Source organism: Burkholderia sp. SJZ089 (assembly GCF_007828315.1).
In the GTDB taxonomy this organism is placed as follows: Bacteria; Pseudomonadota; Gammaproteobacteria; order Burkholderiales; family Burkholderiaceae; genus Burkholderia; species Burkholderia gladioli.
In genome coordinates this window covers 56,919-162,181 of record NZ_VIUM01000020.1, presented here as the reverse complement: position 1 = coordinate 162,181, position 105,263 = coordinate 56,919, and the positions used below count along the sequence as shown (strand labels likewise).

The window sequence follows — 105,263 nt, the reverse complement described above, 5'->3', positions numbered from 1 at the left end:
GGTTGTGACATTTATGTGGAGTGGCAACCGCTCAGGCCGCTCATCGCGGCTCGACTACGGAGGCTGCTCCACATAAGCATGTTGTCCACATAAGTCCAGTTATGAGGAGCTCCCCATAACTGCACGCGATTGAACGTGGTCCACAGGTCATCGCCGGCGTCCTCGCTGCGGCGTGCGCGCAGCACCTGGCTCTCCGTGATCGGGGCTGGTCCGTCGGTGGTGTCGTAGCGCACGGCAAGCGCCGCGCGTGCGAAGAGGCGTTGCTCGTCCTCGGAAAGCTTCACGGCTTCCATGCTGGCCTTGGATTCCCGGATTAGGTCGAAACCGTCGAGGATCAGGTGCGCCCCGCCGACGACCTCGTCCACCACGTCGCCGGTATGGCGCACACGAACCTCCTTGGAGAAGTTCCCGACCACCAGCCCATTGCTGCAGACCTTCCGGAAGAATCCACCCATCATTTGGTAGGAGGACGATCCATCGTGGGAATTGACGAGGAGAATCTCGGGCGAATCGCCCGTGGCCAGCTGGGTCGCGTGCCGCAACCGGAGCACGTGCTTCGCGTGTTCGCGCCGGTCCTCGTCGCGCACCACCGTTTGCGCCGCCATGAACGGCTGGAAACCCTCGCGACGCAGGCTCTCGACAATCTTGATGGTCGGGATGTAGGCGTAGCGTTCCGAGCGGGATTCGTGCTTGGCCTCGGCGAAGATCGACGGCGCGGCCGCGCGGATCTGATCGTCGGTGAGGGGGGCGTGGGAACGTGCAAAATAGGCATTCCGCTTCATCATTGGCTCCAAAGAAAGTGGTTTGGGTGTCGAGCTGACCGGGACCGAAGATTCGGCGCCCCGCGTAGGGGTTGTGCCGTTTCGTCCCGACCTCGGCTTCCTGCTGCCGCCGGTCCCGTGAGTTCGTCGCCCTGCGACACACGGAGCGCGGCTGCGGGGCTGCGCAAGGGCGGCTGCGAAGCGGCCGGCGTAGCGAACCCTTGCGCGGACACGCGGACGTGCTACGGTCGCGGATTTGGGCGGCGAACTGGCGGGATCGGCGGGGGCGAGTGGTGGGGCAGAACGCGCACGCCGCGCGGCGAGCGCCCAATCGGGGCGTAGCCCCGGCTGTCTAGGGTTGAGGGGTTCGCGTTAGGGATTGAAGCCCGCAGGGCCGAGACCGAAGGGCTCGGCGCGCAGCGCGAAAGCCCGGCCCGGCGTGCAGCGCCGGGGAACGCCCGACGCAGGGGCGTATGCTAGAAAATCAACAGTCGACGATGTGGCCATGCTGATACGAGAAAACGGACAACGCATCACGCTTCTTCGCACCACACCAACGCGAGCGAAGGGCACGTCCTCGAGCAAGGCGCGCGGGCGCGCGCAGCGCCACACGGTGGTCGGCGTGTTCGCGGTCGCCGACGGCGTGCCGGAGCGCATTCGGCTCGGCCTGACACCGGCCGAATCAAGGGCGCTCGACCGGTGGCTGGCGGCGTTCCACGCCAGCCAGGCGCAACATGCCGTGCCTTCGGGCACGCGCGCGACCAGCCGGCCAGCCCTGGACGACCTCCTTTCCACGCTCGAGGCGATCGCGGTCCTGGTGGATCCTGAGGCAGCGCAGACGGTCCGGGGAGAGGTCCAGCTCGTGAGCCACACGCTTCGGCGCGGTGCCCACGCGGGATCCTCTCGAGGCCAGCACGCTCGGCACCCGGTGCTGGCCAACGAGATCTCGCCGATGAGCGCAGCGGGGCCGGTGGCCGCCTCCGCTGCGGCCGGCGCCGCGGCCTGCACGGCGAGCTGACCCGCCCGCGCAGAACACTGTCCTAAGCTGATCCGATTTGCGCCATGCCAAAAACCGTATCCAAGTTGAACCAGCATGCGGCCCGATCTCGGTTGACGCAGTTAGGCAAACGAAAGCTCCTACCGTTATCGAAGGAAGCCGTCGACTCGATGGCCATGCAGTACCACTCGGCGCTCGTCGCGCTGCAGGCGCGGCAGGGGGCGGAACACGGCGTCATGATCCTGCTGCAGATGGTGGTGGTCGCCGGGTTCATCGGCGAGGCCACCGCGGTCAAGATCGACCCGGCGGTGCTGGGGGAGCTGGAATCGGCGTTAAACGCAGCGCTCGAGCGCGGGCAGGCTACGGACGAATGGTTCCTGGACGCCCAGGCGCACGACCTGTGCGCGGCGCTGCTGGCCGAGCACGAGCGGCAGCTGCGCGTCACGCCGCTGGCCACGCTGCAGGAGGTGCTGGCGAGGGTCAAACGCTTCGCCGGGGGAGAGCGATTCGGGAGCTCGCGCGGCTAGACCCCAAGGGCCAGGACGGACGGCCCGCCGGAGGGCCGCCATACCGCCGCCAACATGGCCTCCTGGGCTCATTCGCGCCGGCGCTTACGCCCCTCGGAGGAACGCCGATAGCTGCTGGCGCTGGTAGCCGAGCGAGCCGCTCGTCTCGGCGACGCTCGCGCTGGCTGGGCCGATTCCGCGTTCGGCATGGCGCTCGAGCGCGGCCCGCATCACGCGCCGATAATTTTTACCTCCGGCCAGCAAGATGGTCCGCGCGCCGGCCGGCCGGGCCGCCGGCAGCGCGCTTGCGATCTCTTCCAGCAAGGCCTCGACTCTCGATTCCGTCATGCGCTGCTCGTAGGGCTCGATGACGGTATCCGGGCGGATGAATCCATGGCGGGCCGACAGGATCATCACGGCGGGCGCCGTCTCGGCCCGGACATTCGCTCGGTAGGTGCTGTACATCACGCCGCGATAGAGCTCGATCGCCGGCGCGGCGTGGGCCAGCTTCCTCGCGGAACATGCCAGGACGACCAGCCGTTCCGCGGTTTGGTTGTACAGGGTCATTGCTCGCTCCATCCCAGCGTGCATCCAAAATCGAACGCTGTCTGCGCGCCCGCCATCGTCGCCTTGTGCGCCCACGCCGCGCGGGCTTCATTCGGAAGATCCGCGAAACGGACCCCATGCTCGCCTTCAGATAAACGGCCTGCGGACCAGCGCACGCTGGGCACGTAGTCGTTTCACCTCAATCCTGACTACGCAGTGGCAGCAGGACAAAAAATTAGCAGGTCGTTGACATGCGTTTCTATCTGAATCCGGATGAGCGAGGGGCGCGCTAGCGGACCGATCTACAACCCCGCTCGGCTGCCAAGTTTTAGCTGTACCTTAACCAGTAGCGTTTGGGCGACGCTATGCGTTGAACGGCTCGCGAGCGTCTATGAAGCTCTGGCCGCTCCAGACACTGCAGCAGCAGCGTGTGGCTAGCACCTCACGCCACCTGGGGCGTTGTCACGTTAGCGTAGGATGACGGAATGAAGACGACATCGCTCTATCGTGGACATCGATTTCCGGCAGCCATCATCAGTCCAGGCCGTACGTTGGTATTTCCGCTTCCAGCTTAGCCTGCGCGGCATCGAGGAACTGCTGTTCGAGCGCGGCGTCGTGGTCAGCTACGAAACAATTCGCCGCTGGTGCGACAAGTTCGGTGCGGGCTTAACCTGTCGCGTCAAGGCTACCCGGCGCAAGCCGGGCCGTACCTGGCATCTGGACGAGATGTTCGTGAATCTGCGCGGCGAGCCCTGGTTGCTGTGGCGGGCGGTCGACGAACACGGTGCCGGCTGGATATCCTGCTGCAAAAGCGGCGCGACAAGGCCGCAGCGAAGCTGCTTCTTCCAGCGTGTATTGCGTTCCTTTCCGGCACCGCGCAAGATCGTCACCGACCGGTTACGCAGCTACCGAGCTGCCAAGGCCGACATCCCGGAGCTCGCCGACGTCGAGCACGTGTTCGTGAAGGCCGCTGCCCGCGTGAACAACCGCGCCGAAAACAGCCATCAGCCGGCAGCGAGCGAGAGCGACGCATGCGGGGATTTCGCGACCCGAAGCGCACTCAGGCTTTCCTCGCGAGCTTCGGGCCGATCCGCCAGCACTTCGCCCTGAAGCCGCATCTGCTGCATGCTTCGCTGTATCGCAAACACCTCAACGGACGCTTCTCGACGTGGCGTGAATTGACCGAGGTCACCCAGAATCCGACTGCATGAAACATGCACGTCGTGCTCGCGTTCTTCGTGAACATACTCCGCTAACGCGACCGCGCCGCGATGCACACGCCCAGCCACACGATCGGCCGCGTCCCATATAATCAGCTAGCGTACTTTATAACGCATGAAAAGAAGCTTACAAAGCTCAGTCGGAGATGGAAAAATCAACAGCAATGAAAGGATTTTGACAGACACTACCTAGCCGAAAGAAATAATTGCGTTCTGAACATCGAAATTCACTAGTCATTAGATGGTCTCGTTGACCCGCGGATTCAATCGTGCTAATTTCGATTAACTATTTGTTATAAAGTTCGTACTTGCGCAATGAATTAATGTATTTTTATAAATATCAATTGATATAAATTTGATGACCGAGATAAGAATGATAATGAAAGAATTTAAATTTTACCGCTGGGTCATCGTAGTCAATAGGCCAAACGCTTGGTCGAAAATGCTTCTAGCCGCGTCTATAGCGTTGCTTCTGAGTGCTGTTAGCGCAGTAAATTGGAATGCAGTGATAGATGGCCAAACTTTCATCCCAATAGAGAGTAGCTTGATAAAAATAGGACCATTTTCAGTATCAGAGTCAAAAAAAAGGGCTGGCGAAAATTTAGTATTTTCCGACCCCCGGAAAAATGAAAGATATATCGTTGATGTCGATGATTTAAATAGAAAATTTTCCTTAAGTCAGTCATGTCTCAGTGACCATCAAGAAAATATCGAAGCATATCTATTTGTATCAAGCAAAAATTCCGCGAGAAAAATTTGGAAAATAGAAATGTGCAACGAGATTGTTATGTCTTACGAAAGATCAATAGAAAACTACAAAAGAGATAACGGTTTTTTGTGGTCTTCAATTATAGGATTTTCGTTGTTCTTTATCTGGTTTTTGCTTTCATTAATGGATATTGGTAGGAAAATTTAAAATAATGAAAATTTACTCAAGACGCCGCACCGACCTATCGGATTGCCATGGCTATTATTTTAAATAATCCTACTTCTGTGTTTTATTTTAGAAAATCTTAATCCAGGAATTAATATGTCCTCTGTAAATCCCGTCAGCGAATCAGGTTTGTCTCTTATCAATCAATGGCTGTCGTCTTTGAGCGGCGGAATGAGTGCTCAGACCATTGCCAACACCGACCCGTCACTAGGCGCGAAGGTTGGAAATGGAATTCAATTGAGTGCGGCCGTTGCGAATGGATTAAAAGTCATATCGGATGCATCGGGAGGCACGCTTGCAACCGTGGGGAGCGTCGGCGTCCTGTATAGTGACATTAAATCTGCTTTAAATGATTACTCTAGTCAGGGCGTGATATCTAATGAAACAATTAACAATCTCGTAGGCGATGTTTCGGCCGTAGTATCCAGCGGACTTATGACTTCAGTCGCATTGGCCCAGGCGAGCGGTGCCACGACTGTTGCTTTGGCTGGGGGAACAATTGCCCTGACGGACGCATTGGGGATTGTCGCGGCAACCGGTGCGGTAGCAGTAGTACTCGGCGGTATCGGGCTCTTGCCCTCCAATGTGAATACGAGCATCACCAGTTCCGCTCAATTGTTTTCTGGTTTGAATTTCTCCGATGAATCATCCAACATAACACTATCCAATATCGGAATTACAACTTCATCAAAGCCTGACATTACCACAATTTCCAACGGCCAGAAAACCGTAGCAATAACGTGGGTAACCGATGTTCATTCATTTACAGAGTCTACAACGTATACCAGCAGCGCTCGGTCGGAAATCGCATCACAGACCACAACCGACGTTAACTCTCAATCCGGGCAGACCACGACTACAACAATAAATTACAATCCCGATGGTACTCAATGTACATTTACGCAACAAACCAGCCCGTCGATTGATCTGAATACGATCTCAAGCGCTGTCAGTGGAATAGAGAATCAAGATGGTGTGGTTCAGACGTTGAATGTCGACCATGGAAACATTAGTGCGACTGTTTCGAATGCTGCGATTTTAGTCAACAGCGACTCGACAGCATCGATCTATGGATCACACAACAACATTACAACCAGCAATTTTGAATCTGGCAACACTACTAACGCAGCAATTGGAGTATATGGAGGGGACAATACAATCAACGTAGGGGGTGGTGCACTTGTCGGCCTAAACGATACGAACGGCTCCTTCGATACAGTCAATGCGAATGGAGTCGGATTTGGCGGCACAGCGGCCAATGGTCTCGGCACTGGCATCTGGTTGGGACAAGACGTACAAGCCAATGTCAATGGCAGCAACAACGGCATTTCAGTGGCGTCCGGTGACAGCATGGGGGCCTACGGCGGTGGAAACACGATCAACGCCGCGTCGAACTCGCTTGTCGTTGCCTCTGGCACGAACGGGTCGTTTGACACGATCAACACGAATGGAAATGCGTTCGGCGGCACAGTGGCCAATGGTCAAGGCACGGGTGTGTGGCTGAACCAGGATGTGCAGGCCAATGTCAATGGCAGCAACAACGGCATTTCGGTGACGTCCGGTGACAGCATGGGATCCTACGGCGGCGGAAACACGATTAATGCCACGCCGAACTCGGTGGTCGTTGCCTCCGGTACGAACGGGTCGTATGACACGATCAACGCGAATGGAAATTCGTTCGGTGGCACAGCAGCGAACGGCCAAGGCACGGGTGTGTGGCTGGATAAGAATGTTCAGGCCAATGTCAATGGCAACAACATTGGTATTTCGGTAACGTCCGGTGACAGCATGGGGTCCTACGGCGGCGGAAACACGATTAATGCCACGCCGAACTCGGTGGTCTATGTCTCTGGCACGAACGGGTCGTATGACACCATCAACGCGAATGGAAACTCGTTCGGCGGCACGGCGGCGAATGGACAAGGCACGGGGGTCTGGCTAGACAAAGATGTGCAGGCTGCCGTCTACGGGGATTATGTTGGTATCTCGGCTACACCTGATAATAGCAACGCTGCACCGGGCAGTGGGGGAGCAATTAAAATCTCCGGGGCGAACGACACAGTAAATGCATCAAACAATCAAATTAAGATTGGCGATAATGGTCGCGGCGGCCCCGTTAATATAAATGGTGACAAAAATGTCATTTCGGCCGCGAACCTCGCCGGCGCATCAAATTGGTGGAATATTAATATTAATGGATCAAGCAATACGGTTGCGAGCAATTATGCCGTTGTAAACCTCACCAACACGTCAGAAAATAATCAAGTTTTGGGAACGGGGAATGGCGTCACTGGGAATTGGATTTTAAATTACATTTCCGGAAATTCTCTCGTACCGAGCTCTCAGGATAGAACGGGCAGCGTGGCTTGGATACCCTACGCCAGCGGGCAACCATTTCCTGGAAAAGTCGATGACATTCCTTTGCCGTCCGGCACGCCCACTGTCACAATTGGAGATCCCAATGGGCCTCCGGATGAAACATGGACCGGACCCGTTCCGGTCAGCGATGGACCTGGCGAGCAAAGTGTCCCCATAAATATGACGCCGGATTCGATTGACCCTCCTGATCCCATCATCCTGAATTTGCAAGGCAATTCAGTCCAAACTCTGAGTTTGGAAAATTCTTCGGTTTTCTTTGATGTAAAAAACGATGGAGAAAAATACCAAACTGCTTGGGGCACGCCTGGAGAGGGCTATCTTGTCTATGACCCAAACGATCCCAACAACACGACCGTGGTTACTCAGGACAGTCAATTGGTAGGCGGGTTCAGTGCTCTCCAGGGCTTGGCTCAACAGGCTGACGGCATCGGGCACGGTATCTTGACTGCATCTGATGCCTTATGGGGCAGCCTTAAAGTGTGGGTTGATACGGCTGGCACCGGACAATTCCAGAGTGGCGAGCTCATGAGTCTTGATCAGCTTGGCATAGTTTCGATCAATCTCGATGGCGCACAGTCCGACATGAGCAACAATGGGAATAAGGTTGTGGTTGATAGCACATTCACTCGATCCGATGGTAGCCACGGCGACATTGCTGGATTAGGACTGGCGTATAATCCAAGAAATTCAGTTAATTCGGTTGATGCGCAGGTGCACAACCTTATTTCCGCTATGGCTTCCTACAATGCATCTGGCTCAGATTCGAATTTTATAAAATCGGAGTATGAGGGAAGCTCCGTCACATTGGCGGCAAGCTCACACTAAATATGATTTTTTGTTGCCGCCCGGACCTTGTCTGGGCGGTTTGAGTTTTATATATGACTGCATCCGATTATGCTGATTCTGCTCGAGAACATCTCGCGCCCGACAGTGGACTTGCGTGCCTTGTTGCCATTGCCCGTCTTCACGGAATCGAGGCTGACATCGCAAAATTGCGCCATAGTGCGGCTCACGGCGACTCTCCATTTCCTCCCGAGCAGATTGTATTGGCCGCACGGACGTTGGGATTGAAGGCACGCATTGTGCCATTTACTCTTGAACGTATAAATCGTCTGCCCTTACCTGCGCTGATTCTTGATCGCGACGGTCGGCACTTTATTGTCGCTCGCAGCGACGGCGCTACGGCCTTGATGCTGGAGGCAAGTAGTAATGCACCGACTATCGTATCTGTTGAAGAGCTAACACCACGAATAACGGGATATCAAATACTGTTCACATCCCGTGCTTCGCTGTCAGGGGATCTCGCTCGCTTTGATTTTTCGTGGTTCATCCCGGCTGTCGTCAAATATCGGCACCTGCTCCTGGAGGTACTTGGCATATCGGTGATCCTGCAAGTGTTTGGGCTCGTGACGCCATTGATGTTCCAGGTGATCATGGACAAGGTGCTGGTCAGTCGCACCTTCAATACCCTTGCCGTCGTCGGCGTGACCCTCTTCGTCTGCTCGACGTTCGAAGTGATACTCACGGCGCTGCGAAATTTTATCTTCTCCCACACGACCAATCGTATCGACGTTGAGCTCGGTGCGCGCCTGTTCCGGCATCTGATCGCGCTTCCACTGCCCTATTTCGGATCAAGGCGCGTCGGCGACACGATCGCCCGTGTCCGCGAACTCGAAAACATCCGCAATTTCCTGACCGGCCAGGCACTGACCGCCGTCATCGACCTGTTCTTTTCGATCGTCTTCATCGCCGTCATGTGCTTTTACAGCATTTGGCTGACGGTCGTGGTGGTGCTTTCCCTACCGCTTTACGCGGGCGTGTCGGCGGCACTCGTGCCGGCCTTGCGGCAACGCCTCAACGAAAAATTCGCCCGCGGCGCCGACAACCAGTCATTCCTCGTCGAAGCCGTGTCCGGCGTCGAAACCGTCAAGTCCATGTCGGTCGAACCGCAATTCACCAAGAAGTGGGAAATGCAGCTCGCCGCCTATGTCGCGTCCGGTTTCCGGGTAACGCAACTGGGCAATATCGGCCAGCAACTGATCCAGTACATCGGCAAGCTCGTTTCATTGGTGACCTTGATTCTCGGCGCGAAATTCGTGATCGACGGCAAGTTGACGATAGGCGAGCTGATCGCATTCAACATGATGTCGCAACGCGTAGCAGCACCGGTGCTCCGGCTCGCTCAACTTTGGCAGGATTTTCAGCAAATCGGGATTTCGATGAGCCGGCTGGGCGACATCCTGAATACTCGCACCGAGATACGCCAGAGTACCCAGGCCATGCCGCCGCTCAAGGGCGATATCCGATTCGAGCACGTGCGATTCCGATATCGCCCGGATGGCAAGCCGATACTCGACGACGTCTCACTCGATATTCGAGCTGGTCAAATCATCGGCATCGTCGGGCGCTCCGGGTCGGGGAAGAGCACACTCACCAAGCTTCTGCAGCGGCTCTATGTGCCGGAGCTCGGCACGGTCCGAATCGACGGCATCGATTTATCGCTCGCTGATCCGGCGTGGCTTCGCCGGCATATCGGCGTCGTGCTCCAGGAGAACTATCTGTTCAACCGCTCGGTGCGAGAAAACATCGCACTTTCGGATCCCGGCGCGCCAATGGCGGCTGTCATCCACGCTGCGAAACTGGCGGGCGCACACGATTTCATCTGCGAACTGCCTCAAGCCTACGACACCGCCATTGAGGAGCATGGCGGCAACCTGTCAGGTGGCCAACGTCAACGAATCGCCATCGCGAGGGCGTTGCTGACGAATCCTCGCATCCTCATCTTCGACGAAGCCACCAGCGCACTCGACTTCGAAACCGAACGCATCATTCAGAACAATATGCGGGCTATCTGTGCCGGCCGCACCGTGATTATCATCGCGCATCGGCTCAGCACCGTCCGTCATGCAGACCAGATATTCGCCATGGACCAGGGACGCATCATCGAACGCGGCACACACGACATGTTGCAGGCAGCCGGCGGTTACTACGCTCATTTGCTTTCGCTGCAACACGGGTGAGTCCTATGTCACTACGCTTGCATGCATGGCTCGACCTTATGCGTCGATACCAGACAGTCTGGCGGGCAGCCTGGGACATCCGTCGCCAGTTCGACGGCCCGGCCAAGCTCGAGTACGAGCTCGCGTTTCAACCGGCACACCTCGAACTCGTTGAAACACCCGTGCATCCCGCACCACGCTGGGCGGCACGCGTCATCATCCTGCTGGTGGTCATCGCCGTGTTGATCGCTTGCTTCGCCAAGCTCGACATCGTGGCGACAGCTACCGGAAAACTCGTGCCCAACGCACGCGTCAAGGTCATTCAGCCGGCCATCACCGGTGTGGTCAGGGAAATTACCGTGCGGGATGGCCAGCGTGTCAAAGCCGGCGATCTGCTCGTCAAACTCGATACCACCCAGGCTGCGGCAGACGAGGAGAACGCCAAATCGTCCCGATTCGATGCGGCGTTTGCCGCTGCGCGCTCCCAGGCCTTACTCGACGCACTGCAAGGAGGGCATGCGCCTCACGTTCCGACAATCGACGGTGCATCGGCGGATCGGCAGGTCGATGCACAACACCTCGTTGACGGCATGTACCGCGAATATGAGGACAAGCTCAGTTCCGCCAGGGCGGAGCTGGCGAAGCGGGAGGCCGAACTCGACAGTACGCGGCAGGAGATTGCGAAGCTCGAAGCGACTGCGCCGTTGGCTCGCACCCAGGCGAACGACTACAAATCGCTGTCGGCCGATAAATACGTCGCCCAGAGCGACTACCTGGACAAGGAACAAGCCGCATTGAATCAGGAGCATGAAATCGCGGCGCAACGCAGCCATGCCCGCGAACTGGCGGCCGGTATCGCTGAACAACAATCCGATATTGCACAGACGATTTCGCAGTTTCGCCGTGAGCGGCTCGACGACCTGGAAAAAGCGACGGAACAACTGACACAGAGCAGCAACGACGAGACCAAGGCGCATACCCGCAAGGAACTGCTCAGCCTTACGTCGCCCGTCAGCGGCACGGTTCAGCAACTCGCCACGCACACACTCGGCGGCGTTGTCACGACCGCCCAATCCTTGATGGAAATTGTGCCGGATGACGCCGTGGAAGTCGAAGCGACGGTGGAGAACAAGGACGTCGGATTCCTCAAGATCGGCCAGCATGCAGCGGTCAAACTCGATGCATTCCCGTATACCCGTTACGGAATACTCGATGGCACCGTGGTCGACCTTTCCAATGACGCCGTACAGGACAGGAAGCTCGGCCTCGCCTTCACGGTACGCGTGCGCCTGCAATCGAACCGCATGTGGATCGACAATCGATGGATATCGCTCACGCCGGGCATGACGGTGAAGGCCGAAATCAAGACCGGTAAGCAGAGCGTCGCTCATTATCTGCTCGGCCCGCTGGTCGAAGGCGTACAGGAGAGCATGCATGAACGCTAAGCGGATGATGTCCGTGCTCACCTGGATGACTGCATGGGGCGTGACCATGTCTCCGGCCCTGGCCTTCGATCCTTTGCTGACGCACGGATCGGTCACGCCAGCGGCCAGCGCGGAGCTGCTTCCCGGTGTGACGCCGTGCGCGTTCGGCGCCCCCGGGAATCCGCTGAAACTCAACGAGGCGGTCGAGCGAGCGCTGTGTCACAACCCCAAGACGCGTCAGGCCTGGGCCGACGTCAAGGCGCAGGCGGCAGCCGTCGGTGCCGCGCGCGCTGCTTATTTGCCGACGCTTTCGGCCAACTGGCAAGGCGTTCGCGACAATTCGGTTACCGACGTGAACGGCCATCCGGAGCTCAGCTCACACTCGAACACCACGGTTCGCTCGGAAGACATTCAATTGAACTGGCTGCTGTTCGATTTCGGTGGACGCTCGGCGGCCTTGCATAACGCCGCCGATCTGCTAGCCGCCGCGAGAGCAACGCAGAACGCCACATTGCAGGACGAGTTCGCGTCGGTCACGAAGGACTACTTTGCCGCTCAAGCCAGCATGGGGGCATTACAGGCGGCGCACGATATCGAAGTGCTGACAGGCGAGAGCATGCAAGCGGCGCAACGACGTGTCGATCGCGGCGTCGCGCCGATTACCGATGCGTTGCAAGCGCAAACCCAGCACGACGAAGCAGTGTTCAACGAAACCAAGGCGAAGGGTGATCTGCAGATCGCACTCGGCATCTTATCGTCGGAAATGGGCCTGACGCCTGAGATGGCGATCGAGGTCCCATCGGTGACGAGCACGGCATTGCCGGACAAGGCCTGGCATGAATCGATCGAGCAATTGATCGATGACGTCAAACATACGCACCCGGCCGTGGTCGCTGCTCAGCAGACCTACGACGCAGCACTGGAAAAGGTCTCTCAAACGCGAGCTGAGGGACTGCCGAGCATCAGCCTGACCGGCAAATACAGCCGCAACAATCAGCCTGCCACGCTGGGGTTAGGTATTCCAACCTTCCCGGCAACAGGCCATGATGCTTTCATCGGCGTACAGGTCAGCATTCCGCTCTTTGAAGGATTTCAGCGCCACTATCAGATCGAACAGGCCAAGGCGGAGGCCGAACATCAGGAAGATGCGCTCGACGAGACGATTCGACAGGTGGCGCTAGACGTCTGGACTGCCTACCAGTCGCTGGAAACAGCAACGCAGAACGCCTCGCACAGCGAGACGCTTCTAGAAATTTCTCAGCAAGCATTCGATGCAGCGCAACACCGCTATTTAAACGGCGTCGGCAACATCCTGGAACTGCTCAATACGCAAACCGCACTGTCGAATGCGCGCCAGCGTAGGGTCCAAGCGCTGGCTGACTGGCATGCGGCGAAATTGCAGCTCGCATCGAAGCTTGGGAGGCTGGATATGTCGTCAATTGCTTCGTCTGGAGCATTCTGAACATGCGAAAAATCTGGCAAACGTGCGTCCCTCGTGGTTGCCTAACCGCACGCTCGGAACCGGGGAGGCAGCTGCTGCCACACGAGTTCGACGTGCCGCTTGCTAGCAGCCGGCCGGGGCGATCGACGTCGCAGGCGCCGAGTTCGGGTCGCGGACACCGCACGCAGCGTGGGCCCGGCCCTAGCCGGCAGCTGCATCACCAGGTCGACGTACCGCTGGCCAGCAGCCCACCGCGGCGATTGGATCCGCTGCCGTTCCGCGCGAGAACGTAGTGCCGCGCGCGCGAAACGTATTCCGGCCGAGTGTGATATACGTCGGGAACAAAAAACCCCGCCGCAGCGGGGTTTGGTAAACTAGTTGCGCCCGCACCTAATTTTACATAAGAGAATTTAACGGCGCCGCAGGTGTGGAGTCGGGTTGGAAAGCGTCGAATTTCCTGGCGGCGCATTGCCGGACAGCGGGTTCTCGTGCCGATACCGCTCTCCAGAAACTGGCGTCAGGGGACGCCATAACTCAGTGCGACCCTAGGGCCATAGACCCGCCGATCAGATAGATGCACGAACACACGATGAGCACGGCGATCGCCGCTCCGCAAAAAATCTTCCCCATTTCCCATCCTCTTATACGTGCGCAGACGAGCCTTCCTGACCATTCAGACAACGTGCGATAGGACCGTAGGCGGCCAGGATCTTGGTGACGCCGAGCTCGTCATCGACGGCGAGTGCGTCGCGCTCCGCAACCAGCGCGGCACGCGCGGCGATCGCCTGGGCGAGCATTGCCTGGCTCGGCTCAGCGCGGGACTCCTCCATGGTGATCAATTCCACCTGGCGCGCGATAAGTTGACCGATGGTCTGGCAGGCCACTTCGTATTCGACGGATACCATCTTCGTCCTCAATTATTGTCGGATTGATTGGCGAGTAGATCGGGCTGGATCAGGAACCGAGCTGGCTCATCACCGAGCCAAGCCGGCTGTCGGCCTTTACCTGTCCATGTTTTCCCTGAGACTGGATCGCGATATAGAGGCGACACGCGAGCCGATCGGCGTTTTGCGACCTTCTCCTGCAGGTCCTGAACACTGATGTCGAGACTCTTCATGAGTTTCCGAATCTGAGCGATCGCAGCTTCGCGTTCGGTCTCTCGCGCGACGGCGATACGTGCGTCCAACGCTTCCAGTTCAGCGAGGAGAGCCAAATAACCCTTTGTCGTTGATGTCATTTTTTCCTAAACACTCTTTTCGTGTAGCAGGACTTCGAGCCGCAATCGTGCCCGGTCCCTCTCGTAGCCTTTCGGCAACATCAGGTTGGAATCGTCGACTGCTTTACGCAAGCAATCAGCAACGTCGCTCGCAGCGGGTATACGTCTATGCGGGAGCGGCAACTAATCTCGTCTGACATCGGCATCTGCGAGTGTCTGTCGGCGTAAGGCGATTCGCTCGACGTCGCGCATATGGTCTTTACCCCAAATGCAAAGAGGAGCAAGTGCCTTCGCCAGCGAATGCCCAAGCGGCGTGAGCGAGTACTCGACCTTTGGCGGAATCTCTTTGTAATCGACGCGCTCGATTACTTCATCCAGTTGCAACTCCCTCAGCTGCTGTATCAGCACTTTGTCGCTGACGTTGCCTACCGAGCGCCTCAGCTCACCATAACGATGCACACCATGCGCCAGATGAAACAACACCAGCGGTTTCCATTTTCCGCCGATGACTGCCAGCGCGGCGTGAAGCCCAGAGGTAAAGGTGATCGCAGCCAATTTTTTGCTTCCCAAGGTACTTACCAAAAGGTAAATACTATCCAGATAGATAGTCTAGGTCTACTGTGTGACCTCTGATTTCAACCGGAGGCACACATGAATAGGCTGGAAGGGAAAATTGCGGTGATCACAGGCGGTAACAGTGGTATTGGACTAGCGGCTGCCACTCGATTCGCAGCGGAAGGAGCAGAGGTCGTTATCGTTGGCCGTCGCAAGGAAGAATTAGACAGCGCGCTCAAAGTCATCGGGGCCCGCGCGACCGCGATGCGAGGCGATGTCTCCCACCTTGACGACCTTGAACAAGTCTTTCAGAAAGTGGAGGCCGCTAAAGGGCGAATCGACATTTTGTTCGCTAATGCGGGACTAGGCGGCACACAGCCGATTGGCTCCATTACCGAAGCATCGTTCGATACGATATTCGATGTGAACGTCAAGGGGACGCTGTTCACCGTACAGAAAGCGCTGCCGTTAATGAAGCAAGGCGGATCGATCATCCTCACCGGATCGACGACCGGCTCGATGGGCGAACAAGGGTTCAGTGTCTATAGCGCGTCGAAGGCGGCGGTCCGCAATCTTGCAAGGAGCTGGGCGTGGGATTTGAAGGGCACGGGAATTCGTGTCAATGTCCTTTCGCCGGGGCCAACTGAAACGCCTGGTCTGCTTAACGCGTTGGCCCGCTCAGGCCAGCAAGAAGCCGCCGCAGCAGCCCTTAGTACACGAATTCCTATCGGACGTATAGGGAAGGCGGCCGAAATCGCCGCCGCGGCCCTGTTTCTTGCCTCAGATGAGAGCAGCTTCATGACCGGCAGCGAATTGTTCGCCGATGGCGGATATGCGCAGGTCTAGCGAACGCGCGACTCCCGCTGCGGGCGACGCGAGTTGGAGCGCGCCGTCCCGCGCGTAGCGCGAAGGCCGCGACGGCACGGCGTATATCGGGTAGAAAGCGGACGCTCAATGGCCTTGGATGATCGGCGGTTTTTGGCCGAACTCGGTCGGCCGCCGCGCAAGGCACTACCGACGCAGATCAACCCGTTTCGGCCAGTCGATTCTCGAGGGCCCGACTGACTCGAATCTGAGCATTGCTGCCATTGAAGATTCCAGAAAGCGGACTTCCGATTATTTACTTTGCAGATGTCAGCCGAGGGCCGCGAGGCCGTACTGGCCGTTCCTCAGGGCTCGCGGGCTGCCGGGCTCTTTGGGGGGTGTTTGGGATCGAGCTCCGGATAGCATCCTTCGGGCAGCTCTGGCGATCGCCCAGACGCTCAAGGAGTCGTGCCTCGCATTCGGAAACGGAGTACCCGCGCCGCTGCGAGATCATGAACGTGAGGGGGCGCATATGCCATGCGCGCCGTTGGAGCTCGACAAGTGTCCCATTCGCGAGGTCCTGCTCGACCATATGGCGCGGCATGTGCCCCCAGCACAAGCCTCCTCTGAGTAGGTCGTGCTTCGCGCCGAGGTCATTGACCCACCACTGGTGTTCACTGGCGACCCCCTGTTGCGTCTTTTCTGCATCGGGCTGGTTGTCGGTGACGACAAGCTGGATGTGCCGGCCAAATTCCTCCCGCGATATCGGCCTCGCCATTGCGGCCAGCGAATGCGACGGCGCACAGACGGTCACCATTTGCGCATCGCATAAATGCAGCCGTTCTATCGTGCCTGGGCTGAGCTCGGGCACGTCTGTGATCGTTACCGCCAATGCGCACGTACCTTGGAGGACCAGGCGCTCGCCGCCTTGCATGGTTGTCATGCGCAGATTAATTGCCACCGTTGGAAAGTCCGCCTGCAGGGTGCGCAGGCATTCAATCAGGTGAGCGCGCGAAAAATAGGTATCCACGGCGATCGAGACCTGTGGAACGCCGGTTTCAGCAATCGCAACCGCACGCATCTTCATTTCCTCGGTGCGTGAGATGACTCCGCGCGCATCGGGCAGGAGGCTGCGGCCCGCCGCCGTGAGCGTCGCTTTGCGCGTGTTGCGCTCGAACAGCACCACGTCAAAGGCATTCTCAAGGGCGCTGATCGCGTGACTGATCGCCGACTGTGCACGCCTCAGTTCCCTCGCTGCCCCGGAAAAGCTTCCTTGGTCACACACCGCGACGAAGGCCCGAAGTTGATTGATGGTGACATTGTCGAGCATAGATATCTAAAAAGTAGATCGTATTTATAGATATTTAGTCAATTTCCTTCATAAATCAAGAGCCTCAAAATCTGGCTTGTCGTTTTCGTTTCGAAGGATGCACGATATGAACAGATTGAATGGAAAGACCGCCGTCGTCACTGGCGGCGCTACTGGCATCGGCTTCGCTGCGGCAAAGCGCTTCATCGAGGAAGGCGCTTTCGTCTTCATCTACGGTCGCCGGCAGGAAGCGCTCGATGCCGCTGTGACTGCCCTCGGTCCCAATGCCCGCGCTGTAAAGGGCTCGGTCTTCGAACTGACTGACCTCGACCGGCTCTACGCGGTGGTAAAGGCCGAGCGCGGAACCCTCGACATCGTCTTCGCCAACGCTGGGGCGGGAAGTCCGCTTCCTCTCGGCCAGATCACCGCCGGGCACATCGACGATACCTTTGACACCAATGTAAAGGGGACGATCTTTACGGTCCAAAAGGCGTTGCCGCTGATGAGCTCAGGCGCTTCGATCATTCTGACCGGATCGAGCGCCGGCACCACGGGAGCCGCGGGATTCACGGTCTACAGCGCGAGCAAGGCCGCGGTGCGCAACCTCGCCCGGACCTGGGCGGAGGACTTGAAAGGCACCGGCATCCGAGTCAACGTGCTGTCGCCCGGGGCAACGGCGACCGAACTGGCCAAGCAGGCGCTGGGCGAAGAGGGCCAGAAAGCCTACGGTGCGATGACGCCACTCCAGCGTATGGCCGATCCGGCAGAGATCGGGGCGGTGGCCGCCTTTCTCGCCTCGTCGGACAGCAGCTTCATGACCGCCAGCGAGGTCGCCGTTGACGGTGGGCTGGCACAACTCTAACGGAAAAAAATCAAATGACGCATTCACTAAAGCCACTAAAGGGCAAAACAGCGCTCGTTACCGGGGCATCACGGGGCATCGGCCGCGCGATCGCCGAACGTCTTGCAAAGGACGGTGCGACAGTGGCACTGACCTACAACGCGAGCAAATCCGGCGCTGATGAGGCGATCGCGGCCATCGAAAAAGAAGGAGGCACCGCGTTCGCAGTCCGCGCAGATCTCGTTGATCCGGCGGCCGTCCCGGCTTTGTTCGAGAGACTCGACGACGAGTTCTCGAGGCGCAACGGAAGCAACACCCTCGATATTCTGGTCAACAATGCTGGCAATTCCGGCTGGGTTGGCTTCAAGGACGCTTCGCCGCAGAGTTGGGACACCCTGATGGCGGTCTACGCCCGCGCGCCCTTCTTCATCATTCAGGCCGCTCTAGGTCGCCTCCCCGATGATGGACGCATCATCAACATTTCTTCCGCTGCTGCAACGAAGCCCGTGACGGCAGCGCCTGTCTACTCGATGGCGAAAGCGGCCATCAACACCTTGACCCATACGCTTGCAATCGAGTTGGGGCCGCGTGGCATCACCGCGAATGCCGTAGCACCGGGCTATACGCGAACGGACGCGAATGCTGCCATACGGGAGAATCCAGAACTCGTCAAGGCGATCGAGGCCCAGATCGCGCTGGGCCGCGTTGGCGAACCTTCGGAAATCGCCGCCGTCGTGGCGTTCCTAGCCTCCGATGAAGGCCATTGGGTGACCGGCCAAACAATTGAAGCAAGCGGCGGCTACAGGCTCTGACCGCGCCGGTAAACGAAGGAGAAACATATGAGTTACGCAATCATTGGCTTTGGGAAGATTGGTCACGCACTTGCGAGAGCGTTCGCCCGAAAAGGCATCGAAGTGGCCGTTGCAACTACGCGTGATCCGGAAAGCTTCGCAGCCGATGCGGGCGCGATCGGACCCACGATCATTCCCCGAACCCTGGCGGAAGCCCTCAAGGCGGACATCATCTTTCTGGCACTTCATTTCGAGTCGCACCCGGAAGTCGCGAAGGCATTGCCGAACTGGAAGGGAAAGACCGTCATCGACGCGATGAACACGCAAATCCCGCCGGAGGAACTGGGCGGCCTTCCGTCCTCCGCCTTCGTTGCGAAGGCGTTCAGCGGAGTCCGCCTGGTGAAAGGCTTCAACCATCTGGTTGCTGCCGTCCTGGACCAGGACCCGGTTGTGCATGGAGGCAGGAGAGTCGTGTTTCTGGCGAGCGACGATGCTGCCGCAGCAGCGGAGATCGGTGAGCTTGCTAAAAATCTCGGTTTCGCACCGATCCAACTTGGCGGCCTTTCGGAAGGCGGATGGCTTGTGCATGCACGCGGAAAGCACTGGGGTCACCTAATTTTCAAGGATCTGGTCAAGTTCGATTAGTTAGCTGATTGAAGATTGCAGTCTCGCCTCGTGGACGAAGCTTGGCCGGCACGCATCGCGGGCACGAGGGATTGGCAGATCTGTTCGTTCAACGCTCGCGCTGGTAGTCGTACCGATGCGCGAGCCATCGGGTACCGCTTCCATCCGCCAGAATGAAGTACTGGTCCTTCGTCTGGTGGTCGGGGTCTTTGCGCGCGATCACCTGTTCCATTCGAAGCAATCGTCTGCTCGGCAGTGAATGCTTCCCTACCACGCGGCATGGCTACAAACAGATGCTGCTTTGGATGCGCTCATTCGGTGAGCTTGCCCGGGTTGGCGTCGAATGCACGGGCTCATACGGAGCAGGCTTGCTTCGCTACCTTCAGCAAGCCCGCGTCACAGTGCTCGAGGTCACGACACCGGACAAGAGTGACCGGCGCAAACGCGGTAAGGACGACACGCTGGACGCGTGCAACGCGGCGCACGCTGCCTTTGCTGGTGTGCGGACAGTCACGCCCAAGACGCGTGACGGTATGATTGAATCGCTGCGCGTTCTGAAAGTCTGCCGGAAGACTGCTATCTCGGCGAGGCGCGTTGCATTGCAACTGATCCACAATACCATCGTCAGCGCGCCTGACGAGTTACGCGAGTCGCTGCGCAAGATGACCCGGATGCAACTCATCCGGACATTGGCCGCATGGCGTCCCGATCTGTCTGACTATCGGAACCTGATCTCTGCCAACCGGATTGCATTGAAATCACTGGGGCGCCGGTATCTCGAGTTGCACGACGAGATCGCCGACCTCGACGTCATGATCGCGGCCCTGGTCGATGAACTCGCCCCCGATCTGGTCTCCCGCAATTCGATTGGCTACGAGTCCGCTTCGCAACTGCTACTGACCGCTGGCGACAATAGCGACCGGCTTCAGTCAGAGGCCAGCTTCGCGGCCCTTTGTGGAGTGAGTCCCGTCCCGGCGTCTTCCGGCAAGGTGACACGACATCGACTGAATCGAGGTGGGGATCGTGCGGCCAACAGCGCCCTGCACATCATCGCCATCGGTCGCCTGCGAACCGACGATCGCACAAAAGCCTATGTTGCCAAACGCGTCAGCGAGGGCCATTCAAAGCTTGAAGCGATCCGTTGCCTAAAGCGCTATATCGCGCGAGAGGTCTTCTACGCCATCCGGCAACGCCACCGCCAGATCGCCCAGACCCAATTTACCCCTTGACCTTTAGAAGGGCGTCCAGGGGAGTCAATACGGCAGTGACGAATGGCGTCGCTTCTGCCAATCACACAAGCTCGAGCCTTCGATGAGTCGGCGCGGCAATTGCTGGGACACTCAGTCTAAGATCGCCTCTGAACGTCGGATCGATCTGACCCGTGCTGGGATTGGCGAAGCTGCCTTGGCGTTGACCTGTCGATCGGATTCCGGCGTTCCCCGAGCGTTGCCGGGCTCACCGTCTGTGACCTGATAGGAGCTTTGTTCTGCACCGTGAGTGTCCTGTCCTGCGAGTGGGGTTGGCGATGCGCCCACTACGACGAAAACACGCATGGAACAAAACAACGAAGTGATTCTGGGCGTCGGCACGCATCTGGATGCGCATGTCGGGGCTGTGATTAGCGAGACGGGCACACTTCTTGGAACGCTGTCGGTATCGACCGATACGGCAGGGTATCTCAACCTGGTGAGCTGGGCGAATTCGTTCGGTCATCTGCGCCGCGCCGGCGTAGAAGGGACCGGCACCTACGGCGCGGGTTTGGCCCGCGTGCTACGCGATCACGAGATTGAGGTGCTGGAAGTCAATCGCCCTGACCGGGCGATGCGCCGGTCCCGAGGAAAGTCCGATCCCACTGATGCGGAAAACGCCGCCCGCGCGGTTCTTTCTGGCAGAGCAACGGCTGTTCCCAAGGAGCAGTCCGGCGCTGCCGAAGCAATGCGCGCCGTCTCCGTTGCCAGACGCAGCGCGGTCAAAGCGAAAACGCAAGCCATCAATCAGTTGCGCGCTTTACTGGTCAGCGCGCCACAGGAAATTCGCGAACGCCTTCTGAAAACGAAGACGGCGGAATGCGTTGCGAGCTGTGCCCGCCTGCGCTCGTTGGGCGACACGCCCATGTTGCAAACGTTGACGACCACGTTGCGCTTGCTGGCCAAGCGCTGGCTGGCGCTGACAGAGGAGCTCAATACGCTCGATGCCATGCTTGATCGCCTGACCAGCCAACACGCTAGCCGGCTTCGTGACAGATTCGGTGTTGGCCCACAGACCGCTGCAGTGCTTGTCGCCGTCGCAGGCGACAATCCCGAACGCCTGAAAAGTGAGGCTGCGCTGGCGGCGCTTTGTGGCACGAGCCCGTTGCAGGCATCGTCTGGCAAAACGGTCCGGCATCGCTTGAACAGAGGTGGCGACCGGTCTGCAAACAATGCCTTGTGGACCATTGCAATGGTGCGCATGAGAAGCGATCCTCGGACCCGTGCTTACGTCGAGCGCCGGACCAAAGAAGGCATGTCGAACAAGGAAATTCATCGCTGCCTGAAGCGCTATATCGTGAGGGAGTTGTACCCGCTCATCCTGGCCGATCTGGCCGATTCGACGCGCGTCCCTTGACATAGGAGCGTCAATGCCGTGGCGGAATCCTTTTTCAGCAGCCTGAAGAAAGAGCGAATCCGCAAACGTATCTATAAAACCCGGGATATGGCGCGTGCCGACGTCTTCGACTACATCGAGGTCTTTTACAATCGAACCCGTCGCCATAGTCATCTTGGCGGCCTGAGTCCCGAGGCCTTTGAACAGGCTGCGGCGTGAGGGTCGGGGGTGTCTAGTGTGCTCTGGGCAGTCCAATCATAGGCCAGCGGCGTCTAGTATTCCCTGGGCAGTCCACCTGACGATTGGCCCGGCACGAAATCAGCGCTGCCTGAGCAGCCGCTCGCTCTCCTGGCGTACCACCAGATAGCACTCGCACACATAGCGCTCCAGGGCGGCACGGTCGATCACCTCGATCACGCCGCGCGAATAGCGGATGAGGCCCGCTTCCTGAAGCTTCCTGGCGGTCTCGGTCACGCTCGCACGCCGCACGCCGAGCATGTTGGCGATCAGTTCCTGCGTCATCCGCACGTTGTTCGAATCGAGCCGGTCGAGGCTCAGCAACAGCCAGCGGCAGAACTGCTGGGCGATCGAGTGGTGACGGTTGCAGACCGCCGTCTGGGCCATCTGCGTGATGAGCGCCTGCGTGTAGCGTAGGAACAGGCGCTGCAGCGCACCGCCGCGCGCGAACTCCTGTCGCACGATCTGGCCGCTCAGCTGATAGGCCGCGCCGCTGCTCTGCACGATCGCGCGGTTCGGCATCGTGTCGCCCCCCATGAACAGCGCCACGCCCACCAGGCCGTCGCGTCCCACCACGGCGATTTCCGCCGACGCGCCGTTCTCCATGACGTAGAGCATCGAGATGATCGCGGTCGTGGGCAGATAGACGTGGCTGAGGTGGTCGCCCGATTCGTAGACGACATGGCCGAGCAGCATCGTGACCGGCGTGAGGTGCGGCTCGATGCGACGGCGCTCGTCAGCGGGCAGCGCGGCCAGCAGGTGATTCAGGTCCGCTCCGGCATCGCCGGAAGCCGGTGGTGCATCGCGCTCGGATTCGTGGCGTCTGACGCGCTCGATCAGTTGCGCCTGCAGCTTCGCGTGCTCTTCGTAGTGCTTGCTCGGCAGCAGGCTCAACACGGTGGAGCGCAGTGTGTCGTGACCGAGCGCATCGAGGATCCGGATCTTGGTCAACACCCCGAGATCGCTCTTGCCGTTGCGCCAGGCCGAAATCTGCGCACGCGTCAGCGCAAGACTTTCCGCCAGTTGCGCGTCGCTGGAAAATCGTCCCTTGCGCTTCAACTCGTCAAACTTTTCCTGCCAATTGAATTGCATGAGTCGCGAACTGAGAAGGTGTCAAATTCATTTGACGAGATGGCTGCGATCGTGGAGAATACCTGCGCAGTCAGCTCGATCCGGATTTGCCGGACATATATAGCACAGGTCGCGCCGGTCGAAACGTGCATTTCACGTCCCACGCGCGATCATGCATCCGACCAGGCGAATGCGTGAACGACAAGGCCTCGTATTTCCAGATTCCGACGCCCACGTTTCAGCGGGCACTCGCGATCGTCCCGGCGCCGATCGACGACGAAGCGTTTGCCGCGCACCTCGTCGACTTCTCCCGCTACGTATTCGCGCACGCCGAACATCTGCGTGTCTACCAGCGTACCACGCCGCTCTCCGAGGCCTTTCTCGGCGCATTCGTCGGCCTGCTCGAAATCGTCGAGATGAATTCCCCCGAAGACGCCACCCGTTGCATGGCACGGTTTCGGGAAATCGTCGCGACGCCGGCTCCCCCCGAGGGGCCGACACCGCCCGCCGCGAAACCGGCAGGGCCATCTCCCGAGTAGGCCCCCTGCCCGGCGCGACACATGCGCACCCGGACGGCCGCGACACGCCCTTCGTACGTTGGCGTACCGATTCCCGCGCTCGATGCGCGCATCGTCGCCTCGAGGCGTGGATGGCACTCGCATGACGGCACTGCGGGCCCGTGCGCGCCGCACGGCTTGCCATGACCACCGGCAGCCCCATCGCCATCGCTACGCAGGCGTGGCCCGCCCCGCGCACCGGGCACATCCCTTCATCGAATCCTCCCTGCCGATCGAATCGCACGGGCCGGCAATCAAAAAAGTGTCAAATGCATTTGACGTTCTGTATTCAAATCGGGAAAATCAAAATGCGCCGTCCGCCATGCCGAATGTGCGTGACATGGGCGAAACGCTCGCGCATGGCCGCCTGCCTCACCGCTTCGCGCGCACGTCGCGTTCGTGCATCCATCCAGAGCCATGCATGAGCGATCCGATTGCGTCTTTCCGCCTTCCCGCATCCTTGTCCCGACAGGCCCTCGCGGCCATTCCCGCGCCGATCGGCGACGACGACTTCTCCACCGCCCAGATCGAGTTCATGCAGCAGGTGTTCGCGTATGCCGAGCATCTGCGCGTGGCGGGGCGACCCACGCCGCTCTCCGATGCCTTTCTCGGCGCGTTCGTGGGCCTGTTCGAAGTGATCGACATGAACTCGCGCGAGGACGCACTGCGCTGCGCGTGGCAGTTTCGCGAGATCGTGACGCTGCTCGTGCCGAATGCGACGCCTGCCGGGGAGCCGCGTCCGCCGGTCGCACCGGACACGCCGCAATGAACGGCTCGCGACGACACTGAGGCGAGCGAGACGACCGCCTCGACCTCGACCTCGCCGTCACCGCCACGTACACCGTACAGAGTTCACGCGTGCGGCGGGCGCATACTGGCATCAGCTTTGCCTCTCGTCGGCGCAGTGTGCGCGTCGGGGCACGCGCAGGATGCGTGCCGTGCCACGACAATCGCACGGCCCCGTCCACCCCGTGCCTCGGCGGATCCTCCCGCGTCTCGCGACGGTCGATCGCCACGCGCGATGCCATCGCGCCACGGCGCGCAAACGCCACCCACGCCGCCCACGCGCGGCCCCCTCCTGCCTCGCGCGGCTCGTGCAGGCTTCCGCCAGTCAATCCGGCATTCGAACAGGACCGGTGCATGCACGCTCCCCCCAGCCTCATCGACAACCGTCTGCTCGCCGCGCTGCCGGACGCCGAACGCGCGCACCTCGCCCCCCCATCTGACGCACGTCGAGATGCCGCTGGGCAAGGTGCTTCATGAATCCGGCGCGAAGCAGCCCCACGTGTATTTCCCGACCACCTCGATCGTGTCGCTGCTGTACGTCATGGAAAACGGCGCATCGGCGGAAATCGCGATCGTCGGGCACGAAGGCATGATCGGCGTGCGCTGTTCATGGGCGGCGACACCACGCCGAGCCGCGCGATCGTGCAGAGCGCCGGGCATGCGTACCGGCTCGACGTGCGCATCCTGCTGCTGGAATTCCGGCGCGGCGCCATGCTGCAACGCGCATTGCTGCGCTACACGCATGCCTTGATCACGCAGATGGCGCAGACCGCCGTCTGCAACCGTCACCACTCCATCGATCAGCAGCTCCGCCGCTGGCTGCTGATGAGCCTCGACCGGCTGCCGTCGAACCAGCTGCGCATGACCCAGGAACTGATCGCGAACATGCTCTGCGTGCGTCGCTCGGGCGTGACCGAGGCCGCGCTGAAGCTGCAGGACGCGGGCCTGATCCGCTACAACTACGGACACATCGAGGTCCTCGACCGGCCGGGCCTGGAACAGCGCGCCTGCGAATGCTATCGCGTCGTCAGACGCGAGTACGACCGGCTGCTGCCCGGGCGCGATGTGCCCTAGCCCCGCGGCCTGGCCCCGCGCACGACACTCGCCGAGATTGCATGCCAGCGTACCGACTCGCCGCACCGGGCCGCTCATCATGGCCCGGGAGGGCGGTACCGATTCCGATGCGCAAGACGCGCGCCGGACGGCCACGCCGCTGGTATCCGGAGGATCCATGGCACCCTACACTCACCGCACGATCGATCAGCACGACCGGTCGATCCGGCAGAAGCAGCGCGACGACAACGCACGCGCCGACATCGACCGCACGCAGCAGCGGCGGCGCGACGACGCCACACTCGACTCGAATGCAACCAAGTGGCGCTACCCCCCATTTCCCAACGCGACGCGAGCCGCTGACGGGCCCCGACGGAGACGAACGCGCGGGCATCGCGACACGCGATCCCGCACACGCTTTCTTCACAGATAGGAGGTACCGCATGACAACCGCAATGTGGGGCACCGCACTCGGCATGGCACTGATGTTCGGATTCTCGTGGCGCCGGGCCAGGCCACGCGCGGTCTGACGCGCGAAGGTGATTCGACCGGTGACCGATGACGGCGCCGGCAACCGCGAGGGTTTCGCCACGGTCGTCGATGGCATGGCAAGTCAGATTTCTGACTTAGAATATCTCATACCAAAAACAATCAAAGCGCCGCGATCGGCAAGCCGAATTCCGTCGAATTTCGCCGGATTCCTGGCTTGGTCCGGATCGCATGAGCCACGCCGTCGGCCCCGGTGTCGTCCGGGGCGGGCCGACGGCATTCCGACCAATGAACGACGCAGCGTCGCGCGGGGTGCCTGGCGCCGCTGCGCACCCTGCCTCGATCCATATCGCTCGATGCGCGCGCCACGGCCATGCGCCGCGCCGTGTGCGGTATCGAACTGAAGCGGTCGGGCCGTGCAATCACTGTGATCCCCAGTTCTCCTGATCGAGGCCTGGTTGAACCGATGAATGAAGCGGCGAAGCGTCGTCGACGCTGGACGAAGGAGCGCAAGTGGGCAATCGTGCGCGAGAGTTTCGATCCCGTCACCTCCTTGCAGGCGGTGGCGGAGCAGCACGGTGTGAATCCAAGCCAGTTGTCCCGCTGGCGCAGGCTGTATCGGGACACGCTGCTGGCGCAGGCACGAACGCAGGCCGACGAGGAAACCGCGACGAGCGACGAGCGAACGGAGTAGCAACGGAAGTGTTCAATAAGCATTCGAAAATGGATGTGTCGGCTGCGGACGGGTCATGCCCGGCGGGCCGAACCTCATCATCGGCCTGTATCCCTGCCGCCTGCCACACCTCAGGCGCGGTTACTCAACGAGGGCGATATGCAAGAACCACACTATGTTGTTTCCCCGATTTTCCGGACTTCGGCCCCGCCGGAAGCCAGCACGCGATCGAGCGAGCAGGTGCAGGCCCAGCCCGCGCGCCCGTGCATCTACCTGTCGCGCCTTTCCGACGCGACCCTGGTGGCCTACCTCCGGGAGCAACAGTGGGAAGTGCTGTGCGCCAGCTCCGCGAACGACGCGCGCAAGCTGGAAAACCCCGCCGCCGCGCACGCCGGCATCATCGACGTGGACAGCTTCAAGACCCGCGACCTCGCCGCGCTGGAACCGCTCTTGCGCCACAAGCAGATCGGCTGGATCGCCCTCGTCGATCCCGCGCGCCTGGCCGAGCCCGAGGTGCGCAAGCTGATCCACCAGTGCTGCTTCGACTACGTGAAGCGCCCGCTCACTCGCACAATGATCGGTTACCTGGTCAGCCACGCCTACGGCATGGTGAGCCTCGGCGAGAGCGAGCCGGCCGCCGAGGCCGGCGCGGCCAACGGTGTGGGCCATGCGATGGTGGGCACCTGCGAGCCGATGCAGCAGCTGTTCCGCACCATCCGCAAGGTAGCCAATACCGATGCGTCGGTGTTCGTGTCGGGCGAATCGGGCACCGGCAAGGAGCTGACGGCGATCGCCATCCACAAGCAGTCGTCGCGGCGCAAGGCGCCGTTCATCGCGATCAATTGCGGGGCGATTCCCCATCATCTGCTGCAGTCCGAACTGTTCGGCTATGAGCGCGGCGCCTTCACCGGCGCCAACAAGCAGCGCGTGGGCCGGGTGGAGGCCGCGCACGGCGGCACGCTGTTTCTCGACGAGATCGGCGACATGCCGCTGGAAAGCCAGGCGAGCCTGCTGCGCTTTCTCCAGGAAGGCTGGATCGAGCGGCTCGGCGGCCACGAGTCGATTCCGGTGGACGTGCGCGTGGTGTCGGCCACCCATGTGGACCTGGAAGCGGCGATCCGCAACGGCCAGTTCCGCGAGGATCTGTTCCATCGCTTGTGCGTGCTGCATATCGAGGAGCCGCCGTTGCGCGCGCGCGGCCGCGATATCGAGCTGCTCGCCAATCATGTGCTGCAGAAATTCCATAGCGATGGCGCCCGCAAGATCCGCGGATTCACCGCCTGTTCGATCTCAGCGATGTATGGCTATCCGTGGCCGGGCAATGTGCGCGAGCTGATCAACCGCATCCGCCGCGCGATCGTGATGGCGGAAAGCCGGCTGATCTCGGCTGCCGATCTCGGCCTCGACCGGTACTCCGCGCAGCAGCATCCCATCACGCTGGCCGAGGCGCGCGAACGCGCCGAGAAGAGCCTGATCGAGGCGGCGCTGCTGCGCCATCGGCGCCGGCACCTGGAGGTGGCCACCGAACTCGGCGTGTCGCGCGCCACCCTGTATCGGCTGATGAACAGCTACGGGCTGTAACGCGGCGGCGGCCGCCAGGCCGAAAGGCCCGATGGCCGCGAGCCCGGAAGCCCGGAAGCCCGGGCTCGCCAACGCTCACACCAGCCGGCCGTAGTTGTCCTCGAAGCGCACGATATCGTCCTCGCCCAGATAGGTGCCCGACTGCACCTCGATGATCTCCAGCGGCGTCTTGCCGGGGTTCCCAAGGCGATGCACGGTACCGAGCGGGATATAGGTGGATTCGTTTTCCGACAGCAGGAAGCTGTCCTCGCCGCGTGTGACCTGCGCCGTGCCCTTCACCACCACCCAGTGCTCGGCACGGTGATGATGCATCTGCAATGAAAGCTTTTCGCCCGGCTTCACCACGATACGCTTGACCTGGAAGCGCTCGCCCGAATCGATCGAATCGTAATGCCCCCAGGGCCGATGCACCTTGCGATGGTTGTCGGCCTCGGGCCCGCGCTCGGCGCGCAGCCGCGACACCACCGCCTTGATCTGCTGGGCGTTGTTGCGATCGGCCACCAGGATCGCGTCGGCCGTCTCCACCACCACCATGTCGTTGAGCCCCACGCAGGCGATCAGGCGCCCCTGCGAATGCGCGAAGGTGTTCGCGGTGCCCTCGAACATCACGCGGCCCTGGGCCACGTTGCCGGCCGCATCGCGCGGCAGGATCTCCCAGATCGCATCCCACGAGCCCACGTCCGACCACGGCGCATCCATTGGCACCACCACGCCGGAAATCTCGGCGCATTCGGCCAGCCGTTCCATCACCGCATAGTCGATCGAGTCGTCGGGACACACGCTGAATTCCTGCCGGGCCGGGCGCACGAACACCGGATCGTCGGCGCCGTTGCGCAGGGCCGCCCGACATGCCGCGAGGATATCGGGGCGGGTGGTGGCGATCGCCGCCAGCCACACCGAGGCGCGCAGCACGAACACGCCGCTGTTCCACAGATACTCGCCCGAGTGCACGTATTGCTCGGCCAGTTCGCGGCGCGGCTTCTCCACGAAGCGGTCGATCGCGAAGGCGCCGTCCTGGCCGAGCGACGCGCCCATGCGGATATAGCCATAGCCGGGCTCGACGCGGCGCGGCACCACGCCGATGGCGGCGATCGCGCCGTTGGCCGCGTGGCGCGCGGCGCGCAGCACCGCGGCCTGGAACGCCGCGATGTCGGGTACCGCGTGGTCGGCCGGCATCACCACCATGATCGCGTCGCCCTCGCCTTCGGCGCTCACCAGCGCCGCGAAGGTCAGCGCCGGCGCCGTGTTGCGCGCGCACGGCTCCAACACGATGCGCGCGGGCTTGCCGCACGCGCCCAGTTGCTCGGCGCTGATGAAGCGATGGTTCTCGCCGCACACCAGCACCAGCTCCTCGGCCAGCGGCCAGGCCTGCTGCATGCCGTCCAGGCGCCGCGCGGCGGCCATCAGCAGCGAATCGTCACCGAGCAGCCTGAGCAACTGCTTCGGGTAATGCTCGCGCGACAGCGGCCAAAGCTGCGTGCCCGAGCCGCCGGCCAGGATCACATGGCGGATCGGCAGCTCGGCGGCCTCGGCCGCGCTCGCGGCCTGCGTGGATTCGAATGCGTCGGGTGTGCTCATCGATGGGCTCCAGTCTCACGGGGGATACGCGCCATCCCGGGCGAGGCCCGCAATGCGGGCGCGCGAACGGCATGACTCAACGTAAGAGCATGGCCGGCGCGGCACCGTTCGGTGCCCAACACTCGCGGCCGCGCGACGCGATTGCGGCCGTTTCGACGGTGCCGCGTGCGTGCCGACAACAGCCCGCCTCGGCCCGCCGATCAAAGTGTGCAAGCGCACCGAACGCGGGCATGCCCACATTGCATGCTGGATTCATCCGATGCACCGCGTAACGAAGCATTCGGGCTTGGGGGCAAGGAGCGCATTCGATCGTGGAGGGGGCACCGCCGTGCGAATCGAAGCGCTTCCGTCAGTGGCCAGAGAGATTCATCCATAAGAGACCGCACACCAAAATGGAACCTGTCGTTTTCAACGGACATGCCGGGTGGCTGCACGCCGCCCGCGGCGACTACGGGGTCGTCCTTTGCAATCCCCTCGGCCACGAGGCGATGTGGCTGCACCAGGCGATGCGCCAGTTCGCCGACTGCCTGGCCCTGCGCGGCATCTCGGTGCTTCGCTTCGATTATCTGGGCACCGGCGATTCGAGCGACACCGGCGGCTGGGTGCGCCCCGAGGACTGGGTGGCCGAGGTGGTGGAGGCGGTGGGCTGGCTGAAGCGCGCCGCGCAGATCGAGCGCGTGTCGCTGGCCGGCTTCCGGCTTGGCGCGACCGTGGCCGCGCTCGCCGCGCGGCAGGCCGAGGTGGAATCGATCGCGATGTTCGCGCCGGTGGTGTCGGCACGCCTGTTCCTGCGCGAAATGAACCTGCTGCACCAGACCTGGAAGCGCAAGGCCGGCATCGACGACGGCGACGAGGTGGCGGCGCACGACGTGCGCGAGATCTTCGGGCATCGCTTCAGCGCCGAGGGGCTCGATCGACTCGGCGAGTTCGACCTGTGCCGCGAGCCGCGATCGTCGGCCGCTCGCGTGCTGATCGCGCACAGCGGGCAGCACGACGGCAGCCTGGCCCTGGCCGAGCATTTCGCGGCGCAGGGCGTGGCGGTGGAATCGATCGAATTCCCGAATTACCTGCAGGCGCTCTGCCCCGCCTGGCTGACCGAATCGCCGGTGGCGATGCTGAACCTGGCCGCCGATTGGCTGTCCTCGCAGGCCCGCATCGCGATCGGCACGGCGCCCGGCGCCGACGACGGCGCCGCGCATCCCGGCATTCCGGTGCCCGGCGCCGTCGAGCGACCGGTGAAGGCCGACGACGGGCGCCTCACCGGCATCCTGTGCGAGCCCGTGGCGCCGCGCGACGCCGGCACGCCGGCCCTGCTGATCGCCAATACCGCGGCCACCCATCATGCCGGAGACGGCCGCTTCGGCGTGGAGCTGGCGCGCGAGATGGCCTATCACGGCTATGCGTCGCTGCGCGTGGATGCCGACGGGATCGGCGACAGCACCGGCGCCACCGCGCTCAGCGTGCCCGGCCAGCTCACCTACGATTCGATGGCCTCGGACCTGTCGCGCTGGGTGGATTGGCTGGTGACGCGCGGCCATCGCCAGGTGGTGATCTTCGGCATCTGCGCGGGGGCCTACACGGCGCTGATGGCAGCGCGCGACACGCTGGCCGTGCGCGGGCTGGTGCTCGTCAATCCGTCCAGCTTCCTGCTGCCGGAGGGCTGCACCATCCAGCAGGCCGCGCTGCTGCCGCGCGGCTCGCCGCGCGCCAACCTGCGCTCGATGGTCCGCGCCGACAAATGGAGCAAGGTGCTGCGCGGCGAGCTGAGCCTGGTGCCGGTGGCGCGCACGCTCTGGCGCCACGGCACGGCGCGCGTGCAGCGGGTGGTGGCGATGTGGTCGAACGACACGCTGTGCTCGACCAATGCCAGCCACCAGGTGCAGCGGATGTTTCGCCGCATCGATACGGCCGGGGTGCGGGTGCGCCTGCTGTTCAGCCCGCAGGATCACGCGCTCGACGAGTTCTATATGCACTTCGGCATCGGCCGCCAGCGGCTCGAACGCTTTCCGCAGCTGCTGGCGCGGGTGCTGGTGGAGATGGATCACGAGGTGCTGAACCGGCGCGCGCGCGAGCGCGTGATGACCGAATGCTTCGCGGTGCTTCAGGACGTGCACCTGGCCGCCCAGCAGGAAACGCCCTGCCCCGTCGCTCCGGGGGCCCAAACGGAGTTGACGCTGACCTGATTCCACCCGACCGGCGCCCGGCAACCTCTCGCTCATCCCACGCCACATGAACAACCCGACGATCCTCCAGTTGCAGCGGCAGCTCGGCCAACTCAATCGGCAGGTACAGGAGGCCAAGCTGCGCGAGAAACGCGCCCGGCTCGAACAGATCGCGAACGACGTCAGGGAATTCGACATCAGCGAACTCGAACTGCTGCGCGCCGGTGGGTTTCTCAAGGCGCGCCGCAAGAAGGTGCGGCCCAAATACTACAACCCGGCCACCGGGCAGACCTGGTCGGGCCGGGGCAAGCGGCCGCGCTGGCTGGTGGGCCGCGATCTCGACGAGTTTCTGATCCGGGGCGCGACGCGGGCTTGATCGCGCGGCCGTGATCAGGGCTCGCCGACGCGCGGCAGGTCGAGCGCGAGAGTCTGGGCCAGATGCGCGACGAACACGTCCAGCCGAGCGTTGCGCCTGCGCCGCGCCGGATACAGCGCGCGAATCGCCGTCGTTGGCGCGAAGCGGGCCGTCCGGCCGATGCAAGAGCGGCGGGCCCTTCGCCTTCCTGGAGGTCCACGCATGCGCCTCGCCGCCGCCGGTAAACACCAGGTAGGCATGGCCGGCCAGCTCCGCCGGCTGGCGCGGCTCGCCGCGACGGGCCAGATAGGCCGGGCTCGCCATCGTCGCCAGGCGGCTCTCGGCCAGGCCCTGCATCGTCATCGAGGAATCGGGCAGATCGCCGTGCCGGATCGCCAGGTCGATGTTTTCCTCGATCAGGTTGATATGCCGCTCCGATGCCACGAGTTCCACGCGCACGTTGGGAAAGCGCTCGAAGAGCGCCGGCAGGTGCGGCACCACGGAAAGGCTGCCGAACAGCGGCGCCACCGCCACCCGCAGCAGCCCTGACGGCTCGGTGCGGCCGCGGCTCAACTGCGTCTCCAGGCCGGCCAGCTCGTCCAGCATCCGCAGGCCGCTCTCGTGGAACACGCGCTCCGCCTCGGTGAGCGAAAGCGTGCGCGACGAGCGGTTCAGCAACTGCGCGCCGAGCCAGGCCTCCAGCCACGCCACCTGCTTGCTGGCCGCCGATTGGCCGATGCCGGCCTCCTTCGCGGTGGCCGAGAAGCTGCCGCGTTCCACCACGCGAACGAACAGCCGGATGGCGTCGAGGCGGTCCATATGCGCTTGCGGCCTTCAAGCCTCAGTCAAGGACCCTGCTCATGAACACCGTCAACCCTCTCACGCCGCAAGCCTCGAACGATCGCATCAAGTGGATTCGGATCGCCTCGACGTTCCTGCCGCTCGCCAACCCCAGAACGATTCGATCGGCGCGTTATCGTAGCAGTTGCCGCGGCGGCTCATCGACGAGCGCTTGCCGAACTGTCTGACGATTTCCTGGTAAGCCGCTGAACAATATTGCGAGCCGCGATTGGTGTGCTGAATCAGGCCGGGCTTCGGACGCCGGTTCGAGACGGCGCGAAACAGTGCCTGCATCACCAGGTCCTTCGTCATGCGTTCACTCATCGCATAGCCAACGATTCGCCGCTGTACAAATCCTTCAGGCCGGCAAGATACAAGCATCCTTCGTCGGTCGCGATGTACGTGATATCGCCACACCAGGCCTGATCAGGCGCCGAGACGGCGAAGTCCTGCTGCAGCAGGTTCGGTGCGACGGGCAAATCGCGCCTTGAATAGGTGGTGGCCTTGAACTTGCGCTTCTGCCTGCACCGCAGGCCCAGTTTCCTGCGCAACCGCTTTATCCGGCATACGCCCACATGAACACCATGCCGCTCAAGATGCTCCTGCAGGCGCTCGGGGCCAAAGCTTTCGCGCTTGCGCTGATGGGCCGCGAGAATTTCCGTTTCGAGCCGGGCCTCCTGCCTCGCCCGTTTCGACGGCGAGCGTTTGCGCCAGGCGTAATAGGCGCTGACCGAAACCCCCAGCATTCGGCACATCGATGGCACAGGATAGTCCTGTCGCATCTGTTCAATCACGCCGTACCTCACCGCGACTCCCTCGCGAAGTACGTCGCGAATTTTTTTAACAGATCGCGCTCCATCTCCACTTCCGCCAGTTCCCGCTGGACGCGTGCCAGCTCGGCTTCAAGCCCAGTCTGCGGCTTCTGCTCCTTGCCGACCTCCCGCAACTTGCCCGCTTTAGCCAAACGGACCCAGTTCGCCAACGTCTTGAGCGGAACCGACAGCCGCCGTGCCGCCTCCGAAATACCGACACCTTCACTGAGCGCCAGCTTGACTGCCTGCTCACGAAATTCGCTCGTGTAGACCGCCTTGGGAATTCGATTCATCCATGCCTCCGTTTCACAATTGTACGAAACGTTGGCCTCTACTTTTTTCGACCGACCTCAGTCCGACAGGCTCTCAAAGATTCGTACGGCAACGTACCGACTTGCCGTCCCGACGGCGAGTAGTTTGAGGCATGCGGCCTGCATGCGAAGGAGTAGCACGATGAGCGATGACTGGACGACGTCCCTGGCACGAGAGGAAGCGACTCAGCAACTGCGCGCCAACGAGCGTGCCGCTGACGACGGCATGCCGGCAGCGCGTCTCGCCTGGTGGTCCGATTCCGTGGCCACCCCGCGCATCCGCCTGCCCGGGCAACGCATCTGCGCAAGCCGAAAACGGCCCGGAATGCACGTCCCACCCAAGCCCTGATGTAGCGATACCGTCGTTCAACCTCTACGCGCTCAAACAGAACGTAGAGCCGCATGACAAGGCGGATGTCGAAGCCGGCGAAACGCCGGCCTTTGGTTTTGCCGGTCACGACGGTTCCTCCGGACAGGGGGCTGCTGACGGTGGTGGGTCCCCTCGCACGGGACCGGATCGACGCAACGGTAGTCCAATATCCGCGCCGTCCCGATCACCATGCTCCGCAGTGCGTCTGTCATCGTCCGTCCTGGCGAACGCGGCGACGCACGGCACCGGTGACGGCGTGCTGCTGTCGCCGGTGCGGAGCATCCGTACGCGGCGGCAACGTGCATGGCGCAGCTGTCGTTGCGTACCGCGCGTCGAGATGCGCGTTCGAATCTGGAATTTCCCTTGACAGGCCGGAATTCGCTTGCTTATCGGTAACGGGACGCGCAGGCTGGCTGAGCCGATCCATTCAAGGGCACGGCGCCGCCCTGGACACTCCCGCACAAATCGCAATTCAATCAGGAGCAGATCATCACCATTCCCACCATCGATTACCGAGGTCACGAACTTCGTGCCTATTCCCAGTGCCTGTTCCCGCCGTTCGGCGACCCGCATTCGCCCGGACCCAGACGATTCGGCTCGATTGTCCGGATCGACACCATTCCACCCACGTCGGCGCCTGCAGTGCGATACAGGACGATCTTCGCGAACGGCGAGCCGTCGACCGAGGAGAGGGCACTTGATGATGCCATGCAATTCGGCAAGGACATCGTGGACGGCAAGATCACGCCCGTTCCGATCTGACCGACCAGCGAATTCGTTGCGACCGGGGTAATGGTCGCCGGATGCGAGACCCTGGCCGCAGCCGCGACGCGATAGGGCATCGCGGCATGCGATGTGAGATTTCCATGCAAGGAGGTAATCATGAGCAAGGCCCACGACACCAAAAAATCGGAGAAGAAAGTCGCTATCCGAACCCCGAAGGAAAAAAAAGATGCAAAAAAACTGAAGAAAGAGGCTTCGAAGCGGCAGTGACGCCGTCCTGCCGGATCGGCTTCGCAGCCCCGAGTCGCTTTTCGACATCGACGCGTGACGATGCCGGTCTTCGCCTTTACATGATGGACTGGTCCGGATAGCTGACAACATGCTTCAATTCCCTAATCCAAGCCGTAGCTACGATGCAGCCCGACATTGCGTGTGTTTCTGGGGTTACGACAATTCGCGCGAAATCAGCTTCATGATCGACGATGCGGTACTCGGCAGCTTGCAGCCTGGCATGGAGTCCGACGAGCGCTCGGTGCTTGTCGTGTTTGACAAATTTCGCGAAAAGGTGCTAGAGATCGCGCAGAGCCAATATGCACCGGGGCCGCAGAATCGGTATCTGATTTCATGAACCCCGGCCCGTCGCGAGGCTTTTTCCAGGCGGATCAATCCCGATCCTGACGCGCCGCCCGCGAGGAGCCGGAGTCCGGAGGCGACCCTGCATGGCTTGCCGTCGAACCGGACATCGCCCCAAGCCCACGCTGACGCGTTTATACCCGGCACTCCCCTGATCGGTTCACGCTTCGCCAGCGACGCAGGCCCCCCCCGACGAGGCGAATCGCACGCTGCGCGACGCTTCACAGTCGCGGCTAAATTAGGTCGATGCGTAATGATGAATACGGGGATAATGGGTTTGTCCGAGCGCATGTTAGCTGTCTGATTGCTCGCCTCATCTCCGCCGCCCCCGCGCATATCGTTGCCCCATTCACGTCACTTGCCCTCATCTGCAATTGAAAAAATGTGGCTGCTCTCATGATTCGGCGCCATATATGTCAAGAATCCGCCACGCACTCTCGCAGCACAGCGAACCAGAATTTCAAATCGCGAATGAAAGGTGGTGATCATGAGCTGGTACTGTAACGTCGAGCTTGAGTTGGCCCATATCAGGAGAGCGATTGAACTGCTTGAGCGGACACAACATGCTTTCGCCAACAAATCGTCAGTGAACGATCCGGCGTATTGGCGGGCCAAGCTTACGAAACTGCGCGCACAATTCGAGCGAAATCGAGTGCTTGAACTCCAAATGAATGAACTTTTGATTCGCCTTGAGCGAATCCGGAATTCGAGCTTCCGCAGCTAGAAATTTATTGCGCGTGTCCGGGAACTCGATGGCGCCACGATCAGGATTTTCGCTGGCGGTACTAATCTAGCATGACTTGGGAGCAACATTATGATCGACACCAACCCGAACAGCACCTTTCGACACCTTCCGCTCTCGCGGGAACAAGACTCGGAAATCCGTCACTACATGAAACAGAAAATGCAAAAGGGCAAACCATGGGATACGGTGGAACTCGAGACGATGCTCCGGGACATGCTTGACCCTCCTCCCAACGACGATGAAGGGCCGGGGACCGACGTGGAGGAAGCAAAGCTGGCGTGCAAGTACGCGTTGGCTTCGGTCGATGAAGCGATGGAACCTGCTCCGCAAGGGAAAGGCGACATACGGTGACGGAAGCCCAAGAAACGACGCACCGGAGACGGTAGCTCCGCGCGATGTTATCAATTCGTGCTGAAGGCTGCGCTACAGATCTTTTTCTATCGGCCAAACTGAGCGGTCAGCCACACCTTAGCCCATCTGGTCGCGTATTCAACCGCGTCGTCACGCGCATCGAATGGTCACGATAATGCCATTGCAGAGTGCTTCTTCAACGCCTCAAAAAAGGAGAAAATCAAGTGGTGCATGCATTCGAGGCAAGCAACGGCCAACACGGATCTGTTCGACTACTTCGAAATGTTTTTATAAACCGATTCGTCGGCATGACTCCGCCGGCGGCTTTTCACGAATCGAGTTTGAGCGGCACTAGCTAACCGGCTTGGGAATGTCCGTGAGACTGTGGCCTGCCCAGACCTCCTTCGCAGTACGCCCGATCCTGCTCGCGGCAGCATGCATCCGACACGAACAGGTCCCGGGCTGATCAGTCAGGCTTCTTGACCGATTCCCTCGCGTCGCCGAGGTTTTTCCGCGCCTCGCCCGCCGCCTGCTGGCCAGCTCCCTTGGCCTCCCGCTTCAAATTGCCCGTAGCCTTGCCAACCGCCTCGTTGACCTTGCCCTTCACTTTCTCGGCCGTTCCCTTGAGTTGGTCCTTGTTCATGATTTCTCTCCGATACTTCGATGCTGCCAGACGGATGGAATCCCGCCGTCACGGGAGCGCCCCGAATTCGACAGGGCCACGTACGATGCGCACGCGGATCGAGTATCGCGCCACTGGGCGACCTTGACCGCCATCAAGATGCCGGCCAAGGAAGATTGAACGCGTGCGGTGCCCAGCTCCGTCGATACCCGCTTTCCTACACGGGAATCGGGTGATATCGCGGCCAGCGAATCCCGCGTCGGGGCGTGGCCCATAGATCGAGTGCCACCAGAGTGCATGCCGTGAATATAAACAGGAAAAGAGGAGTCATCTGAGCGTGTCCAGGAAACTTGCAAGCAGGTTGTGCCGAAAACTTCGGGCATGGCGCAATCCCGACGGCCGGCAACTATCCGGCGTCGAAAGCGAACCATCCCATCCTGCCTCCCTTGGTCAGGTAAGTCCGTCCGATCCCGTACCAGGTTCGTGAACGCCGATTGCACGGCGTCCGCATCGGCCGGGAAGCGTATCTCGCCCCGGTGGGTTTGACATCTTTCCTTTCCGATGCCTGCTTGTATCCAGCCCTACCCAAACCACGCCGGGATGGAAAAATGCCGCAGCCTTGCCGCCCGCCGGTGCCAATTAAGGTAGGATGCATGGTTCGGACTACCGATGTCCCGGGTCGAGCGGCCTCTTCATCGTCTGCCAAGCGCCCGCTCACTCAGGAGCGACGCATGCACCTCCCTTCGCCTTTCAACCGGAACCAACTGCTGGCCGCCCTGCCGGAATCCGAGCGCACCGAACTCATACCCCATCTGACACTCGTGGACATGCCATCGGGCAAGGCACTGTATGAATCAGGTGGCAGGCTTCATCACGTTTATTTCCCGACCACCGCGATCGTTTCGCTGCTCTACGTGATGGAAGACGGATCTTCCGCGGAGATCGCCATGGTCGGACACGAAGGCATGATCGGCGTGTCGCTGTTCATGGGCGGCGAAACCACGCCGAGCCGAGCCCTCGTGCAGAGCGCGGGACAGGCGTATCGCCTGGAAGCGAGTATCCTGAAGGCCGAATTCCGGCGCGGCAACCCGATGCAGCGTCTCTTGCTACGCTATACGCAGGCCCTGATCACGCAGATGGCCCAAACCGCCGTCTGCAACCGCCATCACTCGATCGATCAGCAGCTATGTCGCTGGCTGCTGCTCAGTCTCGATCGTCTGCCGTCGAACCGCTTGAAGATGACGCAGGAACTGATTGCCAACATGCTGGGCGTGCGCCGGTCGGGAGTCACGGAAGCGGCATTGAAGCTGCAGGACGCCGGCCTGATTCGCTATAACTACGGTCATATCGAGGTGCTCGATCGGCCAGGGCTCGAGAAGCGCGTGCGCGAATGTTATGGCGTGGTCAAACGCGAATTCGACCGCCTGCTGCCCGATCTGCATCGTTTGTAGGCATCTGCGCGCGGCAGCGTACCGACTTCGGGCCGCGCCGCATCCATCCTGTCAGCGGCGGCGCCGATGCTGCCCCGGAATCCCCTCACGACTCGCCGCTGCCTGTTCGCGCATGCGGCACCACTCCACTCGCCCCAGTCTTCCACCACTGGCTTCACGATGCACCACCCAGTTGCCGGGTCCAATCGGCCGCGCCAGACTCGACGCGATTTGCCGATGCCCGGCAGCCGTCCACCCAGGAGAAATAATGAAAACCTACACACACACCTCGCCCTATCAACGCGATCGGGAAACACGCCAGAAGCAGCGAGACGCCCTGACCCGTGCCGATATCGAACGGGCCGAACAGCGCGTCATCAACGACGCCAGCATCGACTCCAACGCCAGCAAGTGGCGCTACTCGCGGCCGGACCAGCAGGGCAAATGAACGGCGCGAACGCGATCGGAGCAGTTCGGTACGCGGGCCTGTCGTCCGCTCGGCCGCGCGATGTTCGCAAGCAGCAGTGTCTTGACCGGCGCGGGAAACTGGCGCGCGCCGGCTAGCCCTTTCACGGCGACGCCGGCTGCGCGATGTCCAAGCCCAGGCTCACACTCACCTGGTGCCGCTGCCCGTCGTCCACCAGCCGCAGCGAGCAGGCGCCCGGCTCGAGTCCCACGCCGTCCACCACGATATGTGACAGGCCGCGAGTCGATGGTGCCGAGTTGTCGATCACAATCTCGTAGTACGCGGCCCCGTGACGGAGCGTGGCGCGAAAACCCGGCCAGGATCGCGGAATGCAGGGGCGTATCGCCAGCATGTCGCCCTGCTTGCACAGCCCGAGCAGTCCTTCGACTCCGGCCCGATACAGCCACCCCGCCGAGCCCGTGTACCACGTCCAGCCACCGCGTCCGAGGTGCGGCGCGACCGAGTAGATATCGGCCGCGATCACATAAGGCTCGACCCGGTAGCGATTCGCGCCGCTGCGCGTGCGGCTGCGGTGGATCGGATTGAGCAGCGCGAACAGGCTGGCGGCACGCTCGCCGTCGCCGAGGCGGGCGAAGGCAAGCACCGACCAGCTGGCCGCATGCGTGTATTGGCCCCCGTTTTCTCGAATACCGGGCGGATAGCCCCGGATATACCCCGGATCGACCGGCGCCCGGTCGAACGGCGGCGTAAACAGCAGCGCCAGCCTCTCCTCGTCGCGTATCAGCTGCGCGTCGAGTTCCGCCATCGCCTGCGCGGCACGCGCCGGATCCGCCGCGCCCGACAGCACGCTCCAGGACTGCGCGATCGAATCGATCGCACATCCGGCGGCGCCAGCCGAGCCGAGCGGCGTGCCGTCATCGAAATAGCCACGCCGATACCAAGCACCGTCCCAGCCCTCCTTCTCCAGCGCCTCGCGCAGGGCGCCGGCGCGCGCATGCCAGCGCCGCGCCCGCTCGTGCTCGCCGCGCGCGGCGGCCAGTGGCGCGAAAGCCTCCAGCGTCGCATACAGGAACCAGCCGAGCCAGACGCTTTCCCCGCGCCCTGCCCCGCCGACGCGGTTCATGCCGTCGTTCCAGTCGCCAGTGCCGATCAGCGGCAGGCCATGCGCGCCGAACAGCGCCAGGCTTTGCTCCAGGCCGCGCGCGCCGTGCTCGAACAGCGAGGCGGCGCTCTCCGAAATGCCGGGGGTGAAGAATGCATCGGCCTCGCCGTCCGCCAGCGGCCGGCCGTCCAGGAATGGGATCGAGATATCGAGCACCGCCCGATCGCCGCTAACCTCGACATAGTGCGCGGTCGTATAGGCCAGCCACACGCGATCGTCAGAGATTCGGGTGCGCACGCCACTACCGCTTTCCGGCAGCCACCAGTGCTGCAGGTCGCCTTCGGGAAACTGACGCGCGGCGGCCCGCAGCAGATGCTCGCGCGTCAGCGCCGGGCGGGCCAGCGCCAGCGCCATGCCGTCCTGCAACTGGTCACGCAGGCCATAGGCGCCGCTGGCCTGGTAAAAGCCCGCGCGCGCCCAGATCCGACTCGATAACGTCTGGTACAGCAACCAGCGGTTCAGCATCAGGTCCATCGCGCGGTCCGGCGTCTCCACCTGGATCGTGCCGAGCGTCTCGTCCCAAAATGCCGTCACCTCGGCCAGCACCGCGTCGAGATCGGCATGCCGATACCGCGCAATCAGTTGCCGCGCCGCAGTCACGTCGCCCCCCTCGCCGAGCAGCATCACGATCTCGGCGGTCTCGCCCGGCGCCAGATCGACTGTGGCCTGCAAAGCCGCGCACGGGTCGAGGCCAGCCCCGACCCGACCCGACAGCGGCGCCACGCCGATGCTGCCGGGAAAACCGGCAGGATCACCCAGCACGCCGTTGCGGCCGATGAACTCACGCCGGTCCGCCGTCCACGCGCTTTGCAGGCCGCCCAGGTCGGCGAAGGCCACCCGGCCGCGATAGGCCTGGCTCCAGTCGTTGCGCGCGAACAAGGCACCGGTGGCCGCATCGAGCTCGGTCACGATATGCGGCGCCGCCGCGCCGCGCGACGGCCCCAGCGCCCATTCCACATAGGCCGCGACCGACAGCCGGCGTGGCCGATCCGACAGGTTTCGCAAGCTCAGGCGAGAAATCTTCACGGGATCGGCAAGCGGCACGAACTGCAGCAAGTCGACGACGATCCCGGCGGCCGCATGGCTGAAGCGGCTGTAACCCTGCCCGTGGTTCGCCAGATAGGGCGCCTCGTCCGGCGTGTCGTCGTGGATCGGGCCGGCGCGCGGTCCCCAGCGCATGCCGGTCTCGTCGTCGCGCACATAGAAGGCCTCACCGGGCGGATCGGTGACCGGGTCGTTCGACCAGGGCGTCAGCGGGTGCTCACGGCTGTTCGTCACCCAGGTATGGCCGCCGCCCTCGGCCGACACCAGGAAGCCGCAGACCGGGTTCGCCACCACGTTGACCCACGGCATCGGCGTGCTCTGGCCAGACTGCAGGACCACCGCGTATTCACGGCCATCGCACGCGAAACCGCCGATGCCGTTGAAATACTCGAGGCCGGCGCCGGGCTGCGCGCCCCAAGTCGCCGGCAGCACCCGCGGCTGCCATGCCACACGCGCGAACTCCGGGCGGCTCGGCAGCGGCGCGCTGGTGAGCCGCCGCAACTGGTCCACCAGCCTGCCGTTGCGCGCGGCGAACACCGCCCGTGCGACGGCGGGGAACTGCGAGCGTGCCGCCGCCGCCATCAGGTCCGCGCGCAACACGAACACAGCGCCGCGTCCAGCCTGTTCCGGCGACGACCGGTTTCGTACCAGGCCTTCCAGCGCCGCCTGCAGGTCCTGCACATACGAGGCCGCGCGCTCGTTGATGATCACCAGGTCGAGCGCGAGCAGCTTGCTGCGCAAGTACTCGTGTGCGCGGATCAGTTGCCGCACCATCGCGACGTGCTCGATGTCGTCGATCCGCACCAGCAGGATCGGCAGATCACCCGACACGCCATGCGCCCAAAGCGGCGAAGCGCCCACCCCGCCGGCTGCCGATACCGCCGCCACGTGGCGCAGCAGCGTGGCGGAATTCGGGTGCATCAAGGGGTCGCTGTACAGCATGTATCCGGCCAGTTGCTGGAACAGGGCCGCCTCGTCGAGGCTTACCGCGCTGTGCCGCAATTGCACCTGGGCCTGGGTCCAGGCCAGCATCGCCGCGCGCGAGAAGGATTCGCCGTCCCGATGTTTGTCGATGAGGTCGAGCAGTTGTTCGCGCGAATCCGCGACCAGGGTCCAGTACGCGATGCTCACCTTCGCACCGGGTTCGATGCGAAAGCGCCGCCGCAACGAAAACACGGCATCCAGCACGGTGCCGGCGGTGCCGGCCAGCGCGCGCGGCTCGGCCAGCGCAAACGGCTGGCGCACGCCGCGGCCGCGACCGATGAAGCGCATGCGATCGGTCTCGAACTGTTGCGGGCCGAGCGTCTCGTCCGCACTTACCGTGAGGTGCGCGGCCCAGACCTGTGGCTCGTCGGGCGCGCGCGGGCGACGGGTGGCCAGGATCGCGCCGGCAGCAGGCAGGTACTCGGTCTCGATGAACAGTTTCGAGAACGCCGGATGCGCATGATCGGCGGCGGGCGGCGCCAGCACGATCTCGGCGTAGGAGGTGAGTTCGACCACGCGAGCCTGGGCACCCGTATTGACCAGAGAGACGCGCCGCACCTCCGCGTCGTCCTCGGCCGACACCACGACCTCGAGCGTGGTGGTCAGGCTGCCGTCGCGGCGCACGAACTCCGCGCGATCCTCCGTGAAACTCACTTCGTAGCTGTCCGGCACCACTCCCGTGGGTTGCCAGCCCGCCGACCAGACCACGCCGCTGTCGAGGTCGCGCAGATAGAGGTAGCTCCCCCAGTCGTCGCGCGTGGCATCCTCGTGCCAGCGCGTGACGGCCATATCGTCGCGGCGGCTGTAGCCCGAACCCGCGGCCGTCAGCATCACCGCGTAGCGGCCGTTGGACAGCAGGTGCGTGACGGGCGTGGGATCGTCGGCCGATTGCACGCGTCGCACCACGGTGCGAGCGCTGCCGCGGACCCGGCCCTCGAAGCTCGCATCGACGCGCGGCCGCGCGGCCGCGACGCGGCCCGGCACGCGCTCCTGCAGCAACAGCTCGGTGGCGCGGACCGCCGGCTCGGCATGGAAGAACGCGCGGATGCGACCGCCCAGCAAGGCATTGGCGATCGACACGATCGACATGCCCTGGTGATGCGCCATGAACGCGCGCACCACGACCAGCGACAGCCCTTCCGGCACCCGAGCGGGCGTGTAGTCGAGCGCTTCATAGAAACCATAGCGTCCACCCGCGCCTGCCGCGCGCAGCCGTTCGAGATTGCACGCGGCTGCGTGCGGCGTGACCATCGCCGCAAGCGCGCTGGCATAGGGCGCGACCACCAGATGCCGGGCCAGGTCGCGCTTGAGTCCCAGTTCCGGTACACCAAAGCTCGAGTATTGGTAGGTCAGCTCGATATCGCGCGCGTTGTAGGCGGACTCGGACATGCCCCATGGCAGGCTCAGGCCGTCGCCATAGGCAATCTGACGGCGCACCACCAGTTGATTGGTGCGGGCCATCAGGCTGCTGGCCGGCGCCCGCATCACCAGCGACGGCATCAAGTACTCGAACATCGAGCCCGACCACGAGATCATCACCGCGCCATGCCCGACCGGCCTGGCCAGGCGCCCAAGCCGGAACCAATGGCGAACCGGCACGTCGCCCTTGGCGATCGCCACGAAACTCGCCAGCCGGGCCTCCGACGCGAGCAGATCGTAATTGCCGGGATCGAGCCGCCCGTCGGCCACTGCGAAGCCGATCGACAGCAGCTTGCGCACCGGATCGAGCAGGAAACCGAACTCCATCGCATAGGCCATCCTCAACGCGACATCGGTCAGCGCATGCAGGCGAGCGTCGAACTCGGTAGCCTGCTCCGGCGTACGCGCCGCGTCCCGACCGTGGCCCTGCACGGCCTGCTCAAGCGCGCGGGCCCAGAACAGCACGTCGTCCACTTGATCGCGGCCAACCCACTGCGCCTCGTCCGTCAGCGCGCGCGCGACGTCCGCGACGGCAGCAACCAGCATCAGGATCTCGGACCAGGCCGGCGTGGCGCGCGGCGCCGCCTTGCTCGCCTCCCCGCCCTCCGACCCGCCGGCCAGCACCAAGGCGAGCGACAATTCGTTGGCAACCTGCTCGAATTCGTCGCGCAGGATGCCACGAGCCTCGCCGCCTCGGCCCAAGGCCTCGCGCAGCAGCGCGAGCGTATCGCCGATCCCCGCGCAAATCGCCACGCGTCCCGCGCCATGCACCTGATTCCCCCACGCGCGGCAGGCATTGCCGAGCGCGATCAGGTGACCGGCGAGATTACCGCTGTCCACGCTCGATACATACCTCGGCTCAAGCGGCTGCAGATCCCGCGTGTCGTACCAGTTGTAGAAATGACCACGATAGCGCGCCAGCCGCTCCATGGTCCCCAGCGTCGCCTCCAGCCGCAACACCGCATCCTGGGTGCCGAGCCAGCCGAACTCGCGCGCGCTGACGATGGACAGCAGGTACAGGCCGAGATTGGTCGGCGAGGTGCGATGCGCGATGACGGGCTTCGGATCCTCCTGGAAATTGTCGGGCGGCAGCATTTGGTCGTCGGCCGTCACGAAGCGCTCGAAGTAGCGCCAGGTGCGCCGCGCATCGAGCCGCAACTGACGCGCGTCGACGGGGGACACGGCCAGATCGTCGGCCGACCTCGGCGCCCGGCTCAGCCAGTATGCAATCGCCGGCGCCGCGAGCCACGCCGACGCGAAGGGCAGTACCAGCCACCCAGCGGGACGATCAAAGCGCCAACCAGCCGCCAGCACCGCGGCCGCGCCGAGCAGCGACAGCATCACGCCGCCGCGCATCTGCAGGTAGGTGGACGCCAGCCTTGGCCGGGCGCGCGCGGCCGCCTCGGCCGCTGTGGCCCATTCGAGCAGATGGCGTCGGCTGACCCCCACGCGGAACAGGGTCCGCACGATCGCATCGCCCATCGACCAGGCCTTCTGCGGCAACATCACGAGCGACAGGCCGAAGCTAAGGCCGGCGAAGCACCACTGCACGGCCCAGCCATGGAACAGGCTGCGCCTGGTCATCTTGACATGCTCGCGACGCCAGCTGGGCAGCAGCGCGCACAGGGCGGGCAGCAACAGGGGCAGCGCGATCGTCGCCAACACGAACGCGCTCCACACCAGCGCGGCGCGCTGCGACGGCAGCAGCCAGCCGGCCAGCAGCGCGAACAGCCAGGCGGGATCGGTCAGCGTGCGACGCAGGTTGTCCAGCATCTTCCAGCGGCCGACAGCCGGCAGGGGGCCATGGCCGAATACCAGCCACGGCAACAGTTGCCAGTCGCCGCGTGCCCAGCGGTGCAGGCGCGCGGCGGCGACATCGTAGCGGGACGGCGCGGCCTCCACCACCTCGATGTCCGAGGCCAGCCCGGCCCGCGCGAAGATGCCCTCGAACAGATCGTGGCTGAGCACCGTGTTGTCGGGCACACGGCCGACCAGCGCGGCCTCGAACGCGTCGACGTCGTAGATGCCTTTGCCGGCGTACGAACCTTCGTCAAACAGATCCTGATAGAGGTCCGATACGGCCGACGTGTAGGGATCGATACCGTGCGCGCCCGAGGATACACGCTGGAACAGCGATCCCTCCTCACCGCTCGCCAGCGAGGCGCTCACACGCGGTTGCAGCACGCCGTAACCTTCCACGATGCGCTGGCCGGCCGGATCAAATACTGGACGGTTGAGCGGATGCGCCATCTTGCCGATCAGGCGGCACACGGTGTCGCGCAGCAGCCGCGTATCGGCGTCGAGCGTGATTACGTAGCGCACATCGGACGGCACGCTGGGCGGCCGGCCGTGCGAAGCCAAAAAAGAAGTATCGGGCGCACCACGCAGCAGGCGGTTCAGTTCGTGGAGCTTGCCGCGCTTGCGCTCCCAACCCATCCAGCATCGCTCGCTTTCGTTCCAGACGCGCTCGCGATGCAGCAGCAGGAAGCGAGCCGGCTCGCCCTCGACCACGGGGTAGCGCCGGTTCAAGCGATCGATGCCCGCCATCGCGTCGGCCAGCAGTGCCTCGTCGCGATCGAGGCGAGGCACCGGCGCGTCCACCCAGTCGGACAGCAAGGCGAAATAGAGCGCGCCCTCGGGGCTCGCGAGATGGTGGATCTCCAGACGCTCGATCTGCTCGGCGAGCGCTGCTTCCGAACTCAGCAGCATCGGTACGGCAACCATCGTGCGCAAGGTCGGCGGGATACCATCGAGCAAATCGAGTCCCGGTAGCGGGCTAGTGCCGATGTCGTGCATCACCCCGCGGTTGACCAGTGCCACCGCCACATCGAGCACCGGCAGCAAGCCGGCCACGCCAAGCCCGACCAGCCAGGGGCCGGGCACTTTCTCGCGTGCCAGCCAAACCAGGATCGCCGCCAGCAGGGTCGCGACAAGCAAGCCGATGCGGCCGAGATATCCGGCCAGGCCGGTGCGCCGCGTCAGGCGCCGCCACCACTGGGCAAGCGGCGCGCGATAACCGATCGACACTTCGAGCGCGGCGCGGCCGCCGGCCAGCAGGTGATAGCCGGGATCGGCCTCGCGGACCGGCGCATCCTCGGCATCCGGCGCCCGGCCGGCGCCGCACGCCTGCGCATCGGCAACGACCCGACGAGCGATCTCCAGTTCGCTGATCCGCGAACCTCGGGACAACGCCTCGACCGCGTCCCGATAGCGGTTGCGGGTCGGGAAATCCATCAGCGAGAACCCCGCATGCTGACGCAACGCCTGGTCGACCGGGCTGATCTGCTCGAATAGCTCGGTCCAATCGACCTCGGAGATCAAGCGCAGGCTGGTTATGATGTTGCGCACGGTCAGGTTGGCCGCGCCCTGTTCGTGGTTGACGGCGGACACGATTCGGTCCGGCGTCGTGCCGCGCAGCGCCAGTTGCTGGTGCAACCACGACAGCACGGGCGCGATGGTCGGATCGTGATCGTGCAAGCGCTGAATCAGCTGCACCGCGAAGGCGTCGCGCGATACCGCATATTCGTGGCGCACCATCAGCGGGCCGGCCGCTTCGCGCGCCTTCCCGCCTTCGCCGAGCAGACGGTCGGCCAGCGCATTGGCATCGAGCCGTGCCTGTCGTTCGTCGGTGATCTGGTCCGCGAGCCGTCGCAGGTTCTCGATCAGCACGATCCGCAGCGTGATCCCCACCGCCCATAGCTCGCCGATCGTCAGTGGCGCCACGGCCTGATAGGCCAGCATGAAGCGGCATAGCACCTCAGGATCGAAACGACTGTCGGTATGGGCGACAAAGGCCCAGCTGATGCCGAGCACGCGCGGATAACCTGCGAACGGCCCATCGTCGAGTTTGGGCAACTGGCGATAATAGCGCGGGGAAAGATCCTCACGAACCTGGCGCACTTGTTCCGCGATCAGGTGGTAGTTGTCGAGCAGCCATTCCGCAGCAGGCATGATTTGCTCGCCAAGTGCATCCGACACCACGGTGTTGCGATAGGCCTTCAGCAGGTGATCTGCGTTGTGCTTCAGGCGCCGGACCAGGGATGGCCCGAATGTCTGACGGGGCGCCACCGTTTGCGCATGCGCGAGGCTCGCCGCATGCTGCGCCAGCCGCTCATCGCCGAAGAACTCCTCGCGAATCGGCAGGATATTGTTCCAGGGGGAACGCTTGCCTCGCGCAAAATGACCTATCAACACGACCTCTCCTTGAGCGCGACTCTCCGTTGCGCATGGCGCGGCCGCTGCGCGGGCGGCGAACGGCTGGAACACACCTCGCGCGGTGATGAACCGGTAGTCCGCTTGGGCAACGCGTCATCCGATCGAGCGACACGTCACATGAGCGGCAAGGCAGGCAAGGCGGCCGGTGCCAAGCGATCGGGTCCGACGCCGCGCGCGGGATGGCCGCTGCGTTCGCACATCAAGGACACGGCCACCTCGCGTGTGGTGCCCAGCGCCTTCGCCATTCGATCGATGTCGTACACGACCTGCCTCGGCAGGCATAGCTCGATGCGCAAGCTGGTTGACCGCACCCCGCCGAGGTCGATATCGACGAATCGCCAGATTCCCTTGCCGGTATCGAGCGCCGAGGCCTGCAGGATCACCATGTCGGTGGTGGGAGCAGGAATGAGACGTGCCTGCTTGTCGTAGCAGGTGACGATCGCCCTAGCGGCAAGCGCGTGCAATTCCGCATAGGAGTCGCCTTCTGCCTGCACCTCTGGGAAATCCGGTAGCGCGCCGTGATACCGGTACATACCAAGGCGAGTGATATAAATCGGGTATTCCATGTTTTTCCTGGGGACGGATTCGCTGGACCTCAGGGTGCGGTACAACCCATCTCCAAGTCGGTACGATAGAGCACCATCGTTCGAGCCGGTGTAGCGCGCGAGCCTGCCGGCAAGCCGGTGGTCGCAGCCATGAAGACGCGACTCCGGGCCGGACGAACTATTCCGGGCAGTTCGTGTTAGTCTGCAAGATCCTGAAGGAGACCGTCATGCATCGGGTCATCGCATATCGCGGCTTCGATATTCATGTCGAATTGACCCCAGCCACTTCAGACACTTTTGATGTGACCTTCCAGGTGAAAAGCGGCACGAATCTCGAAGTGCTGGGCGCACGGGGAGGCCGCATCCCTCTGCGCCACGGCCCCTTTACCGAGCGATGGGCTTATCTGGTTGCCGAAATCGCGGGGCAGGCCGCCATCGATGTCTTGTTGGGCCCCGTCGACTGACTTCCCCCTTTCGTTTCCTCGCTCCAACTACTGCTCTGCCGAGCATATCCAAGCGCGCGTCGCTAGGCTGCGAGGAGCGGCGGTCGAGATCGCTCTGGTTAAGGAGGCTTCATGAAACTGCGCGTCGGATATGAACTGTCGTACGAGTGCCCACAGCCCACGCCGATGATGCTGATGCTGATGCTGATGCTGCACACGCATTTCTCACATGCGCGGGATATGGTGGTGGCCGACATACTCATCACCGATCCGCCACTGCCCATCAGCCAGTATCGCGATTCGTTCGGCAATCTGTGCAGCCGCACCGTCGCCCCAATCGGACACGTCAAGTTTCACACAACCGCAATCCTTAACGTGCCCGATGTCATGGAAGCACGACCTGCCAACAGCTGCGGCCATCCGGTCGAGCAACTGCCCCACGATACGCTGATCTTTCTATTGGGAAGCCGGTACTGCGAAACGGACCTCCTGGTCGACACCGCGTGGCAGTTGTTCGGCCATTGCGCGCCCGGGCGCGAGACCGTGCCGGCGATCTGCGATTTCGTGCATCAGCATATCGAATTCGATTACGGGCACGCACGTCCCACCAAGACTGCCTGGGAAGCGTACCGCGAACGCAAGGGTGTCTGCCGGGACTTCGCGCACCTAGGTGTCACGCTGTGTCGTGCCATGAATATTCCCGCGCGCTATTGCACCGGCTATATCAGTGACGTGGGCTTGCCGCCCGCGACGGCGCCGATGGATTTCGCGGGCTGGTTCGAAGCCTACGTGGGAGGCAGTTGGCAGACCTTCGACCCGAGAAACAATGCGCCGCGTATCGGACGCGTCTTGATGGCATACGGCCGCGATGCGGTGGATGTCGCGATCAGCAATGCATTCGGGCCAGCCGTGCTGACCCATTTCAAGGTGCATTGCGATCAGGAATAACCGTAGGAGTTATACGCTATCGACACAGGGAACCGCGACGGCACACGATAGCGGCTCCTTGTGCAACACGCACATGGAAAAGTATACGCGGCAGGTGCTCTGCCTCAGCAGGCACGCGCGTCAAAGGTCGCGCCATGCAGGGGCAAGTCCATGTTGACCGAATGTCGTCCTCACTTCTCCACGGTGCAAGCAAATTTGATCGTCGTCTCCTGTCAGCAAGCTTGCCATCACAATCGAAGCGCGTGCCGGCATTGCGAAACGTGACTCCTCGGCCGGCATCGAGCTTAGCGTGTCGATGAGCTGAAAGCCGCCGCTTGCGACGAAGCGCAATGCGCGATATGCCAGACGATGGCCAGTATTGGCACCTAAAGGTGCCGTGAGACCGAGTTTCGATGGCACGTCGCTGCGCGCCGTTCTTTCGACGATGCCATGCAGCTATACTTGGGGCGGGTCGATCTTTTGGCCGACCGCATCCGTCGTGTGCCGAAGATGTCCCGTTCGGTCATCCCATATTCGGCGACCTTCGCGCGAACCTCGTCCAAGGCCGTCTGAAATTCGGCCTGCCGCGCGGCCTCGACTTCCGCAGCCAAGGCTTCCGCTTGGGCCTTCAGTTCCAGGTATGTCGTCATCTCTCTCCTCACGGGATCATTCATACAGGTGCGTCCGACTCCTCAGGGCGGCTAGACAACCGTGGGATGATGGCTGACTAGGAAGCAGTCAGACTGCGGCCATTATTCCAAGTTTCGTTCGACAGGCCGCGCGTGACACTTCGCACTCTCTTGTCGCCTTCGCTGCGGTTCGGCATTCACGTAGATGGTGGGGGTCTGCAGCGAGCCGTGACCCAGCACCTGCTGCAGCACCTCGATCGCCATGCCGGCCGCGGCCGACTGCGTGTCAAACGTATGACGGAACGCGTGTGGCGAGGTGGCCACCAACTGCCCGCGGGCCGACTCCTCGAGATCCGGCAGTTGCTCGAGCAGGCGTCCGAGCGCCCGCGTTACCATCCGGCGCGCGGCGTGTAGCCGGCCACGCGCGTCGCCTGGCCGGTCTTTGTCACCCCAAACTTGTCCTGATTGGCGAGCGTAGGCGGTATCACAAGCGGCACGCCGTCAGCTGCGGCGCCAGGCGGCCTCGATCCTACCAGTGCTCGCGCAAGGCCTCCAAGGTGTCCTTGGCCAGCCGACATCGCAGCCGGCCGCACTCTTCGAGCCAGGTCACGCTGCACGTCGTGCGCACGAACGCTTCACCCCCACGCGGACTTTGTGAAGTAATTTTTTTTCGTTCAAGCTCCGCGCCTGCGATGACGTTAATCAGTCACCGGAGGCCAGTGTTGCGGCCTCCGATTTCGGACAACCTATCATCGGAAGATAAGTAATGATCGCGTCGCGCTCGATCGGCTTCAAGATTAACCTGGCTTTCGGCACAGCCCTCGTGCTCAGCGTCGCGGCGCTTGCGACGGTGGGCGCGCTCAGCGTACGCCATCAGGCCGTCAGCGAGTTCGAGCAGTCGAGCCGCGCCCGCATCACGCAGGCCGATGAATCGCTAGACGGAACGTTCCGCGAGGTCGAACAGAACCTTACGTATCTGAGCCAGGCCCCCGAGCTGCAATCAGCAGACGAAAGCATCACCAACTACCTGACGCACACCGGCAAGATGACGCCGAACAGCAATGGCGGCGTCGAGCAACGCATCTTCGCGCTGCTCAAGGCGTTCGGCGATTCGCATCCCACCATGCGCTATCTCGACATCGGCACGCGCTGGGGCGGCTACGTGCAATGGCCGATGGAAACCATGAACGGCGACCACTACGACCCGCGCGTGCGCCCGTGGTACACGGCCGCGATGGATGCCGGCGGCGATCACGTGGTGCGCCCCGCGCCGTATCTGAGCGCGGCCGGCTCTGGGGGCGCGATCATCCCCTTCGCGAAAGTCGTGAAGAACGCGGGCGGTGACGTACTCGGCGTACTCGAGGGCGACGTGTCACTCGAGGGCTTCGCCAAGCTCACCGACAGCATTCGCTTCGGCGACACCGGCTATCTGATCGTGACCGACAACAACGGCCGCGTACTTATCGACCCGCGCGACAAGAGCCACGAGTTCAAGGACTTAAAATCGCTCGGTGACGGCTACGCGCAGCTCGCGGCGGCTGCCGACGGTCACACGCCGGTCTCGCTCGACTCCACCGCGTACCAAGCCTTCGCCTACACGTCGCCGAAGAACAACTGGCGCTACTACGCGCTCGAGCCGCAATCGGAGATGATGGCCGCCGCCAACGCGCTCACGCTGCGGTTGCTCGGCACCGGCGCGCTGGTGATCGTGCTGGCGCTGGCCGCGATCGTGGCGCTGAGCCGCCGCATCGTGGTGCCGCTGCGTAGCCTCGCGGGCTCGATGAACGAGATCGCCGCAGGTGACGGTGATCTCACACGGCGCCTGCCGGTAGTCAGCCAAGACGAGGTGGGCCTGCTCGCGGGTCGCTTCAATGCGTTCGTCGAGAAGCTGCACGGCGTGCTCGTGACGGTGTCGTCGAATATCACGCAGCTCGAAACCGCGTCGCGCGAAGTGTCGGCCGGCAACAGTGACCTGTCCGCGCGTACCGAGCAGCAGGCCGCGTCGATCGAGCAAACCGCCGCCGCGATGGAGCAGTTGGCCAGCACCGTGCGCGAGGCAGCCGAGCGCGCGAAGAACGCCAATCAGATCGCCTCGGGCGCGGTGGACACGGCACGGCGCGGCGACGCCGCCGTGACCGACGCGGCCAAGACGATGGAGGCGGCCGTCAGCGAATCGGAACGCATCATCGGCATCGTCGGCATCATCGAGGGCATCGCATTCCAGACCAACATCCTCGCACTGAACGCGGCCGTGGAATCGGCGCGCGCCGGAGAGAGCGGCCGCGGCTTCGCGGTGGTGGCCTCCGAAGTGCGCAACCTCGCGCAGCGCTCCACAAGCGCGGCCAAGGAGATCAAGGCACTGCTCGAGGCCTCGGTGGACAACGTGCGCTCGGGCGCGAGCCAGATCGGGCTGGCCGGCAAGACGATCGCCGAACTGAACCACGCGGTGGGCAACGTCGCGCAAATCACCACCGAGATCGCGGCCTCCGCCCACGAGCAGAGCCGTGCGATCGAAGAGGTGAATCAGGCGGTCGCGTCGATGGATCAGACCACTCAGCAGAACGCGGCGCTAGTCCAGCAAATAGCAGCGGCGTCGGAATCGTTGAGCGCGCAGGGCCGCGACCTGCATGCGACGGTGGGGTTCTTCCGGCTCGGGACTTAGAGCCCGTCCACGCTATCGACGCGCCTCGACGATCAAGGCGAAATTGAGTTCGATCTGCCTGATTTCTTCGGATCGTTCCAATTCGGGAGAACGCCCCGCAGCAGGGAGCGTCCCATTCTATCCCTACGAACGAGCTTGGTATCCGTACGCAGCTGCACTCCGATGACGAGCCGGAGAACGGCCTGCCGCCGAGCCGTGTCGACGCGCTCCGCCCTACCCGACCGGACGCAATCCAGGCATTGATCGCAGACAGGTCAGTGTTCATCCCAGCCTGGCACGTCGACACCGGCGCGCGATGAGCTGCGGGACTGCATCACCGGCCGCCGGTTGGTGACGCGGGATCACGCGAGCCGCGACGAGCTGGCGCTTCTTCTGTGTTTACCGAGCTAACTGACCAGCTTAACTCTTCGTGCCTCGAGCATCCCATCTGGTTTCGTGGGAGCCGAGAGGTCGAACTCGAATACGAGTTGCCGCGAAGGCAGTTTCGCGATCACCATCGTGTCATCTAGCGCGGCGGACCGGAAGAAAACTCCCTTCGTTTCACTCGCCGTGACGATCGAAGAACGTGGCATCTCCGCCCAGAAGTTGAGAAAGCCCCGCCCCTCTTGATGATCGAAGCGATTGCACGTACCGCGCACGCGGCTGCCGATGCTGCCCCAACGCGCACGCGGGTCAGGTGCCACCTCGGTAGGCAGCAGCCCCGGCACCAAATACCCGTTGATGTATTGATCGGCAGCGTCGCGTAGCTCGCGCGCGACATTGGCGAAACCGAGGACTTCCACGCGACAGCCCCTGCTCTGCAGCGCGCGCACAACCTGCACGAAGTCACCATCTCCGGTCACCAACATCACCGTGTCGAGCCGTTCGGATTCCATCAATACGTCCACGGCCATATCCAGATCGGCGTTCGACTTCGACACTTCGTTGCCTTCATCGTCGATGAAGTGCTTGACATACTTAACGCTGACGCGGAAGCCTTGGTCGCGCAGTGCGGATTGGTAGCCCAGAGCCTTAGCGTTGTATTCAGGAGAGCGCTCGGCACGCTGCTGATCGAAAGCGAGGTAGACGTTCAGGCGTTGAGCGAAACCATCGGCTCGGCAGGCCAGCTCTCGCAGCGCTTCATAGCGCAGACCATGGCCGCCGTTCATGCCAACGTTGCTGGCATCTACATACACTCCAATACGTCTCATACTTTTCCTATCTTGTCTTCCACCTCAGCCCGTCGGCGTTTTCCGCTACACCACCGCGACGCCACGGCACCCGCTCACGACGACACGTGCATATTGGTCTGCAGATCATATTCCTTGCGCCTCGAGTGACTCTGTTCCGACCTGGTTTCAGGTCAACATGGCTTGCGCAACACCATGTGCCCACTTTGCGGCATAGTCGGTATGGCCGATTGCGTGTCGCTCAGCACGTTCAACGTCGGCGATCGACGGGGCGCGCAGCCGTAACATCTGCGCCTGGGCGATGGCCTCTTTCCATACCACGGCACGCTCCGCAGCCAGCCATTCTTCGACTGTTCGGGTCTTTCGCTTGGCCGCCTCGCGCAGCAGCGCATCGTGAATGCTGCGTGCCGGCTCCCGGATTGGTCTGAAAACACTCATGGTTTTTCGCTTCCTGTTTGACTTGATGTCATGCCGCGGACGTTACGTCCGCACCGATTCATTCATGGGAGGCATGCACTGCGCAACCGCAACTCGGAGATATAACCAAGTAGCTCGAGGCAACGGGGCGAGATGGTCGAAGCTCACGCCGCGATCTCATTTTAGGCCCGTCCCGTCGGAGACACGAAAAGACGTTCGTCCCAGATAACGGGTTGCGGTTCGCTTATCGTGATCCGCCCAATCTCGGGATGCTGCGGATTCACGAGCACATTAAACTCGGCGCGCGCAACAACCGACGGCACGACCAAGACCGCGCTGCGCTGGCTGCTAAGCCAGGCGTGACCGAACGTGCGCGCCACATCGAGAGCGGCCCCGTCCCAGCCGGCAGGCAGACTCTCGAACGTATGGCGCTCTATCTTGAGATCCGCGGGCACCTCGGCTTCGACCCAGACATGGGTGCGCGGTACCTTGCCGATCCGCGCATGCACCAACACCTCAAGCATGGCGCCGGCGAAGGTGGACGCGGCATAAATGACCGGCTGCCCGGGGCTGTTAAAGCGTCCCCCGACCAGCATCGCGCCGGTCCCGCTCCACACGGGATGCCGTCGATCGGCAATGCGATACAGCTTCACGCCGGCAGCCCATAGAACAATTGCCAAAGCAGTTCCTCGACCCGTCGTGCACCCAGTTCCGTCAAGGCGACATCGAGCGGCGCCCTGCCCTCAAGGAGCGCATGCGGTGCGGCCAGAAACGCACGCGCGTCCTCTGCATCGTCCCAGACATAGACGGCCGTGGCGACCACGCGCGCGAGGCGCTCGGCTTTCTCGGACTCGTCAGGCGTGAGGCGATCGCGCCGGCGCTTGTAGGTCGCCTCCGGAATGATGCGAGCGAGCAGCGAGCGACGCGCGTCGGCCCCCCCGACTGCATGCTCGACCCCGGCGCGCAAAGCGGACTTGGGCAGACCGTCGCGCACGCGCGCCTCCAGTTCGGCCAAGGTATGCGGTACGGGCGAGAGCGCCATCACGGCGGCTATCGCCTCAGGGGAGACCAGTTGCATGGTCGGCTCCGTCGGTATCAAGTGATACCAATATATAGCCCAAATGATACCAAATATCAAGTCAGCGGATCGGCAATCCGCCGGCTCGCCTGACGACCCGCGCGGCCTGCCCCGTAACATCGTGCGCCGTCAATACGTGGATGGATCGAATGGTCCCGGCACACGTTGATGCGCCCACATCTCCGTCCCACATAGTCTGGGTTGCGGCATCGCATCGTGCCCGTAGCAGTGCGGCCAAGGAGCTGCGGCAAGCGGACACGGCATGACACGGTCCCGCATGCGTCGCAGCGGCGCGCGGAGCTCGAGCGACACGAATGGGCCGTGGTCGCGCCTGGCAGTCGCTCACGACTGCAGTCCGAACACCACTGGCGGGTATCGGCATAGCACGGGCGCAGACACCACGCGCCGTCAGTTTAGTATCACGAGTGCATGGCGGCGGCGAATCGCGCCACGGCCGGCAACGCGCGCGGCGTCGGGGTGAGCAGGATACCGTTCGGGTCGATTGGACTCACGGTGTTCGCCCATTGCGTCGAAGCCATCGCTGACGGCGATCATCTGGCGAATCGGGGCGCACGGTCAGCGTGCCGGGCCAAGCGCGCAGCGCTACGCGCAGGTCAGCCTCGAGATCCACTGATGGCCCACCGCGAGCTAGCTCGACCAGATGGAAGTCGCTGAACCGCTGCAACCCGACGCGGGCCAACCGCCAAGTGTGGTCGTCGTAGACGTCCACCAGAAAGGTGGTCAAGCTGATCCCCCGAATCGACACGCGCCAAGTCTGGATGACGGGGCGCGCCGCGGCCGAGTCCACACCGGAGAGCCGTCGTTCCATGCCGGGGTCCTCAGTGGCACGCGGCCGGGCGGACGAAATCGGCATCGGGGCTGAGCGCGTAGGGCATCGGGTCGCCCTCGAATAGCACGCAGCCCTCATACCCCGCTTCGCGCAACACACGCGTCGCTTGTCGGACACTCGCTAGGCTCAAGTCATCGAGCCGGCCCGGCTCACCGGCGGACGCGTCGGGCGATGGCCCCGCGTCGATGGCGACCAGCGGCAGTACGGTGCCGGCGCCGACTTGACGGGCGAAAATGCGGTGCTGCATCGTGCGCTCCTTGCGGCAGGTAGGGCGTGGCGATCGATAGGGAAGTCGCAATCGGCCAAGCATGAGCGCAGCGGGCAGGCCCCGGCCAAGTATGAGGGAAACGTACCGATCTGGCCGAGACAATGCCACCTGCGATAAGCCGTCTTATCTAAATACGTCGATCGCCTGGATAAACTAGCCGATCGGCTAATGCATCGCTTCGCGTACTGCATTGTTTTACGCAAATGTGTTTGCGATGCTCTAACCGAGCACGGGCCTGCTCGAGGCAGGCTGTCACACCGCGCAGGCGTGGCGTGCTGAGCGACTGTGACTACAGAGCCCGATTGGACCACCCCCGACGACTGCCTGAACCGCCCCGGCTTTCGAGGAAGCCGGTTGGTTTAAGTTAGCGCGGGCGCTTCAGCAGTATTTCTGAGTTGCCTTTAGTAGTTTGCCTCAGCCTCGGCTGGAGGGATATAGCCCAGCGGCTCCATCAGCCGATCCCCTGACGGAATGATGGATCAGCGTCCCGTCGCCGCCCGGTTGGCGGGCGTACAGCGTCTGTTCAAGTGCATCGAGTACGAAGTCGGCGAGCATGGCACGACTCACTCGCCTGCCAACGATGCACCGTGCAAACACGTCGATGACGAACGCTACGTACAGCCAGCCCCGCCACGTCGATACGTAGGTGAAGTCGGAAAGGTGTTGCGATGCTGATCGATGAAGGCTTTCAGGACTTGATACGGTGGTCGAGTTCCGCCTGGGCGAAAAACGCGCTGGCCAGCTTGAGAATCTCGTTGGTCCTGACATCTCGCAGAACGATGTCGCGGCGATTGTAGTTAACAGCGTTGCATGTCCGAGACCACCAATCGGCAAGCCGAATTTGCTCTTCGCGCAGTTCCAGATTGGTAGTGAGCTTGCCGTCAACCACATGGCTGGTTAGCAAAGCCAGAGCCTCGGTACGCTTACGTTGCCTAGTAGTGCTCTCTTCATGATGCAACTCGCATAAGCCGCGAGATAGGGTTCCTCGGAGCAGCCGTGTTTGCTACATACAAACTTATTCTTTCGAGCCATAGTCTGTCGACAAGTAGATGAAAAATGGTTGCCGTGCGCTCCAACGGACTGGAGCGCACGGCATGCCTCACTTCTCTACAGCCTCGGCCACACCAGTGAGGCTTCTTAATGTGATCGTTGGCCTCCTGACTCCTGCCACAAACTTGCGCAGTTCTCTCGCTCAACGGCCAATGCTCTCCGTCTTCGCTATGCCTTCAGGCGCGGGTCGTAGCTCCATCGCCTGACTTTAGTGGCGGTGATCTTCGCCGCGTCAACATGCAGCGGATTGATGAGCACGTTCATCTCTTCGGGAATGATCGCCGACGGCACCACGAAGAGCGCAGCCGCGCCCCCTTTCACCCAATCGCTACCGGCTTTGATACTGACCATACCAGCCGGCTCCACGTCCCAGCCAACGTTTCCGGTGGCGCTCGGATCGAACGACGACGCTGCTTCCCACACGTCATGTGGCACATCTAAACGAACCAGGATTCGGTTCAGCGGCAGACCACCGCTGACCATGTGCACGAGGGTCTCGAGACAAGCGAGCGACCGACTTGTCGACGTATAGACCACCGAAGCGCCCTTCTCATTCCAACGTCCGCCGGTAGCCTTCGCCCCTGCCCCCGACATGTCTTCCGCTGGATACGCGGCGGTCACGGTTGCGATTCGCCAGAGCTGAATCGTCATGCATACGCCCCGCTTTGCATCTGGGACAGCAACGTGCTCACGATCTCCTGCCCCTCGCGCGTGTCGAGATAAGTCGACGGTGCAACTCCTCCGAGCGCCGGGTTCGGCTGAGAAAGCCATTCTTCAAGCCAGGTCGCTGGATCGAAGTCACCGTTCCAATCGGGATCACCCGACTCGTCAATGATGGTCTGCACGAGACCGATCAGCTTCGACATACCGAGCACCAGTTCCCCTTGATCAATACTCAGAGTGTCTCCGGCCTGCGCCTTTCGACTGACCGTCGACTTCGGCAAACCAAGGCGTTTCAACATCACGTCCTGGCTGACTCTCATCGCACCCGCAAGGTCAAACACGCGAGTGGCGGCAATCCCGGCCTTGATCACCTGGATGCGATCCACGCCGGAAGACTTGTAGACTTTGCGAAAATCCAGCACATCGAAAAGAGCAGCTGATATCGCTCCGCGGCCGGCCTTCGCCACATGGGCGGCGGCCGGCCGCGCACGTTTGCCCTGGCTGGTCGTTGACGCTTTCCCTACATGGCGAGCCATATGCATCTCCTGTACCATACGAGACATTATTTTATCTCAAACGGTTCACTATGGGTGATCGCTCTGCCCAATATCGTCGATGTGATCGGTTACCGCGAACGTTGACTAGCTGAGCTGATGGTAGCTCCCTATTATTAAGGCCGAGCCGGTCGACGAGCAGCTCGGTTTAGCTCAAGCGATCGGAGGCCAGATCTGGTGCACCGCCAATGCTTTTACGAAGACTCAGTGGTCGCCTCAACTGGGCGCCGGACCAGCCCTCGAGCAGGTCGTCCTGGCGCTCGCGCAGGCGCTGATCGCGGGCGAACTCGCCGGCGAGAATTGCTCCAGATAGAGGGCGAGCAGGTCGCGCTCGCTGTAGCCGTGACCAGGGCCGGCGCCAGCTTAGCTTCGAAGCCCGCATACACGGCTTCGATCGCGTTGGGATCCTCGCCGTCAATGCGGTTGAAGTCGTGCTCGGCCGCGATGTTCGACGGTGTGGTCCAGAACGCCCGACGCTGCGGGGCGTCGACGACATAGAGCCGGGAAGCCTTGCGCCGGTCGTGCGTGAACCCTTTCAAGTAACACTGCGGCACATGGTGTCGCTCATCGCGCTCCCCCGTTCCGTTGACGCCATCGCTCGCGTCGCTCGGCCGCCGAATCTGGCCGCAGAGTCAGTGTGCCAGGCCACGCGGCCAGGGCCATGCGCAGGTCCGCCTCGAGGTCCTCAGATGGCCCCCCCCTTAAGCGAGCTCGACGAGCTCGAAATCACCCAGGCGCTGCAGGCCGATGCGCGTGAGGCGCCAGGTGTGGTCGTCGTAGACCTCGACCAAGAAAGTCGTCAATCCAATGTCCCCAATAGACACGCGCCAGGCCTGGATGACGGCGCACGACGCGCTCGCGTTTGGCCCTCGTTTGACTTGGCTCATCGCGCTCGCTCCGCTGCTGCCGCGGCCGAACTCTCGTGGGGCGACAGGCCCTCGCTCGACGGGGGTTGCGCGGTCAGCTCGTGACGAAATCGCGACTTGAGCGCTTGGTCCACAAGCGGGTCTCTCTCTGCCTGCATGTACTCCAGCCTGACGAAGTCGATGGCCAGTTCGAAATGCCTCACGTAGTCGGCCACCAGCGCGGACGGGGCAACGCCGATATCCCGCCGGATTCCGTTAGCAAGTTCTGCAGCCATCAGGCGTAGTGCATCGTCTGCTGCGCCTCCACTTCATAGAAGCCAGCATCGCGACGCATGTCCCGCCCCCCCCCGAATTCCATCTTGGCTGACCCCGAACGCGACGGGCAGTTCGCGGACTTCGGCCACCAACTGAATCGGCAGATCCGTCCAGACAAGTTCGGGCTCGAATTCGAACTCCAAGCGCATCTGATCCACGCACTGCAAGGCGTCGCCCTGTCCGCCACTCATCCCTGCTTCTGCAACTTGGAGGTCCAGGAGATAGGCACTAGCGCGCTGCGCGAAGGCTTCCCAGCCGCGCATAGGCCTGGCGGTCCCGCATGGCGGCCACCTCGCGCAATTGGTCCCGGTGCCGGGCCCTCAACGAGATCCCGTTGTGGACCAGCGCGCCGATGACGGCGCTCGAGGCGACCACGACCCACCAATTCACTGGCTGGACGCCCGCTGCCATGCCTTCCCTCTTCCCATTGACGCCTCGCGGTGACCCAATCCCGGCCGCTTTATAGACGTGGTGTTTGATACGGAAACCGTGGTGCCCCGCACGCTCGGCGGTCGGAGCGGCTCAAGCGAAGAGTGTCGGCACAACCACGGCGACAGGCCCGCCGGGACGGGCCTGGGCGAGGTCCGAAGGAGTATAGGGGAAAACGGTGCCGATCTGACATCGAAAAATGGCACACCTGACAAGCATAGTTATACTAACCTTTATTACCGAATAGCTCGCTAACGAGACAGCAACAGAATCTGATGCCCCGACTGCATTGCTCGTTGCTCTAGAGACGGGAGGCCCTCGCTGTGTTGGTGATCGATATGGTCAAACGGGATCCCGATCAATCATCCCAGGAAGCCTTGATGTCCCACCTTCGTCGACGTGCAAAGTCACTGTTCTTGATAACGCGCTCGTCAGCAATCCTGGACCTTGCAGCCGTTGGACCGCGATGAGCCTATCCTGCTTTGCCCCGCAAATCACAGCCTACCGAGTCGCGTAGTACCTTACCCTCGCGCGCCGAGATACGCGGCTGTCACGACATACCCAGCAACGCTTGAAGTTCGTTAACGGAAAGCCAGACGCCCCGAACTGGCCCGATCGCGCTCGTCTTATCCCGCAGCTCGGCCAGGCCGATGGTTGTCTTCCGCTCCTCCATCGACATATAAGCAGGACGTCGATCACTGACAGCTTACCGCGCATCTACTCAAACAAGACTGCAGCTATTTCGGAAGTGTTCGATTACATCGAGGTGTTTTACAACCCGGTACGTCGCATGGTTCCGCCAGCGCCCTGTCGCCTGTAGAGTTCTAACGGCGTTACGCGCCAAACGGCTCATGAGTGCCTATGAAACTCCGGCTGGTCCAGATACAATTTAGACTGCTCATCTAACCTATAAAAATAGGTACGGGGTTTTTGTGTCACAACTTATAAAAAACATCGCTTCCTCATTGTTGCTCCTCGCACCGATTCTGGTGCTAGCGTACATCCCCAATAAACTTCTGGATAGCGGACAAGGCGGGGAGTTGCTGACGAACATGAGCCGTGTGCATCCGCCAGAGTTCCTCGCGCTACTCGCCATCCCCTATCTTTTTTGCATGTTTTACGGTGCGTGCCGGCTGTTAATTGCCGCAGTCCCGCATCTCGATTTTTCGCCTGGCATTGCAATTTTAATCAGACGTGAGAGCATGCTTGTAGCATGTGCAACGGGCCTGCTTTCTACACTGATTGCCCTGCTGCCGCTCTACACATATCAACGCGACGACTCATTCGAGCGACTGTTTAACGATGGATTCGTCGGTCGATGGATCCTCGAGATTGGCGTCTTCCTCGTTTTGTATTTTTGCATTGATGCAGCCGTACAACGAAGGATGCGGGGTGCGCAAGGTAAGCGCAGCCGCATCGCCGACTTGCTGTTTCGCGCCGTCTACGTTCTGTACACCACTGCCATCTTTATCGGGAGCGAAAGATGGACTGCAAGCTGGAAGGACGACGTTTGTTTTTTTGTCTGCGCTCTGATCATTTCCCTGCTACTGCCTCGCGAATCATCACCTGATTTGCGGGCGGCCAATGCTCAATCTGAACTGAGCAAGGGGCGCATGCCAGCGGTTGTGGTCGTGGCTGCCAAGCATTGGCCGCATCTGGTGATGGCGGTAGGCACATTACTTCTGTTCGGTGTATTCCCAGAACGTGTCGGTATTCTCCTTGGCTCTCTGCTGGTCTGCATTGCTGGTATCGCCGCATGGACAGTGTTGCTTGCGCTGATCTTCTCCTCTGTATTGGTTGCGAGACATCGGCTGACCATTTCAGTTGCCTTGACAGCGGCTCTCGCCGCGTTGGCCTACTATACCGCTCTCGACGGAGAGGCCGACATCATCAACACCACTCGGGCAAACGTTGCGGTCTTGCAGGAGCCACCTGCCGTCACTCCAGCGGCCGATTTTGCTGCCTGGAAAGCGTCCCGCAGCGACACCCCCGCCATCATCATCTTGGCTGAAGGTGGTGGCATTCGTGCTGCCTATTGGACGGCCGCGGCACTGGAAACATTGAGCCTCCCGTACGTCAACCTGATCAACCAAACCTACGCCATCATCGGTGTGTCTGGCGGAGCCTTAGGTGCGACGGCGTTCACCGCAAATTTCATCGGTTCTGAGGAAGCGAAACGCAAAGATCCAGCTGCCTTCAAGAACGTGATCACTCCACCAGCCTATGCCGGCAACCTGTCAAGGTCAGAACTTTCGAGTGATTTCATCGGACCTTGGCTTGCACGCGTCATCTCGACTGAGGTACTGCAAAAGCTCACACGGTGGCGGTTTACCTCGTCCAAAGGTGAGACGTTGCAGGACGCCTGGGTTGATTCAATGACGTGCCAGCTTGATCAGCGCGGAATCTTCGCATTCGCAGCGGCCGTCGATACCTGTGCGGAAGTCAAACGGATTCTGGGCGCACCGCTTATCAACATGTCGAAAAGACCCGACGGTACATCTCAGCCACGTCTGATCTTCGTCGCGACCCATGTGGAATCTGGGGAACGAATGCTCTTTTCTTCCGTCAACTACAACCCATCGGCATTTGCCAATTCGATAGACATGGAGTCCGTCGCACCGCGCAGCGTTTCCATGATTTCCGCTGCGCACGCCAGCGCACGCTTCCCGCTGGTGAGTCCTCCTGGCGCTGTTCGAAGTGATACGGGCCAATCGATCGGACATGCTGTCGATGGTGGCTATATTGATGCATCGGGAGCGCTTACGGCAACAGAGCTCGTCCGGGCCATCGCGGCGGGCAATAGCAACTTTCATCCGATCATCATCGATCTGAACAACAACCCCGACGACGATCTGGATAGTGAGGCGACCAACCGGAAGGAAAATCACACAGGCGAGCTGCAGACTATTTTCACGGCCTTGCAGAATTCCAATGAGAGCCGACGATACTTCGTCAAGAGGCAGCTCATCGACGAGATCTGCGACCTGAAGGGCGGATATATCTCGCTGAAGGTAAGCAAAAGCATAGACGGTCCGATTGGCCTCGGTTGGACACTGTCCTCAGATGCAGCAATGAATCTCGATCGCGCCATGACCCGGGAGACAACGTCATTTGCTCCGATTCCACATCCGAGCGAAGCGCAGCCAGACTCGATGAGCCTGCTAAGGAAAGCCAGTTCTGTGGCCTGTCAGACGGCCACTGAGCGTGTAACGCGTTCGCAGTAGTCATCAGATGTCGGTCAGATCGACGTCCCTCCCACCCTTGAGCAGCGCGATGCTTTAGAGGCCAGTTCAAAAAACCCGAGAGGAGATGTTTACTTCCTCGGCGAGCTGTAATGGCATGGTCACCTCGGCGAATATAGCCCCCACCAAGCCATTGACATGTTGTCGTATGGCCCATCCTCGAAAACACGAGTCGCCGTAGCAATGTTGTAGGTCCTGCCGTTGATGATACGTTTCATAGCCACCTCCATCAGTTGACGTCATGTGATTTTCAAGATAGATCACTTGACGTCAACTGTTTCAAGCGCGGTCGAAAAACTTCGGGCACAATTACTTGCGCATCTGCTCGCCCGGAAAGTTTTGCCCAATTCTCAGGAGCTATTAAACAACATGAAGTCATACAATTTGTTGATCAGCCATTCTTGGAAGTACAGCGACGCTTATGACCGACTGGTAGCGCTCTTGAAAAACCGCGGTTATTTTGATTTCAAGAACTATTCGGTCCCGCGCATCGACCCAATCGTGGATGCCGTCGGCGACAGAGCACTGGAACGCGCAATCCGGGATCAAATGCGCCCGTGCCACGCAGTGCTTATCTTAGGTGGCGTGTATGCCACCTATAGCAAGTGGATCAACAAGGAGATTGCCTTGGCGAAGGAGTTTCAAAAACCAATCATTGGCATCAACTTGTTTGGGGCTACCAACTCGTCGACCGTGGTCCAAGACAACGCGGACATTATGGTCAATTGGAATGCCGACAGCATTGTTAACGCCATTCGCACTCTGGCCTAGTCGATGCGAAAAGCTCTCGTAATCGGTGTCGACTCCTATGCTGACTGCCCATTGGCGGGCTGCGTGAACGATGCATATAACCTGTCCGCCGCGCTCCGCACCAACGGCGATGGCAGCCCGAATTTCGACGTCCGCACAATCACTGCGCCTCCTGCAGCCCTCGATAAATCGGAGCTCATTGAAGCCGTGGAAACGCTCTTCAGTGGCGAGGCCGACGTCGCGCTGTTCTACTTTGCGGGACACGGGCAGATCGAAGGTAGTACCGATGAAGGTTATCTAGTCACGCCTGACTATCGCCCCAAAGATCCCGGCGTCTCACTAAGCACAGTCCTCAACGTCGCCAACAGAGCGAACGGAATCCGTGCACGAATAATCGTGCTCGATTCGTGTTACAGCGGCAGCCTAGGGCAGATTCCAGTCATGCAGCGATCCGATATGTCGACCATCAGCGAAGGCGTCACCATCTTGGCGGCCTGTCGCGGCTCGGAGTCGGCAGGAGAAGAGAACGGTGCTGGAGTTTTCACATCGCTCGTTGTCGATGCACTTAACGGCGGGGCGGCTGACCTCTGCGGGAACATCACCCCCGGCAGCATCTACGCATACGTCGATCAGGCACTCGGGGCGTGGGAGCAGCGACCGGTATTCAAGACCAACGTCTCTCGATTCACGAGTCTGCGGTCGGTACCGGCAAAAGTTCCACTTGAAACGCTCCGTCGACTGCCTACGTTTTTCCCCGAGCCAGAAAGCCAGTTCGAACTCGATCCGTCGTACGAACACACTTCCGAAAATGGCAATGTAGAGCACCAGGCGATGTTCCGTGAACTACAGAATTGCAATCGTGTCGGCCTAGTCGTACCCGAAGGTGCACAAGACATGTATTGGGCAGCCGTGCAGTCGAAAGCATGTCGGCTTACTGCACTCGGATATCACTACTGGCGCCTCGCAAAAAAGAACCGAATTTGAGAGCATGCGCTACGGAAAACCAAGGAAAAAAATTCAGCATCCTGCCCTGAAACCGGCCAACTCGCGCCGGCTTGTCGACGGCTCATTGGCCCGAGCTCAGACGTTCGCAGCCGATGCCTCAGTGAGCCCATCGCAGCCGACAAATGAATCAGGAAGGAAAAATTGAACCCACAACTACGATTTTGGCGCGCTCTTTATGAGCTTGTGTCGCACGGTTACTTCCTTGAGACCTACTGCCAACGCTCAGCGCTTTGGGAGCGACGAACAAACACCGTGCTTGCCGTAACGTCGACGGGTAGCCTTGGGATCTGGGCCGTTTTCAAACAATTTCCGTTACTCTGGAGCGGTATTATTGTCGTAACGCACATGGTGGGCGCAACGAGCAAATATCTTCCTTTCTCGGCGCGAGTTCGGGCTGCGTCGGCGTGTGCTCACGAGTATCGCATCCACCAAAATTGGGCAGAGGCAAAATGGTGCGAAATCGCAGACGGCATGTTGACGGAAACTGAGATAAGCAAGGCGCGAATTGACCTACAAGCTCGAGTCGCTAGGACTTTGAAAGCGCACTTTCCGCTTGGAGGACTTCCTGAGAACCCTGCGCTGCTAGAGCAGTCTGAACGGCGCGCAAATCAATATCTGACACACCACTACGGAAACGACGATGACGAATAATCAGAAACCAACGCCACCGGCTCCGCCTCCACAACGCGTCGAACGGGGAGCGAATCTTCCGCCGGTACAGCAACGGCCCCCGCCTATGCCAACCGTGAAACCTGCGAAGAAGTAGAAAACCGATGTCGTTTCGTTACCGTCAATAGACCGCTGGCAAAGACGGAGCACTCTTCTTGCAGTAGTTGTGACTTCGACGGCAGGCACCTGAAAATGCGCGATACGTCCGAAGCGCTAGAATGTGTTCGCTGACAGCAAATCGTCGAAATACTACCGTTTGCTGAACGAGATCAGGGGAAAGAATCCACGGCGCAGCAGCTGATGCCGTGGATTGGGAGGGATCATGGTAACCAAGGCGGTCTTCGTCGGCATTAATAGACAGCTCGATCCAACGATCGAGGAACTCACCGGCGCTATGCGCGACGCCCTTGCACTTTGGGCGCTATTCACCGATACCCTGCGAGACCTTAGCGCGATACTGCTCATCGATCAGCAGGCGACAAAGGATGCCGTCTCGCAGGCGGTCCTGCAGACGCTAGAGAACGCGGCCGATGATGACGTCGTCATCATCAGTTTCGCAGGGCACGGAACGCCCGACGGCTGTCTCGCCTTTTACGACACACTGCGAACGGATCTGGCGGCCACCACGCTGCCTATGGCAGTTCTAGCCGATGCTTTCAAGGCCACCAAGGCTCGCGCTGTTCTCTTTATTTTGGACTCGTGCTTTAGCGGCCATGCTCCGGCTCGTGTTCTTGAAATTGAAGCGCGACCGCGCAATGCGTTTGCTCTGGAAACCGTCTCCGGCGACGGCCGTGTTCTGCTCGCCGCTTGTACTGCCATCCAATCGGCGTGGGAGCAGCCAGGAACCGGCCACGGACTTCTCACCGGTGCGCTAATCGAAGCCATGACCGGAGCGACATCGGAGCACGTGAGCTTTCCCGCCGTTGCGGACGAAATCATTCAGCTTGCGAGGGTGGAGGGCGAAAGGATCGGGGTGACGCAGACTCCTGTATTTCTCGGCCACATTGAGGGTGGTCTGGTTTTCCCGCGCTTAGTGCGCGGCGCAAACTATCAAGCGGCTTTTCCGGCAACTGACGTCGTTCAAATCGACGGAGCATTCACGGATCTTCTTCCGCACGGCTTTCCCGACAGCATTGTCGAGCAATGGAGCGTTCGCTTCCCCGACGGTCTTAACGCGCTGCAACTGCGAGCCGTTAACGAATTCGGAGTTCTAGCAGGACGTTCACTGCTGGTCGTGGCGCCGACGAGCTCGGGAAAAACGATGATCGGCGAACTGGCGGCCGTGCAATCAGTCCTCTCGGGTAAAAAAGCGGCATTCCTGCTTCCCTATCGCGCCATCGTTGCGGAAAAATTCGAGGAATTCTCTGCCCGGTACGGTGAGGTCGGGCTGCGGATCGTGCGCTGCTCCGGTGACGCAACAGACAGCGTCGGAGCCGTCATGAGCGGCCGCTACGACATTGCATTTTTCACCTACGAGATGTTCCTGAACCTAGCTCTCGGCGGACCACACTTGCTGAGCCGCCTAGGCCTGGTAGTCGTCGACGAAGGCCAGTTCATCACAGATCCGCGCCGCGGCATTACGGTTGAACTGATCCTCGCCATGCTGATGCGAGCAAAAGCGCGCGGAATCGCACCGCAGCTTGTCCTTCTCTCTGCTGTCATTGGTCAGCTCAACGGCTTTGATCGATGGCTCGATATCCCGGTGCTTCTGTCCCGAGAGCGGCCGGTCCCCTTGATCGAGGGCGTTCTTGATCGCCAAGGAATGTTCCAGTTCGCCGACGTCGACGGGACTACGAAAACTGAAGCATTGCTCCCACGACACGCCATCCTCCAGCGGCGCGAACGCCCATCGTCACAGGATGTCATTGTGCCCTTAACACAGCAGCTAGTCGCGAATGGCGAGAAACTGATCGTCTTCCGCAACGTCCGCGGCAAAGCTCAAGGTTGTGCGCGCTATCTCGCCGCAGCCCTTGGCAAAGGGCCAGCCACAGAAGCGCTGCAAGCGTTGCCAGAACAGGGCCTCACCGCCGCGTCACGCGATTTGCGCACTTGCCTGCAAGGCGGCACTGCTTTCCACAATACCAACCTGCTGAGGGCTGAGCGCGAAGCGGTCGAGCGAGGCTTTCGCAACGCCGGCGGCGAAATTCATGTGCTAGCCTCCACGACAACGCTTGCGGCCGGAATCAATACTCCGGCCTCGACAGTGATCCTTGCCGAAAATGAGTTTCTTGGGGAGGATGGCCGCCCGTTCACCATCGCCGAGTACAAGAATATGGCTGGACGCGCGGGCCGACTCGGTTTCAATGAAATTGGCAAGGCAATCATCCTCGCCGACACGCCAATCGAGCGCGCTCAGTTGTTTAGGCGCTATGTGTTGGGAGTTCCCGAGGACGTGGTGTCGTCTTTTGAGATCAATGACCTCCCAACTTGGGTGCTTCGCCTTCTCAGTCAGGTGCGCGGGGTAACTATGGCTGAGATTCCGGGTCTTCTCGTCAACACCTTTGGCGGATATGTCGCCTCTCGCGCCAACCCAGGTTGGATGGCAATGGTTGAACAGCGTATCAGCGAATTCGTTGTCCGTTTGCTACAGGCGGGGCTCGCTGAAGACGAGGGTGGCATCATTCATCTTACGCTCCTCGGTCAGGCTGTCGGAGCATCATCGCTCTCTTTCGAGTCAGGCCTGCGTCTCGTCGAGCTCCTGCGGGGAATTAATGTCGCCGCAACGCCAGCGGCACAAATTCTTGGACTTGTGCAAGTCCTCGACGAAATGAGCTCGGTTTATACGCCGATCATGAGACGCGGTCGATCGGAGGCGGTACGGATCAACGATGCCATTCAGCGATACGGACACCCTCTGCTACACCACCTCCAGCGCTACGGCGCAGATGAGCAAGAGGTGTGGCGGCGCTGCAAGCGGGCTTCCATTCTTCATGACTGGATCGAGGGTGTCCCGGTCGATGTGATAGAGCAACACTACACGACTAACCCATATCAGGGCGCGATAAGCTATGGCGACATCGCTAGCATCGCAGAATCCACTCGCTTTCACCTACGTTCTGCACACCGAATTCTCGCGGCGCTTTTCCCAGAGCAGCCCGAATTTCTAACGACAATCGACGCACTGCTGACCCGCCTTGAAACGGGACTTCCCGTTCGCGCTCTCCCGCTTCTGGCTCTGCCAATACCGTTGACTCGTGGCCAATGTCTCGCTCTTGCTGAAGCAGGCGCACTCGATACTGAAGCCGTCCGGTCGATGTCGGACGACGAGCTCTCCATGCGTGTTGGAGCCACGAGCGCTACGCGTCTGAAGGCGGCCCTTCATCCCGATGACCAAGCCGGAGAGGTAATGTCCACCGGATAGATCATGCGTCGGTATTTTCGGGCAATCGAATCGAGCAAGTTTTCGATCGATCTTCCTGTCAGAGCAACGCTATTAAAAGAAGACCATGAAAAGAGACATTTCCATCACAAACGAGATGCCGTCCGTTCTGGACAGGGAGATCGCGGACGCTCAACTTGACGCATTTGGTCACCGTCATTTTGCGCTTGCGTTACGCAGCCTGATCGAATCGGGTGATCACCCGACACCCTTCAGCATTGGCCTTCTCGGTGGCTGGGGTACGGGCAAGAGCAGCATCAAAGAGATGTACATGGAAGAGCTTCGAAACGATGCCACCAGGCATCAAGGCACGAAGCGGTCGGAGAAGATCCAATGCATAACGTTCAATGCTTGGCGCTTCGGGGGGCGCGACCAGGACATCAAGCGAGCACTGCTACGCCACGTGTTCCTTGAGTTAGGCGGGCACGAGGAAAGCCTGCAGGATCGGCTCTTCCGCCAGATTAGCCACGTCACGGAGCAGACTAAGCCCGCGCTTCAATACTGCCTGGAAACGCTTCGCGCCTGGCTGTTGCCGATTCCCGCCGTGCTCGCGGTAATGGTCGCATTTGTCGGTGTCCTCGCCACCGTCAACTGGATCTTCGGTGCCAGTGATAATGTGACCAAAGTGGCCGGATCATTGTGTGTGTCGCTTCTCTTTGGATACGTGCTCAAGCATATGAAACCACCGGAAGTGAAGGCCGCGTCCGCCATGACACGGGTTATGCTTCCCAGCACGAGTTCGGAGCAGTACGAAGATATGTTGCTCGGACAACTGTCCCGCTACAAGGCCGGAGAGAACAGATCCCCAGACGGGCGGGATGGAAGGAAGTGTGAACGGCTGGTTGTGTTTGTCGATGATCTCGACCGGTTGTCTGCTGAAGAGATGGTGCTCGGCCTGGACGGCGTACGCACGTTCATGGAAATTCCCAAAGGTCGCCTGCCAGATGGACTCGGCCTGGTATTCGTCATTTCGTGTGACGAAGGAAAGATTGCTGATGCGCTGGCCAAGGGCCGACGCTCGGCAGATTTGCCCGCGACGGTGTTCAACCGATTTGACGCCCGACGGTACCTTGACCGAATCTTCCAGTTCCGCCTGGAGATCCCGCCGCCGCCACATAACGACATGCGAGAGTTTGCTACGAGAAAACTGGTAAGCATGGGAGGCGTTGCAGCCGATCTCGCAGCGCGCGGCGTGCCCCTAGCACCCATCGTTGACAGAATGATTCATGTCGGCGTGCAAGATCCGCGAAATGCGCTGCAAATTGTCAACGCGTTCGAGCAATCGTGGTGGCTGGCCAAAAAGCGTGAAGCCGATGGAGTGGGTAGCGATCGCGCAGGCGGGTTGCACGAAGGGGCCGTCACTGACCACCCTATCTCACTTGGCGCACTTTCGGCCCTGAAGGTGAGTTTCCCGGATTTTTATCGCGAACTGCAGGATGACCCCGAGCTTCTCTTTCACTTCACCGAAGTCGTCGTAAGAGGACAGAGTCTGTCTGAGCGTCCTGAGTCGATCCAGCGAATCCTGGCCGACAAGTATCTGGCCCCCGAGCCTGCTTCGGGTGGAGAGGAGGCTTCCGCTAAACAAAAGCCGCAATTACGACCGGAATTCAGGCCGCTGCGTCAATTTCTCGCGGGGCTCGTAGGTGTTCGATGGGCTCAGCCGCTGGAGAGCCTGCTACTGCTCTCCGAAGACCCTATCTCTCGGCGGCTAGGACCAAAGATTGCGCAGTTGCGAAACGCATTCATCTCCGGCGACACCGATGGCGTTCTGGAGGGGCTGGGCAGGCATCATGATCTCTCGCCTTTGAGCGTCGATCAGGCAAAGAATCTGTACAACCTCTTTGAAGATCTCCGAGGCGAAACGGAAGTCCGTCGCACCAATGGCGCACGTGTAATGGCGGACGTAGTCGATCGAATTCCAGACCCTCCCCTCACACAGGTACTCAACGAGCTTTGCAGAACCCTTGACGAAAGTCCAAGCCTGCGATCGCAACTCGGACCTGTACGAATCAAGAATATGCTCGTCAAAGCTGCGGGCTCCGACAAGCGCGCTGTAACTTCCCGTCTCATTGGTGACGCGATGGCAAGAGACGAAGATCTGAGCCTCAAGCTTGACTCCGGGCAAACGCCGAGTCTGGACGAGGCAATAGAGATGGTGAGAGCTATTGTTGCGCTTGCCATCGGTGTGCGCGGAGAACAGGGCCTCGAAGCGAGGGAAGACACGCAGTTCCTCGATTGGCTGTTGGCTCGCAATGTTCGCGTTCCCAACGCCTCCAGACAGCTCGGCTTTGATGAGTTGGAAGCCTGGCTCTCAACCGATACTGGCAGCATCGCTGGTTCTTTGGGGACGCGTTACGCGGAAGCACTTGCGAGTGAACTTGAAAAAGATCAGCCGGCAGCATTCGACATGGACGCCGCAACGCAGCGAGCCAAAAACGTGTTCTCGGCGCAGATGTCGGTTGGGGAAGAGGCACGGCGAGCAACATGGCCAATCGTATGTCGGTTTATGAGGCTCAGGCAGCCAGATACCGTCAGAGTCGCCTGGCAGGTTGCCGTGTCAAATGAAGGGTTCGCCACCGATGCCGAAATCTCGTCGCTTGTCAGTGCATTTGTCACCCGCCTACTGCATGACGTCCCAGACGACAGTTCCGATGTCGACGTTCATGAGGCATTCCCAGAGTTGATGAAACTGGTTGTGGCGCGGATACAGTCGCTAGACGACAGTGCGCTGCAACAACTGGTCGCGCTTGCAACAGCATGGAGCCGCGAAGACGTGCTCGCCCAACACGCGTGCGACGTCGTCTCCCAACTGCGTCGGGTGAACCCCGAACGGGCCACCGCAGTGTTGACCACATGGGCCCCACGGGTTATTTCCGATCTTCCCCTGCCGTGTCTTGAGATGTTGACGAAGCTTCTGCCCCAAGAGGATGACAGCCTCAAGGTCGCAGTTACGAATTCAGTGAACGCTATTCTGACTACGGAATCGATTAACGATGCCACGGCGAGCCGTTACTCCGCGTTCGTCGATGGGCTTGCCGCCTCCGACTGGGACAAGGCGCCATTCAAGGGGCACCTGGACAACGCTTTAGGCAATCTCGCCAGCCGCAGCGGCAACAGCAACTATCTAGAATCGATTTTTCCGCCCATCTCGAAAGTGCTAGCTCACGCGACACCCCAAGCGCTTGGTACCTCGCTGCAGCAGCTCTTCCAACAAGCCAAAAACTATCCCGCTCACTACGCGTTACTGCATCGACATATGGTCGATCACTGGCCTGCATCTGCCCCGACGCTTGCACCATATGACCCATCTGTCCTGTTTGAAGAGGCCTGTGCCACTTCAATCAGCCAAGCAACAACAGTGAAAGACGATGTGCTCAGTTCCGCTTCCGACATGTTTGACCGCGGCATGGTCGCGCAGGACAAGCGTGCGCGTCTAATCGAGGCCGCATGCTCTCTCTGGAAGGTCGAGCCTCATCTCGCACTACCGTTCTTCCGGCGATATCCTGACCTGTCGGTCGAGCAGATTGATTCTCTCGTAAGCACGTTGGACACCAGTAAGCCTGAACAGATAGCAACCCTCAGCGAAGCATGGCAGGTCGTATCACGACAAATTGGGGATGATACGCGCCGGACAGCTACCATTGCTCTGCTTCGTCGCGGTGCAGTTCAGACAACAGGAGACGCAGACTTGGCGTTGAATGTGTGGCTGTCTGCGCAAGATGACAGAGAACGTGCGTTGCTGATCGACCTGCTCGTTGACGGCACCATCCCCGTTGAACAACGGGCGAGGCTTTGGAGGCAAGCCGTCTCACGCTCTGAGGCATTTGGAAAAGGATTCTTTGTTGACCTTATTCCACGCGCCTTGAGCGTACAGAACAGCGAGGCTCTCTCGGCCGCCGTTTTCGACAGCGCACAGCTCGTTGAAAAGCTGATGAATGATGGCCAGGCACGTTCAGACCTCGCCCGTGGCCTGATGAGCCGGTTCCATGAGTTCGGAACGGAAACGATCAAGGGCAACGCAAGTGCTATGGCGAACCGACTGGTCGGGGACGTCGCGTTGAAGGGGTTGAATATCGAAAGCCTGGCGGCAAGCGATTTGCCGATCCTTTCGGGGGCATTTGGATCGTCCAAAGAGCTTGACCGGATCAAAAACCAGATCCAGAAAGGCAGCTAGATACGTACTGGCACGGGCGAACTGTTCAACCATCGTTCGCATGTGCCCGCAGCGGTCCCGCGAAAGCTAACGGGATTCGCCCCCTATAGCGTGTTCGCACCGGGCAGTTGAGATGAATGAGGTTGCCGATATTACGTGGCTCCCGTCCGACGCTCGGTCTCACTTTGCGCGACCTTTATCGTCAGCTACCGAGGCTCTGGACTGCCCAGAGCACACTAGACACCGCCGACCCTCACGCCGCGGCTTGTTCAAATGCCTCGGGACTCAGGCCGCCAAGAAGGCTATGGCGACGGGTTCGATTGTAAAAGACCTCGATGTAGTCGAAGACGTCGGCAAACGCCATATCCCAGGGTTATAGATACGCTTGGAGCATGCCCAGCGACCTGCCCGAACTGGGCCGCCAGTACGACGCGCAGCGTCTCGGCGGCGGCATGGCGGTGGAACTGAATCGCACTTGCCGATTGAGCGGCAGGCGCGCATGATAAAGGCCACCTAGCTCGATTAGCAGTTGATCGACAGCGGAAAAGGGCTGAACGACCCTGATTCTGGAGCGGAGGTCAAGGGCCCGCTAAACGAGCGAGCCGACTTCCTGGTCGAACACGGAGCGGCCGAACATCGCAGGCAGCGCGTCGTCCTCGCGCTCAACTTGCTAGCGACGCCGCACGGGCGCGAGTTGACTCAGGCTCGAAACCGGCCTGGAGCATCGGTCGGTATCCCGCCACGCCGTCGGTGCAGACCTCGAGATAATAGGTGTCCTGGCCGAGTTCTCGATCTTGCTGATCAACCTCGATAGTGCGATGCAGGAGCACGTAGTCTTCGGGCTTGGCCGAACCAGCCCCAAAATATGCGTGCCATCTTCGAATGGTGCGAGATACCTCGTTGGCAACAAATTCAAACCTCATCATTTACACCTCTTGGAGGGATTGCGTCGCCATTCTGATAGCCCGACGACACATCGAGCCCATCGCTCGCTGGCATGCGTTGATGGGTACCGTCACACGCCGAGGCCAGTATCATCGTGTTGAGAAAATGTTCCATGAACAGCGTGAGTTGACGGCACAGATTGATCCGATACGATAGCTCGCCGCTGTATAACGACATCTTCTTCGGATCGAAGTGCCCACCCATTTCGATCGCTCCGCACCCGAGCCCAGTGAATTTGCTACGCGACGCCACCGTGTCAATGCTGGCGTGACTCAGGCGACTGAAATGCTTCTGACCAGCCGCGAGCCCTTCGAACCAAATCTGGGGCACGCGAAGTAGTTCAATGTTCCAGCTCAGTTGCCGAACGGCGTGCTGCCCCTGAACTCGCCGGTCTTCTTTAAGCACCTCCCGCCAGTAGAGCGCTCTTATTGCACCCTTCGTCCGATCCTGCTGGATCACCAGTGGTTGAGAGGTCGAACAGAGCATTGCCATCGCGGCCCCCTCGATTGCCTGACGCGCAACGTTACCGGATGCCGCGTGCTTGCCACCGAGCAGCAGCTTGGTCGACACCACAAGATCGTCGAGCCCACCAAGTGCAAACAACTTTAGTAGATCAGTACGCTCGGTGCGCACTGCGGCAGCCGCCTCCAGGACCGGCTGTACCCACTTGAAGCACGCCGTGAGCACCTCAACCATAGTGTCAAGCTGCGGCCCTAACGCCTCGAAAAATTGCCGACGAACAAAGGTATCGTCGTGTTCGAGCAGATACCGAGCGCCGTCCGGTGTCGGATGGTCGATTAGGCTGGAATTTGCGTTAGCGGCCATCATGTCTTTTTCTGAAAGGAATCGCGTGGAGCAATGCACACAACAGAAACCATTACATTCTGCACGCAGCCAGTTTCGGCGCAACCATGATACTGACTGACTGACAGACAGCCGCCAAGGTACAGCATCGCGTCAATTTAACTAGGAATCGCCGATCGCCCCGCCTCCGCCAATCGCTTGCAGCGCTCCTGAGCTTCAAGATACCGATGACTCGAAACACGGAGCAACTGCTCGTCATGCATGGCCAAGATCCGCTCAATAACCTCACGCTGGGCGGACTCGAGTTCGCCACCACCTTCAGCGCACTGCCCAAATTGAGCCTCCAATGCCATCTCGGCTTGGCGAAAGCGGTCGATCGATATCGTCTCCAGTTCCGCAGGTAACGCTAACAGGTAGGTCATTTCCACCACGTTGAGCAATATCACGAGCTGGGTGTGCCCGGCGCACTGGTCCAGCAACATCGACAACGCAACGTGATGCCGAAGTTGTTGCTGTCGCGCGAGTGCCGCAGGCAACGGCAGCAGATGCGTCTTGGTCAGAGGGCGTCGTCGTTTCATCCGATTATTCTGCGTGTCGCTATCGACGGTATGGTGAGGTCGTGATTGCGTTGTCCGGCAACACTAAGGTGCAAGAGCATGCCGAGACAGTTTACTTGTCCCTTAGCCCGGCCAGCCTGGCATGATATTTCGCACTCTCCTGGCGCATGCGCTGCTGCTCGGCATTCACGTAGATCGTGGTGGTCTGCAGCGAGCCGTGCCCCAGCACCTGCTGCAGCACCTCGATCGCCATACCGGCCGCGGCCGACTGCGTGCCAAACGTATGCCGAAACGCGTGCGGTGAGGTGGCCGCCAACTGCCGGCGAGCCGACTCCTCAAGATCCGGCAACTGCTCGAGCAGCCGGCCTAGCGCGCGCGCCACCACCCGACGTGCCGCGCGCGGCGTGTACCCGGCCACACGCGTCATCTGGCCCGTGTCCGTCACCCCAAACTTCTCCCGGCCCGCCGGCGTGGGCGGCACCACCGTCGGCGCCACCAGCGGCAAGCCGTCGGCCTTGGCGCCGGCGGCATCCAGATCCAAGCCGCGATCCTGCCAGTGCTCACGTAGCGCTTCCACGGCATCCTCGGTCAGCGGCACGATGCGTTCCTTGTTGCCCTTGCCGACCAAGCGCAGCATCCAGGTCGCGGGAATCTCGTCCTCGGCCGGCCACCACTGCAACCCATCCCGCTCCGCCGTCACGGCCTCCTCGATACGCAAGCCCGCGTCGCCCATCAGCAGCACCAGGGCCCGGGCCACGCGCCAGTCCGGCCCCTGCGGGCCGAACCCTTCGGCGCGGTCGGCGAGTTCCGCGCGCACCCGGCTCCACACGTCGATCGGCAGCGCGCGCTGCACCTGCAGCTTGGTCGCGCGCTTGACCGGTTTCGGGTCGGTCACGGCCACCCACGGGTTGCCGGCAAGGTAGCGCACCTTCACCAGCCAGTCGAACGCCGCCCGCAGGGTGCGCACCGCGTAGCGCTGGCTGTCGAGCGACAGCGGCGTCAGCGCGAACGGGCGCCAGCGGCCCGAGGCCCGCGAGGCCGGCGGCCCGCGGAACGCCTCCGACGGACTCGTCAGGAACGCCTTGTAGGCCTCGCAGTCGTCGACCAGGATCGAGGACATCGGCCGGCCGCGCTCCAGCACGCACCACAGCACGAAGCGCTCGAGCTCGCGCCAGTACGCGCGCTGGGTGGCCGCCTGCCCGTCGTAACGGTGCAGGTAGGCGAACACGGCATCCAGGTCGTGCGCGGCCGAAATGTAGGGAAACGCCGGGGCGCGATTCACGCCCCGGGCGCCGGCCAGGTCGTGCGGCACCACCAGGCGGTGGATCGGCACCAGCTGATCCCGGCGCAGCGCGACGCGCGTCTCCGGCGAGGCCAGCAGCGGATCGACGCCGTCGACGTCGGCGTCCACCGTCTGGCCGATCGTCTCGACGTGCCGGCGCAACCAGGCCACCATCGTCCGGGCCCGGCCGACGCCGATGCGCGGCACCGATCGCCACCAGGCGCCGCCGCGGCGGTTGCAGTACGCGACGAGTTCCCCCACCGTGCGCACGTCCACCTCGGCCAGCCGCTGCGCGATCAAGGGCCGGAACCAGCGCGCGACGGCGTGGGCCGCCGCCGGCGCGGCCTTCGCCCAACTGCCGGCCGCCAGCTCGATCATCTGCAACGACACGGGGGTCAACCGCGGCTCGCCGTACTTGCGAATCGAGGCCTGCAGGTGCTCGACCAGGACGGACGACCCCTCGCGCAGCGCGATCGACACCAGATCGTCGCGCATGGTGCGCAACAGGCGCTCGACGTCCAGCACCGCGTGCTCCTCCGGGTCGAAGTAGAGCCGGGCGATGGTCGCGACGGGCAGGCCTTTCACGCGCGCGCGCAGCGCCGTGAATTCGGTGCGGGAATAGGTTCGGGGCGGCGGCAGCTCGAGCTGCTGAGGGCGGTTGGCCATCGTCAGGTCCGGGCCGGCTTGCGATGAGCAGGCGCCGCGAACGGCTTGCGCCAGTCGGACTCCGCTACCGCGTCGAGGACGGCCATCGCTTCGGCGCGCGCGTCGTCGAGGGTGGCAGCCGCCACCCTCGGGATGCGCTGGCCCGTCTCGACGTCCGATACGACGTACTCGACGCGCGTTGGGGCACGCGAGCGGGTCGAGGGGTGAACGGCGAACGTGCGACCGCGGTGCGCGAACGGCACGCCGATCACCTCGACGCGCACGCCGATGGCCAGCGCGATCTCGAACACGATGCCGTCGACGCGGTGCGCAGGGAGGGAGGCGAGGGTCGGTGGGCGATTCATAGGCCAGTGAGCGAATAGGGTTGAGCGCGTAGGGTTTCCCACCAGGGCGTGGACTCGAGGGCGGTGAGCCAATCGAGACACGCTCTGCCATCGTCGGTCAAGGTGGCGAGCTCCTCGGGGACCGGGCAGTGGGGAGAACGCGCGGACACCGGCTGCTGCGACAGCCGAACGGGTTGGCGCACCCAGGCGATGAAGCCCCACCCCACCAAGGTATCGATCGTCGCGTCATGCCGGTGACGCACCACCTGGCGTCGGCATACGTGGCGAAGCATGGTCAGAACCGCCGCATGAGAGGGTACGCTTGGGGGCGTGGATGGATTGGCGTTCATGGGATGGGGATGTCCCCCTCTCCTCGCGTCGTACCGGCCCAGGCCGACTTCACTGTCCGGTTGCCCTGACCGGCACGGTCTTGGCGCGGCTCGAGCTTGTCGCGCTGCCGCGTGGTGGGCAGCACCGACGCGGGCGACGCCGGGTGTACCTCGGACAGGCAGTCGTCGAGCGACCGCGCAAGCTCGCGGATCGCGTTGACGAACGTGGAGGCGTCAGGCCCATCACGATGGGCGAGCTGCGCCAGATCCAACAACGCCGCGTAGCGCGCCACGCACTCGGGCGGGAGATCCGCGGAAGGGGCTGGCCGAGACAACGTTGCGCACCCGCTGATCAGCAGCAAGAGCAGCACCAGAAGCTGCCGCTTGAAGCGGCGTACGAGCGCCGCGACAGCGCGCGGTCCAGCGGGCAGCGTGCGGCTGCGGCGCTGATCGAGCGGCGCGACGTTCATCGCGGCAACCCCAGCATGGCGCACAACCGGGCTTCGTCGTATTGATATAACAAGGCGGCGGGATCGCACTCGGCAAGCAGCGCGTCGACCAGCCGCCGCCAGAGATCGAACGCACCGCACGCGCGAGCCCAGGCCAGTTCGGCGTCGTCGGCGTCGAGGTGGGTGACCGCGTCGAGCTGCCGGCACACTTCATTGAGGACGTGCGTGGTGATCTGGGCATAGCTGAGGCTGATGGGCACGATGGCTCCTCGTTTCTACGATGACGGCGGCGGTTCAGGCAGATTGAACGTGTCGCCGAAGAGCGCGTCGAGCCGGGCCTGGTCGGCTTCGAACTCGGCCGTGGCCAGCGGATCGGCCGGATCCGTCAGATCCTGCATCAGGCGATTCCAAAGCACGAAGGCGCCGTTGGCAAAGTCTAAGTACATCTGCTTGCGACTAGGATTCGAGCTGCGTTCGGCGTCGGCCAGGTATTCGCGGAGGCACGCCTCGGTGCGATCCGTCAGGTGGCGCGCCGTCATCATCTGGCGGTGCGGCATCACAACCCTCCTGCAAAGACAACATAACGACGACACGGGCTGGCGGCCCAGATCCCCTGCGGTGACGCCCTACCCGTCGGTCCCGTTGACGGGGGTCTGCTCGCCGCGGCAACCCAGATCGCGCTTATGCGACACGTTGGCCAGGGCGAGCGGCCGGGGGCGCATCTGGCCGGCGTCGAGCACGGCGGGCACGCGACGCACGACGTGCGGTGCGGGCGATCAGGCTGCGCTGCCCCGGCCTCCCCGGCTCGACGATGGTCGCCAGTCTGGGCTCATCAAAAATACGGGTTTACCCGATATCTACCGAGACGTAATCCGGCCCCAGGGGATTTTAGAACATTAAACACAAGTCTGCTAATGGTGCTTAGCGGACTTGACAACGCCCACAAAAAACCCGATCAAGGCCGGGCTGGCTAGGCGATCAAGCGGCGGGCTCATCGCTCGTCAACGAACTCCACGGGCGGCCACTGCCCCGCTCGCGGCGCGCCAGCTGCCGCCAACGCCATGGCGGCGGGATTCCACCGCCGTTCGAACGCGATCCCCGTACGGACGTCCGCCAACACCACCCACAGGCCCAAGCCTTGTGGACTGGATCGGAGGGCAACCCGGAACAAGATCGCTGCTTCGCTCAGACCCAGCGGATCCCTGCTGTGCGTGAGACGAACCTGCACGGCAAGCGCCGGCTGGGCGGCCTCGAGGGCCGCTGCCTCAGCCCGGATCCGCGCGAATTCCATCGCGGCATCGTATGACATAGCGTTTCCCGTGAATGGGTAGATCGGGGCGTCGCCGCCGTCAGGCGGTCGGCTCGCCCCAGGAGACTTGGTTGCGTGGCAGGGCACCGGCCGGGTCGTTCACGTCCAGGCGATCGCCCTCCCCCAGCTGGTCCACGAACAGCACCAGGTTCGTGCCGCCCGCAGCCTGCGTCGAGCGAAACAGGATGCCCTTGGCGCCGGCGGCGATCGCCTCGTCGCCCAGCACCCAGCTGGGCGGCTCGATCCGCGCGTTGAACCAGTCGCGGCGCCAGTCGCAGAAGAAGGATTCCCACAGAGGTGGCCAGAGATCCGCGTGAAAACCGCCGGTGAAATCGACCACGGGCGTCGCTGTGACCCGATAGCTCACCAGCGTGCCGGGCGGCAGCAGGGGCGACAGCTGCTGATACTCGGCCGCCGCGGTGGCCACCTCGAGCGCCAGATACAACGCCGGCGTGCCAATCCGGTTCGCCCGGCCGCCGGCCTGGGCGGCACCCGCGCCACTGGTGGGCGCCACGGCCCACTTGGGCACGTGCATGCGGTAGGCGGTAATGTCCTGCAGCGGCGTGAGGATCATCCGGCGGCGCCCGCCTCGAGCGACACCACATAGCGCACCACGTCATCGGCTCGGCCGGCCGACACCAGGGTTTCGGCCGTCTGATAGTCAAACACGGCCAGCGGCTCGTTGCGATACCAGAACAGCGCGCGCTGGACGTCGCCCGACAGATCCGTCGCGGCACGGATCACGCGGATCGCCTCGCGCAGGAACTGCTGGACGCTGGCCGACTGCGGCGCGCGGGCGACGGTGTTGCGGTGGACGTGAGCCTGGTCGGCGAGCGTCTGCAAGTCGATGTTCAGGGCCGCCACGTAACGCCTGGCCGACAGCACTGGCGCGGCCGTGTCCGGCTCGCGCAACGCACTCAGGAATGCATCAAAGCTTGCCGGGGCCGGGCCGCCGGCTGGCGCGGCGGGTGCTCGGGTGGCTGCGAGGGTGCTCATGATGTCGCGCTCCTTTTGTGCACAAATCATGAACAGTTATAGCACGGAAAACGCCCCAACGTACCACACTTGGTAAGGATAGCTAGTGGACTTAATGCCAGAACGGCAGACATGCTTGAGGTGCCGTGCGACCGCCCCCTGAGGAAGACCTGAAATGAGCCAACCCAGTCGATTCATCGGGATTCCACCTCACCGACATCGCTCGCCCAATTCACCCCTTGCCGCGCAATCGGCTCCATGGCCGGAGTGGAACGGACAAAAAAAGGGGCCACGCGAAGTGGCCCACCAAAGCATCGTCCCAGAATGCGATCACCCGCCATGAGGGCGATCAGCTCTTTCAGTATATGGGCAATCCTCTGACGAATTGTCAGCAATGGACAAATACCGGGTGGGCTTGTTCAGGAGGTGAGTCGGCGTTTCGCGCAGTCCGAGGAGGTCGGCGCTGCGGCCGGATTGACGTCCAATCGGCCGGATAATTGGAGGGGGTGGCGTTGACAGCCTTCCTCCCCTCCAAAAAAACGGGCCGCTCGACAGCCCGCTCCCAAATGGAGGTACTCGCCATGATTCGTCATGCAAGTTTCATGGTAGCGCGCATCGAAAGAACGTCAACCCTATCGCTGCGCCCCACCGCCACGACTTGGGTCAGCCACCGGATTGTTCGCCTCGCGTCGGCTGCGCTGGGACGTCAGTGCCGCACGCCGGGATGCACAAAATCGGCTTCGGGCGTAAATGGGTAAGGCCTTGGATCCCCCTCGAACATGACGTAGCCTTCGACGCCATGCTCACGAAGCGCCAGCACTGCACGGCGGGCACACGTCACGGCGAACGCGTCGAGCTCGCCCGGATCATCACCTGGCCCGACCGCCACCGCTCCCGTGCCGCTGAACATTGGGGCCACGTCATCGCAAGAGCCGACCTTGCGACCAGAGATGCGATGCTTCATTGGCAACTCCTTCTGACCGTCACCAAGGCGGCAATGAAAAATTGGGCCACCGAAGTGGCCCAATAACGTCTCGTTACGTGCCGCCCGTCAGAGAGGTGGCAGTCCCGAGTGTAGTCTCGGATCCCGGTCTCCCAGTGTCAAAGATTGCAAATTGACGTGCTGGCGCCGTTCGCGATCCCGTGCAGGCAAAAAAAATCCCGGACGGGGACCGGGATTGAACTCCACGCGATGAGAGAGGCACGCGTGAGGAGACCCATACCGATACTACATAGTCGCCTCTCAAGAATCATCAGAAGAATTGTCAACAATGGATAATTGCGGCCCATGCGCCTCAGCTGCTCACCCGCAGCCGCGGCCGATCTGACCACTCGCGTGTCCATAAAAAAGCGGGCCACGGATGGTGGCCCGCTAAGGTGCTACCGTCAGTCGGAATGACGGCAGCACGCCCCACTACAACGGGGCCTAGCGCAGTAAATCCTGCGCCAGCGTTCCGTCATGTCCCTCAGCGCCATACGGTCCCAAGACGCTTTCCAGGCTGCGCCAGAGTGCCTCCACGGTCATACCCGGCCCTTCCCGCCCGGCAAAACGCATCTGAAGGTAAAACCATCTCGCCGCATAGGCATGAGCGACGCGTGCGAGATGCGGCGGAAGATCTTGCGACCGCACCACCATTTCGGCAACATCCCGCGCCCTCGCTTCGTCGACCCGGCGCGCGAACACCGTGTCGAACGTGACATCAGGCTTAACCATCACGCCCCTCCCGCATCGATTTGGCCTCTTGGCGCTGGTGTGGCTTGGCAAAAAAACGCCCCGACACGCCTTCGCCAGGGCATTCAACCGGCGCGTCCGAGGAAAACGCGCCAGGAAGGCAACTTCCAGCTTAGTCCTTGCCCTGAAAGCTCATGGTTAAAGATTGATAAATCGGCGATATGCGCGGGCGGATGGTCCCCTGCTTCGCTGCAGCGACCTTTAGCGGCCGAATGACAAAAGGACATTCGGGAAGCATAGTTATCACCTGTGCGATTTCTCGCCTCTGCCCCGCCGCCGGCGGCGCCTGGCCGTCTACCGCCATCGCACCAACTCGAGCACGGCCAGCAGCGCGACCAGTTGGGCCACACGTCTCGCGCAGGCCGGGTGACGATTGACCGTCACGATCAGGCGATCCACGGCGGTAAGCAGACGAAGAAGACAGGTGAGCATGGTGGTCACAACAGAGCGTCGAAGAGCCGGCAATGTAGGCATTGCTGCTGCGTCGGCGCCGCGACTCCTCCCGTGGGATCTTCGCGGCAGTGGCTGCTCTTGGTGGGGCCGACGCTCTAATGCCCGGCCCGATACTGCGGCAATGGCCGCCTAGCTCACGCCCCAGCGGAAGACGCTGCAGTGGGCAGCCGAGGCTCTGTGCCTCGACATCGACGCGGCCTGGCGGGTCTTCACTCAGGCCGCAGCCGATATCGCCGGCCGGATCCGGCGTGCCGATCGACGCTCCGCTAAGTCGCAGCCGCTCGAGACTGGCGGCTGGCGATCGCCGATGGCGACAGGCTGGCCCCAAAGATTGAGACCTCAGAATGGCCGCGATGACGATGCCGACGGCCTTCTCAAGCCCGAGCTACGGGCGTTACGTCGTCGGCCGCAACCAGTTTTCGATCCGCAGCCCAGCAACTCGGGCAAATTCGGCCGTGTTGTCCGTCACCAGAACAGCCTCGACTGCCAGCGCGTGCGCGGCGATCAGCATGTCGTTGGCGCCGATCAACTGGCCTTGCTTCTCGAGTTCGGCTCGCAATTGGCCGTAGCACCGGTCGGCGTCGGCCTGCAACGGCAGCACGGGCAAGCTCGCGAGCAGTTGCTCGACGCGCTGCGCGAGCGTCGACGAACCGCGTTTCAAGACGCCAAAGCGCAGTTCTGCCGCCACGATGATCGAGGTGCAAAGGTGCTCAGGCGGCGTCAGTCCGATTCGGGTGGCGCAGGCGCCGCGCGGGTCTCGCATCACGTTGGACAAGATGTTGGTGTCCAGCAGGTACAGCGTCATTCGATATCGACCGGTTCGGCCGACAGGTTCTCGATGTCGGGAAACGTTTCATCCAGCGGGGTCCATTGGGCAAACAGCTCCCGCAAGGGCGCGGCCGGGACGGGCTCGATAATCAGGCGCAGGCCTTCCCGGTAGATGGTGACCTCGGAGACAGCGAGCTCGAACTCGCGCGGAATCCGCACGGCCTGGCTGCGCCCGTTGCGAAACAACCGGGCATGGCGAATGTCGTGAGTGGGCATGAGGCACCTCCTAGTCGAACAAAAATGACATATGCCAAAGCATATACAAGCTGGAACCGATTCGCAACCGATGCTGTATCCGACAGATCCCCTCTGGAGTCGGCTCATCGGCGCCATTAAAGCCCCAACCGCAAATGCTGTCATACAACACCGGCAACCGCGGTTATCGTGGGTGGCATTTTTTTCGCCCTTCCCTGCCTCGACTCACCCTAGACGCACATAAAGCCCGGTCGAGGCCGAGTTCGGATACGTATCGAAATGCGACGGCACAATCCATGCGTCGGCGCAACCTGTAGCGATCAAGGCCCTCTTACGTTCGGGTAGGCGCGATCTATATTGCCCTCGATCGATGAACGGCGAGCATGGGATGGGAGACGAAAACACTGATTGGTGCGGCAGTAACCATCTTCGTGATCTGCCACCTCGCTGGACTGCAAGCCTTCAGGTGGCAAGGCGTCAACCCAGTGGCAACGTGCGATCCGCAGTACATAGGCGGCCACAAAGCCGGTCGTCGAGTGCGGTCGTTACCGGATCGCACGAGGCCGTAGCACGATGGGCGCCGGCGCGCCTTATCGATTCCGAGCTGCGCTGGCATCTCGCGCGCACGGCCGGTGCACTGACGCTCTGGCCGGCACCGCAGCCCTCCTTCGCCTTTGCCACCTCACTGACCACTCCGCTCGATAGCGCTCCCGTTACCTAGCATCCGCAACGATTGACGACACGCCCGACATCGAACGCCTCGAAGCGCACCGCCGGTAACTGACACTTACGGAGAGGACTTAGCACGGCCGCCTCGTCCAGAGCGTTTGGGACGACGAATACTTGTCCGATGCGGCGCGGTTTCTACGTAGAAACCGCGCCGCTCTTGGAATGATCAAAAAAATCTTGAAATCCTAAAAAAACATTTTTAAAATCGACGTCATCATCAAATCGATTTCTACGTAGAAACCAGACGAAGACTCCGTCTTGTCTCTTAATGGAGCATGGGCGAGCTAAGTTTCTACGTAGAAACCAACGTTGTGGGAGGCATATGGCGGCGAAGATCATTGCAGTTTTCAACCAGAAAGGCGGCTCGGGGAAGTCGACGATCAGCACCAACCTTGCAGGAGCGCTAGGACTCGACTCGCGAAAAACGATGGTTATCGACCTGGATCCGCAAGGAACGGCTTCGATCGTTATTGGGAACGCGCCGGAGGACCAACCATTCCCGGCAGCATGCGCCAATCTGGCGATGCTTGCTAAACCAGATCAAGAAATCCGGAAGTATGTTGATGATTACGAATTCATCATCATCGACTGTCCTCCTGCCATCGCCTCGGCAGCGCCGTCAAGGGCGCTGCTCATTGCGGATCTCGGTTTGATACCAGTCGGCGCCTCGGGGGGGAATGTCTGGGCTATCGGGGAGGCGAAGAAGCTTGGCCAAAGAGCTCAGGAACTAAACGACGATTTGCAATTGCGAACTCTGGCCAATATGAATCAAAACACTGCTGTCGTTCAACATGTGTTTTCCGAGCTGGACAACGATTCAGAAGTACCCGCTTTGAAAACCCGTATCGGCCTGCGCACGGCATATAAGGAAGCAGAGTTGCTCGGTAAAAGTGTGCTCCAAATAAAGGGCGCGAAAGAAGCGCACCGCGAAATCAAGGCTTTGAAGAAAGAGATCCTCGAAATTCTGGAGAACTAAATATGGCGAAGAATTTTGGCGACCAGTTGCGTAAGGGGCAGCAGCGTGACGACGCGATGCGGGCAGAGAAGGTTAGCGACCGATTCGCTAGAGCGAATACTGCGCTGGAGGGACGTGAGAGCCTACTTTCAGAGCAACCAGCGAGCGCCGATGCCAGACACGGTGGTCCAGATTTCTACGTAGAAACCTTGGAGCGGGCGGGAAAGGTTAAGGCGATCACGACGACGTGGCCGATCGATATGATCGACGACAATCCGCTGAATAGTCGGAGAATCTACGACGAAGCGAAGGTCAGAGCCCGCGCAAATTCGATTGCGAAAGACGGGCAGATGTTGCCCGCGCTGGCAGCGCGTCACCCGAGTGACCCTAAAAAACTCATTCTGATCGACGGCCAATATCGCAAACGTGCGCGGATTTTCCTTAAACATTCTGAACTCGACGTCAAGATACTGGACGGCCTCGAGCAGATCGATTTTTGGCGGCTCGCCCGGACTGCAAATTCTGAACGCGAACAGGAGTCCGCTCTTGACGCCGCGTACGCTTACAAAGCGTTGCTCGATGAAGGACTTGCGCCCGACCAGGAACGCCTGGCCGCGCTGGTAGGGGAGTCGAAAGGCGCAGTCAATAAACACCTTGCACTGCTGGATCTCCCTGAGCCCGCATTGGACCTCATAGCAGACCATCCCGAATTATTCGGTATCAATATGGCGTATGAGATAACTCTTTACCGAAAAGCGGTGCAAAACGATGATCGCACCCTCCAGCTGATAAATCGAGTCATCACCGAGCAATTGTCATTTCGAAAAGTAGAAGCCATTCGGAAGGCACTACAGAAGGGTCCCCGACAGCGCAACCCTACGGCACGGCAGTTTAAGTACACGCGGCCTGACGGCACTTCGATAGGAACAATTAAGGAATGGGACGATGGCCGAATCCAGATCGATTTGAACCTGGGAGACCAGGTCGAACGTTTCCGGGAAGCGCTACAGAACATGTTGGCCGCGGATGGCGCCAAAGCTGATTAATGCGTGACGGGGCCGCGGATAAGGTTTGCCGGTGCATGAAAATGGGACTCCGGCAGACACTCTGAATGTGGCCATAGCACAACATTGCGTTGGAGGCCTGGAAGGGGAGGGGAGGCTGACCTGACGCATATGTTGGGGCGAATCTGCATAAGCTCACGCATATCTTGGGGCGAGAACGGCTGTGATCCTACGCATATCTTGGGGCGCCCTAAGTCTACGCATATTTCGGGGCGGTTACGCCCTAGCAGGGGACGCATATCCTGGGGCGGTGGACTACCGCATGGCCACAAACAGGGAGGCAAGGCTTCGGTCCGTGCGCATATGTTGGGGCGCTTTCCGAACACTTGACGCCTCGGCCCACGTCAGTGCTCATACCCGGGCTACGCATAAGGTGGGGCAAATTCGGCCTTCGGTTTCCGCGTACTGAATAACGACAAGGATTCTCACGAAAGTGAGCGCTTACTGGGCAAGCGGTTAGCGACGCATATCTTGGGGCGGAAGCTGGCGCATAAATCGGGGCGCACACTGACGATATTCTTCGCATATCTTGGGGCAAGTAGTGTTGCCATGGATCTGCCTACGGGGAGCTGATATACGCATAAGTTGGGGCGGGGAAAGGTAGGGCTCCGGCCAAACGCCGCTGGTGCTTGTCTGGCTACGCATAAGACGGGGCGAGAGCTGGGCAGCGCAATGGCGCCCCGGCCCGATATCAACGGCGCAGTACTTCGAGATCCCTACGGGTTCGGACGCTCCTGCGTATCAAGATTTGCGGCGGGGTAAGGTTTTCTGTCTCTTCGTCGTGGTCGAGAGGTCGCGGAGCGTGGGCAACCGAAGGTTGTCCACTGAAGCGAGCTCCTCTACAAGCGAATTACAAGTAAACAACCTTTAAAAGCAAAGCTATACGTGCGATTTTTTGTAATCGAATCAATGGCTTACGCGTGTTCCTGCCCCGAGATATGCGATGACCGCCCCGAGATATGCGGAATCGGCCCCAATTTATGCGTAACTGCGGCCCCGACTTATGCGAAAACTGGCCCCGAAATATGCGTGGATAACTTTCCTTATCCACAGGGTTTATCCACAAGCTTGTGTACCGCCCCAACATATGCGTGACGAGGTACAGGGGCTATGTTTTAATCCGCCAAACTCAGCGAGCACCACCATGCCCGAAAGCGCGAAACCGAAGAACCAGCCCCGGAAGCTGTCGGAGCCGAAATCGACGGCGATTCGACCGAGCGTCGCAAGCCGACTCTTCGAAGAGTCGCTAGCGATAGAGCGCGAGGACGCGTTCAAAGCAGGAATGGCCGGCTTCATGGGACGCGCGCTGGTTCAAGCAACTTTGCCATATCGCGAGCCCGATCGAAATCTGCCGGTGTGGGGGCGAGCATCGGGTGACATGAGTTTGATCATCAAGCCAGGCTACTATCACGAGCAGAAAACCAACCAGCTCGAGAGTATGGGATATCCCTACGGCACGATTCCGCGGCTGCTTCTCGCATGGCTTGGGACCGAAGCGGTTCGAACGAAGGAGCGGCAGCTCGTCCTCGGAAAATCGCTTTCTGCGTTCATGGATGCATTGGGTATCTCGTCTCATACGGGCGGCAAGAATGGTTCGATCACGCGCGTGCGTGAGATGATGAAACGGCTGTTCGCTTCCGATATGGCGATTGTGCAAGGTGGAGGCTCCGCTCCGGGCGCTGATTTCGCGACGCGCAAGTTCAGCATTGCGGACGAGACCGCGCTGTGGTGGGATCCTCAAGCGCCGGATCAGGCAGGCCTGTGGCAGTCAACAGTGACGTTGTCGGAAAAGTTCTTTAAGGAAATCCTTGAGTCGCCTGTCCCGATCGACTTGCGTGCGCTGAAGGCGCTACGCCAGTCGCCAATGGCGATCGATCTGTATTGCTGGCTCACCTATCGTTACTTCTCGCTGCGGGCCCCGACGACAGTTCCGTGGGAAGCGTTGAAGCTCCAATTTGGCTCTGGCGCGGCTGAGGACAAGAAATTTCGGGAAACCGTTCGGCGAGCGCTGCTCCAAGTGCTCGAGGTTTACCCTGCCGCGAATGTTGATCCGACCAAGGCCGGCTTGCATCTGGTTCCGTCGAAGACTAGTGTCCCTAGGTTGATCAAAGCCGCATAGTCGACCGCTGGCTGAGGTCAATCACTTCCCGGGCACAACCCATGCCTTGTCCACCCCGGACTCGGCCGCTTTGAGCGGCGCGTCCTGCACCCGCTCACCAACGTCAAATTCCCTCTGCCCTTTGCAACAAAGGTTTGGCGTTGGCACGTGCAGTGCGGCCCGCTCTGAATTAGCAGCGCCGGCGATCGCGCGCCGAAGTTGTGCTCTGCAATGTGGGCTTCGTAGTGACTACCTAGCGGGTCAGCTTTCTCACGATATATTTTTGGATCCCTGATATCGCGGGTGGCGCCTGCATGCCGTGTGGCTGCTCGCTTCTTGTTGGCTCTGAGGTGAAGTATGGCGATGTCGTTTGAGGTGAGTTCGGAGAAACTTGACCGTTAGTTGCATTTTACGATCTGCTGCGTGCTTCTCTGTATCGAAACAACTCGCCGTACGCTTCTCGACGTGGTGTGAATTGACCGGGGTTCCAGAATCCGTCCGCCGTATGAGACGTGCAGATCGCGCTCGCGAAACTTGTGGACATACTGCGCTAACGTGACAACGTCGGGGCCCTTGCCGCATGTCCGCTGGAGTGGGTCACCGGCCTTTTCTTGAGGGCTCAGGAGCGTGATGAGACCAGTGGGGCATGAGAAAGGGGATAGGAACCCTGGCCGTTAGTTGCATATACCCCCTTCCTGCAGAACTTGACTGCGCTTACGTCGGGAAATTGTGGTCGGGCAAAGGGCGCGCACACGCGCGCGTTGAGGCCGATGCCGGAGTATCCGGCATCGGATGATTTACGCGCACTTAGCGGTGCGGCGGGCATAGCCCGCCGTGGCGCTTAGTGCCTGCCGGAGGCGAGGGCATGCGTCGCGATCGGTAGCTCGTAGGCGGGCTTGCCCGCCCTCTGAGGCGGAGCCTCAGCTCGATATGGGGTAGGTAGAGATAGGTTCTGATTAAGTCCCGACAGCTAAGCGCCACCTGCACCGACAGTTAAATACACTTATCCACATGCGCCGCCAGACGATGGCTCGTCACTCGCTGGAGAGTGCGACGCGACGCGTGGAAAACGGAGGGAAGATTCGGGCCCCAGCGTCGGCCTGGCCAGGTCGACGCGAACGCGGCCCTCGCGCGCGCGACGGGAAAAGTGACGAGGGACGCTGCGGAGTTAGGCTGGAGGGGCGAGTTGGATTCGCGCGATCCGGAAGCACCGGTCGCGGTTCCAATCGGGATGAGCGGCCTTGAGCTCGCCGGCACGGATCATCACCGCGCGCTCGAGTTCGGCCCGGCGATCACTTTCAGAGAGCCGGCCACGTGCCGCGGCTTTCGCCTGCGCGGCCGCCAGTTTGTCGGTCAGCTGGGTGAGCAGCTGGCCAGCGCCGGCGCCGATCTTGCGCTCGCGCTTTCGTGCGGCGTCTCGCCGGCGTTGCGCACGCAGATGGGCACGCGTGCGCTCGTGCCGCAGCCACTTGCCGAGTCCGAATTGCTCGAATAGCGCCGGCGTCACATATCGAATGGCGGCCAGGCCGCGATATCGAGGTCCATCCTCACCGACCTGCAGCTCGCATTGCGGGCGGCTCTTCACGAGCCGGGCCGTGACCAGGTCCCGCAGTGCCCGCTCTGCGCGGCGTACCGAGAGGCCCGCCTGCTCGGCCAGGTAGGGCCACGTGAAGTCGACCCAGCCGCCCTGCGCCGGCACGGCGATACGCAGCGTGGAGACGTCGCAGAACTTGATCAGCGCGCGCACCAGTTGGACGCAGGCGACGCGGCGCTCGCTGCGCTGCTGCCGTCGGCTACCGTTGGCCGCGTTCAGAGACGGGAGCCAGGCCTGCGGCGTGTCGAGATAACGCCCGAGGCGCTGTTTCAGCTCGCGCAAAAGACGCGGGCTGTTGGCGGGCGCCGGACAGGGGATATCGGTCGGCCAGACGCGGTCAGGGAGAGGCCCGCGCGAAATCGGCGCGCGTGCTGCGGCCGCCAAGCAATTAGCACTGGCAGCGGGTTGATGCGGATTCAACGGTGCAGCTGCCGGCAGCGGCAGCGGACCGGGAACCGGTTGCGTCATCGGCTTGCTCAGTTCGTCGCCGACGTGCTCCGTGTCCAGGTTGCTCGTCTGATAGTCTCGGATGGGGCAGTGCTTCGCATCCCGGCTCCTGCCTCGTTCACTCTCTCGTTCGCGGTTTGGCCCATCTGGTTTTCTGTTTTCACTTGGCGTGTCGTTCTTCGTTTCGTTGTCACCTGGATGTCGCTTGACAGCACCAACTTCCGGACTAGAATCGCCGTTGGTCTGATGTGGCGGCACCCCCTTACACCGTCGCTAACATCGCTTACGCCCCGACTTCAACTCGGGGCGTTTTTTTAGTTTTCCTTTCAAATTTCCCTTCTTTCGTCTGACACAACATCGCGGAATACCCGCCTGCAGTCCAGCTAACAAATCGCACCCGCCCGCTCGGCGTCGGCGTACTCGATGCGCTCACAACCATGTGGTCGGCCAGCTGTTCTCGGTGTCCGCAGGCATGCCGACAGAAGGCGGTGGCTCGTCCTCGAGTGGGGGTTCCTCTTGCACGGGCCGCATCGCCGGCGCCGCGGCCGGCCGCGCACGACCGCTTCCCAAGCGGGCGGCCTCATAGGCAGTCAAGGGAAGGGCAGGCATCGTTTCGGACCCCGGCCGCCAGGTCCATGCGTCGAGGTCCGATTCGGCGATAAGGAGGTCCAGCTCAGCCTGGTAGCTCGAGGAGACCTCCGGCGGCACGATGTAGAGCGCGGTACCGCGTTCCGCGTCGGTCAGCAGCGCGGTGGCGATGGGATGCTTGGCCGTCTGGTTGTAGCGCAGGCACTTCTGGTAACGGCGTTTCGCGAGCGTCTTCAGCAGCGCGTGATCGGAGAGCGTCTCGAACGGGATCCACGAGTCCGTTACCAACATCGTGGAGACTTCCTGCACGGTCGCGATGCCGGTGGCCGACACGCTCGCGGTAGCGATCACCATGAGGTGGGTTCCCTCCGTTGCCGCCCAGATCTCCAGCTCTACCGCGAAGACCTTCTCGATGCGTTTCTTGGTCTTCTCGTCGATCATCAGGCCGAAATCCGGCAGGTGCTTGATGACCAGCTTGAACCCAAAGCGCGCGGTCGCGATCTCCTTCAGTTCCCCGATCACCAGCACGAAGTGCGGCTTGCCGGATTCGGAAACGGAAATCCGCGCGAGGCGCTCGGTGCGGCGCTGGGCGATCAGGTCCTTCTGATCGCCCACGAACATCTCGGGGATGTACAGGAGGTCCTCGAGGTTCATCTTCTTCGTGTTCTTGCCAGCGGCCGCGAGCAGCAGATACTTCCGCACCACGGACCAGTTCCGTTTGCCGGCCATGTTGGGCGACCAGCGATTCAGCTGCGCCTGCTCCCAGAGGTAGTGCAGCAGCCCGCGCAGGGTCAGCTTCTTGCCATCGGCCTTGATGCTCTCGGGCTCGTTACCCGACGGCTCCGGCATCTCGCGTGCCGGGCCCTTGGCCAGGGCGAAACCAAACTTGAGCGTGACCTGGCCCGACTCCGGATCCTCCACGATCGCCGAGCCGTCGACGTCACCGAATCCACTCAGGCCCGGCGGTGTCTCGAACGAGTCGCAGCCCAGTTTGTGCTTGGTGCCGGTGCCCGGCATGCGCTTGACCTGGTAGCGGCCTTCGAACCGCGCGATGTACATCGGAATGGGTGGGGTCGAGCACAGGCAAAGGGGACGCGCCTTTGCCTCGTGCGCAGCCGGCAGCTTGGCGAGGAAGCTATTGCTGTCGCCGTCGTACTCTTGTCCGTCCAATTGAAAGCGTTGCATGGTGGCGCCCCGAGTTATGCGCTGGCCAGGCGTTTGCCCGCCCCGTGCGACGATGCGTTAGCGTTGCGCCTTGCGGGCTCGTGAACGTCGAGGCCGCGCGCGCGTGCCTCGATCAGCAGCTGTACGAGCTGCTCGGCTTCGTCCGCGGAGATGTCGCCGGCGATCGCCGCCGACACGATGCTGCGCGGGGTAACAGGCTTGCCACTGCGGAAAATCTGATCGGTCATGAGAGGGATCCTCGTGTTCGGATGGAGGAGGGCGATCAATCGCTGCCCGGCGGCGTATCGCCGAAGATCGTGCCGCTCGCGATGGAGGTCAGCAGCTCGCGGGCGTAGTCGATCGACGGGATGGATTCCCCGAAGTACGCGTCGACGCCATACGGGTTGGTGCACCACAGCCCTTCACCCTTGATGTAGTCGAAGGTGTGGCCATCCGCTTCGGCCGATTCACCGGCCGCCAGCAATTTCACGAAGACCTCGGGAGTTGGCAGATCCAGCGCGGCCCAATCGCCGGCGGCGATCGCCGCCTTCACTTTCGTGCGCCGCTCCTCGGCCGCCCGCTCTTGCGCCATCTCGGCATCCACGGACGCCAAGGCGCCGGCTAACTCGGCGGCATCACGGGCTTGGTCGACCTCGGTCAACAGGACCTCGCTCTCGAAGGCGACTTGCAACATCGGCACGTCGACAAAGAGCTGCGGGCATTGCAGATCGTGAGCGCCCACCAGGACAAGATCTCGTCCGAGATCGCGGGCGCCGTAGCGTGCGCGCTTCAGAAGCTCGTTGCGCGCGTCGGATCCCTCGTCGGTGGTGCAGATCGCCATCGCGTAGTCAACACGGGCCTGCAGGGCGCGCGAGAAGGCGACCGGCACGTCGAGGCGGCGCTGACCGACGGCCGCGGCGATGTCCTTATGGGTTTGTCTTTTCGATTTCATGGTTTTCCCCGTTGGTTACCAAACGAAGCCAGCGCCGACGCCAGCGGCGACCGTGCCGCGCGTGTCGGTCGAACCGTTCGCCTTCAGAATCCACCGGCCGGCGTAGGTCGAGATCCCGAGCGCCATCGCGGACTGGCCGCCGTAGGTGCCGCCGCCGATCGCGACCATGCTCCGGCCCAGCGCCGGCGCCTGAGGCAAGCTCGCGATCGCGACGGCCGCGGCGATGCCGCCGTTGGCGTCGCGCCGATCGTGGTCGAGCCGGTTGCTCAGGTTCGTGACCGAGTCGTTCAGCTGCTGGACGTTGACGGCATCGGTCGGCGCCGTGCCGGCCGACACGTTGGCCAGGACACGCGTTGTCCCGGTCGACGCGTTGCCGATCGACACCGAGTCGTCACGGTCGGCCACCGAGCCGGCACCAAGCGCGACGGCATTCGCGCCGGTCGCACTCGCGTTACTGCCGACGGCAACCGCGTTCGTGGCGGACGTGGCGGCACCGGCGCCCAGCGCGGTACTGCGGTCGCCGCTGGCGGCCGCATTGCTGCCGACGGCAATCGCCTCGGCGCCGGTTGCGATCGAGCCGCCGCCGGTGCTGTTGAAGGCGGCGTATTTCAGGCTGCCTTGCCCGGGTTCCGGGATCGTCTGGCTGAAGCTCGAGGGCAGGATGGCGCCGAGGCGCGAGGAGAGGGCATTGATCGCGCTGGTGTTGGCCGTGACGGCGGCGTTGGTGGCGAAGAGCTGGGCGCCGTTCACAGCGTCCGAGCTGGCCGCTGTCAGCGCGCCGGCCGCCAGGTTGTGGATCGTCACCGCCGAGCCGGCGCCGAGACCACCCAGGGTCACGCTGAGCTTGGTCGGGTCGTCATAGGACAGCGTGTTGCCGGCGATCGTGTTGACCGTGCCGATGACCTGGTCCAGTTGGCCAACATTGACCGCGTCGGTGGCGCTGACGCCGGCGGCCACCCCGGATATCCGCCGCGCGCCGGCTGTGCCGCTGACGTCGAGCGTGGTGCCGCCCGTGGCAGCGCCGAGCGTGATCCCGCTCGCGCTCTGCTGAACGAGGCCGACGGTGCCGGCCGCGAGCTGGCCCGCCAGCGAGGAGACGGTCTGGTTCGTGGCGTACAGCTGGCGCCCGGAGACGGCATCGGTGCTGCTGGCCGAAAGGGTCGCGTCGGCCACATTCATGAGCGTGACCGGCACGCCGGCACCCGGCGCGCCGAGCGTGATCCGCGAGCGGGACGCATCGTCGTAGGACACCGCCGCGGCGCCGACGGCACCGACCGCCGCCGCCACGCTCTGCAACTGCTGCAGGTTGACACCGTCGGTAGCGTCCGTCCCGGCTGCGACGCCCTTCAGCTGGCGGGCGCCCGCCGTGCCGGCGAAGTTCATGGCCGAGCCGGCCATGCCGGCACCGACCTGGATAACGCCGTTGGCGAGCCCACCCGGTTGCTGCACCAGGCCAACCGTGCCGGCGGCAAGCCCGGACTGCAGCGCTGCCAGGCTCGCGCCGTTGCCGGACAACCCGGTCGATAGCGACGAGATCGCCAGTCCCGTGGCGGTCGAGAGGGTCGAGACGGCCGCCGCGGTGGTGCCGATCGCCTGGTTGGCGGCGTAGAGCTGCCGGCCGGCCACGGCGTCCGTGCTGGTGGCCGACAGGGCGGCATCCGCCACGTTGGTGAGCGCGACCGGCGTGCCGGCGCCCGGTGCGCCGAGGGTGATGCGCGAATGGGATCCGTCGTCATAGGCGACGGCGCCGGTGCCGACGTTGCCCACGGCGGCCGTGACGCTCTGCAGCTGCTGCAGATTGACGGCATCGGTGGCATCGGTGCCGGCGGCCACCCCCTTCACCTGGCGGGGCCCGGCGCTGCCGCGCAGATCCACGGTTGTACCGCCTGTGGCAGCGCCGATCGTGATCAGGCCGGTGCCGGTGCTGGCATCCTGTCGCACGATCCCGACCGTCCCGGCCGCGAGACTCGATTGCAGAGCCGCCAGCGTCGCCCCGCTGGTGGCCAGCCCCGTGGACAGCGACGTGACGGCCTGCGCCGTGCCGGTCGAGAGATTGGCGAGCGTGGCCGAGGCCGCGGCCTGGCCGGTCGACAGGGACGTGAGCGCAGCAGCGCTGCCGGTGGACAGGCTGCCGAGCGCCATCGTGGTGCTGGCCAGCCCGCTGGTGAGCGAGGCGACCGACTGGTCGGTGGACGTCGACAACGACGCGATCGCGCTGCCGACTGCCGTGGTAGCTTGCTCGGCCGCGTACAGCTGCCGGCCGGCCACGGCGTCCGTGCTGGTGGCCGACACGGCGGCATCGGCCACGTTGGTGAGCGTCACCGGCGCGCCGGCGCCGATCGGCCCGAGCGTCACCCGCGTGTGGGAGGCGTCATCGTAGGCAACGGCGCTCGAGCCGACTGCGCCCGTCTGAGCCGCCACGCTCTGCAGCTGCTGGAGGTTGACGGCGTCGGTGGCGTCGCTGCCGGCGGCCACGCCCTTGACCTGGCGCGCCCCGGCGGTGCCGGCCACGTTCAGAACCGTGCCGGCGGCGTTGCCGGCGATCGTGATCGAGCCAGTGCCCGCTTGCTGGACCAGACCGACGGTGCCGGCGGCCAGCCCGGACTGCAGCGACGCGACGGTGGCGGCGGTCGAGGACAAGCCGGTGGACAAGGACGCCAGGCCGCGGCTGGTGCCGGTCGACAGCGACGCCAGCGCATCCGTCGTACTGGTCGAGAGGCCCGCGATCAACGAGGTGTTGTCGGCGATCCCGGTCGAGAGCGAGGAGGTGGCCGCCGCGGACGCCGTCGAGAGAGTGGCAATCGCGCCCGCGTTGGCGCTCGTGGCTTGCTGCTGCGCATAAAGCTGCCGGCCGGTGACCGCGTCCGTGCTGCTGGCGCTCAGGGCGCCATCGGCGACGTTGGTGAGGGCGACGGGCGAGCCCGCGGTACCGAATGTCACCCGCGTATGCGACGCGTCGTCGTAGCCGACGGCACTGGCGCCAATGGTGCCGGCCTGGGTGGCGACGCTCTGCAGCTGCTGCAGGTTGACAGCGTCCGAGGCGTCGGTACCGGCGGCCACGCCCTTCACCTGGCGCGCGCCGGCCGTGCCGGCGACATTGAGGACCGTGCCTGCGGTACCTGCACCGATCGTGATTGCACCTGCGCTGGCGCCGCTGGCTTGCTGCACCAGGCCGATCGTGCCGGCGTTCAAGCCGGCCTGAAGCGCCGATATCGTCGTGCCGTCGCTGGCCAGGCCCGTCGACAGCGACGTGATCGACTGTGCCGTGCTGGTGGACAAGCTGCCGACCGCCTGCGCCGACGAAGTCGAAAGCGAGCCAAGGCTTGTCGCGGTACTGCTCGATAAGCTGGCCAGCGCCGTGTTGGCGCCGGAGAGACCGGTCGACAGCGAGGACTCGGCTTGAGCCGCCGAGGTGGACAGCGACGTGAGCCCGGTTGCCACGCCAGTCGACAAGCTCGAAATGCCGGCGGCGGTCGCCGTCACGCCCGTCGACAGCGATGTGACGATCTGCTCGGTGCTCGTGGACAGCGACGAGAGATTTGCCGCCGTGCTGGTCGACAAGCTGGCCAGAGCGGTGCCGGCGCCGGCGAGGCCGGTCGAGAGGGAGGCGACCGATTGGGCCGCCGAGGTGGACAGCGAAATGAATCCATCTGCCATGCCCGACGACAAGCTGGCGATGCCCGCCGTGTTGCCGGCCACGCCGGTCGACAACGATGCAACGGAGCTCCCGGTGCTGGTGGAGAGCCCGGCGATCGCGCTGGCCGTGCCGGTGGATAGGCTGGTGAGCGCCGCATGGGTGCTGTCCAAACCGGTCGACAGCGAGGCGATCGATTGCGTCGCCGCCGTCGACAGGCTGACGAGTCCGGTGGACAGGCTGGTGATGCCCGACGCATTGCCGGCCACGCCCGTTGACAGCGATCCGATGGATAGATCCGTGGCGGTCGATAGCGAGGTGAAGCCGTTCGCCACGCCAGTCGACAAGCTCGCAACGCTGGCGCCGTTGGCAGCAATGCCGGTCGACAGCGACGTGACCGATTGCGCGGTGCTGGTGGACAAGCTTGTCGCCGCCTGGGCGCTCGACGTCGACAGAGATGACAACCCAGCCGCAACGCTGGCCGACAGGCTCCCGATCGCCGACGTGCTGCCCACCAACCCCGTCGACAGCGACGAAACCGATTGCTCGGTGCTGGTGGACAGGTTCGCGACCGCCTGAGCATTCGACGTCGACAGCGAGGCGAAGCTAGAAGCCGTACCGGACGAGAGGCTCGCGATGGCCGAGTTGCTGCCGGCGAGGCCCGTGGAGAGCGACGCCATGTCACTGCTCACGCCCGTGGAGAGGCTCGCGACACTCGAGACGTTCCCGGCCACGCCAGACGAGAGCGATGCGAGCGAGCTGCCGGTGCTGGTAGACAGGCTGGAAAGCGCGGTGCTCGTGTCGACGAGGCCAGTCGACAGCGAAGCCAGCGATTGCGCCGAGGTGGTGGAGAGCGAGGCGAGACCGGTGGACAGGCTGGTGATGCCCGTCGCGTTGTCCGCCACGCCGGTCGCGAGCGACGTCTGGGACTGGCTGCTCGAGGTCGACAGACTGCCCAGCGCCTGTCCGACCTGGTAGAGCTCGGAGCCGTTGACCGCGTCCGTACTCGTCGCGGAAACCGAGCCAGCCGCGACGTTGGTGACCTGGCGGGGCAAGCGGGACTGCCCGAAGCTGACCACGCCGTTCGACGTGGTGCCGGCGACGGCATAGTCCTGGCCGGCGATGTTGATGCTGCTGAGCGGATGCGCGGACCCTGTCACGGAGCCCGCGCCAATGGCCACGTCGCGCGGATTCGTAGCGATCGAGGACGTGCCGATCGCCAGGCCTTGCTGAGCCAGCGCGGCCGCCGAGGATCCGAGGGCCACCGCATTGGTGCCCGTGGCGGTGGCCTTGAACCCCAGCGCCACTGCGCCACCCTGTGTCGTGCCGGGTGAGTTCGCGAGCGCATTCAGCCCGATGGCGAGGTTCGCTTGGCTGGTCCCGCCACTCGAATCGATACCGGCCGTCGTGCCGTTACCGATCGCGATGTTGCTCTGGTCGGCGGCCGTCACGCTGTAGCCGATCGCCGTGGCATACGAGCCCGCCACTGCCGTGTTCCCGATGGCCACCGCGTTCAGTTGCGCGCTGGCCGACGTCCCGAGCGCCATCGAATCATCGCCCGCGGCTGTCGAGCTGTAGCCGATGGTCACCGCGCGCAGGCCGAGCGACGAGACGGCCGTGCCTTCGGCAATCGAATAATCGCCCGATGCGACGGCGCCATTGCCGTTTTGGATCGCACCGGCACCTTGCGATTGCGCAGGCGCCTGTCCGGACACCGATGCGAGCGCCGCGGCGATCGCGATCGATATCCCGGTGCGTTTGGGTCTTTTCCTCACTTTCATTACAATCCCCGCTTAACATCGAGATCCCGGATTACGGGACGTTTACGCCTGCGCTTGCGCAGGACCTGGAGCCCTCTGTTCCTGTCTTCCGCCAAGATTCCGGGAACAGAGGGGTGTCTTTTCAGGTGCTTCAGCGGCGGCCTGGCCGAGCCGGCTGCGGCGCATATCGAGCACCGCGCTCTCGAAGGCCGCTCGCAGCATCGGGATATCGGCGATCAAATTCGGGCACTCATAGCTGTCCTGCGCGGCATGCGCTCGCCCGAGCGCAATCGCGTGCTGCCGGGCGGCCGCGAGATGGGTGAACCACGCAGGCGAGCCGATGTCGGTCGTGCAAACGGCATAGGCGTACTGCACCCGGGCCTCGAGCGCTCGCGCGAAGGGCGACAGAACCGGGCTCATCGGCTGGCCTCCGACTGGCCAAACAGCGCCGCTGCAATCACCGGAAAGGTGCGTTGCATGGGCGGGTAGCAGATCTGGTTGACTGCGCAGCCCTGGTAGCTCACGGTCAGGCCGAACATGTCATGAGCGTTTACCGGCACGCGCAGCGTGACGGCGTGCTCAAAAACTTCCACCGGCCGGCCTGCGGCGGGGTCCGGCACGACCTTCCCAGCGCGGTGCTGGATGGCACCGAGCCGCGCCTGACCGTCGTCGCTGGTGACGCGGAAGCGATCGCCATACAGCCGATAGCCGTCGGCGATTGCGAAATGCAAGACAACGACGCCCGGCTCCTCGGTCATCCGGACGCGGAACGCCTGATCCGGCGAGAGAAACTCCTGCGCATAGGCGGCGACCGGACCCATGAAGTTCAGGACACAAGCGAGCGAGCTCGCTGCGAAAAGCCGGCGCATGGATCGACCGGTGGCGCTCATCGCGTGCCTCGCATCAATTTCGATTCGATCCACATCACCGCATGCAGGACTGGCAGCGCGGCAAACCCCCACAGGTAGAGCGTGCTGCCGCCGAGCATCGCGTCGGCGGACATATCGAAGATGACGTCCGGCAGCGCCTCAACCGTTGATCCAGGGTGGATCTCGTTGAACGTCAAGGCCAACCCGAGCGCGCCGAGCAGGCAGAGGCAGAGACCGAAGTCGCGCAGATAGCGCTGAGCGCGGCGCAAGGCGCACCACGAACCGCGCTGGGTGCAGCGCAGCCGAAGCGCCGGCGCGAAGAATGTGGAAGCGGCAAGCATTCCAGCCACCAGGGGCTCGATGCCGTCGAGAAAACTAGGTTGGTCGACACCGGTCGCCACAACACATGCCCAGGTGCCGAGTGCCAGCAACGCGAGCATGGCGATCACGTGGCGACGTTGCACCGGCCGTCGATGGGCGTGGACGCGCATAGGGGACTTTCCGTTAGTCGCGGGTTGCATGGGGGGAGGGCTCCTGCGGACCGGACGCGTGGACGATCACATCGGGATGGCCGATCACGTAACGCAAAGCGTCTTGGCTGCCGGCTGCTGCGGCTTTCAACATGAGGTCGACACCAACGGCCGCTGGCGCACCGTGTGCGGGCAAGACAGCGCCGGATGTGTTATCGCGCTGCGTAAGCTGCCGGCGCGCGACCAGGTACATCGCCGTTGGGTCACCCGCCTGGGCCTCCGTCTCGAATAGGCCTGGATAGTCGGTCGGGAAACGCACCGCGAGCCAGGTGCCGGCAGCTCGATTCCCTCGCTCCATGGCCGCCTGCATCGCCGGCCGGGTATCCCGAGACTCAACGTGCTGCAGCCATTGGGACATCGGTCCGTCGTGGCCGGTGATCGCCACGACCAGCGCCGCGAAAAGGAGCGCGATCAGAAGCCACGCGAGTGCGCGCCGCGCGGCCGGATCCGGATTGACGAGGATCAGCGAGCCCTGGGGCCACACGATCGAGGCCGCGGCCTGCCGGCGCGCCATCGACGATGCTTGTTGTCGACTCATCCTGATTGCCTCAGTTATGTAGTGTTTCAGTCAAAAAAGACCAGCCGGGCCAGCCGGCTGGCGTCAAAGGAAGTGCGAAATGGGTACACACACTTCCGGGGATCAAAAAGCTACGGGCGCTTGCGATTACTGACCGATGCCTCCCTTGGCCACGTCGGTGGTCTCGGCGAAGGTGTATTTCTTGACGACGCCGCTGTCATCGAACAGCACCGTCAGGGTTTTCTTGCGCACGTCTGCGCCGTGCGCGAAGGCGCCGACGATCGGCACGAAGTTGATGGCGTGCGGCGTCGCATGGGCGAGTTCATACGTCCAGATCTCGAGGCCGGAATCGGTGAAGGTGGTCTTGTTGGGCGAGCCGAACGCATCCTGGACGTCCTGCTTCGTGCTCTTGCCTTGCGTGATCTGGCTCTGCACGCTCGTCTGCGTCGCCGATTCGAGATGCTCGTTGCCGGTGGTGGCGCAGCCGGTCAGCAGCGCGGCGGCGGACAGGGTGGCGATCAGCAGGGCGTGTTGGGTCAGCTTCATGGTCTACCTCGTGTTGTGGTGAAAAAGGAAAATCAGGGCGTTGTGTCGTCGGTTAATACAGCCGGCCTCCGCGCGGGGCCTCGCAGACTGCGCGGTACCAGTCGTCCATGTGACGCCTCACCTGCAGTTCGACGTAGCTGATGTAGGGCCGCCACCAGACATAGAAGAGCGAGATAACCGCGCCGGTGAGGGCATACATCGCGACCCAGGCGCGCGGCACAAAGGCGATCGGCCGATCCAGGTCGAACCCACCGGCGATCAGCTGCGCCCACAGAAAAAGCGACGGCGCCCAAGCCAGCCAGCAGAGCGCGACCCACTGAACGACGTAGCGGACGGCCCAGCTCGCCTCGATGCGCAGTAGCCTCGGGCTCGTCCACATCCGCAGCCGCACCTGTCGGCGCTCATCGAGATAGAGCCGCGTGAAGTGCGGCACGGGGCGAACGCGCCTTGCTCGCGTGAACGGGTACATGGGCTCTCCTATCGCTCGAGCGAGTGCTGGTGATCCTGGACCCGCTCGGCCTGCTCCAGGTGCTGCTCGTGGTCCTTGACCTGGTGGAGTGCGCTGTCCGGGGAGTAGTGGATCGCCACCTGCTCGCCGACCTCGATGTCACGCGACAGCCGCTCACGTGGATAGACGATCCCGACCGTCTGCCCGATCTTCACGAGCGAGTGGTGGCTCGAATTGGCCAGGACCTCGCCGCGGTAGTGGCGCTCCAGCTCCTGCGCATCACGCAGGATCAGGTTGTGCCGATCGCCCGCCAGGCCGATCGCGCGGCGCGACACGTCATCCGGCACGTCGCCCTCGGGAAGCTGGCCGCGGTGGATCTGCTCCGACAGGTTCGCGCGCTCGATCTCGGCGCTCGGCACGGTCGCGAAGGCGGTCTGCGTCTCGAGGTGGTGATAGGCCGCGTCCAACTCGGGGAAGAGGGCGAGCGCCTGGTCACGCCCGAGCGTGTCGAAAGCTCGGCCACGCTCGGCGTCACGCGCGTGATTCACGGTCCGCCGGCGCGGAGCGCGCACGGTATCGACACCGCCGTCCTGCTCCGGCGCCTTCTCCGCCTTGGCAGGCTCGGCCTGGCGGCTCAGCTCCTGGCGGCGCTCCTCACGCATCGGCTCGATACCACCGGGATCCAGGACCACCACGCGACCGTTGATCACGCCCAGGTTGTCGGCGCCCTTGTCGCCCCAGTGATAGCCCTGGCGCTCGAGGGCGGCGGCCATGCGGTCCGCGTCGGCCGGCGTGATACCACGTGTATCCGCGCGGGGCATGACCTCATAGCGCAAGCTGCCCGCCTCACCGCTGGCCACGGGCTGCAGCACCTCGGGGATCTTCGGGCGCTGCACCAGCTCGCCCGTGCCGATCCGGACCACGTGTTTGTCGTCGGCGGCCAGCACGACCGATGAGGCGCCCGCGTCGAGCGGCGTGAGGCGGCTCATACCGAGCGCATGAAGCCGCGCCTCGAGGGCGGCGAGATGCGGCGAGCTCGCGATGTCCTGAGCAACCGGATCCGGATAGCGGCCACCGAGGTTAGGCACGTCGCGGGTCATCGAGCGCAGGACCTCGCGCAGGCTTCGATCGGGAGGCGGTTCGATTGGGTCAGGCGCGCGGTCGGGTGCCGTCCGTGCAATCGCATGGCGCGCCGCGGCTGCGTACTCGCGACGCAGGGCGACGTCGGCGATATCCGGCACGGGCGCGCCCCGCACCGTGCGCAGCGCAAGGATGTCGCTGAGCATCGCCGCGTGGTCAGTGATCTCCTCATGGGTCATCGGCCGGCCCCGCTCGCGCGCGATCGCGTCAGCGGCCGCCGGCGGCTCGCGCCAGTCACCCTGATGCAGCTCGTTGCGGTAGATCTCGCGGTGGTGCCGGTCCACGATCAGGATCCGGTCCACCGCCTTCTCGCGCTCGAGCAGCGCGACGGTCTCGACCATCCCGGCATACGCCTGATCGTGCTGTTGAGGATTGACCACCCGTCCGACGCCCGTGGTGGCGATCTCACGCTCCGTGCGCATCTGTGCGCGCGTCAGCGACACGTCCGCCGGCATGGCCACGCCGCGCACCTCCAGCGTGTAGCCGCGCTCGTTGAGCCGGCGCGCAAGGTTGCGCAGGCTCTCCGGGTTACGCATCGTGCCGTCGATGACCAGATTCCGACGGGCTTCGGACGCGGCCTCGGTCAGCCGCCCGGACCAACGGCCCGCCTCGACGTGGGTTAGATCGGCGGCATGTTGAGGGTTCTCGCGGAGCAACTGGCTGTACTGCGGCAGGTTCTCGCGCATGCGATCGGCGTCGATCAAGACGGCACCGCCACGGGCGCCGAGCTCAGCCACGGCCCGCCGCGCCAGCGCGGT

The 105,263-nt window shown here is 62.3% G+C and carries 87 protein-coding genes and 8 pseudogenes (1 of these 95 only partly in view); 40 read left to right on the top strand and 55 right to left on the bottom strand.

Annotation, left to right across the window (positions count from 1 at the left end; genetic code table 11):
- Positions 1-11: 11 nt before the first annotated feature.
- The gene (locus FB600_RS30385) at positions 12-785 is read right to left on the bottom strand and encodes a DUF932 domain-containing protein (RefSeq protein WP_261383502.1); all 774 of its coding nucleotides are present in this window, start codon (positions 783-785) and stop codon (positions 12-14) included.
- A gap of 481 nt (positions 786-1,266) precedes the next feature.
- Between FB600_RS30385 and FB600_RS30380 the strand changes: the two genes are divergently transcribed.
- A complete protein-coding gene (locus FB600_RS30380; protein WP_145757756.1) occupies positions 1,267-1,779 on the top strand; it encodes a hypothetical protein in 513 nt (170 codons plus the stop codon).
- A gap of 44 nt (positions 1,780-1,823) precedes the next feature.
- A complete protein-coding gene (locus FB600_RS30375; protein WP_145757757.1) occupies positions 1,824-2,285 on the top strand; it encodes a Fis family transcriptional regulator in 462 nt (153 codons plus the stop codon).
- Between the two features lie 84 nt (positions 2,286-2,369).
- Here FB600_RS30375 and FB600_RS30370 read toward each other — a convergent pair whose 3' ends face one another.
- Entirely contained in the window at positions 2,370-2,831 is a 462-nt protein-coding gene (locus FB600_RS30370; protein WP_261383501.1) for a DUF6884 domain-containing protein, read from the bottom strand.
- Positions 2,832-3,317: 486 nt separating this feature from the next.
- Between FB600_RS30370 and FB600_RS30365 the strand changes: the two genes are divergently transcribed.
- The 6 genes from FB600_RS30365 (at position 3,318) to FB600_RS30340 (ending at position 13,228) form a co-directional block, all read left to right on the top strand.
- Complete coding sequence (locus tag FB600_RS30365) at positions 3,318-3,920, top strand: IS6 family transposase (protein ID WP_186024901.1); 603 nt, start codon at positions 3,318-3,320, stop codon at positions 3,918-3,920.
- Between the two features lie 483 nt (positions 3,921-4,403).
- Positions 4,404-4,946: a hypothetical protein gene (locus FB600_RS30360; protein WP_145757759.1), complete on the top strand. Its 543-nt coding sequence runs from the start codon at positions 4,404-4,406 to the stop codon at positions 4,944-4,946.
- 114 nt (positions 4,947-5,060) lie between these two features.
- Entirely contained in the window at positions 5,061-8,168 is a 3,108-nt protein-coding gene (locus FB600_RS30355; RefSeq protein ID WP_145768430.1) for a beta strand repeat-containing protein, read from the top strand.
- A gap of 53 nt (positions 8,169-8,221) precedes the next feature.
- Entirely contained in the window at positions 8,222-10,363 is a 2,142-nt protein-coding gene (locus FB600_RS30350) for a type I secretion system permease/ATPase (RefSeq protein ID WP_145757761.1), read from the top strand.
- A gap of 5 nt (positions 10,364-10,368) precedes the next feature.
- Positions 10,369-11,787, top strand: a complete 1,419-nt coding sequence (locus FB600_RS30345; protein WP_145757762.1) for an HlyD family type I secretion periplasmic adaptor subunit — start codon at positions 10,369-10,371, stop codon at positions 11,785-11,787.
- Positions 11,777-13,228: a TolC family protein gene (locus FB600_RS30340; protein ID WP_145757763.1), complete on the top strand. Its 1,452-nt coding sequence runs from the start codon at positions 11,777-11,779 to the stop codon at positions 13,226-13,228. The genes FB600_RS30345 and FB600_RS30340 overlap by 11 nt, the downstream gene beginning before the upstream one ends.
- A 620-nt stretch (positions 13,229-13,848) precedes the next feature.
- Here FB600_RS30340 and FB600_RS30335 read toward each other — a convergent pair.
- The 3 genes from FB600_RS30335 to FB600_RS30325 form a co-directional block, all read right to left on the bottom strand.
- Entirely contained in the window at positions 13,849-14,112 is a 264-nt protein-coding gene (locus FB600_RS30335) for a hypothetical protein (RefSeq protein WP_105828953.1), read from the bottom strand.
- 8 nt (positions 14,113-14,120) lie between these two features.
- Entirely contained in the window at positions 14,121-14,444 is a 324-nt protein-coding gene (locus tag FB600_RS30330) for an H-NS family nucleoid-associated regulatory protein (RefSeq protein WP_105828954.1), read from the bottom strand.
- Positions 14,445-14,606: 162 nt separating this feature from the next.
- Complete coding sequence (locus FB600_RS30325) at positions 14,607-14,978, bottom strand: winged helix-turn-helix transcriptional regulator (RefSeq protein ID WP_105828964.1); 372 nt, start codon at positions 14,976-14,978, stop codon at positions 14,607-14,609.
- Positions 14,979-15,074: 96 nt separating this feature from the next.
- Between FB600_RS30325 and FB600_RS30320 the strand changes: the two genes are divergently transcribed.
- On the top strand, positions 15,075-15,824 hold the full coding sequence (locus tag FB600_RS30320; RefSeq protein WP_105828955.1) for an SDR family NAD(P)-dependent oxidoreductase: 750 nt from the start codon (positions 15,075-15,077) through the stop codon (positions 15,822-15,824).
- A gap of 274 nt (positions 15,825-16,098) precedes the next feature.
- Here the strand turns inward: FB600_RS30320 and FB600_RS30315 are convergent, their stop codons facing one another.
- The gene (locus tag FB600_RS30315; RefSeq protein ID WP_105828956.1) at positions 16,099-17,112 is read right to left on the bottom strand and encodes a LysR family transcriptional regulator; all 1,014 of its coding nucleotides are present in this window, start codon (positions 17,110-17,112) and stop codon (positions 16,099-16,101) included.
- Positions 17,113-17,218: 106 nt separating this feature from the next.
- Here FB600_RS30315 and FB600_RS30310 point away from each other — a divergent pair, with 106 nt between their 5' ends.
- The 3 genes from FB600_RS30310 to FB600_RS30300 are packed head-to-tail and all read left to right on the top strand — an operon-like array spanning position 17,219 to position 19,368.
- Positions 17,219-17,953, top strand: a complete 735-nt coding sequence (locus FB600_RS30310; protein ID WP_105828957.1) for an SDR family NAD(P)-dependent oxidoreductase — start codon at positions 17,219-17,221, stop codon at positions 17,951-17,953.
- Positions 17,954-17,967: 14 nt separating this feature from the next.
- The gene (locus FB600_RS30305; RefSeq protein WP_105828958.1) at positions 17,968-18,744 is read left to right on the top strand and encodes an SDR family NAD(P)-dependent oxidoreductase; all 777 of its coding nucleotides are present in this window, start codon (positions 17,968-17,970) and stop codon (positions 18,742-18,744) included.
- Between the two features lie 27 nt (positions 18,745-18,771).
- Complete coding sequence (locus FB600_RS30300) at positions 18,772-19,368, top strand: NADPH-dependent F420 reductase (protein ID WP_105828959.1); 597 nt, start codon at positions 18,772-18,774, stop codon at positions 19,366-19,368.
- Positions 19,369-19,456: 88 nt separating this feature from the next.
- Here the strand turns inward: FB600_RS30300 and FB600_RS37920 are convergent, their stop codons facing one another.
- The gene (locus FB600_RS37920) at positions 19,457-19,579 is read right to left on the bottom strand and encodes a hypothetical protein (protein WP_258181855.1); all 123 of its coding nucleotides are present in this window, start codon (positions 19,577-19,579) and stop codon (positions 19,457-19,459) included.
- A gap of 7 nt (positions 19,580-19,586) precedes the next feature.
- Here FB600_RS37920 and FB600_RS30295 point away from each other — a divergent pair.
- The 3 genes and pseudogenes from FB600_RS30295 to FB600_RS30280 form a co-directional block, all read left to right on the top strand.
- Positions 19,587-20,576, top strand: a pseudogene (locus FB600_RS30295) (IS110 family transposase); the annotation flags it as partial.
- 322 nt (positions 20,577-20,898) lie between these two features.
- Positions 20,899-21,951, top strand: coding sequence for an IS110 family transposase (locus tag FB600_RS30285; protein WP_145757764.1), 1,053 nt, complete (start codon positions 20,899-20,901; stop codon positions 21,949-21,951).
- A gap of 12 nt (positions 21,952-21,963) precedes the next feature.
- Positions 21,964-22,149: pseudogene (locus FB600_RS30280) on the top strand (IS3 family transposase); the annotation flags it as partial.
- A gap of 99 nt (positions 22,150-22,248) precedes the next feature.
- Here FB600_RS30280 and FB600_RS30275 read toward each other — a convergent pair.
- Complete coding sequence (locus FB600_RS30275; RefSeq protein WP_226285256.1) at positions 22,249-22,935, bottom strand: Crp/Fnr family transcriptional regulator; 687 nt, start codon at positions 22,933-22,935, stop codon at positions 22,249-22,251.
- Between the two features lie 497 nt (positions 22,936-23,432).
- Here FB600_RS30275 and FB600_RS30270 point away from each other — a divergent pair, with 497 nt between their 5' ends.
- From FB600_RS30270 to FB600_RS30245, 5 genes and pseudogenes are all read left to right on the top strand, one after another.
- A complete protein-coding gene (locus FB600_RS30270) occupies positions 23,433-23,777 on the top strand; it encodes a hypothetical protein (RefSeq protein ID WP_105819440.1) in 345 nt (114 codons plus the stop codon).
- Between the two features lie 121 nt (positions 23,778-23,898).
- Complete coding sequence (locus FB600_RS37915; RefSeq protein WP_226285254.1) at positions 23,899-24,564, top strand: hypothetical protein; 666 nt, start codon at positions 23,899-23,901, stop codon at positions 24,562-24,564.
- 371 nt (positions 24,565-24,935) lie between these two features.
- Positions 24,936-25,655: pseudogene (locus FB600_RS30260) on the top strand (Crp/Fnr family transcriptional regulator).
- Between the two features lie 841 nt (positions 25,656-26,496).
- Entirely contained in the window at positions 26,497-26,817 is a 321-nt protein-coding gene (locus FB600_RS30250) for a transposase (protein WP_105852432.1), read from the top strand.
- Between the two features lie 138 nt (positions 26,818-26,955).
- A complete protein-coding gene (locus FB600_RS30245) occupies positions 26,956-28,377 on the top strand; it encodes a sigma-54 dependent transcriptional regulator (protein WP_105829559.1) in 1,422 nt (473 codons plus the stop codon).
- 75 nt (positions 28,378-28,452) lie between these two features.
- On the opposite strand, the gene FB600_RS30240 is transcribed toward FB600_RS30245, so the two are convergent.
- Complete coding sequence (locus FB600_RS30240; RefSeq protein ID WP_105857946.1) at positions 28,453-29,955, bottom strand: mannose-1-phosphate guanylyltransferase/mannose-6-phosphate isomerase; 1,503 nt, start codon at positions 29,953-29,955, stop codon at positions 28,453-28,455.
- Between the two features lie 392 nt (positions 29,956-30,347).
- Between FB600_RS30240 and FB600_RS30235 the strand changes: the two genes are divergently transcribed.
- On the top strand, positions 30,348-32,138 hold the full coding sequence (locus FB600_RS30235) for a serine aminopeptidase domain-containing protein (protein ID WP_105859060.1): 1,791 nt from the start codon (positions 30,348-30,350) through the stop codon (positions 32,136-32,138).
- A gap of 46 nt (positions 32,139-32,184) precedes the next feature.
- Positions 32,185-32,493 (top strand): H-NS family nucleoid-associated regulatory protein, encoded by a 309-nt coding sequence (locus FB600_RS30230; protein ID WP_013697548.1) that lies wholly within the window; start codon positions 32,185-32,187, stop codon positions 32,491-32,493.
- Positions 32,494-32,742: 249 nt separating this feature from the next.
- On the opposite strand, the pseudogene FB600_RS38230 reads toward FB600_RS30230, so the two are convergent.
- Together FB600_RS38230 and FB600_RS30215 are read right to left on the bottom strand one after the other, a co-directional pair.
- A pseudogene (locus tag FB600_RS38230) lies at positions 32,743-33,291 on the bottom strand (LysR family transcriptional regulator); the annotation flags it as partial.
- Between the two features lie 129 nt (positions 33,292-33,420).
- Positions 33,421-34,417, bottom strand: a pseudogene (locus FB600_RS30215) (IS3 family transposase); the annotation flags it as partial.
- 160 nt (positions 34,418-34,577) lie between these two features.
- Between FB600_RS30215 and FB600_RS30210 the strand changes: the two are divergent.
- The 4 genes from FB600_RS30210 to FB600_RS30190 all read left to right on the top strand — a co-directional run bounded on the left by FB600_RS30210 (position 34,578) and on the right by FB600_RS30190 (position 37,257).
- Complete coding sequence (locus FB600_RS30210) at positions 34,578-34,784, top strand: hypothetical protein (protein WP_124084027.1); 207 nt, start codon at positions 34,578-34,580, stop codon at positions 34,782-34,784.
- Positions 34,785-35,294: 510 nt separating this feature from the next.
- A complete protein-coding gene (locus FB600_RS37905; RefSeq protein ID WP_105820190.1) occupies positions 35,295-35,567 on the top strand; it encodes a hypothetical protein in 273 nt (90 codons plus the stop codon).
- A gap of 340 nt (positions 35,568-35,907) precedes the next feature.
- Positions 35,908-36,156 (top strand): DUF1488 domain-containing protein, encoded by a 249-nt coding sequence (locus tag FB600_RS30200; RefSeq protein WP_025101143.1) that lies wholly within the window; start codon positions 35,908-35,910, stop codon positions 36,154-36,156.
- A gap of 819 nt (positions 36,157-36,975) precedes the next feature.
- A complete protein-coding gene (locus tag FB600_RS30190; protein ID WP_233632186.1) occupies positions 36,976-37,257 on the top strand; it encodes a hypothetical protein in 282 nt (93 codons plus the stop codon).
- A 466-nt stretch (positions 37,258-37,723) separates the two neighbouring features.
- On the opposite strand, the gene FB600_RS30185 is transcribed toward FB600_RS30190, so the two are convergent.
- On the bottom strand, positions 37,724-37,900 hold the full coding sequence (locus FB600_RS30185; RefSeq protein WP_105820983.1) for a CsbD family protein: 177 nt from the start codon (positions 37,898-37,900) through the stop codon (positions 37,724-37,726).
- A gap of 710 nt (positions 37,901-38,610) precedes the next feature.
- Between FB600_RS30185 and FB600_RS30180 the strand changes: the two genes are divergently transcribed.
- Both FB600_RS30180 and FB600_RS30175 read left to right on the top strand, forming a co-directional pair.
- A complete protein-coding gene (locus FB600_RS30180) occupies positions 38,611-39,330 on the top strand; it encodes a Crp/Fnr family transcriptional regulator (RefSeq protein WP_105827289.1) in 720 nt (239 codons plus the stop codon).
- Positions 39,331-39,577: 247 nt separating this feature from the next.
- Positions 39,578-39,757: a hypothetical protein gene (locus tag FB600_RS30175; protein WP_105827290.1), complete on the top strand. Its 180-nt coding sequence runs from the start codon at positions 39,578-39,580 to the stop codon at positions 39,755-39,757.
- A 121-nt stretch (positions 39,758-39,878) separates the two neighbouring features.
- On the opposite strand, the gene FB600_RS30170 is transcribed toward FB600_RS30175, so the two are convergent.
- Together FB600_RS30170 and FB600_RS30165 are read right to left on the bottom strand one after the other, a co-directional pair.
- Positions 39,879-48,539 (bottom strand): GH36-type glycosyl hydrolase domain-containing protein, encoded by an 8,661-nt coding sequence (locus FB600_RS30170; RefSeq protein WP_145757765.1) that lies wholly within the window; start codon positions 48,537-48,539, stop codon positions 39,879-39,881.
- Positions 48,540-48,673: 134 nt separating this feature from the next.
- Positions 48,674-49,126 (bottom strand): type II toxin-antitoxin system HicB family antitoxin, encoded by a 453-nt coding sequence (locus tag FB600_RS30165; protein ID WP_105820091.1) that lies wholly within the window; start codon positions 49,124-49,126, stop codon positions 48,674-48,676.
- Between the two features lie 206 nt (positions 49,127-49,332).
- Here FB600_RS30165 and FB600_RS30160 point away from each other — a divergent pair, with 206 nt between their 5' ends.
- Together FB600_RS30160 and FB600_RS30155 are read left to right on the top strand one after the other, a co-directional pair.
- Positions 49,333-49,569, top strand: coding sequence for a hypothetical protein (locus tag FB600_RS30160; protein ID WP_145757766.1), 237 nt, complete (start codon positions 49,333-49,335; stop codon positions 49,567-49,569).
- A 111-nt stretch (positions 49,570-49,680) separates the two neighbouring features.
- A complete protein-coding gene (locus tag FB600_RS30155) occupies positions 49,681-50,496 on the top strand; it encodes a transglutaminase-like domain-containing protein (RefSeq protein WP_145757767.1) in 816 nt (271 codons plus the stop codon).
- Between the two features lie 365 nt (positions 50,497-50,861).
- Here the strand turns inward: FB600_RS30155 and FB600_RS30150 are convergent, their stop codons facing one another.
- Complete coding sequence (locus tag FB600_RS30150; protein WP_105820094.1) at positions 50,862-51,125, bottom strand: H-NS family nucleoid-associated regulatory protein; 264 nt, start codon at positions 51,123-51,125, stop codon at positions 50,862-50,864.
- Positions 51,126-51,227: 102 nt separating this feature from the next.
- Positions 51,228-51,500 carry a tyrosine-type recombinase/integrase gene (locus FB600_RS37900; protein WP_241163564.1) on the bottom strand — a complete coding sequence of 91 codons (273 nt, stop codon included), beginning with the start codon at positions 51,498-51,500 and terminating at the stop codon, positions 51,228-51,230.
- Positions 51,501-51,870: 370 nt separating this feature from the next.
- On the opposite strand from FB600_RS37900, the gene FB600_RS30140 reads away from it, so the two are divergent.
- Positions 51,871-53,766: a methyl-accepting chemotaxis protein gene (locus FB600_RS30140; RefSeq protein ID WP_145757768.1), complete on the top strand. Its 1,896-nt coding sequence runs from the start codon at positions 51,871-51,873 to the stop codon at positions 53,764-53,766.
- A 386-nt stretch (positions 53,767-54,152) separates the two neighbouring features.
- Here FB600_RS30140 and FB600_RS30135 read toward each other — a convergent pair whose 3' ends face one another.
- From FB600_RS30135 to FB600_RS30085, 12 genes and pseudogenes are all read right to left on the bottom strand, one after another.
- Positions 54,153-54,956 (bottom strand): NYN domain-containing protein, encoded by an 804-nt coding sequence (locus tag FB600_RS30135; RefSeq protein WP_105820096.1) that lies wholly within the window; start codon positions 54,954-54,956, stop codon positions 54,153-54,155.
- A 147-nt stretch (positions 54,957-55,103) separates the two neighbouring features.
- Positions 55,104-55,373, bottom strand: coding sequence for a hypothetical protein (locus FB600_RS30130; protein ID WP_105820097.1), 270 nt, complete (start codon positions 55,371-55,373; stop codon positions 55,104-55,106).
- 161 nt (positions 55,374-55,534) lie between these two features.
- Positions 55,535-56,005 carry an RES family NAD+ phosphorylase gene (locus tag FB600_RS30125; RefSeq protein ID WP_145757769.1) on the bottom strand — a complete coding sequence of 157 codons (471 nt, stop codon included), beginning with the start codon at positions 56,003-56,005 and terminating at the stop codon, positions 55,535-55,537.
- Positions 56,002-56,430 (bottom strand): antitoxin Xre/MbcA/ParS toxin-binding domain-containing protein, encoded by a 429-nt coding sequence (locus FB600_RS30120; protein WP_036039402.1) that lies wholly within the window; start codon positions 56,428-56,430, stop codon positions 56,002-56,004. Before FB600_RS30120 ends, FB600_RS30125 begins: the two co-directional genes overlap by 4 nt.
- A 508-nt stretch (positions 56,431-56,938) precedes the next feature.
- A complete protein-coding gene (locus FB600_RS30115) occupies positions 56,939-57,259 on the bottom strand; it encodes a hypothetical protein (RefSeq protein WP_145757770.1) in 321 nt (106 codons plus the stop codon).
- A gap of 10 nt (positions 57,260-57,269) precedes the next feature.
- Positions 57,270-57,527: a hypothetical protein gene (locus FB600_RS30110; RefSeq protein ID WP_105827188.1), complete on the bottom strand. Its 258-nt coding sequence runs from the start codon at positions 57,525-57,527 to the stop codon at positions 57,270-57,272.
- Between the two features lie 477 nt (positions 57,528-58,004).
- Positions 58,005-58,208 (bottom strand): annotated as a pseudogene (locus tag FB600_RS30105) (DDE-type integrase/transposase/recombinase); the annotation flags it as partial.
- 28 nt (positions 58,209-58,236) lie between these two features.
- The gene (locus FB600_RS37365) at positions 58,237-58,452 is read right to left on the bottom strand and encodes a hypothetical protein (RefSeq protein WP_186110052.1); all 216 of its coding nucleotides are present in this window, start codon (positions 58,450-58,452) and stop codon (positions 58,237-58,239) included.
- Positions 58,453-58,766: 314 nt separating this feature from the next.
- Entirely contained in the window at positions 58,767-59,249 is a 483-nt protein-coding gene (locus tag FB600_RS30100; protein ID WP_145757771.1) for an RES family NAD+ phosphorylase, read from the bottom strand.
- A complete protein-coding gene (locus FB600_RS37895) occupies positions 59,246-59,797 on the bottom strand; it encodes an antitoxin Xre-like helix-turn-helix domain-containing protein (protein ID WP_186110051.1) in 552 nt (183 codons plus the stop codon). The genes FB600_RS30100 and FB600_RS37895 overlap by 4 nt, the downstream gene beginning before the upstream one ends.
- 212 nt (positions 59,798-60,009) lie before the next feature.
- Positions 60,010-60,369 (bottom strand): DUF4238 domain-containing protein, encoded by a 360-nt coding sequence (locus tag FB600_RS30090; protein WP_244124436.1) that lies wholly within the window; start codon positions 60,367-60,369, stop codon positions 60,010-60,012.
- Between the two features lie 329 nt (positions 60,370-60,698).
- Positions 60,699-60,956, bottom strand: a complete 258-nt coding sequence (locus FB600_RS30085; RefSeq protein WP_145757774.1) for a hypothetical protein — start codon at positions 60,954-60,956, stop codon at positions 60,699-60,701.
- 1,181 nt (positions 60,957-62,137) lie between these two features.
- On the opposite strand from FB600_RS30085, the pseudogene FB600_RS37890 reads away from it, so the two are divergent.
- From FB600_RS37890 to FB600_RS30055, 6 genes and pseudogenes are all read left to right on the top strand, one after another.
- A pseudogene (locus tag FB600_RS37890) lies at positions 62,138-62,253 on the top strand (IS3 family transposase); the annotation flags it as partial.
- Positions 62,254-62,477: 224 nt separating this feature from the next.
- The gene (locus FB600_RS30075; protein ID WP_145757776.1) at positions 62,478-64,649 is read left to right on the top strand and encodes a patatin-like phospholipase family protein; all 2,172 of its coding nucleotides are present in this window, start codon (positions 62,478-62,480) and stop codon (positions 64,647-64,649) included.
- A 282-nt stretch (positions 64,650-64,931) separates the two neighbouring features.
- Positions 64,932-65,438, top strand: coding sequence for a TIR domain-containing protein (locus tag FB600_RS30070; protein ID WP_208452845.1), 507 nt, complete (start codon positions 64,932-64,934; stop codon positions 65,436-65,438).
- 3 nt (positions 65,439-65,441) lie between these two features.
- Complete coding sequence (locus FB600_RS30065; RefSeq protein WP_145757780.1) at positions 65,442-66,401, top strand: caspase domain-containing protein; 960 nt, start codon at positions 65,442-65,444, stop codon at positions 66,399-66,401.
- A gap of 1,012 nt (positions 66,402-67,413) precedes the next feature.
- Positions 67,414-70,452, top strand: a complete 3,039-nt coding sequence (locus FB600_RS30060; protein WP_145757782.1) for a DEAD/DEAH box helicase — start codon at positions 67,414-67,416, stop codon at positions 70,450-70,452.
- Between the two features lie 85 nt (positions 70,453-70,537).
- A complete protein-coding gene (locus FB600_RS30055; RefSeq protein WP_145757784.1) occupies positions 70,538-74,644 on the top strand; it encodes a P-loop NTPase fold protein in 4,107 nt (1,368 codons plus the stop codon).
- A gap of 232 nt (positions 74,645-74,876) precedes the next feature.
- Here FB600_RS30055 and FB600_RS30050 read toward each other — a convergent pair.
- From FB600_RS30050 to FB600_RS29980, 15 genes and pseudogenes are all read right to left on the bottom strand, one after another.
- Positions 74,877-74,990 (bottom strand): annotated as a pseudogene (locus tag FB600_RS30050) (IS3 family transposase); the annotation flags it as partial.
- A 295-nt stretch (positions 74,991-75,285) separates the two neighbouring features.
- A complete protein-coding gene (locus FB600_RS38225; protein WP_145757786.1) occupies positions 75,286-75,549 on the bottom strand; it encodes an Imm10 family immunity protein in 264 nt (87 codons plus the stop codon).
- On the bottom strand, positions 75,536-76,396 hold the full coding sequence (locus tag FB600_RS30040) for a hypothetical protein (protein WP_145757788.1): 861 nt from the start codon (positions 76,394-76,396) through the stop codon (positions 75,536-75,538). The genes FB600_RS38225 and FB600_RS30040 overlap by 14 nt, the downstream gene beginning before the upstream one ends.
- Positions 76,397-76,530: 134 nt before the next feature.
- Positions 76,531-76,950, bottom strand: a complete 420-nt coding sequence (locus FB600_RS30035) for a hypothetical protein (RefSeq protein WP_145757789.1) — start codon at positions 76,948-76,950, stop codon at positions 76,531-76,533.
- 91 nt (positions 76,951-77,041) lie between these two features.
- Entirely contained in the window at positions 77,042-78,877 is a 1,836-nt protein-coding gene (locus FB600_RS30030; RefSeq protein ID WP_145757792.1) for a site-specific integrase, read from the bottom strand.
- A 2-nt stretch (positions 78,878-78,879) separates the two neighbouring features.
- A complete protein-coding gene (locus FB600_RS30025; RefSeq protein WP_244108766.1) occupies positions 78,880-79,167 on the bottom strand; it encodes a hypothetical protein in 288 nt (95 codons plus the stop codon).
- Between the two features lie 379 nt (positions 79,168-79,546).
- Positions 79,547-79,999, bottom strand: a complete 453-nt coding sequence (locus FB600_RS30020) for a hypothetical protein (RefSeq protein ID WP_145757796.1) — start codon at positions 79,997-79,999, stop codon at positions 79,547-79,549.
- A complete protein-coding gene (locus FB600_RS30015; RefSeq protein WP_145757798.1) occupies positions 79,996-80,238 on the bottom strand; it encodes a hypothetical protein in 243 nt (80 codons plus the stop codon). The genes FB600_RS30020 and FB600_RS30015 overlap by 4 nt, the downstream gene beginning before the upstream one ends.
- Positions 80,239-80,253: 15 nt before the next feature.
- Positions 80,254-80,535, bottom strand: coding sequence for a hypothetical protein (locus tag FB600_RS30010; RefSeq protein WP_105853342.1), 282 nt, complete (start codon positions 80,533-80,535; stop codon positions 80,254-80,256).
- A 792-nt stretch (positions 80,536-81,327) separates the two neighbouring features.
- Complete coding sequence (locus FB600_RS30005) at positions 81,328-81,861, bottom strand: RES family NAD+ phosphorylase (RefSeq protein ID WP_145757800.1); 534 nt, start codon at positions 81,859-81,861, stop codon at positions 81,328-81,330.
- A complete protein-coding gene (locus tag FB600_RS30000) occupies positions 81,858-82,283 on the bottom strand; it encodes a DUF2384 domain-containing protein (protein ID WP_145757802.1) in 426 nt (141 codons plus the stop codon). Before FB600_RS30000 ends, FB600_RS30005 begins: the two co-directional genes overlap by 4 nt.
- A gap of 685 nt (positions 82,284-82,968) precedes the next feature.
- The gene (locus tag FB600_RS29995) at positions 82,969-83,226 is read right to left on the bottom strand and encodes a hypothetical protein (RefSeq protein WP_145757803.1); all 258 of its coding nucleotides are present in this window, start codon (positions 83,224-83,226) and stop codon (positions 82,969-82,971) included.
- A gap of 462 nt (positions 83,227-83,688) precedes the next feature.
- Entirely contained in the window at positions 83,689-83,976 is a 288-nt protein-coding gene (locus tag FB600_RS29990; protein WP_145757805.1) for a hypothetical protein, read from the bottom strand.
- Between the two features lie 865 nt (positions 83,977-84,841).
- Positions 84,842-85,252, bottom strand: a complete 411-nt coding sequence (locus FB600_RS29985) for a type II toxin-antitoxin system VapC family toxin (protein ID WP_145757807.1) — start codon at positions 85,250-85,252, stop codon at positions 84,842-84,844.
- Positions 85,249-85,491 carry an antitoxin gene (locus FB600_RS29980; protein WP_145757811.1) on the bottom strand — a complete coding sequence of 81 codons (243 nt, stop codon included), beginning with the start codon at positions 85,489-85,491 and terminating at the stop codon, positions 85,249-85,251. Before FB600_RS29980 ends, FB600_RS29985 begins: the two co-directional genes overlap by 4 nt.
- A 1,030-nt stretch (positions 85,492-86,521) precedes the next feature.
- Here FB600_RS29980 and FB600_RS29975 point away from each other — a divergent pair.
- The 3 genes from FB600_RS29975 to FB600_RS29965 all read left to right on the top strand — a co-directional run bounded on the left by FB600_RS29975 (position 86,522) and on the right by FB600_RS29965 (position 90,337).
- On the top strand, positions 86,522-87,175 hold the full coding sequence (locus tag FB600_RS29975; protein ID WP_036032694.1) for an AAA family ATPase: 654 nt from the start codon (positions 86,522-86,524) through the stop codon (positions 87,173-87,175).
- 2 nt (positions 87,176-87,177) lie between these two features.
- Complete coding sequence (locus tag FB600_RS29970; protein WP_145757813.1) at positions 87,178-88,200, top strand: ParB/RepB/Spo0J family partition protein; 1,023 nt, start codon at positions 87,178-87,180, stop codon at positions 88,198-88,200.
- A 1,162-nt stretch (positions 88,201-89,362) separates the two neighbouring features.
- Entirely contained in the window at positions 89,363-90,337 is a 975-nt protein-coding gene (locus tag FB600_RS29965) for a replication protein RepA (RefSeq protein WP_145757815.1), read from the top strand.
- A gap of 1,147 nt (positions 90,338-91,484) precedes the next feature.
- Here FB600_RS29965 and FB600_RS29960 read toward each other — a convergent pair.
- The 12 genes from FB600_RS29960 to FB600_RS29905 all read right to left on the bottom strand — a co-directional run.
- Complete coding sequence (locus FB600_RS29960) at positions 91,485-92,378, bottom strand: Crp/Fnr family transcriptional regulator (protein WP_145757817.1); 894 nt, start codon at positions 92,376-92,378, stop codon at positions 91,485-91,487.
- A gap of 408 nt (positions 92,379-92,786) precedes the next feature.
- The gene (locus FB600_RS29955; RefSeq protein ID WP_145757818.1) at positions 92,787-94,130 is read right to left on the bottom strand and encodes a DUF1173 domain-containing protein; all 1,344 of its coding nucleotides are present in this window, start codon (positions 94,128-94,130) and stop codon (positions 92,787-92,789) included.
- Between the two features lie 14 nt (positions 94,131-94,144).
- A complete protein-coding gene (locus FB600_RS29950; protein ID WP_145757820.1) occupies positions 94,145-94,357 on the bottom strand; it encodes a hypothetical protein in 213 nt (70 codons plus the stop codon).
- Between the two features lie 35 nt (positions 94,358-94,392).
- Positions 94,393-95,061, bottom strand: a complete 669-nt coding sequence (locus FB600_RS29945) for a hypothetical protein (RefSeq protein ID WP_145757822.1) — start codon at positions 95,059-95,061, stop codon at positions 94,393-94,395.
- 15 nt (positions 95,062-95,076) lie between these two features.
- A complete protein-coding gene (locus tag FB600_RS29940) occupies positions 95,077-100,476 on the bottom strand; it encodes a YadA-like family protein (protein WP_145757824.1) in 5,400 nt (1,799 codons plus the stop codon).
- A 42-nt stretch (positions 100,477-100,518) separates the two neighbouring features.
- Positions 100,519-100,875, bottom strand: a complete 357-nt coding sequence (locus FB600_RS29935; protein WP_145757825.1) for a hypothetical protein — start codon at positions 100,873-100,875, stop codon at positions 100,519-100,521.
- A complete protein-coding gene (locus tag FB600_RS29930) occupies positions 100,872-101,345 on the bottom strand; it encodes a protein-disulfide reductase DsbD N-terminal domain-containing protein (RefSeq protein ID WP_145757827.1) in 474 nt (157 codons plus the stop codon). Before FB600_RS29930 ends, FB600_RS29935 begins: the two co-directional genes overlap by 4 nt.
- A complete protein-coding gene (locus FB600_RS29925) occupies positions 101,342-101,815 on the bottom strand; it encodes a hypothetical protein (RefSeq protein WP_145757828.1) in 474 nt (157 codons plus the stop codon). Before FB600_RS29925 ends, FB600_RS29930 begins: the two co-directional genes overlap by 4 nt.
- 13 nt (positions 101,816-101,828) lie before the next feature.
- Positions 101,829-102,392, bottom strand: coding sequence for a hypothetical protein (locus FB600_RS29920; RefSeq protein WP_145757830.1), 564 nt, complete (start codon positions 102,390-102,392; stop codon positions 101,829-101,831).
- Between the two features lie 126 nt (positions 102,393-102,518).
- The gene (gene bamE / locus FB600_RS29915; protein WP_013691744.1) at positions 102,519-102,917 is read right to left on the bottom strand and encodes an outer membrane protein assembly factor BamE; all 399 of its coding nucleotides are present in this window, start codon (positions 102,915-102,917) and stop codon (positions 102,519-102,521) included.
- A gap of 52 nt (positions 102,918-102,969) precedes the next feature.
- Complete coding sequence (locus tag FB600_RS29910; protein ID WP_145757831.1) at positions 102,970-103,386, bottom strand: hypothetical protein; 417 nt, start codon at positions 103,384-103,386, stop codon at positions 102,970-102,972.
- An 8-nt stretch (positions 103,387-103,394) separates the two neighbouring features.
- Positions 103,395-105,263, bottom strand: partial view of a zeta toxin family protein gene (locus tag FB600_RS29905; RefSeq protein ID WP_145757833.1) — the 3' portion only. The gene runs 129 nt beyond the window's last position; the window shows 1,869 of its 1,998 coding nt (coding positions 130-1,998); its start codon lies off the right edge, out of view — the gene reads right to left on this strand; it ends in the stop codon at positions 103,395-103,397.

Coding starts and splice junctions, on each gene's coding strand:
- FB600_RS30005 (WP_145757800.1), bottom strand. CDS start 81,861: ATGATCCTCACGCCGCTGCAGGACATTACCGCCTACCGCATGCACGTG.
- FB600_RS30130 (WP_105820097.1), bottom strand. CDS start 55,373: ATGAGTGTTTTCAGACCAATCCGGGAGCCGGCACGCAGCATTCACGAT.
- FB600_RS30100 (WP_145757771.1), bottom strand. CDS start 59,249: ATGACGATTCAGCTCTGGCGAATCGCAACCGTGACCGCCGCGTATCCA.
- FB600_RS30060 (WP_145757782.1), top strand. CDS start 67,414: ATGGTAACCAAGGCGGTCTTCGTCGGCATTAATAGACAGCTCGATCCA.
- FB600_RS30385 (WP_261383502.1), bottom strand. CDS start 785: ATGATGAAGCGGAATGCCTATTTTGCACGTTCCCACGCCCCCCTCACC.
- FB600_RS37895 (WP_186110051.1), bottom strand. CDS start 59,797: ATGGCTCGCCATGTAGGGAAAGCGTCAACGACCAGCCAGGGCAAACGT.
- FB600_RS30370 (WP_261383501.1), bottom strand. CDS start 2,831: ATGACCCTGTACAACCAAACCGCGGAACGGCTGGTCGTCCTGGCATGT.
- FB600_RS30245 (WP_105829559.1), top strand. CDS start 26,956: ATGCAAGAACCACACTATGTTGTTTCCCCGATTTTCCGGACTTCGGCC.
- FB600_RS29980 (WP_145757811.1), bottom strand. CDS start 85,491: ATGCCCACTCACGACATTCGCCATGCCCGGTTGTTTCGCAACGGGCGC.
- FB600_RS30190 (WP_233632186.1), top strand. CDS start 36,976: ATGATCGACACCAACCCGAACAGCACCTTTCGACACCTTCCGCTCTCG.
- FB600_RS30065 (WP_145757780.1), top strand. CDS start 65,442: ATGCGAAAAGCTCTCGTAATCGGTGTCGACTCCTATGCTGACTGCCCA.
- FB600_RS30345 (WP_145757762.1), top strand. CDS start 10,369: ATGTCACTACGCTTGCATGCATGGCTCGACCTTATGCGTCGATACCAG.
- FB600_RS30240 (WP_105857946.1), bottom strand. CDS start 29,955: ATGAGCACACCCGACGCATTCGAATCCACGCAGGCCGCGAGCGCGGCC.
- FB600_RS30350 (WP_145757761.1), top strand. CDS start 8,222: ATGACTGCATCCGATTATGCTGATTCTGCTCGAGAACATCTCGCGCCC.
- FB600_RS30185 (WP_105820983.1), bottom strand. CDS start 37,900: ATGAACAAGGACCAACTCAAGGGAACGGCCGAGAAAGTGAAGGGCAAG.
- FB600_RS30285 (WP_145757764.1), top strand. CDS start 20,899: ATGGAACAAAACAACGAAGTGATTCTGGGCGTCGGCACGCATCTGGAT.
- FB600_RS30165 (WP_105820091.1), bottom strand. CDS start 49,126: ATGGAATACCCGATTTATATCACTCGCCTTGGTATGTACCGGTATCAC.
- FB600_RS30155 (WP_145757767.1), top strand. CDS start 49,681: ATGAAACTGCGCGTCGGATATGAACTGTCGTACGAGTGCCCACAGCCC.
- FB600_RS30340 (WP_145757763.1), top strand. CDS start 11,777: ATGAACGCTAAGCGGATGATGTCCGTGCTCACCTGGATGACTGCATGG.
- FB600_RS30035 (WP_145757789.1), bottom strand. CDS start 76,950: ATGAAACGACGACGCCCTCTGACCAAGACGCATCTGCTGCCGTTGCCT.
- FB600_RS29965 (WP_145757815.1), top strand. CDS start 89,363: ATGCCCGAAAGCGCGAAACCGAAGAACCAGCCCCGGAAGCTGTCGGAG.
- FB600_RS29995 (WP_145757803.1), bottom strand. CDS start 83,226: ATGAAGCATCGCATCTCTGGTCGCAAGGTCGGCTCTTGCGATGACGTG.
- FB600_RS30360 (WP_145757759.1), top strand. CDS start 4,404: ATGATAATGAAAGAATTTAAATTTTACCGCTGGGTCATCGTAGTCAAT.
- FB600_RS30200 (WP_025101143.1), top strand. CDS start 35,908: ATGCTTCAATTCCCTAATCCAAGCCGTAGCTACGATGCAGCCCGACAT.
- FB600_RS29925 (WP_145757828.1), bottom strand. CDS start 101,815: ATGCGCGTCCACGCCCATCGACGGCCGGTGCAACGTCGCCACGTGATC.
- FB600_RS30110 (WP_105827188.1), bottom strand. CDS start 57,527: ATGCAGCACCGCATTTTCGCCCGTCAAGTCGGCGCCGGCACCGTACTG.
- FB600_RS29985 (WP_145757807.1), bottom strand. CDS start 85,252: ATGACGCTGTACCTGCTGGACACCAACATCTTGTCCAACGTGATGCGA.
- FB600_RS29990 (WP_145757805.1), bottom strand. CDS start 83,976: ATGGTTAAGCCTGATGTCACGTTCGACACGGTGTTCGCGCGCCGGGTC.
- FB600_RS30335 (WP_105828953.1), bottom strand. CDS start 14,112: ATGGTATCCGTCGAATACGAAGTGGCCTGCCAGACCATCGGTCAACTT.
- FB600_RS30310 (WP_105828957.1), top strand. CDS start 17,219: ATGAACAGATTGAATGGAAAGACCGCCGTCGTCACTGGCGGCGCTACT.
- FB600_RS30160 (WP_145757766.1), top strand. CDS start 49,333: ATGCATCGGGTCATCGCATATCGCGGCTTCGATATTCATGTCGAATTG.
- FB600_RS38225 (WP_145757786.1), bottom strand. CDS start 75,549: ATGATGAGGTTTGAATTTGTTGCCAACGAGGTATCTCGCACCATTCGA.
- FB600_RS30230 (WP_013697548.1), top strand. CDS start 32,185: ATGAACAACCCGACGATCCTCCAGTTGCAGCGGCAGCTCGGCCAACTC.
- FB600_RS30020 (WP_145757796.1), bottom strand. CDS start 79,999: ATGAACGTCGCGCCGCTCGATCAGCGCCGCAGCCGCACGCTGCCCGCT.
- FB600_RS30010 (WP_105853342.1), bottom strand. CDS start 80,535: ATGCCGCACCGCCAGATGATGACGGCGCGCCACCTGACGGATCGCACC.
- FB600_RS30030 (WP_145757792.1), bottom strand. CDS start 78,877: ATGGCCAACCGCCCTCAGCAGCTCGAGCTGCCGCCGCCCCGAACCTAT.
- bamE (WP_013691744.1), bottom strand. CDS start 102,917: ATGAAGCTGACCCAACACGCCCTGCTGATCGCCACCCTGTCCGCCGCC.
- FB600_RS30135 (WP_105820096.1), bottom strand. CDS start 54,956: ATGAGACGTATTGGAGTGTATGTAGATGCCAGCAACGTTGGCATGAAC.
- FB600_RS30140 (WP_145757768.1), top strand. CDS start 51,871: ATGATCGCGTCGCGCTCGATCGGCTTCAAGATTAACCTGGCTTTCGGC.
- FB600_RS30085 (WP_145757774.1), bottom strand. CDS start 60,956: ATGGCTGCAGAACTTGCTAACGGAATCCGGCGGGATATCGGCGTTGCC.
- FB600_RS29940 (WP_145757824.1), bottom strand. CDS start 100,476: ATGAAAGTGAGGAAAAGACCCAAACGCACCGGGATATCGATCGCGATC.
- FB600_RS29945 (WP_145757822.1), bottom strand. CDS start 95,061: ATGAAATCGAAAAGACAAACCCATAAGGACATCGCCGCGGCCGTCGGT.
- FB600_RS30175 (WP_105827290.1), top strand. CDS start 39,578: ATGAAAACCTACACACACACCTCGCCCTATCAACGCGATCGGGAAACA.
- FB600_RS30000 (WP_145757802.1), bottom strand. CDS start 82,283: ATGAGCACCCTCGCAGCCACCCGAGCACCCGCCGCGCCAGCCGGCGGC.
- FB600_RS37915 (WP_226285254.1), top strand. CDS start 23,899: ATGACGGCACTGCGGGCCCGTGCGCGCCGCACGGCTTGCCATGACCAC.
- FB600_RS37920 (WP_258181855.1), bottom strand. CDS start 19,579: ATGGAACAGGTGATCGCGCGCAAAGACCCCGACCACCAGACGAAGGAC.
- FB600_RS30235 (WP_105859060.1), top strand. CDS start 30,348: ATGGAACCTGTCGTTTTCAACGGACATGCCGGGTGGCTGCACGCCGCC.
- FB600_RS30115 (WP_145757770.1), bottom strand. CDS start 57,259: ATGGAACGACGGCTCTCCGGTGTGGACTCGGCCGCGGCGCGCCCCGTC.
- FB600_RS30355 (WP_145768430.1), top strand. CDS start 5,061: ATGTCCTCTGTAAATCCCGTCAGCGAATCAGGTTTGTCTCTTATCAAT.
- FB600_RS29975 (WP_036032694.1), top strand. CDS start 86,522: ATGGCGGCGAAGATCATTGCAGTTTTCAACCAGAAAGGCGGCTCGGGG.
- FB600_RS30300 (WP_105828959.1), top strand. CDS start 18,772: ATGAGTTACGCAATCATTGGCTTTGGGAAGATTGGTCACGCACTTGCG.
- FB600_RS30180 (WP_105827289.1), top strand. CDS start 38,611: ATGCACCTCCCTTCGCCTTTCAACCGGAACCAACTGCTGGCCGCCCTG.
- FB600_RS29950 (WP_145757820.1), bottom strand. CDS start 94,357: ATGACCGATCAGATTTTCCGCAGTGGCAAGCCTGTTACCCCGCGCAGC.
- FB600_RS30120 (WP_036039402.1), bottom strand. CDS start 56,430: ATGCAACTGGTCTCCCCTGAGGCGATAGCCGCCGTGATGGCGCTCTCG.
- FB600_RS37900 (WP_241163564.1), bottom strand. CDS start 51,500: ATGGTAACGCGGGCGCTCGGACGCCTGCTCGAGCAACTGCCGGATCTC.
- FB600_RS29920 (WP_145757830.1), bottom strand. CDS start 102,392: ATGAGTCGACAACAAGCATCGTCGATGGCGCGCCGGCAGGCCGCGGCC.
- FB600_RS30380 (WP_145757756.1), top strand. CDS start 1,267: ATGCTGATACGAGAAAACGGACAACGCATCACGCTTCTTCGCACCACA.
- FB600_RS30305 (WP_105828958.1), top strand. CDS start 17,968: ATGACGCATTCACTAAAGCCACTAAAGGGCAAAACAGCGCTCGTTACC.
- FB600_RS30320 (WP_105828955.1), top strand. CDS start 15,075: ATGAATAGGCTGGAAGGGAAAATTGCGGTGATCACAGGCGGTAACAGT.
- FB600_RS30315 (WP_105828956.1), bottom strand. CDS start 17,112: ATGCTCGACAATGTCACCATCAATCAACTTCGGGCCTTCGTCGCGGTG.
- FB600_RS29955 (WP_145757818.1), bottom strand. CDS start 94,130: ATGCAACGCTTTCAATTGGACGGACAAGAGTACGACGGCGACAGCAAT.
- FB600_RS29970 (WP_145757813.1), top strand. CDS start 87,178: ATGGCGAAGAATTTTGGCGACCAGTTGCGTAAGGGGCAGCAGCGTGAC.
- FB600_RS30330 (WP_105828954.1), bottom strand. CDS start 14,444: ATGACATCAACGACAAAGGGTTATTTGGCTCTCCTCGCTGAACTGGAA.
- FB600_RS29935 (WP_145757825.1), bottom strand. CDS start 100,875: ATGAGCCCGGTTCTGTCGCCCTTCGCGCGAGCGCTCGAGGCCCGGGTG.
- FB600_RS29960 (WP_145757817.1), bottom strand. CDS start 92,378: ATGACGCAACCGGTTCCCGGTCCGCTGCCGCTGCCGGCAGCTGCACCG.
- FB600_RS30375 (WP_145757757.1), top strand. CDS start 1,824: ATGCCAAAAACCGTATCCAAGTTGAACCAGCATGCGGCCCGATCTCGG.
- FB600_RS29930 (WP_145757827.1), bottom strand. CDS start 101,345: ATGAGCGCCACCGGTCGATCCATGCGCCGGCTTTTCGCAGCGAGCTCG.
- FB600_RS29910 (WP_145757831.1), bottom strand. CDS start 103,386: ATGTACCCGTTCACGCGAGCAAGGCGCGTTCGCCCCGTGCCGCACTTC.
- FB600_RS30150 (WP_105820094.1), bottom strand. CDS start 51,125: ATGACGACATACCTGGAACTGAAGGCCCAAGCGGAAGCCTTGGCTGCG.
- FB600_RS30210 (WP_124084027.1), top strand. CDS start 34,578: ATGAGCGATGACTGGACGACGTCCCTGGCACGAGAGGAAGCGACTCAG.
- FB600_RS30250 (WP_105852432.1), top strand. CDS start 26,497: ATGCGCCGCGCCGTGTGCGGTATCGAACTGAAGCGGTCGGGCCGTGCA.
- FB600_RS30040 (WP_145757788.1), bottom strand. CDS start 76,396: ATGATGGCCGCTAACGCAAATTCCAGCCTAATCGACCATCCGACACCG.
- FB600_RS30075 (WP_145757776.1), top strand. CDS start 62,478: ATGAGCCGTGTGCATCCGCCAGAGTTCCTCGCGCTACTCGCCATCCCC.
- FB600_RS30055 (WP_145757784.1), top strand. CDS start 70,538: ATGAAAAGAGACATTTCCATCACAAACGAGATGCCGTCCGTTCTGGAC.